This window comes from Azospirillum thiophilum, assembly GCF_001305595.1.
GTDB classification, from domain to species: Bacteria; Pseudomonadota; Alphaproteobacteria; order Azospirillales; family Azospirillaceae; genus Azospirillum; species Azospirillum thiophilum.
On sequence record NZ_CP012405.1, the window covers coordinates 333,593 to 445,000 of the forward strand.

Annotated in this window: 97 protein-coding genes and 2 pseudogenes (2 of these 99 only partly in view); 58 read left to right on the plus strand and 41 right to left on the minus strand. The window is 68.3% G+C overall.

Annotated elements, in window-relative coordinates:
* Window positions 1-43, minus strand: partial view of a glycosyltransferase family 2 protein gene (locus AL072_RS27550; RefSeq protein WP_052710432.1) — the start only. The gene continues 1,916 nt to the left of window position 1, outside the view; 43 of the gene's 1,959 nt are visible here — the first part of the coding sequence; it begins with the start codon at window positions 41-43; its stop codon lies beyond the left edge, outside the window.
* A 421-nt stretch (window positions 44-464) separates the two neighbouring features.
* Between AL072_RS27550 and AL072_RS27555 the strand changes: the two genes are divergently transcribed.
* The gene (locus AL072_RS27555) at window positions 465-1,148 is read left to right on the plus strand and encodes an IS5 family transposase (RefSeq protein ID WP_144428393.1); all 684 of its coding nucleotides are present in this window, start codon (window positions 465-467) and stop codon (window positions 1,146-1,148) included.
* Between the two features lie 23 nt (window positions 1,149-1,171).
* On the opposite strand, the gene AL072_RS27560 is transcribed toward AL072_RS27555, so the two are convergent.
* Window positions 1,172-10,822, minus strand: a complete 9,651-nt coding sequence (locus AL072_RS27560; protein WP_082109364.1) for a calcium-binding protein — start codon at window positions 10,820-10,822, stop codon at window positions 1,172-1,174.
* A 1,178-nt stretch (window positions 10,823-12,000) separates the two neighbouring features.
* Between AL072_RS27560 and AL072_RS35800 the strand changes: the two genes are divergently transcribed.
* Complete coding sequence (locus tag AL072_RS35800) at window positions 12,001-14,010, plus strand: glycosyltransferase family protein (RefSeq protein ID WP_245637019.1); 2,010 nt, start codon at window positions 12,001-12,003, stop codon at window positions 14,008-14,010.
* 34 nt (window positions 14,011-14,044) lie between these two features.
* Here AL072_RS35800 and AL072_RS35390 read toward each other — a convergent pair whose 3' ends face one another.
* Both AL072_RS35390 and AL072_RS35395 read right to left on the minus strand, forming a co-directional pair.
* Window positions 14,045-14,431 (minus strand): MFS transporter, encoded by a 387-nt coding sequence (locus tag AL072_RS35390; protein ID WP_052710433.1) that lies wholly within the window; start codon window positions 14,429-14,431, stop codon window positions 14,045-14,047.
* Window positions 14,428-14,670, minus strand: a complete 243-nt coding sequence (locus AL072_RS35395; RefSeq protein ID WP_045585608.1) for a hypothetical protein — start codon at window positions 14,668-14,670, stop codon at window positions 14,428-14,430. The genes AL072_RS35390 and AL072_RS35395 overlap by 4 nt, the downstream gene beginning before the upstream one ends.
* Before the next feature lie 489 nt (window positions 14,671-15,159).
* On the opposite strand from AL072_RS35395, the gene AL072_RS27580 reads away from it, so the two are divergent.
* A complete protein-coding gene (locus AL072_RS27580; protein ID WP_045585609.1) occupies window positions 15,160-16,011 on the plus strand; it encodes an alpha/beta fold hydrolase in 852 nt (283 codons plus the stop codon).
* Window positions 16,012-16,255: 244 nt separating this feature from the next.
* Here AL072_RS27580 and AL072_RS27585 read toward each other — a convergent pair whose 3' ends face one another.
* Both AL072_RS27585 and AL072_RS27590 read right to left on the minus strand, forming a co-directional pair.
* On the minus strand, window positions 16,256-17,014 hold the full coding sequence (locus AL072_RS27585; protein ID WP_045585610.1) for an SDR family oxidoreductase: 759 nt from the start codon (window positions 17,012-17,014) through the stop codon (window positions 16,256-16,258).
* Between the two features lie 157 nt (window positions 17,015-17,171).
* Window positions 17,172-18,140, minus strand: a complete 969-nt coding sequence (locus tag AL072_RS27590; protein WP_045585611.1) for a GlxA family transcriptional regulator — start codon at window positions 18,138-18,140, stop codon at window positions 17,172-17,174.
* A 258-nt stretch (window positions 18,141-18,398) separates the two neighbouring features.
* Here AL072_RS27590 and AL072_RS27595 point away from each other — a divergent pair, with 258 nt between their 5' ends.
* Both AL072_RS27595 and AL072_RS27600 read left to right on the plus strand, forming a co-directional pair.
* Entirely contained in the window at window positions 18,399-19,610 is a 1,212-nt protein-coding gene (locus tag AL072_RS27595; RefSeq protein WP_045585612.1) for an acetyl-CoA C-acyltransferase, read from the plus strand.
* Between the two features lie 138 nt (window positions 19,611-19,748).
* Window positions 19,749-20,087: a carboxymuconolactone decarboxylase family protein gene (locus AL072_RS27600; protein WP_425388619.1), complete on the plus strand. Its 339-nt coding sequence runs from the start codon at window positions 19,749-19,751 to the stop codon at window positions 20,085-20,087.
* 65 nt (window positions 20,088-20,152) lie between these two features.
* On the opposite strand, the gene AL072_RS27605 is transcribed toward AL072_RS27600, so the two are convergent.
* Complete coding sequence (locus tag AL072_RS27605; RefSeq protein WP_052710434.1) at window positions 20,153-20,773, minus strand: helix-turn-helix transcriptional regulator; 621 nt, start codon at window positions 20,771-20,773, stop codon at window positions 20,153-20,155.
* Between the two features lie 414 nt (window positions 20,774-21,187).
* Here AL072_RS27605 and AL072_RS27610 point away from each other — a divergent pair, with 414 nt between their 5' ends.
* Together AL072_RS27610 and AL072_RS27615 are read left to right on the plus strand one after the other, a co-directional pair.
* Window positions 21,188-22,426 (plus strand): polysaccharide pyruvyl transferase family protein, encoded by a 1,239-nt coding sequence (locus tag AL072_RS27610; protein ID WP_082109365.1) that lies wholly within the window; start codon window positions 21,188-21,190, stop codon window positions 22,424-22,426.
* Window positions 22,427-22,437: 11 nt separating this feature from the next.
* Window positions 22,438-23,601 carry a hypothetical protein gene (locus AL072_RS27615; protein ID WP_245637020.1) on the plus strand — a complete coding sequence of 388 codons (1,164 nt, stop codon included), beginning with the start codon at window positions 22,438-22,440 and terminating at the stop codon, window positions 23,599-23,601.
* Between the two features lie 11 nt (window positions 23,602-23,612).
* Here AL072_RS27615 and AL072_RS27620 read toward each other — a convergent pair whose 3' ends face one another.
* The 5 genes from AL072_RS27620 to AL072_RS27640 are packed head-to-tail and all read right to left on the minus strand — an operon-like array spanning window position 23,613 to window position 27,789.
* Window positions 23,613-24,326: a histidine phosphatase family protein gene (locus tag AL072_RS27620; RefSeq protein ID WP_045585613.1), complete on the minus strand. Its 714-nt coding sequence runs from the start codon at window positions 24,324-24,326 to the stop codon at window positions 23,613-23,615.
* Window positions 24,323-24,706 carry a DUF6285 domain-containing protein gene (locus tag AL072_RS27625; RefSeq protein WP_045585614.1) on the minus strand — a complete coding sequence of 128 codons (384 nt, stop codon included), beginning with the start codon at window positions 24,704-24,706 and terminating at the stop codon, window positions 24,323-24,325. Before AL072_RS27625 ends, AL072_RS27620 begins: the two co-directional genes overlap by 4 nt.
* A gap of 37 nt (window positions 24,707-24,743) precedes the next feature.
* Window positions 24,744-25,811 (minus strand): phosphotransferase family protein, encoded by a 1,068-nt coding sequence (locus tag AL072_RS27630; RefSeq protein WP_045585615.1) that lies wholly within the window; start codon window positions 25,809-25,811, stop codon window positions 24,744-24,746.
* Window positions 25,808-27,004, minus strand: a complete 1,197-nt coding sequence (locus AL072_RS27635; RefSeq protein WP_045585616.1) for an acyl-CoA dehydrogenase family protein — start codon at window positions 27,002-27,004, stop codon at window positions 25,808-25,810. Before AL072_RS27635 ends, AL072_RS27630 begins: the two co-directional genes overlap by 4 nt.
* Window positions 27,005-27,021: 17 nt before the next feature.
* Window positions 27,022-27,789: an SDR family NAD(P)-dependent oxidoreductase gene (locus AL072_RS27640; RefSeq protein WP_045585617.1), complete on the minus strand. Its 768-nt coding sequence runs from the start codon at window positions 27,787-27,789 to the stop codon at window positions 27,022-27,024.
* Between the two features lie 156 nt (window positions 27,790-27,945).
* Here AL072_RS27640 and AL072_RS27645 point away from each other — a divergent pair, with 156 nt between their 5' ends.
* On the plus strand, window positions 27,946-28,686 hold the full coding sequence (locus AL072_RS27645) for a TetR/AcrR family transcriptional regulator (RefSeq protein ID WP_245637021.1): 741 nt from the start codon (window positions 27,946-27,948) through the stop codon (window positions 28,684-28,686).
* On the opposite strand, the gene AL072_RS27650 is transcribed toward AL072_RS27645, so the two are convergent.
* Window positions 28,668-30,275 (minus strand): class I adenylate-forming enzyme family protein, encoded by a 1,608-nt coding sequence (locus tag AL072_RS27650; RefSeq protein ID WP_045585618.1) that lies wholly within the window; start codon window positions 30,273-30,275, stop codon window positions 28,668-28,670. The genes AL072_RS27645 and AL072_RS27650 overlap by 19 nt on opposite strands.
* Window positions 30,276-30,546: 271 nt before the next feature.
* On the opposite strand from AL072_RS27650, the gene AL072_RS27655 reads away from it, so the two are divergent.
* Window positions 30,547-32,172, plus strand: a complete 1,626-nt coding sequence (locus AL072_RS27655; protein ID WP_045585619.1) for an alpha/beta fold hydrolase — start codon at window positions 30,547-30,549, stop codon at window positions 32,170-32,172.
* A gap of 22 nt (window positions 32,173-32,194) precedes the next feature.
* Here the strand turns inward: AL072_RS27655 and AL072_RS27660 are convergent, their stop codons facing one another.
* Window positions 32,195-33,058, minus strand: a complete 864-nt coding sequence (locus AL072_RS27660) for an IclR family transcriptional regulator (RefSeq protein WP_045585620.1) — start codon at window positions 33,056-33,058, stop codon at window positions 32,195-32,197.
* Between the two features lie 380 nt (window positions 33,059-33,438).
* Here AL072_RS27660 and AL072_RS27665 point away from each other — a divergent pair, with 380 nt between their 5' ends.
* The 12 genes from AL072_RS27665 to AL072_RS27720 all read left to right on the plus strand — a co-directional run bounded on the left by AL072_RS27665 (window position 33,439) and on the right by AL072_RS27720 (window position 45,927).
* A complete protein-coding gene (locus AL072_RS27665) occupies window positions 33,439-34,332 on the plus strand; it encodes an MBL fold metallo-hydrolase (protein ID WP_045585621.1) in 894 nt (297 codons plus the stop codon).
* 48 nt (window positions 34,333-34,380) lie between these two features.
* Window positions 34,381-35,970, plus strand: a complete 1,590-nt coding sequence (locus AL072_RS27670) for an FAD-binding oxidoreductase (RefSeq protein ID WP_045585622.1) — start codon at window positions 34,381-34,383, stop codon at window positions 35,968-35,970.
* Window positions 35,971-35,996: 26 nt separating this feature from the next.
* The gene (locus AL072_RS27675) at window positions 35,997-37,253 is read left to right on the plus strand and encodes a 3-isopropylmalate dehydratase large subunit (RefSeq protein WP_045585623.1); all 1,257 of its coding nucleotides are present in this window, start codon (window positions 35,997-35,999) and stop codon (window positions 37,251-37,253) included.
* A gap of 7 nt (window positions 37,254-37,260) precedes the next feature.
* Window positions 37,261-37,824, plus strand: coding sequence for a 3-isopropylmalate dehydratase small subunit (locus AL072_RS27680; RefSeq protein WP_245637022.1), 564 nt, complete (start codon window positions 37,261-37,263; stop codon window positions 37,822-37,824).
* Window positions 37,808-38,668 (plus strand): isocitrate lyase/PEP mutase family protein, encoded by an 861-nt coding sequence (locus AL072_RS27685; protein ID WP_045585624.1) that lies wholly within the window; start codon window positions 37,808-37,810, stop codon window positions 38,666-38,668. Before AL072_RS27680 ends, AL072_RS27685 begins: the two co-directional genes overlap by 17 nt.
* A gap of 75 nt (window positions 38,669-38,743) precedes the next feature.
* Window positions 38,744-39,880 carry an ABC transporter substrate-binding protein gene (locus tag AL072_RS27690; RefSeq protein ID WP_045585625.1) on the plus strand — a complete coding sequence of 379 codons (1,137 nt, stop codon included), beginning with the start codon at window positions 38,744-38,746 and terminating at the stop codon, window positions 39,878-39,880.
* Between the two features lie 85 nt (window positions 39,881-39,965).
* On the plus strand, window positions 39,966-40,844 hold the full coding sequence (locus AL072_RS27695) for a branched-chain amino acid ABC transporter permease (protein WP_045585626.1): 879 nt from the start codon (window positions 39,966-39,968) through the stop codon (window positions 40,842-40,844).
* Window positions 40,841-41,857, plus strand: a complete 1,017-nt coding sequence (locus AL072_RS27700) for a branched-chain amino acid ABC transporter permease (RefSeq protein WP_045585627.1) — start codon at window positions 40,841-40,843, stop codon at window positions 41,855-41,857. Before AL072_RS27695 ends, AL072_RS27700 begins: the two co-directional genes overlap by 4 nt.
* Complete coding sequence (locus AL072_RS27705) at window positions 41,854-42,660, plus strand: ABC transporter ATP-binding protein (RefSeq protein ID WP_045585628.1); 807 nt, start codon at window positions 41,854-41,856, stop codon at window positions 42,658-42,660. The genes AL072_RS27700 and AL072_RS27705 overlap by 4 nt, the downstream gene beginning before the upstream one ends.
* On the plus strand, window positions 42,653-43,360 hold the full coding sequence (locus tag AL072_RS27710) for an ABC transporter ATP-binding protein (protein ID WP_045585629.1): 708 nt from the start codon (window positions 42,653-42,655) through the stop codon (window positions 43,358-43,360). Before AL072_RS27705 ends, AL072_RS27710 begins: the two co-directional genes overlap by 8 nt.
* Before the next feature lie 3 nt (window positions 43,361-43,363).
* Window positions 43,364-44,797, plus strand: a complete 1,434-nt coding sequence (locus AL072_RS27715; protein ID WP_045585630.1) for an FAD-binding oxidoreductase — start codon at window positions 43,364-43,366, stop codon at window positions 44,795-44,797.
* Between the two features lie 26 nt (window positions 44,798-44,823).
* Window positions 44,824-45,927, plus strand: coding sequence for a serine hydrolase domain-containing protein (locus AL072_RS27720; protein ID WP_245637023.1), 1,104 nt, complete (start codon window positions 44,824-44,826; stop codon window positions 45,925-45,927).
* 10 nt (window positions 45,928-45,937) lie between these two features.
* On the opposite strand, the gene AL072_RS27725 is transcribed toward AL072_RS27720, so the two are convergent.
* The 6 genes from AL072_RS27725 to AL072_RS27750 form a co-directional block, all read right to left on the minus strand.
* Entirely contained in the window at window positions 45,938-46,219 is a 282-nt protein-coding gene (locus tag AL072_RS27725; protein WP_045585632.1) for a GNAT family N-acetyltransferase, read from the minus strand.
* A 99-nt stretch (window positions 46,220-46,318) separates the two neighbouring features.
* Window positions 46,319-47,491 (minus strand): malate/lactate/ureidoglycolate dehydrogenase, encoded by a 1,173-nt coding sequence (locus AL072_RS27730; protein WP_245637024.1) that lies wholly within the window; start codon window positions 47,489-47,491, stop codon window positions 46,319-46,321.
* Window positions 47,492-47,913: 422 nt separating this feature from the next.
* Window positions 47,914-49,590, minus strand: a complete 1,677-nt coding sequence (locus tag AL072_RS36065; RefSeq protein WP_045585633.1) for a methyl-accepting chemotaxis protein — start codon at window positions 49,588-49,590, stop codon at window positions 47,914-47,916.
* Window positions 49,591-49,723: 133 nt separating this feature from the next.
* Window positions 49,724-50,332 (minus strand): histidine phosphatase family protein, encoded by a 609-nt coding sequence (locus AL072_RS27740; RefSeq protein ID WP_045585634.1) that lies wholly within the window; start codon window positions 50,330-50,332, stop codon window positions 49,724-49,726.
* A 10-nt stretch (window positions 50,333-50,342) separates the two neighbouring features.
* On the minus strand, window positions 50,343-51,500 hold the full coding sequence (locus AL072_RS27745; protein ID WP_082109366.1) for an alpha/beta fold hydrolase: 1,158 nt from the start codon (window positions 51,498-51,500) through the stop codon (window positions 50,343-50,345).
* Complete coding sequence (locus AL072_RS27750; protein ID WP_245637025.1) at window positions 51,493-53,124, minus strand: MFS transporter; 1,632 nt, start codon at window positions 53,122-53,124, stop codon at window positions 51,493-51,495. Before AL072_RS27750 ends, AL072_RS27745 begins: the two co-directional genes overlap by 8 nt.
* Before the next feature lie 689 nt (window positions 53,125-53,813).
* Here AL072_RS27750 and AL072_RS35815 point away from each other — a divergent pair.
* Genes AL072_RS35815 through AL072_RS27765 form a run of 3 tightly spaced genes read left to right on the plus strand, consistent with a single transcriptional unit; the run spans window position 53,814 to window position 56,395 of the window.
* Complete coding sequence (locus AL072_RS35815; RefSeq protein WP_082109368.1) at window positions 53,814-54,239, plus strand: FeoA family protein; 426 nt, start codon at window positions 53,814-53,816, stop codon at window positions 54,237-54,239.
* A 35-nt stretch (window positions 54,240-54,274) separates the two neighbouring features.
* Window positions 54,275-56,188 carry a ferrous iron transporter B gene (gene feoB, locus AL072_RS27760; RefSeq protein WP_045585635.1) on the plus strand — a complete coding sequence of 638 codons (1,914 nt, stop codon included), beginning with the start codon at window positions 54,275-54,277 and terminating at the stop codon, window positions 56,186-56,188.
* Between the two features lie 3 nt (window positions 56,189-56,191).
* Window positions 56,192-56,395 (plus strand): hypothetical protein, encoded by a 204-nt coding sequence (locus AL072_RS27765; RefSeq protein WP_045585636.1) that lies wholly within the window; start codon window positions 56,192-56,194, stop codon window positions 56,393-56,395.
* A gap of 28 nt (window positions 56,396-56,423) precedes the next feature.
* On the opposite strand, the gene AL072_RS27770 is transcribed toward AL072_RS27765, so the two are convergent.
* Window positions 56,424-57,077 (minus strand): pentapeptide repeat-containing protein, encoded by a 654-nt coding sequence (locus AL072_RS27770; RefSeq protein WP_045585637.1) that lies wholly within the window; start codon window positions 57,075-57,077, stop codon window positions 56,424-56,426.
* A gap of 73 nt (window positions 57,078-57,150) precedes the next feature.
* Window positions 57,151-59,064, minus strand: coding sequence for a methanol/ethanol family PQQ-dependent dehydrogenase (locus tag AL072_RS27775; protein ID WP_082109369.1), 1,914 nt, complete (start codon window positions 59,062-59,064; stop codon window positions 57,151-57,153).
* Window positions 59,065-59,570: 506 nt separating this feature from the next.
* Here AL072_RS27775 and AL072_RS27780 point away from each other — a divergent pair.
* Window positions 59,571-61,031, plus strand: coding sequence for an ATP-binding protein (locus AL072_RS27780; RefSeq protein ID WP_045585638.1), 1,461 nt, complete (start codon window positions 59,571-59,573; stop codon window positions 61,029-61,031).
* Window positions 61,028-61,660, plus strand: a complete 633-nt coding sequence (locus AL072_RS27785; RefSeq protein ID WP_045585639.1) for a response regulator — start codon at window positions 61,028-61,030, stop codon at window positions 61,658-61,660. The genes AL072_RS27780 and AL072_RS27785 overlap by 4 nt, the downstream gene beginning before the upstream one ends.
* 9 nt (window positions 61,661-61,669) lie before the next feature.
* Here the strand turns inward: AL072_RS27785 and mntR are convergent, their stop codons facing one another.
* Complete coding sequence (mntR, locus tag AL072_RS27790) at window positions 61,670-62,176, minus strand: manganese-binding transcriptional regulator MntR (RefSeq protein WP_082109402.1); 507 nt, start codon at window positions 62,174-62,176, stop codon at window positions 61,670-61,672.
* A gap of 204 nt (window positions 62,177-62,380) precedes the next feature.
* On the opposite strand from mntR, the gene AL072_RS27795 reads away from it, so the two are divergent.
* From AL072_RS27795 to AL072_RS27805, 3 genes are all read left to right on the plus strand, one after another.
* Window positions 62,381-63,739: an Nramp family divalent metal transporter gene (locus AL072_RS27795; RefSeq protein WP_045585640.1), complete on the plus strand. Its 1,359-nt coding sequence runs from the start codon at window positions 62,381-62,383 to the stop codon at window positions 63,737-63,739.
* 250 nt (window positions 63,740-63,989) lie between these two features.
* Window positions 63,990-67,010, plus strand: coding sequence for a LodA/GoxA family CTQ-dependent oxidase (locus AL072_RS27800; protein ID WP_052710468.1), 3,021 nt, complete (start codon window positions 63,990-63,992; stop codon window positions 67,008-67,010).
* A 32-nt stretch (window positions 67,011-67,042) separates the two neighbouring features.
* A complete protein-coding gene (locus tag AL072_RS27805; protein WP_045585642.1) occupies window positions 67,043-68,167 on the plus strand; it encodes an NAD(P)/FAD-dependent oxidoreductase in 1,125 nt (374 codons plus the stop codon).
* Window positions 68,168-68,183: 16 nt separating this feature from the next.
* Here the strand turns inward: AL072_RS27805 and AL072_RS27810 are convergent, their stop codons facing one another.
* From AL072_RS27810 to AL072_RS27820, 3 genes are all read right to left on the minus strand, one after another.
* The gene (locus AL072_RS27810; protein ID WP_045585643.1) at window positions 68,184-68,558 is read right to left on the minus strand and encodes a response regulator transcription factor; all 375 of its coding nucleotides are present in this window, start codon (window positions 68,556-68,558) and stop codon (window positions 68,184-68,186) included.
* 120 nt (window positions 68,559-68,678) lie between these two features.
* Window positions 68,679-69,329, minus strand: coding sequence for a response regulator transcription factor (locus tag AL072_RS27815; RefSeq protein WP_045585644.1), 651 nt, complete (start codon window positions 69,327-69,329; stop codon window positions 68,679-68,681).
* A 5-nt stretch (window positions 69,330-69,334) separates the two neighbouring features.
* Entirely contained in the window at window positions 69,335-70,981 is a 1,647-nt protein-coding gene (locus AL072_RS27820; RefSeq protein WP_052710435.1) for a sensor histidine kinase, read from the minus strand.
* A gap of 271 nt (window positions 70,982-71,252) precedes the next feature.
* Here AL072_RS27820 and AL072_RS27825 point away from each other — a divergent pair, with 271 nt between their 5' ends.
* Window positions 71,253-71,561 carry a putative quinol monooxygenase gene (locus tag AL072_RS27825; protein ID WP_045585645.1) on the plus strand — a complete coding sequence of 103 codons (309 nt, stop codon included), beginning with the start codon at window positions 71,253-71,255 and terminating at the stop codon, window positions 71,559-71,561.
* Between the two features lie 18 nt (window positions 71,562-71,579).
* On the opposite strand, the gene AL072_RS27830 is transcribed toward AL072_RS27825, so the two are convergent.
* The gene (locus AL072_RS27830; RefSeq protein ID WP_045585646.1) at window positions 71,580-72,161 is read right to left on the minus strand and encodes a TetR/AcrR family transcriptional regulator; all 582 of its coding nucleotides are present in this window, start codon (window positions 72,159-72,161) and stop codon (window positions 71,580-71,582) included.
* Window positions 72,162-72,407: 246 nt separating this feature from the next.
* Here AL072_RS27830 and AL072_RS27835 point away from each other — a divergent pair, with 246 nt between their 5' ends.
* A complete protein-coding gene (locus AL072_RS27835; RefSeq protein ID WP_045585647.1) occupies window positions 72,408-73,010 on the plus strand; it encodes a TetR/AcrR family transcriptional regulator in 603 nt (200 codons plus the stop codon).
* Between the two features lie 99 nt (window positions 73,011-73,109).
* Complete coding sequence (locus AL072_RS27840; protein WP_045585648.1) at window positions 73,110-74,357, plus strand: YbfB/YjiJ family MFS transporter; 1,248 nt, start codon at window positions 73,110-73,112, stop codon at window positions 74,355-74,357.
* 29 nt (window positions 74,358-74,386) lie between these two features.
* Here AL072_RS27840 and AL072_RS27845 read toward each other — a convergent pair whose 3' ends face one another.
* The 4 genes from AL072_RS27845 to AL072_RS27860 all read right to left on the minus strand — a co-directional run bounded on the left by AL072_RS27845 (window position 74,387) and on the right by AL072_RS27860 (window position 78,202).
* Window positions 74,387-75,253 carry a helix-turn-helix transcriptional regulator gene (locus AL072_RS27845; protein WP_245637026.1) on the minus strand — a complete coding sequence of 289 codons (867 nt, stop codon included), beginning with the start codon at window positions 75,251-75,253 and terminating at the stop codon, window positions 74,387-74,389.
* A gap of 343 nt (window positions 75,254-75,596) precedes the next feature.
* Window positions 75,597-76,403 carry an alpha/beta fold hydrolase gene (locus AL072_RS27850; protein ID WP_045585649.1) on the minus strand — a complete coding sequence of 269 codons (807 nt, stop codon included), beginning with the start codon at window positions 76,401-76,403 and terminating at the stop codon, window positions 75,597-75,599.
* Between the two features lie 98 nt (window positions 76,404-76,501).
* Window positions 76,502-77,506, minus strand: a complete 1,005-nt coding sequence (locus AL072_RS27855; protein WP_052710436.1) for an alpha/beta hydrolase — start codon at window positions 77,504-77,506, stop codon at window positions 76,502-76,504.
* A gap of 18 nt (window positions 77,507-77,524) precedes the next feature.
* A complete protein-coding gene (locus AL072_RS27860; protein ID WP_082109370.1) occupies window positions 77,525-78,202 on the minus strand; it encodes a helix-turn-helix domain-containing protein in 678 nt (225 codons plus the stop codon).
* Between the two features lie 207 nt (window positions 78,203-78,409).
* On the opposite strand from AL072_RS27860, the gene AL072_RS27865 reads away from it, so the two are divergent.
* Window positions 78,410-79,420, plus strand: coding sequence for a C-terminal binding protein (locus tag AL072_RS27865; protein ID WP_045585650.1), 1,011 nt, complete (start codon window positions 78,410-78,412; stop codon window positions 79,418-79,420).
* A 136-nt stretch (window positions 79,421-79,556) separates the two neighbouring features.
* Here the strand turns inward: AL072_RS27865 and AL072_RS35015 are convergent, their stop codons facing one another.
* From AL072_RS35015 to AL072_RS34585, 3 genes and pseudogenes are all read right to left on the minus strand, one after another.
* Entirely contained in the window at window positions 79,557-79,703 is a 147-nt protein-coding gene (locus tag AL072_RS35015; protein ID WP_158511103.1) for a hypothetical protein, read from the minus strand.
* Between the two features lie 245 nt (window positions 79,704-79,948).
* Window positions 79,949-80,434, minus strand: a pseudogene (locus AL072_RS34580) (pyridoxal-phosphate dependent enzyme); the annotation flags it as partial.
* Window positions 80,371-80,811, minus strand: coding sequence for a substrate-binding domain-containing protein (locus tag AL072_RS34585; RefSeq protein ID WP_245637027.1), 441 nt, complete (start codon window positions 80,809-80,811; stop codon window positions 80,371-80,373). The gene AL072_RS34585 and the pseudogene AL072_RS34580, both read right to left, overlap by 64 nt.
* Window positions 80,812-81,056: 245 nt before the next feature.
* On the opposite strand from AL072_RS34585, the gene AL072_RS27880 reads away from it, so the two are divergent.
* Window positions 81,057-81,479 (plus strand): hypothetical protein, encoded by a 423-nt coding sequence (locus tag AL072_RS27880; RefSeq protein WP_045585652.1) that lies wholly within the window; start codon window positions 81,057-81,059, stop codon window positions 81,477-81,479.
* Window positions 81,480-81,581: 102 nt separating this feature from the next.
* Here AL072_RS27880 and AL072_RS27885 read toward each other — a convergent pair whose 3' ends face one another.
* The 6 genes and pseudogenes from AL072_RS27885 to AL072_RS36370 all read right to left on the minus strand — a co-directional run.
* A complete protein-coding gene (locus tag AL072_RS27885) occupies window positions 81,582-81,932 on the minus strand; it encodes an HPF/RaiA family ribosome-associated protein (RefSeq protein WP_045585653.1) in 351 nt (116 codons plus the stop codon).
* 181 nt (window positions 81,933-82,113) lie between these two features.
* Window positions 82,114-83,190 (minus strand): YeiH family protein, encoded by a 1,077-nt coding sequence (locus AL072_RS27890; protein WP_245637028.1) that lies wholly within the window; start codon window positions 83,188-83,190, stop codon window positions 82,114-82,116.
* Between the two features lie 171 nt (window positions 83,191-83,361).
* On the minus strand, window positions 83,362-83,901 hold the full coding sequence (locus tag AL072_RS27895) for an RrF2 family transcriptional regulator (RefSeq protein ID WP_045585655.1): 540 nt from the start codon (window positions 83,899-83,901) through the stop codon (window positions 83,362-83,364).
* A gap of 189 nt (window positions 83,902-84,090) precedes the next feature.
* On the minus strand, window positions 84,091-84,531 hold the full coding sequence (locus tag AL072_RS27900) for a cupin domain-containing protein (protein ID WP_082109371.1): 441 nt from the start codon (window positions 84,529-84,531) through the stop codon (window positions 84,091-84,093).
* Between the two features lie 33 nt (window positions 84,532-84,564).
* Complete coding sequence (locus AL072_RS27905; RefSeq protein WP_045585656.1) at window positions 84,565-85,320, minus strand: SDR family oxidoreductase; 756 nt, start codon at window positions 85,318-85,320, stop codon at window positions 84,565-84,567.
* 376 nt (window positions 85,321-85,696) lie between these two features.
* Window positions 85,697-86,698, minus strand: a pseudogene (locus AL072_RS36370) (methyl-accepting chemotaxis protein); the annotation flags it as partial.
* Between the two features lie 1,029 nt (window positions 86,699-87,727).
* On the opposite strand from AL072_RS36370, the gene AL072_RS27915 reads away from it, so the two are divergent.
* From AL072_RS27915 to AL072_RS33855, 24 genes are all read left to right on the plus strand, one after another.
* On the plus strand, window positions 87,728-88,084 hold the full coding sequence (locus AL072_RS27915) for an ArsR/SmtB family transcription factor (RefSeq protein WP_045585657.1): 357 nt from the start codon (window positions 87,728-87,730) through the stop codon (window positions 88,082-88,084).
* Window positions 88,085-88,135: 51 nt separating this feature from the next.
* On the plus strand, window positions 88,136-88,654 hold the full coding sequence (locus AL072_RS27920) for an arsenate reductase ArsC (RefSeq protein ID WP_045585658.1): 519 nt from the start codon (window positions 88,136-88,138) through the stop codon (window positions 88,652-88,654).
* A complete protein-coding gene (gene arsC / locus AL072_RS27925) occupies window positions 88,651-89,085 on the plus strand; it encodes an arsenate reductase (glutaredoxin) (RefSeq protein WP_045585659.1) in 435 nt (144 codons plus the stop codon). Before AL072_RS27920 ends, arsC begins: the two co-directional genes overlap by 4 nt.
* Window positions 89,086-89,139: 54 nt before the next feature.
* On the plus strand, window positions 89,140-90,171 hold the full coding sequence (arsB, locus tag AL072_RS27930) for an ACR3 family arsenite efflux transporter (protein ID WP_144428401.1): 1,032 nt from the start codon (window positions 89,140-89,142) through the stop codon (window positions 90,169-90,171).
* A complete protein-coding gene (arsH, locus tag AL072_RS27935; RefSeq protein WP_045585661.1) occupies window positions 90,164-90,925 on the plus strand; it encodes an arsenical resistance protein ArsH in 762 nt (253 codons plus the stop codon). Before arsB ends, arsH begins: the two co-directional genes overlap by 8 nt.
* 111 nt (window positions 90,926-91,036) lie before the next feature.
* On the plus strand, window positions 91,037-92,998 hold the full coding sequence (locus AL072_RS27940) for a sigma-54 interaction domain-containing protein (RefSeq protein WP_052710439.1): 1,962 nt from the start codon (window positions 91,037-91,039) through the stop codon (window positions 92,996-92,998).
* 203 nt (window positions 92,999-93,201) lie between these two features.
* Window positions 93,202-93,612, plus strand: a complete 411-nt coding sequence (locus tag AL072_RS27945) for a thioesterase family protein (protein WP_200909935.1) — start codon at window positions 93,202-93,204, stop codon at window positions 93,610-93,612.
* Window positions 93,613-93,644: 32 nt separating this feature from the next.
* The gene (locus AL072_RS27950; protein WP_045585662.1) at window positions 93,645-94,967 is read left to right on the plus strand and encodes a phenylacetate--CoA ligase family protein; all 1,323 of its coding nucleotides are present in this window, start codon (window positions 93,645-93,647) and stop codon (window positions 94,965-94,967) included.
* A complete protein-coding gene (locus AL072_RS27955) occupies window positions 94,964-95,728 on the plus strand; it encodes an enoyl-CoA hydratase/isomerase family protein (protein ID WP_045585663.1) in 765 nt (254 codons plus the stop codon). The genes AL072_RS27950 and AL072_RS27955 overlap by 4 nt, the downstream gene beginning before the upstream one ends.
* A 14-nt stretch (window positions 95,729-95,742) precedes the next feature.
* The gene (locus AL072_RS27960; protein ID WP_045585664.1) at window positions 95,743-96,432 is read left to right on the plus strand and encodes an HAD family hydrolase; all 690 of its coding nucleotides are present in this window, start codon (window positions 95,743-95,745) and stop codon (window positions 96,430-96,432) included.
* A gap of 110 nt (window positions 96,433-96,542) precedes the next feature.
* The gene (locus tag AL072_RS27965) at window positions 96,543-97,673 is read left to right on the plus strand and encodes a branched-chain amino acid ABC transporter substrate-binding protein (RefSeq protein ID WP_045585665.1); all 1,131 of its coding nucleotides are present in this window, start codon (window positions 96,543-96,545) and stop codon (window positions 97,671-97,673) included.
* 144 nt (window positions 97,674-97,817) lie between these two features.
* The gene (locus AL072_RS27970) at window positions 97,818-99,590 is read left to right on the plus strand and encodes a sensor histidine kinase (RefSeq protein ID WP_245637029.1); all 1,773 of its coding nucleotides are present in this window, start codon (window positions 97,818-97,820) and stop codon (window positions 99,588-99,590) included.
* Complete coding sequence (locus tag AL072_RS27975; protein WP_045585666.1) at window positions 99,587-100,210, plus strand: response regulator transcription factor; 624 nt, start codon at window positions 99,587-99,589, stop codon at window positions 100,208-100,210. Before AL072_RS27970 ends, AL072_RS27975 begins: the two co-directional genes overlap by 4 nt.
* 162 nt (window positions 100,211-100,372) lie before the next feature.
* Window positions 100,373-101,797 (plus strand): sulfite dehydrogenase, encoded by a 1,425-nt coding sequence (gene soxC / locus AL072_RS27980; protein WP_082109372.1) that lies wholly within the window; start codon window positions 100,373-100,375, stop codon window positions 101,795-101,797.
* A complete protein-coding gene (locus AL072_RS27985) occupies window positions 101,781-102,842 on the plus strand; it encodes a c-type cytochrome (protein ID WP_045585668.1) in 1,062 nt (353 codons plus the stop codon). The genes soxC and AL072_RS27985 overlap by 17 nt, the downstream gene beginning before the upstream one ends.
* Before the next feature lie 24 nt (window positions 102,843-102,866).
* Entirely contained in the window at window positions 102,867-103,325 is a 459-nt protein-coding gene (gene soxY, locus AL072_RS27990) for a thiosulfate oxidation carrier protein SoxY (protein WP_045585669.1), read from the plus strand.
* A 23-nt stretch (window positions 103,326-103,348) separates the two neighbouring features.
* A complete protein-coding gene (soxZ, locus tag AL072_RS27995; protein ID WP_045585670.1) occupies window positions 103,349-103,660 on the plus strand; it encodes a thiosulfate oxidation carrier complex protein SoxZ in 312 nt (103 codons plus the stop codon).
* A gap of 66 nt (window positions 103,661-103,726) precedes the next feature.
* A complete protein-coding gene (gene soxA / locus AL072_RS28000; RefSeq protein WP_045585671.1) occupies window positions 103,727-104,539 on the plus strand; it encodes a sulfur oxidation c-type cytochrome SoxA in 813 nt (270 codons plus the stop codon).
* Window positions 104,540-104,550: 11 nt separating this feature from the next.
* Window positions 104,551-105,231, plus strand: a complete 681-nt coding sequence (soxX, locus tag AL072_RS28005) for a sulfur oxidation c-type cytochrome SoxX (RefSeq protein ID WP_045585672.1) — start codon at window positions 104,551-104,553, stop codon at window positions 105,229-105,231.
* The gene (soxB, locus tag AL072_RS28010; protein WP_045585673.1) at window positions 105,228-106,949 is read left to right on the plus strand and encodes a thiosulfohydrolase SoxB; all 1,722 of its coding nucleotides are present in this window, start codon (window positions 105,228-105,230) and stop codon (window positions 106,947-106,949) included. The genes soxX and soxB overlap by 4 nt, the downstream gene beginning before the upstream one ends.
* A gap of 47 nt (window positions 106,950-106,996) precedes the next feature.
* The gene (locus AL072_RS28015) at window positions 106,997-107,437 is read left to right on the plus strand and encodes a DsrE family protein (RefSeq protein WP_045585674.1); all 441 of its coding nucleotides are present in this window, start codon (window positions 106,997-106,999) and stop codon (window positions 107,435-107,437) included.
* A gap of 13 nt (window positions 107,438-107,450) precedes the next feature.
* The gene (locus AL072_RS28020) at window positions 107,451-108,569 is read left to right on the plus strand and encodes a YeeE/YedE family protein (protein ID WP_045585675.1); all 1,119 of its coding nucleotides are present in this window, start codon (window positions 107,451-107,453) and stop codon (window positions 108,567-108,569) included.
* A gap of 18 nt (window positions 108,570-108,587) precedes the next feature.
* Entirely contained in the window at window positions 108,588-109,616 is a 1,029-nt protein-coding gene (locus AL072_RS28025) for an MBL fold metallo-hydrolase (RefSeq protein ID WP_045585676.1), read from the plus strand.
* Between the two features lie 19 nt (window positions 109,617-109,635).
* The gene (locus tag AL072_RS33855; protein WP_245637030.1) at window positions 109,636-109,917 is read left to right on the plus strand and encodes a HupE/UreJ family protein; all 282 of its coding nucleotides are present in this window, start codon (window positions 109,636-109,638) and stop codon (window positions 109,915-109,917) included.
* Here the strand turns inward: AL072_RS33855 and tnpC are convergent.
* Window positions 109,835-111,408, minus strand: partial view of an IS66 family transposase gene (gene tnpC, locus AL072_RS28030; RefSeq protein WP_045580671.1) — the 3' portion only. The gene runs 70 nt beyond the window's last position; only the last 1,574 of its 1,644 coding nucleotides appear in the window; the start codon falls outside the window, past its right edge; it ends in the stop codon at window positions 109,835-109,837. The two genes, AL072_RS33855 and tnpC, sit on opposite strands and share 83 nt — an antisense overlap.

Here is a 111,408-nt window from a genome sequence, read left to right on the forward strand (position 1 = left end):
TTCGGACATGCTGTCTGAGAAAGAGAACCGCTTCGCGGATCATGGACGTATGATTGAATTGAGCTGACCACTGATAATCCAATTAAGTGGCACAAAGCCGGGCAGGCGTCCAGCCGATACCGTGGCCGGAACATCATGCGCCGGAAGTCAAAACCTGTTTGCAGCGGGCTTGTGCCAGCCGGTGCTGAGCGGGATGCTACTTTAAGCAGAAGAGAGGTGTTGCGCCGGGCGGCTGGTCTGGTAGGGCGGTGGGCATCGTCAACAGCCATTCGAGCCACATTTCATGGGCAGCGCCCTTCGTCCCGCAAGCACCACGCCGGCGTCCTGGGACGCGTTCTCCGACGTCGATGCCTTCGTCGAGGAGGTGCTGGTCGAACTGGCGGCGATGGCGGCCGACGGCACGCGTCGAGCCCGCACCGGGGCCCAAAGCGTCTCTCACCGGAGCCGGGCTGCGCAAGGCAATCATGGCCATCTGGTGCGTCGGCTTCTGCGGCATGCAATGGCGCGCCATCGGCCAGCTCACCGACATCCCGTTCGGCACGCTGTACACTCTGTTCGCCCGCTGGACACGGCTTGGGCTGTGGCGCCGCTTGCTCGATCGGCTGCGCCGCACATGGCGTCTGGCCTGCGGCGATACGGCGGAGCCGAGCGCGGTGGTGATCGACAGCCGCACCTGCCCAGCGGCTCCGAGTTGCTTTGCGCGTGGCGTGGACGGCGGCAAGAAGATCCGTGGCGTGAAGGTCCATATTGCCGTCGAGAAGTACGGCATTCCGCTGGCGATCGATGCAGCGCCGGCCAACGTGCACGACACCAGAGGCATCGTGCCGGTGCTGCGCCAGTTCGCCGGATGTGGCTTCCAAGGGCCGGCCATCGGCGATCTCGGCTATCGCGGCGAACGTCTGGCCAAAGCCGCGGAAACGTTCGGCATCACGGTCCGGCCGATCGCCCGCGGCCGCAAGGGGGTATTCATCCCGACCGAGATCGCCTGGGTGGTGGAGCGCTCCTTTAGCTGGATCAGACGCTACCGGAGATTGAACACCATCGTCGAGCGGACGAAGGAGCACCTCGTCGCTTTCGTCCAAATCGCCTTTATCTCGATCCTCGCACGGCGCCTGAAGCGGCTCGTTCCCCAGGAGGTCAGCGCATAACTGCTGCAAACAGCTTCTTAAGCTCAGCCGAGGTTGATGTCGGAGAGCGAGAGCACCGCGCCGTTATACACGCCGAACAACCGGACCTCGGTGGCGGCCACCTGACCGTCGCCGTTGGTATCGACCACCTGGTAGAGACCCGAGTTCGTGCCGTTGTTGGCCAGAACCAAGATGCTCACACCAGCCGACGAGTTCGTCAGCGTCCCCAGAGCCGAGCGGAAACTGGCGAGGTCGATGTCCGTCAGGCTGCCGCTCACCGCCGAGGTCAGGCTCACCAGCTCGTTGGTGACGCTCACCCCGTTGGTCGCCGCGGACGCCGTGGTCAGCGCCGAGTCACCATTCTTGTCCGCCGTCGTCCGGGCCGTACCGGTCAGCTGCACCTTGTCGGTGCCCGTCTGGAAGTTGCTCACCGAGATGAACCCGGTGTTGGCCCCCAGAGCGCCGATATCGGTGAAGGACGAGTACACGACCGTGTCGGTCCCGCTGCCCGACGCCAGGCTGATGCTGTCGCCCGTGCCGCCGAGGAAGCGGATCGAGCCGGCAGTCACCGTCACCGCGTCGGTGCCGGTGCCGCCGATCAACGTCTCGACGTTGCTGAGCGACATGGTCACACCGGTGTTGCCCAGGGTGATCACGTCGTTGCCGGTGCCGCCTGTCAGCGTCTCGATGGCGCGCAGGAGGATCGTCGAACCGCCGTCGCCCAGACTGACCACGTCGCTGCCCGCGCCGCCGACCAGGATCTCGATCCCGCTCTCGGCCCGCATGGTGACGCCGGTGTCGCCCAGGATCACCAGATCGCTGCCCGCACTGCCGGTCATGGTGTCGATGCCGCGGGTGATGACGGTGTTGCCCGTCGCACCCAGGGTGACGACGTCCGAACCGGTGCCGCCGACCAGATACTCGACGCCCGAAGCCAGCATCGTCACGCCGGCGGCGCCGGTGAAGACGATATCGGTGGAAGCGCCGCCGGTCAGGGTGTCGATACCGGTGACGGTGATCGTGTTCGCCGTGTCGCCGAGCATGATCACGTCGGTGTCGACGTTGCCGACCAGAGTATCGACCGCGCGGGTCAGCAGCGTGCTGCCCGTGGTGCCCAGCGTGACCACGTCGGTCGCCGCACCGCCGATCAGCAGCTCGATGCCGCTGCCCAGCGCCATGGTGATGCCGGTGTCGCCCAGGAACACCCAGTCGGTGCCCGCACCGCCCGACAGAGTGTCGATGCCGCGGGTGATGACGGTGTTGCCCGCCGAACCCAGGGTCACGACGTCCGAACCGGTACCGCCGACCAGGAACTCGACGCCCGAGACCGTCATCGTCACGCCGGCCGAACCGGTGAAGACGACGTCGGTGGAATCGCCGCCGGTCAGGGTGTCGATGCCTGTCACGGTGATCGTGTTGACCGTGTCACCCAGCGTGATGACGTCGGTGCCCACGTTGCCGATCAGGGTCTCGATCGCACGGGTCAACAGGGTGGTGCCCGAAGTGCCAAGCGACAGCACGTCGGCGGCCGAACCGCCGACCAGCGTTTCGATGTCGGTGCCCAGCGTCATCGTGTTGCCGGTGTCGCCCAGGATCACCAGGTCGGAACCCGCACCGCCGATCAGCGTCTCGATGCCGCGGATCGTGGCGGTGTTGCCGGCCGTGCCCAGGGTCAGGACATCGGTGCCGGCAGCGCCGACCACGAAATCCGCACCCGACACGGTGAGGGTCGCACCGGTGGTGCTCGTTAAGATCACCTCGACGCCCGTGCCGCCGATCAACGTCTCGATGCCGATCGCAAGGATGGTGCCGCCGACCGTGCCGATGGTCACCACATCGGTGCCCACGCCACCCGTCAGCGTCTCGATGCCAGACACCAGCAGGGTGTTGCCCGCAGTGCCCAGCGTGACGATGTCGGAAGCGATGCCGCCGGTCAGCGTCTCGATGCCGCCCATCAGGAGCGAGTTCGCCGTGTTGCCCAGCATGACGGCGTCGGTGCCGGCGCTGCCGGTCAGCGTCTCGATGCCGCGCAGCAGCACCGTGTTGCCGGCCGTGCCCAGGGTGACGAGGTCGATGCCCGTGCCACCGATCAGGATTTCGAGGCCAGACGCCAGCAGCGTCGAACCGCCCGAACCCAGGAACACCAGGTCCGAACCGGCATCGCCGGCGATCGTCTCAAGCGCGTTGACAAGCAGGGTGTTGCCCACCGTGCCCAGCGTGACGACGTCGGTGCCGACATTGCCGGTCAACGTCTCGAGCGCCGATACCAGCAGGCTGTTGCCCGCCGTGCCCAGCGTGATGGCGTCGATGCCCAAACCGCCGGAAAGCGTCTCGAGACCCGAAATCAGCATCGTGGTGCCGGTGTCGCCGATGGTGATGACGTCGGTGCCGACGGAGCCCGTCAGCGTCTCCAGGCCGCGCAGGATCAGCGTGTCGCCCGCCGTACCCAGCGTGACGGCATCGGCGGTGGTGCCGCCGACCAGGATTTCGATGCCCGAGACCAGGACGGTGGTGCCGCCCAACCCCAGGAAAATCACGTCGGTGCCCGAGCCGCCGGTGATCGTCTCCAGCAGGTTGGCGAGCAGCGTACCGCCGGCCGAGCCAAGCGTGACGGCATCGGTGCCGACGCCGCCGGTCAGCGTCTCGAAGGCTTGGACCAGCAGGGTGTTGCCGGATGTGCCCAGTGTCGCAATGTCCCTCGCGGTCCCGCCGATCAGCGTTTCCAAGGCCGAAACCAGAAGCGTGCCGCCCACCGAGCCCAGAGTGACGACGTCGGTGCCCGAACCACCGGCCAGCGTCTCAAGCGCCGAGACGAACAGGGTGCTGCCGGCGGTGCCGAGATCGATGACGTCGGCGGCGGTGCCGCCGACGATCGTCTCGAACAGTGAAACCGTCGCGGTGTTGCCGGTGTCGCCAAGCGTCAGGATGTCGGTGCCGGCATTGCCGGCCAGCGTCTCGATGCCGCGCAGCAACAGCGTGTTGCCGGCACTGCCGAAGGTGACGACGTCGGTGCCCACGCCGCCGATCAGGATGTCGATGCCCGACACCGAGACCGTCGAACCGGCCGAACCCAGGAACACCAGCTCCGAACCGGTGCCGCCCGTGATCGTCTCGTACAGGTTGGCGAGCAGCGTGCCGCCGGCCGGGCCGATGGTGACGACGTCGGTGCCGACATTGCCGGTCAACGTCTCGAGCGCCGACACCAGCAGGGTGCTTCCCACCGTGCCCAGCGTGATGGCATCGGTGCCCGAACCGCCGGACAACGTCTCCAGCGCCGAGACCATCATCGTGGTCCCGGTGTCGCCGATGGTGATGACATCGGTGCCAACGGAGCCCGTCAGCGTCTCCAGGCCGCGGACGGTGGTGGTGGTGCCGGTCGTCCCCAGTGCAACGATGTCCGGAGCGCTGTTCGCCGTCTCGACGTTGCTGCCGCCGACCAGCGTTTCGATGCCCGAGATCAGCAGCGTGCTGCCACCAAGCCCGGTAAAGACCACATCGGCACCCACGCCGCCGGTCAGGCTTTCCACTCCCCCCACCAGCAGCGTACCGCCAGCCGAGCCAAGCGTGACGGCATCGGTGCCGACGCCGCCGGTCAGCGTCTCGAAGGCTTGGACCAGCAGGGTGTTGCCGGATGTGCCCAGTGTCGCAATGTCCCTCGCGGTCCCGCCGATCAGCGTTTCCAAGGCCGAAACCAGAAGCGTGCCGCCCACCGAGCCCAGAGTGACGACGTCGGTGCCCGAACCACCGGCCAGCGTCTCAAGCGCCGAGACGAACAGGGTGCTGCCGGCGGTGCCGAGATCGATGACGTCGGCGGCGGTGCCGCCGACGATCGTCTCGAACAGTGAAACCGTCGCGGTGTTGCCGGTGTCGCCAAGCGTCAGGATGTCGGTGCCGGCATTGCCGGCCAGCGTCTCGATGCCGCGCAGCAACAGCGTGTTGCCGGCACTGCCGAAGGTGACGACGTCGGTGCCCACGCCGCCGATCAGGATGTCGATGCCCGACACCGAGACCGTCGAACCGGCCGAACCCAGGAACACCAGCTCCGAACCGGTGCCGCCCGTGATCGTCTCGTGCAGGTTGGCGAGCAGCGTGCCACCGGCCGGGCCGATGGTGACGACGTCGGTGCCGACATTGCCGGTCAACGTCTCGAGCGCCGACACCAGCAGGGTGCTTCCCACCGTGCCCAGCGTGATGGCATCGGTGCCCGAACCGCCGGACAACGTCTCCAGCGCCGAGACCATCATCGTGGTCCCGGTGTCGCCGATGGTGATGACATCGGTGCCAACGGAGCCCGTCAGCGTCTCCAGGCCGCGGACGGTGGTGGTGGTGCCGGTCGTCCCCAGTGCAACGATGTCCGGAGCGCTGTTCGCCGTCTCGACGTTGCTGCCGCCGACCAGCGTTTCGATGCCCGAGATCAGCAGCGTGCTGCCACCAAGCCCGGTAAAGACCACATCGGCACCCACGCCGCCGGTCAGGCTTTCCACTCCCCCCACCAGCAGCGTACCGCCGGCCGAGCCAAGCGTGACGGCATCGGTGCCGACGCCGCCGGTCAGCGTCTCGAAGGCTTGGACCAGCAGGGTGTTGCCGGATGTGCCCAGTGTCGCAATGTCCCTCGCGGTCCCGCCGATCAGCGTTTCCAAGGCCGAAACCAGAAGCGTGCCGCCCACCGAGCCCAGAGTGACGACGTCGGTGCCCGAACCACCGGCCAGCGTCTCAAGCGCCGAGACGAACAGGGTGCTGCCGGCGGTGCCGAGATCGATGACGTCGGCGGCGGTGCCGCCGACAATCGTCTCGAACAGTGAAACCGTCGCGGTGTTGCCGGTGTCGCCAAGCGTCAGGATGTCGGTGCCGGCATTGCCGGCCAGCGTCTCGATGCCGCGCAGCAACAGCGTGTTGCCGGCACTGCCGAAGGTGACGACGTCGGTGCCCACGCCGCCGATCAGGATGTCGATGCCCGACACCGAGACCGTCGAACCGGCCGAACCCAGGAACACCAGCTCCGAACCGGTGCCGCCCGTGATCGTCTCGTGCAGGTTGGCGAGCAGCGTGCCGCCGGCCGGGCCGATGGTGACGACGTCGGTGCCCATGCCGCCGGTCAGCGTCTCCAGCGCCGACACCAGCAGGGTGCTTCCCACCGTGCCCAGCGTGATGGCATCGGTGCCCGAACCGCCGGACAACCTCTCCAGCGCCGAGATCATCATCGTGGTCCCGGTGTCGCCGATGGTGATGACATCGGTGCCGACGGAGCCCGTCAGCGTCTCCAGGCCGCGCAACAGGACCGTGCTGCCACCGGCACCAAGGGTCACGATGTCGGTGCCGGTTCCGCCCACCAGGGTTTCCACAGCATCGATCACAAGGGTGTTGCCGGTAGCCCCCAGTTGGATGAATTCGGTACCGGCGCTGCCGATGATCGTCTCCAACAGATCGGCCGACAGGCTGGTGCCGCCTGTCCCCAACATGATGACGTCGGTTCCCGCAGAGCCCGTGATCGTTTCGAACGCCGATGCCTGGATCGTCGTGCCGGCGGTACCGATCAGCAATGTGTCGGCGGTGGACGAACCGACAACCGTCTCCAGGGCGCCGGAGAGGATCGTCGCGCCGGCCGAGCCGATGGTGACGATATCGGTGCCGGCGCCGCCCACCAGGGTTTCCAGCAGGGAAACCAGCAAGGTGCTGCCGGCCGTGCCCAGCGTGACGACGTCGGTGCCGGTGCCTCCGATCAGGGTTTCCAGCCCCAAGACCAGCATCGTGGTCCCGGTGTTGCCGATGGTCACGACGTCGGTGCCGCCCTGTCCCGCCAGGGTTTCCAGGCTGCGCAGCAGGATCGTGCTGCCACCGGCGCCGAGGGTGACGATATCGGTGCCGGCACCGCCCACCAGGGTTTCCACGGCGGTCACCAGCAGCGTGTCACCGGAGGAGCCCAGATAGAGCAGGTCCGATCCCGCACCGCCGGTGAGTGTTTCCAGCAGTTCGGCAAGGATGGTGACGCCGCCGGCGCCAAACGTGACGATGTCGACCCCCGTCGAACCCGTCAGCGTCTCGACGGCGGCGAGCAGCAGCGGAACACCCGTGGTGCCCAAAGTCACAACATCGGCACCGGCTCCGCCGATCAGGGTTTCCAGCCGGTCCGCCAGCAGGGTTCCGCCTGTGCTGCCAAGCATGATGACGTCGCTACCGATCCCACCGGCGATCGTCTCGATCATGGTCGCCAGCAGGGTGACGCCGGAGGTCCCGATGGTCACAGCGTCGCCGTCGGTCGAGCCGGTCAATGTCTCGAGAAGCTCGACGAAGACGGTGCGGCCCCCGCTGCCGAGCGTGATCACATCGGCTCCAGACGATCCGATGATGCTCCTGTATTGGGCCGAAACGGACAGGGTGCTGCCGCCATCGTCCAATATGAGGACATCGGCGCTCAGGATGCTGACCAGGGTTTCCAGCCCGCTGAGCTGAAGCGTCTGGCCGGTTGCGATGACGGTTTCGATGCCGGTGACCTTAAGCGTGGCACCTTCGGCACCGATCACGACGACATCGGTGCCGGCCCCGCCGATCAGCGTTTCGACCGCGCCCGCCAGCAACGTGTTGCCGGCCGTGCCCAACGTCACCACGTCGGTCCCGGCGCCGCCGATCAACGTCTCGATACCGATGACCGACAGGGTGTTGCCACTCGTGCCCAGCGTCACGACATCGGTCCCGGCACCGCCGATCAGCGTCTCCAGCAGCGACACCACCATCGTCGAGCCGGCCGTGCCGATGGTCACGACATCGGTGCCGACGCCGCCGATCAGCGTCTCCAGCCCATCCACCAGCAATGTGCCGCCCGCCGAACCGAGCGTCACCATGTCGGCGCCGATGCCGCCGGTCAGCGTCTCCAACAACGACACCAGCAGCGTCGAACCGGTCGTGCCGATGGTCACGACATCGGTACGGGTACCGCCAATCAGCGTCTCCAGCCCATCCACCAGCAGCGTGCTGCCAGCCGAACCCAGCGTCACCCTATCGGTGCCGGCACCACCGGTCAGCGTCTCAAGCAGCGACACCACCATCGTAGAGCCGCTGGAGCCGCTGACGATCACATCGGTGCCGGTCCCACCGATCAGAGTTTCCATCCCGGCGACCAGCATGGTGTTGCCACCGGTGCCAAGAACTACACTGTGATCGATAGAATTCGTACCGATCAGCGTCTCGATATTGGAGACGCCCAGGATATATGTCCCTGAAAGGGTGACGACATCCGTGGCCGAGGAACCGACGACATAATCAAGATTCCCGACCGATATCGTCCCGCCATTCGTTCCGATCTGGACGGTAAGCGTTCCGCTCCCTGAGCCGGTAATCGCCTCGATATCGTTTACCGTTATGGTTTCCGTGGTGCTCAGCAGGTAAGTGATAATGTCGGAGCCCAAGCCGCCGAACAGGGTCTCGACCTGCCTTACGGCCAAACTGTTGCCGGCATCGCTCAGCGTGATGACATCGGTGCCGACCCCGCCGGTCAGCGTGTCCAACAGCGATACTGTCATCGTGCTACCGCCATTGCCGACGGTGACGACATCCTTGCCGGCACCACCGGTCAGAGTCTCCAGCAACCGCACCGACAGCGTGTTGCCACCGGTGCCCAGCGTCACCACGTCGGTACCGGCACCGCCGGTGAGCGACTCCAACAACCTGACCAGCAGCGTGCTGCCACTGCTGCCGATCGTCACCATGTCGGACCCGATACCGCCGGTCAGCGTCTCCAACTGCGCCGCCGCCAGCGTCGCACCGCCCGAGGCAACTGTCACAACGTCGGTGCCGCTCCCGCCCGTCAGCGTCTCGATCCGCCAGACGGTCAACGTGTTGCCGGACGAGCCCAGCATCACCGCATCCAACCCCGCGCCGCCGGTCAGCACCTCCAGGTCACTCGCCAGCAGCGTGTTGCCACCCGTGCCCAGCGTCACCACATCGGTACCGGTACCGCCGGTCAGCGTCTCCAGAAGCCGCACCAACAGCGTCGAACCGGCCGTGCCGATCATCACCACATCGGTGCCGACGTCGCCGGTCATCGTTTCCAGCCGAGAGACCAGCATGGTCGAACCGCCGGTTCCGAGGGTCACGACATCGGTACGGGTACCGCCGGTCAGGGTCTCCAATCCCGCCACTCTGGCGGTGACGCCGGCAGATCCCAGCGTGATGACGTCGGTGCCGACGCCGCCGACGATGCTCGTTATCAATGACACCGTGGTGGTGTTGCCCTGCGCCCCCAGGTTCAATACTGTCGTGCCGCCTGCACCGCCCGCGGTGACGAATTCCACGCCCCACGCGGCGACCTGCACGCCATTGGAGCCGAACAGTACGACATCCGTTCCAGCACCACCGATGACAGTTTCAGTGGTGTAGACCGCAATCGTGTTGCCGGTGTCGCTCAGGACGACGACGTCGGTGCCGGTACTGCCCAGCATAGTTTCCATGCCGGACAACGCCACGGTGTTGCCCGACCCCAACAGTGTGATGAGGTCGGTACCAACTCCGCCGAGCAGGGTTTCCACCTCCCTCATCGTCGTGGTATTGCCCGCCGTGCCCAGCGTGATGACGTCGGTCCCGACGTTGCCGGTCAGGCTTCTCAGCCACGACACCGTCATGGTGTTACCGGCCGAACCGGCCAATGTGATCACATTGGTGCCGCCGGTGCCGGACAGCGCCTCCACTCCGCTCACCCGCATCGTCGAGCCGCTGGTGCCCAGCGTGACAACGTCGGTGCCGGCCCCGCCGGTCAGCGTCTCGACCGCGCGGACGGTGAATGTCGCCCCGATGTCGCCCAGCGTGATCACATCGGTGCCGGCGCCGCCCGTCAGGGTGTTGATCTGTGACAGCGTCAGCGTGTTTCCCGAACCGCCGAGCGTCGTGACGACCGGCGCGATATTCCTGAAATAGGAGAAATCTCCGCCGCCGGTGCCGAAGAGCGCATCGATGTCGCCATCGCCGTCGAGGTCGATGAAGGTCGGATTGGGAGAGCCGCTGATGGAGATGCCATAGACATCCGTTCCAACCGAGGAAAAGGTCGGAGATGCCGTCGTGCCGGTATTGATGTAGACGGCGTTCTTGACGACAAGATCGATGTCGCTATCGCCGTCGAGGTCGACGAAGGTCGGGGACGCGGAGCCGGCCGCTTCGTTCGTGATGCCGAAGGGGTTGCTCCCCTCCAGGCTGAAGGTCGGCGACGACGAGGTTCCGACGTTACGATACAGAAGAAGATCCCCTGCCCCATTCCCGATCAACAGATCGGCGTCGCCATCCCCATCCAGATCGGCGAAGGCCGGATCCGCATTGGTGCCTACATTGGCGATTGCGAAGGGGTTGGTGCCTTCAAGGGAAAAGGTCGGCGATGACGCCGTTCCATTGTTGCGGAAGAACTGCGTATCGCCGGCGGCGTTACCGATGAACAGATCGAGATCGCTGTCACCGTCGATATCCACCAAGCTGGGTGTCGCATTGGTGCCGACGTTGGAAATTCCGAAAAGATTGGTGCCCTGCAGGGAGAATGTCGGCGCCAGCGATGTCCCGACATTGGAGAAATAAACCAGGTCGCCGTTTTGATTTCCAACCAGCAGGTCCAGATCGCCATCTCCGTCGAAATCCTGGAATGTCGGTGATGAAGATCCGCCGACATTCGTCACGCCGGAGATGCCGCCGCTGACCAGCGTGAAGGTTGGAGTGGCCACGATCGTTCAATCCTTCCAATACAGCGGCAAATCCCGTGCCGGTTCAGCGGGTGCACCGGACCGGCCGGTCATTTCAAAAAGTCTGTCCGATTCTCTGTCGCTTCGGCCGGCACACACGGGTCGGCCGCCAGTCATCGAAAAAGAGAAAAAGAGCAGGCCGCATGTCTCATAAGTAGAAGATATGACTATGCAGCCGGCGGTCTCCAGCCAATCGGGCAGGTGCGGCACGCCATACGGCATTGGATCGACTTGTCCCCAGCCTGTCACCCGACCACTCCCAGCTTTCCCGATAACCTTTGCATGGCATCGTTGACACCAACAACATACTGAAAATAAGTGGATTCGGAATTTATGGCATCCCATAATCGTGGGATTGATCGGATAGAAAATGGCAGTAACATCCATCGGAATCCAGTTAGAGATTCACCTGATTTCTGCAAAGCGCGGATCGCATGCAGGCGTCGGATGTCTGGATGCCAGGATGTTGGCGATCACCAACCACATTCGGAGGGTGGTTTCTTGACATCCGCACCGATCTCGAGTCTTGCCCGGTAAAGATGGAAAGCCATCCGCGTCCAGCGAGTGGCCGCCAGTTCCGACATCACCCCCACATCGGGCCATCTGCCGACGATCAGGAGTGTATCGAACCTATAGCGCAACTCCAGTCTCCATGCCATCAGAACAGGAAAACTCCACCTCATCGCGAACAATGATTGGGAAAATTATTTCTGAGGCAGGAATATCAAAAATATTTTATGCTACACCCATCGATTATTGCTTAGCAATTTTTATTGCAAAAGAAATGTTATTTGATGTTTTTTTCTTGAAAAGAAAATTGAACGGACGCACCTAGAAATAAATTTTCAGCGGCAAAATTCTATATTCCCCCCACCGCCCACGATCCAGACGTCGGAAATATCCCGCTTCGCCCTACTGGTAACTTGACAATCCCTCCCACGCTCTCGCTCTTATAGGTAGAATAAACATTCGCTGGAGCCTTCCTGTTTGGGCAGGCGCCGGCCCATCGTCGTTTTCGACCGGGATCTTTTCGCGATGCAAGATGCCAGCTCCCGTACAGCCATCCTGAACGGACTCATCGCCCATCTGTAGAGGCCGGCTGGAACGGTGAGGCGCTGAAGGCGATTTCGGAATGCTGCGACGCCGCAAGGGCGGCGGGTTTGGGAAGCGACGCCGCAGCGATGGAGGTGCTGGACAGCGCAACCGCCGGTCTGGACCCCATCCTGCGGGAATCGGCACTCGCCCATGTTTCCGGCGATCTGCACCGGTACCTGCGCATTCTCGACATGCTGGACAATGTGCTGGATCTGACACCGCTGGAGGGCATTAACCAAATCTACTGGTCGATGCAGCGCCAGCTGTTCCTGATGCGCATGGACATGACATCGGTTCCTGATTTCGTGGCCGGCCGGCTGCCCCCCTTCTACGAACGCTTCCTACGGCAGATGTCCATAAGGCTGCGATTGGCTCCGGCGGCACGGCCGGCGGGGCGGCCGGACACGGGCAGAATCGTCATCGTGACCAACCAGTTCCTGTCCGACCAGCATCAACCATCGCGCGACCTGCTGCTCGCAAGCCCGCTGCAACGGGATCTTGGCCGCGAGGCTCTGGTGGGTGCTGAACACGAACATGCTGCCGGACCGCTATCACAGCCCCTTCGTCCCGCCCTTCGCAGCCGCCGTCGAGGAGAGGCTGTCAGGCGAGCAAACGATCCAATTCGAAGCCGGAACCTGTCGCCTGCTGTCCTCCACCGAAGCCGGCCTTTCCGCTTCGGCCTGTCGCTGCGCCGCACCGACGACAGCGCGACGCGCGCGGACATCTCCATTCCGGAAACGGCATTCGTCTGCATCGTGGTCGGCAACCGCCTGGATGCGGAAGTCGATGGCGGGTTCCTGGACATGCTCGAACAGATGCTGGACAGGAGTCCTCAAGCGCTGGTGCTGTTCGCCGGCGGGGTGGACTCCCTGCGCGGACGGCTGTCCGGCAACCGCCATGCCGCGAGGCTGCTCTGTCTCGGCCATGAGTCGGTGCTTGCCTTGCCCGACATCTCGCAGGATGTGATCGACCGGCGGATCGACGCCCTGTTCGTTCTGAACCTCTTCGAAATTCCTCGTCCGACGGTCGAAATTCTGTGCGCCTACATCGCCGGGTTCGGCGCAAGACCGTCAGTCATCCACATCTGTCTGAAGCATCCGCTGGAGGAGATCGGCGCCCGCACGGCGGAGGAAATCCGCGAGACCGACCGCTGGATGGTGGAGAAACGCATCTCCATGTGGTGCATGTGCCAGGGATCGGCGGAACAGTCGGCCCGGCTCGGCCTGACACGGGTGTTCCACGAACCGCTGGGACTCCATCGCTGGATTTACACGAGCCCGGCGCAAGACGGTTCGGTCGATCTGTACAAGCGCTGGATGTCGCACGACACGCCCGGCCTGCGGCGCCATCCCTATGCCGCGATGAAGGGACAGTCGGATGCCAAGGATGCCGAGGCAGCGGTGCGGAACCGCTTCCTATATCTGGGGCAAGGCTGGCCGGACCATATCGAATCCGGTCGCGAGCCGGTTGCCCCCGCTGTGCAGCGCGATGCGGATGCCGTGTCCGCCGCGATGATGGAGCAGCCGAGGCTGCACCGGCTTGAGGCGATGGACCTTTGCGGGCTGGCGGATCGGGCGGCCGGCCCGGCCTGGACACTCGACTTCAACCGTGCCTTCACCTTCGCCTTTGCGGTGGAGAACCGCCGCCGCTTCGCCGCCGCCCGTCGGAACGGCTTCGGCGAAGTCTTCGCGCTGTGGGGCAATGGCTGGGAGCGGTTCGGAATCGATGCCGGACCGATGTCGCCCCTGCCGCGGAACGCCTACCATGCCGCCAAAGCCTGCCTGGATTTCGGCAGCCTCGCCTACGACACCGCGATCTTCCCGAGGACGCTGGAGATCCTCAAACGGGACGGCTTGCTGGTCAGTTGGCAGCACACCGACACCGCCCGGCTGTTCGGCGCGCAGGAGGACGACCTGACCTTCACCGACGAGGCGGATGCGGTCCGGCTCCTTTCGGAATTGGCCGGGGATCAGGACCGCCGCGCGAGAGTGCGCTCCGCGCAACTGGATTGGGCTTTCGACAGTTTGGCCCTGACCGCCATTCCGCCGGCGGTGACCGCCACCGCACAGGCCTGACCGGATCCGCTGCCCGTCCCCTGCCGAAGCGCATTCATCCGGCGGAAAGCTCCGGTACGGACAGTGCGCCGGACTTCCGCGGCAGCGCCACCTCTCGCATCCGCAATGCAACGCAGAGCGTGGCTACCGCACCGGCGGAGACGTACCAGTCGGGGGAGATGGGGTCGCCGGTGATGCGGATCAGCCAGGTGACGATGAACTGGGCGAAGCCGCCGAACACCGACACCCCGATGCTGTAGACGATCGACAGGCAGGTCGCCCGGACGCGGGCCGGGAATTTCTCCGTCAGCAGAAGCAGGCAGGATCCCGCTCCGACCGTGTCGAAGGCGATCAGCAGCGCCGCCGCCCCCTGGCTCGCCATCTGCCAGCCGACGCGCAGGCCGCGGCCGGCAGGACGTCCCAACTCCATCAGCATGGTCATCGCCACGCCGATCTCGCCACCAGCCGAAAAGCCCTGCAGGATTCGTCCGACGAGGACGACGACCGGAGCGGCCCGAAGGCCGATTGGACCGGAAAGAACAGCTTGCCGATGGTCAGCGCGAAGAAGCTGTAGATGGTGAAGTCGTAGAGCTCCAGCGCGTTGCCGACCGACAGGGCCAGGATGGTGGCGCGAGGCCACGGTGCGCACGGCTCGCCGGCGCCGATGCTCGATGAGGTCATGGCCTGCCTCCTGCTTCCGCTGTCACGGAAGAGCGGAGCCCGGACGGACGGCGACCGGGAAAGGACAAGCCGCTCATGGGAATTCGATCAACTGCCATACACAAAAGGAGAACCATCAATTTCGGGATATCGAATGGAGAAAGAGTCGTCTCTTTTTGTAGAATTGCCACAAATCAAGACATAAAATCATCGAACCCGCCTCGCTTCCATGCCGGTTATTTCCATTTATTGATTATTGATACCTAGGGATAGCTTAAAAAAGGGTCAAATTCCGGTAGCCATTGTAGTCACCGGCGTTCCGCGGCGCCCATCCGACGACCCGTTGACACACAGACAGGGGATATTGACGATGCAATCCGAAGGCTCCACGTCGATGCCGGCGGTGGGCGCCGCACCCTGATCGTCGGCGCCGTCGGCGCCGCTGTTGCCACCGCCGAGCGTCAGCCCGCCGGCAACCACCCCACCCATAAACCGGAAGGAAAACGGACGATGACCAACGGCAAGACCGAAGACGGGTTCGTCACGGCCAAGGACGGTGCGTCGATCTATTACAAGGATTGGGGCCCGCGCGATGCCCAGACCGTCATGTTCCATCATGGCTGGCCGCTGACCGCGGACGATTGGGATGCCCAGATGCTGTTCTTTTTGAACCACGGCTACCGCGTCGTCGCTCATGACCGGCGCGGGCATGGGCGCTCGACCCAGACGGCGACCGGGAACGAGATGAACAGCTATGCCGACGACGTGCTGGCCGTCGTTGCAGGGCTGGACCTGAAAAACGTCTTCCATGTCGGCCATTCGACCGGCGGCGGTGAAGTCGCGCGCTATCTGGGCCGCCACGGCACCGCGCGGGCCGGCAAGGCGGCGCTGCTGGGCGCCGTTCCGCCGATCATGGTCAAGACCGAGGCCAGCCCCGGCGGCCTGCCGATCGAGGTGTTCGACGGCTTCCGCGCGGCGCTCGCCGCCAACCGCGCCCAGTTCTTCCGCGACATCCCCTCCGGCCCTTTCTATGGCTTCAACCGCGACGGCGCCAAGGTCTCGCAGGGGGTGATCGACAATTGGTGGCGTCAGGGCATGATGGGCGGCACCAAGGCGCATTACGACTGCATCAAGGCCTTCTCCGAGACCGACTTCACCGAGGATCTGAAGCGGATCGACATCCCGGTGCTGGTGATGCACGGCGACGACGACCAGATCGTGCCGATCGCGGATTCCGCCCTGCTGTCGTCCAAGCTGCTGCCGAAGGGCACGCTGAAGGTCTACAAGGGCTTCCCGCACGGCATGGCGACCACCCACGCGGAAACCATCAACGCCGACCTGCTGGCCTTCTTCAAGGCCTGAGCGCCCACCGGACCCCGCAGGGCCCTGAGCGTCGGCAGCGTCCTGGAACTGGGCTGGGTCGGCGGGTTCTGCGTCGCGCTGGCCTGCCTGCTGGAATTCGCCCCGTCCAGGGCACCACGGGTGGCGGACACCGCGGCGGAGTGAAATGCCGCCATTGAACAAGGCCGCCGGGCTTTCGTCCGACGGCCTTTTCGTTTTCAATCGGGTCGGTTTTCATTCCGGTCGGGGGGTCGGGAGAAGCCCGTCACACCGGGATCGGGTTCTCGGCGATGTAGCTGTTGAAGCCCATGACCAGCGCATGTTCCTTCGGGCCGGCATTATCGCGCATCGACCGGGCGCTTTCGACGATGGCCTCCTCCGCGCCCGTGCCCAGCGCCGCCATCGTCTGTTCGATGAAGGCGTCCAGCGGCATCGCGCGGGGATCGTCGCCCTTCTTGATCAGGTCGGTGTTGACCCAGGGCGGCGCGATCTCCTGGACGGTGACGCTGGTATCACGCAGCATGAAGCGCTGGGACAGCGTGTAGCTGTGCAGCGCCGCCTTGGTGGCGGAATAGACCGCGGTGGTGGCCAGCGGCGTGTAGGCGAGCACCGAGGTGTTGTTGACGATCACCGAGCGCGGCTGTGCCTTCAGATGCTCGACCAGGGCCGAGGTCATGCGGATCGGGCCGAGCAGGTTGGTGGTGATGATCGACTGGGCCTGGGCGTCGTCAATGACGCCCGACGCGTCGTCGAACGGCATGATGCCGGCATTGTTGATCAGGACGTTCAGCGTCGGGTTCCCGGCGATCAGCCGCTCGGCCGCGGCCTGGATGCTGACCGGGTCGGTGATGTCCAACTCGATCCCCTTCATGCCGGGGTTGGCGGCGGTCACCTCGTCCAGCAGGGCCTTGCGCCGGCCGGCGATGATCACCTGGTTGCCCAGCTTGTGGAACGCCTCGGCCAGCCCGCGGCCGATGCCGGAGGTCGCGCCGGTGATGAAGATAGTGTTTCCGGTGAGCTGCATGATTGGATGTCCGTTTTGAAGATGAAAGGAAGCAAGAAGAGGAATCTGGGAAACGAATTCCTTCACCTCCGGCGTCGACTTTGATGATGTGGAAGATTACCGCACCAAAGACGTCCCGGGATTCATATGTAGGTATTAATATTGACGGCATTGGACTTTACGTTGATGCCGTCGACTCCGGCATCGACATGCGGTTGCTCTCGACAGACCGGCGGATCACCTGTGGCGGCTGGCCGTAGGCGCGCAGGAAGGCACGGCGCATGCGCTCGCGGTCGGCAAAGCCGGTTTCTCGGGCGACGATGTCCATCGAATGACGGCCTTCCTCCATCATCACGCGGGCCGCCTCCAGCCGCAGATGCTCCACCGCCTTGGCCGGTGTCTGGCCGGTCTCCTGGCGGAACAGGCGGCTGAACTGGCGCGGGCTGAGATTAGCAGCCTCGGCCAGCTCCTCGACCGACAGTTCGTTCGTCAGGTTTTCCTTGGCATGGACCAGCGCCCGCCGCACGCGGTCGGAGCGCGGCTCCAGATCGAGCAGGGCGGAGAATTGCGACTGTCCGCCGGGGCGGCGCAGATAAACCACCAGCTTGCGCGCCACCGCCTTGGCGACCTCCGCGCCGAAATCATCCTCGACCAGGGCCATGGCGAGGTCGAGGCCGGCGGTCATGCCGGCCGAGGTCCAGACATTGCCGTCGACGCTGAAGATGCGGTCCTCCTCCACCCTGACCTTGGGATAAAGGCGCTGGAGGGTGCGGGCATGGCTCCAATGGGTGGTGGCGCGGCGGCCATCGAGCAGGCCGGCTTCGGCCAGCACATAGGCGCCGGTACAGATGCCGGCGACCCGGCGCGAGGTGCCGGCGGCGTCGCGCAGATAGCCCAGCAGCCCGGACGAGGATGGTTTGACCCGCAGCGAACCGATGGTGACGGTGGTGTCGAAGACGCCGTCACCGAAGGGCTGCGTCTCGATGGCGAAGCCCAGGGAGTTGCGCACCGGCCCCCCTTGTTCCGACAGGACATGGACCTGATAGGCAGGCCGGCCGAGCACGAGGTTCGCCATCTCGAAGGCCGACAAGGCGGCCATTCCCATCACCTGGAAATCCTCGAACACCACGAAACCGATGGTGAGCATGTGCCTCTCCGCCTCGCCACGCTGGCCTTGTCCCGATGCCCCACGTCCGAAGCCGTGTTGACGGGGACCAGACTATGCGGCGGCGGCCTTGGCTGGAATGTCAAATACACCATGATTCCGGACATCGTCATCGCCTGGACCGTCCGAAAAGCCACTCCGAAAGACGTTGACAGATTAAATTATGATCATAATCTAAAAAGCATGATGATCGTCATTTAATCTGCGTCCCGTCGGGCCGCCGTTCCGGAGATCTCGACCATGCCGAATTCCCCCACCCAGGACCGTATCCACGACCCCGTCGTCATCGTGTCGGCCGTCCGCTCACCGCTCGGCCGCTTCCAGGGAGAGTTGGCGGCGCTGCCGGCCCCGGTACTTGGCGCCCGCGTCATCGCCGCAGCGGTGGAACGGGCCGGACTGTCACCGGCCGGTATCGACGAGGTGCTGATGGGTTGCGTCCTGCCCGCCGGGCAGGGCCAGGCACCGGCCCGGCAGGCGGCCCGCGGCGCCGGACTGCCCGATGCGGTGGGTGCGACCACGATCAACAAGGTCTGCGGGTCGGGAATGAAGGCCACCATGCTGGCCCACGACCTGATCCGCGCCGGGTCGGCGGACATCGTGGTGGCGGGCGGCATGGAATCGATGACCAATGCTCCCTACCTGCTGGCCAGGGCGCGCGGCGGCTACCGCATCGGCCATGACCGGCTGCTCGACCACATGATGCTGGACGGGCTGGAGGACGCCTATGAGGGCGGCCGCGCCATGGGCGATTTCGGCGAGGCGACGGCGCAGGCCTATGGCGTCTCCCGCGCCGACCAGGATGCCTACGCGGTGGAGACGCTGAGCCGCGCCCGTGCGGCGGTGGAAAGCGGCGCCTTCGCGGCGGAGATCGTGCCGGTCGCCGTTCCCGTCAAGGGTGGGGAGCGGCTGGTCGAGCAGGACGAGAATCCGCTGAAGGTCTCGCCCGACAGGATTCCGACCCTGAAGCCGGCCTTCCGCCGCGACGGGACGATCACCGCCGCCAGTTCGTCCGCCAATGCCGACGGTGCCGCGGCGCTGGTGCTGACCCGGCGTTCCGTCGCCGAGGCATCCGGGTTGCCGATCCTGGCGGAGATCCGCGGCCACGCCACCCACAGCCAGGATCCGGCCTGGTTCACCACCGCGCCGATCCCGGCGATCCGCAAGCTGCTGGACAAGGTCGGCTGGTCGGTCGCCGACGTCGACCTGTTCGAGATCAACGAGGCCTTCGCTGTCGTCGCGATGGCGGCGCAACGCGACCTGGGCATCGCGCCCGATCGGCTGAACGCCAATGGCGGCGCCTGCGCGCTCGGCCATCCCATCGGTGCCACCGGGGCGAGGCTGATCGTCACGCTGCTGCATGCGCTTGCGGCACGCGGGCTGACGCGCGGCGTCGCTTCGCTGTGCATTGGCGGCGGAGAGGCGACGGCGATCGCCCTCGAACGGGTCAGCTGAACGGATGCCGCAAGGCGGCCGGAACCGCGTCCCAAAGATGGGCGCATCCTTCTAAATCGCGGCGGCACCCGGACGTAGCGTGCCGTCATCGATCCGGCGCCCGCAAGGGAGCGGCCGGAGATGAAAGGAGACAGGATCATGATGCTCAACTGGAACGAATACCGCCAACAGGTGCTCACCGGTGTCGGCGAGATGGGCAAGCTCAGCCCGGAAACGGTGAAGGGCTATGTCGGCCTCAGCGCCGCCGACCAGAAGAAGGATCTTCTCGGCGCCAAGACGCGCGAACTGATCGCACTGGCCGTCGCCGTCACCGTTCGCTGCGACGGCTGTATCGCCGTCCACACAGAGGCCGCCATAAAGAATGGCGCCACCCGGGAGGAGATCGCCGAGGCCTTGGGCGTCGCCGTCGCGCTCAACGCCGGGGCGGCGCTGGTCTACTCGACCCGGGTGATGGACGCCTACGCCGCGCATGGCTGAGCGAAAGGCGGCGGTGTACGGGTATCCGATCACCGCCGCCGCCTCTCATCCGCATTGCATCCGGGTCAGCGGTCCTCGGGGAGGGTATCGGGCGCCGGGCCGTCGAGCCGACGCTTGTGGCGCCACAGCCGGGGATTCTCACCGGCAATGCGGCGGAAAATGCGCGAGAAGTGCGACTGGTCCGAAAAGCCGCAGTCGAGCGCGATCTGCGACAAAGCCATGTCGGTCCCCTCCAGCAAGCTCTTCGCCCGCTCGACCCGCCGATGGACGATGTAGGCATGCGGCGGCGAGCCGAAGCTGTCCTTGAACGCCTGGCAGAAATAGCCGCAGTTGAGCTTCGCCGCCGCCGCCAAGTCCCGGTTCCGGATGGACCCGGCGAGATGGGCATCGATATGGGCGGTGACCCGCCGCACCTGCCACGCCGCGAGTCCGGTCTTATGGCCGGTACCTTGATCCGCCTGGTTCGACGTGCCCGGCTCACTGCTCGCGCGTTGCAACCGGGTCAGCGCCAGCGACAGGCAATCCTGCACCGACTGGCGGTCCGGCGCCAACAGGTCGCTGGCCACCCGCAACAGCCAATCGGCCGCCACTGTCAGCCTGTCGCCGTCATCCGGCGCCCGTCGGAGGGAAGCCGGTGCCGACAGCGCCGGGACAATCCGCAGCGTCTCGAAAACAGCCGGATCCATATCGATCTCCCACTCTGGCCACCGTGACGGCGACAATGCGGGAGGGATCGGCGAGCGGGAACCCATACACAGGTATCGATCGCCCGGGCTTGGCTCCGTGCAACACCGCCGATACCGATAGCTGCGCAACAATCGGCGACGGAAAGGAGGCGAGATGCCAAAGGAGGCACGGTCGTGGAACGTGCTTGCGTTCAAAGAGGAAGCGCACGGCCGGCTGCTATCCGTCAGATACGCAGCAGACGATTGAACGGATAACAGAAAAACTCAACAACTCATCCATCTTTCTTTGAATTTCTAATCATATTCGAAGAATAGAATTCTGTGTTATTTTTTGGATGACCCTTGCAGCCAGACCTCTTCCGCGCTTACCGTCGGGATTGTTTCCAGCATCCAACGTCCCGAGGCAGAGCCGACATGCTTGAAGACATCGTGATCGCTAACCCTGTCGACCGGCCGCTCTCTTCCGGACAATCCTCCGGACGGGCGGTGTCCCAGCCTCTGCGCGTCGCGGTGCTGTGGAAGACGCCCAATCTCGGGCTCTATTCGAACGCCCCCTTCGACGATCTGTACAATGGCATCGGGCACAACAACGGCAACCTCGCCTTCGTGCATTCGATCTGCAGCCACCTTGCCAACCCGGTGAAGCATTTCAGCTGGGGATCGTCGGCGGAGACGCTGCGGACCAACGCCGATATCATCGTCATTCCCTGCGCCAACCAGCTCGGTCGCCACACCGACTATGGGCAGATGGCCGAGAACCTTGAAAAATCCGGACTTCCCATCGTCGCCATCGGTCTCGGCGCCCAGGCGAACAGCTACGACCACGACATCGAACTCAGCCCCGGCACGCTGCGCTGGGCGCAGGTGATCGCGGCCTCGAACCGCTCCTCCGCCTCTTCGAACATCTATACCCGCGGTGCCTACACCAGCGCACAGCTCGACAAGCTGGGCATCACCGGCTCGCTGCCGGGCGGATGCCCGTCGCATTTCCTCAATCAGGCGCCGGGCCTGGGCAGGAAGATCCATGCGAACTGGACGGAGCACGACCTGCCGCGCTCGATCACGGTCGCCGGCGGCCATCAGGCCTGGGTGAAGACACGGGAGATCGAACATCAGCTGATCGGCCTGATGATGGATCCGCTGGCACCGGGCCAGTACATCGTCCAGTCGATGGGCGAGATGATCCGGGCGTCGCGCGGCCTGTTCGACGGCATCGATCCCAATGCGCTGAAGGAAATCCACAAGCACACGGTGCCGCACTATTCCTTCGAGGAATTCAAGGCCTGGTGCCGCAACTACATGCGCTCCTACTATGACGTGCCGGCCTGGATGGACACCCTGCGCCAGCAGGATCTGACCGTCGGCTGCCGTTACCACGGCGTGGCGCTCGCCATCCAGGCGGAACGGATGGGGCTGACGGTCACCATCGACTCCCGGACGCGCGAGTTGTGCGAGAACACCGGCGTTCCCTATGCCGATGCCGCCGACCTGACCGCGCCGCTGACCCGCAAGCGGTTGAAGTCGCTGATCGCCTTCGATCCCGACGCCTACGATCGCCATCGTGCGGACTCGGCAGGTCGCTATCTGGATTTCCTGGTCGCCAACCGGCTGCAGCCGGCGCCCTTCCTGAAATCCATCGCCGACGGCACGTGACACCCCGCGGCATGATGCCGGCCATCACGCACCGGATCATCGCGACCGCGCTGTCGCTGGGCCTGACCGTTCCGTCCGCACAGGCGCTGACGGTCAGGACGGCGGGGGAGCCGGAGACGGTGACCTCGTGGCAGCGCGACGCCTGCGCCCGGAGCGATGCCCCGGACACGCCGGCCCGCGCCTTCCGCGATGCCGGCGGCACGGTGCATCTGGTCGCCTCGCATTCCATCGCAAGGGCCCTTACCGGTCCGTCGCTCGATGCCGTCCGGCCCAACTGCGCCATCATCTTCCAGGGGCACGGGCAGGACGACCCGCGCCTCCATGACGATCGCGGCTGGATTTCGTCCTTCTACACAGCAGACGGCAAAACAGTTCATGCCCTGGTCAGCAACGAGTTCCATGCCCAGAAGCGGCCGGCCCTGTGTCCGTCGGGTGAGTACATGCGCTGCTGGCGCAACAGCATCACCGCCGCCGTATCGACCGACGGCGGGGCGAGCTTCCAACTGAGCGCGGCCCCACCGGGTCACACCGTGGCGACGCTGCCCTACCCCTACAGCGGCGACGCCGGGCAGCGGACCGGCTATTTCGCGCCGAGCAACATCATCCGCCACGGCGACCACTGGTACGCCTTCTTCTGGGCCGAACGCTTCCGCGCGCAGAAGCGCGGCGCCTGCCTGCTGCGCACCGACGATATCGCCGATCCGCAGGCGTGGCGGGGATGGGACGGCAAGTCCTTTTCCGTCCGCTTCGTCCGTGACGGCCAGGAGGGAGACGCACCGGAGACGCACACCTGCGCGCCCGTCGCGCCCGGGATGCTGCAAGGGACGGTGCGCAGCGTCGTCCGCCACCGGACCAGCGGGCTGTTCATCGCGACGCTGGCGATGAGCCGGGACGGCGTCTCCGGGATCTGGACGACGACCTCGCGCGATCTGCTGAGCTGGTCGAAGCCCGACCTGCTCTGGGCCGCGCCGCTGCTGTTCCGCTACGGCTGCGGCGATGCCGCGGCCTTCGACTATCCGGCGCTGCTAGACCCGGCCAGCCAGAGCCGGAATTTCGAGGATGCCGGCAAGACCGCCTATGTCTATATGACACGGCTGAATCTCGACAAATGCAAGATCACCTGGAACCGCGACCTCATCCGCCTGCCGGTTGAGATCATCACGGACAAGCCTTGAGGAGGCCCCGGTCAGTCCAGGTCCAACAGGGGGCCGAACGCCTCCTCCAGGCTGCTGCGGTGCAGGCCGATCTTCACCGGGTTGGCGGGCGTCACGTTCACCGCACGGATCATGCGGCGGAGAATCCTGCCTTCCTTCACGTCGATGTCGACGATGTTGATGCAGCCGTAATCCTGCTCGAAGGTCGACAGCGCCGATAGGCCGGCCCCGCAGGCCCAGGCCAGCAGCATGCGGTTCACGCCGTCATGAGCGACCAGCGCCAGATGGGTCCAGCCCGGCTGCCGCACCAAAGCCTCGATGGCGGAGACCGCCCGGTCACGCACGGCGGCGAAGCCGTCGCCACCGGCGAACAGCCCGCCCTCCGTCGCGGTTTCGAAGCCATAGACATAGGCGGCTTCGCGGCTTTCCTTCGGAATCCCGGATAGCCGGCCGGCACGGATTTCCAGGAATGCCGGATGATGCTCCACGGCCAGGCCATGCCGTTCGGCAATCGGTTCGGCCGTCTGCCGCGTGCGGGCGAGGCCGGAACACAGCACGCGGTCGAGCGGCACCCCGGCCAGCAGCGCCGCGGCTGCCTGCGCCTCCTCCCGCCCGCGCCCGGTCAGCGCGGCAAGCTTCGGGTTCAGTGGTTTGCCGTCGGCATCGTAATAGGTGACGTGACCGTGGCGCAGCAGGTAGAGGCGACGGCGCGCGACCGTGCCGGCCAGCGGCGGGAACAGGCTCATCGGCCGTGCTCCTGCCGTTCGGATGCCAGACGCTTGGGATTGCTCACCGCCAGCCTTGCCCGCGTGATGTCCGCCAGCACCGCGCGCAAGGCCGCCTGCCGGTCGGGCGCGTCGAAATGTCCGGCGTCGATGGCGGTGCAGAGCCGCGGCAACAGGGCCGGCAGATCGCCCTGCTCGCCCAACAGCGTCCCGACGGCAGCGGCGAGCGCCGGTTCGTCGGACGCACCGGCGGCCAGCTCCCGTTCGGCCATGCCAAGGGCATTGGCGATCATCAGCGCGGTGAAGCGCTGGTCGGCCGGGATCACCGGCAGGATCGCCTCGCGGAAGCTGCGCAGCGCGATGGCGACGAGGTCGCAAGCGCCGGGATCGTCGTTGATCATGCCTCACCCCCGATCATTGGCCCGATCATTGGCCCGATCATTGGAAAGTTCCGCTGGCCGCGACGGCATCGAGCTGCCGCAACAGGTCCATTTCGATTTCCGGCAGCATCCGCCCGGTCAAGGCCAGTTCCAGCGACGGTTCGGTGCCGGAGATGTGGCGTTGAGCCTGCTGGATCGCGATGACCGCCCAGCGCATGCAGGCCGCGGCTTCCCAATAGGCGACGGCATGCGGCTCGACGCGACGCCCGGCCGTCTCCTCGTAGCCGGCATAGAGATCGGCACGGTCGGCGATGCCGCCGGCCTCGCGGTCGTTGCGGCCGAAGCGCCAGCAGGCGGCGCAGAACCAGCCCAGATCCTCCATCGGGTCGGACCAGCCGGCGAACTCCCAGTCGATGATCGCGGTCAGCCGGTCGTCCTCGACCATGTAGTTGCCGGTGCGGTAGTCGCGATGACACAGCACGAGGTCGCTCGGCGGCGGCGCGTTCCGCTCCAGCCAGCGCAGGCCATAGGCCAGGACCGGATCGGTGGCGGCATAGCCGCCGGCCCAGCGGCGGCAATCCGCAACGGCCTGCAGGGCCGCCGTCGGTTCGGGCCGGGCCAGGAACCCAAGCCCGGCAGCACCCGGCCGCACCCGGTGGATCAGGCCGAGCTGCCGGCCGAGCTCGCGGGCCAGATCGCGTCGCGGCTCGTCACTCTTGACCATGCGGAAGCCGGCGGCGACGCCGCCCGCCCGCCGCATGATGTAGAAGGGCGCGCCCAGCAGGACGGGATCGGCCCCGACGAACAGCGGTTCCGGCACGGTGGCACCAGCGGCAAAGACGGCACGCAGAACCGCGGCCTCCTCCGCCTTGCCCAGACTGGCCGACACGCCGGAGGCGGAACCGGTGCGCAGCACGCAGGCATGGCGGCCCTCCTGCGGCCCGCCGTCGATCTCCAGCGTCACCGCGAGGTTCAGCGAAATGGCGCCGCCGCTGAGCCGTCCCTCGTCGATGACGGCGACCGACCGAGCCCGAGCCTGTCCGGCCAGCCAGGATTCCAGCGCCGCCTTTCGGGCGGGCTCCAGGCCGGAGCCGGAGCCGGGGCCGGGCTTTGCGGCCCCGCTCATCGCCAGCCCCAGAAATCGTCACCCTCGGCGAGATAGCTGCGGCTCAGCACCATCTTGTGAACCTCGGACGCGCCGTCGACCAGCTTGGCCTGCCGGGCGTAGCGGTAGATCCATTCCAGCACCGTGTCCTTGGAGTAGCCGCGCGCGCCGCAGAGCTGGATCGCCGTGTCGGCCGCCTTGAACAGCGTGTCGGCGACCTGAACCTTGGCCATCGAGACCTCCTTGCGGGCGAAGCTGCCGCTGTCGAGCGCATGGGCGGCCTTCATGGTCAGCAGCCGGCCGATCTCGATCTGCATCGCGGTCTCGCCCAGCATCCACTGCACGCCTTCATGCTCGGCCAGCGGGATGCCGAAGCTCTCGCGCTCCTTCACGTAGGACGCGGCGATCTCCAGGCAGCGCTTGGCGAGCCCGGTCCAGCGCATGCAATGGGTCAGCCGCGCAGGGCCAAGGCGGATCTGCGTCGCCTTCAGCCCGTCGCCGACCTTCATCAGGACATTCTCGTCCGCGATCTCCAACCCGTCGAAGATCAGCTCGCAATGGCCGCCATGCTCTTCCGGACCCATGATCGGGATGCGGCGCTCGATGCGCCAGCCCGGCTGATCCTTGTCGAACAGGAAGGCGGTCAGCTCCTTGCGCGCATCGTCCGACGTGCGCGCCATCAGGATGAAATGCTGCGCCGCATCGGCCCCGGTGATGAACCATTTGCGTCCGGTGACGACCCAGCGGTCGCCCTTGCGCTCCGCCCGCGTCTTCATCATCGACGGGTCGGAGCCGCTGCCGGGATGCGGTTCGGTCATGGCGAACGCGCTGCGCACCCGGCCCTCGACGATGGGCGCCAGCCAGCGTTCCATCTGGAACGGCGTGCCGACCATGCCGAGAAGACGCATGTTGCCATCGTCGGGAGCGGCGGCGTTGAAGCAGACCGGCCCGAAGATGGAACGGTTCATCTCCTCGTAGCAGGCGGCGACACCGACCATGGGCAGACCCTGGCCGCCAAGCTCCTTTGGCAGTTGCAGGGTCCACAGGCCGGCGGCCTTCGCCTTTTCGCGCAGCGCCGCCAGCGGGGCGTCGGCGATGTTCTCATGCTCATCCCAGTTGGCGCGGTCGGCCTCGACCGGCAGGATCTCGTCCTCGACGAAGGCGCGCACGCGGCGGCGGTAGTCGTCCAGCTCCGGGGGAAGGGTGAAGTCCATGGAACGGCTCCGTATCTTTACAGGGAAGAGACCAGATGGCCGCCGTCGACGGCAAGGACCGATCCGGTCATGTAGGCGCCGGCATCCGAGGCCAGCAGCAGCAGCGGCATATCCAGATCCTGCAGCCGGCCGAGCCGACGCTGCGGAATGCGCTTGACCAGCGCCTTGCCGGCGTCGCTGGTGAAGAAGTCGGCGTTCAGCTCGGTTTCGACATAGCCGGGGCAGAGCGCGTTGACGCGGATGTCATGGCGGGCAAGTTCCAGCGCCATCGCCTTGGTCAGATGCAGCAGCCCGGCCTTGGCGGCGATGTAGGACGAGACATGGCCGGCAACCCGCATGCCGAGGATGGAGGCGATGTTGACGATGGCCCCGCCCTGCCCGTCTTCGCGCATGCGCCGGGCCACCACGCGGGCGACGCGGGCGCAGCCGGTCAGGTTGGTGTCGATCACCCGGTCCCACTCCTCCTCGCCCATGTCGAGGAAGGGGCGCGTCGCGGTGACACCGGCATTGTTGACCAGGATGTCGATGCGGCCCAGCGCCTGCCATGCCTCTCCCACCGCTGCGGTGACGGAAGCCGGATCGGTGACGTCCATGGCGACGATTGTCGCGGAACCGCCCGCCGCCTCGATGGCAGAACGGGTTTCGGCCAGCGCATCCGTCCGCCGGGCAGCCAGCGCGACGTGGGCGCCTGCCCGCGCGAGCACACCGGCGAAATGGCGGCCAAGACCGCTCGACGCGCCGGTGACCAGAGCCGTCCTGCCCTTCAGGTCGATGGTGACGCTCATGCTTCCTCCCGGTCTGATGTGCTCTTGGAATTTTCCTTCGGGACGGGCCCCTGCCGGCCCGCCATCGGCCTTGAAAAAACGAGCGAGCGCTCGTTTTATATACTGGCAGTGCCTCGCGCACAAGAAAGATTCGTGTTACGGACGATGGGCATCGTGATGGACGATATGACGGTCGGGACGGAGCGGATGGACGGGTTGCAGGCGTTTCAGGCACGGGTTGACCTCTCGATGGAGGCTTTGTGCGCCCGTATCCTCGAACGCCATGCAGCCACCATCCGGGTGAAGAAGCCGGCGGTGGCCATTGCCAACCTCGCGCGCATCGTGGAAACGACGCTGACGCTGGCCAATCGCAAGGGCTTCCACTCCATGAGCCTGCGCGATCTGGCCGAGCAGTCGGGGCTGAGCATGGGGGCCCTCTACGCCTATTTCGACGGCAAGGAGACGCTGCTGATGATGATCCTGGGCCAGGTCGTCGGCGCCGTCGAGGAGGTGCTGGGCCGGCCGCCGGCCGAACTGGCGGAGGAGCCGGCCGGCCGGCTGCGCTGGCTGCTGGAAACCCACCTGTTCCTGACCGAGACCATGCATCCCTGGTTCGTCTTCGCCTATATGGAGGCCAAGGCCTTTCCCAAGGAGGGCCGCGACCTCGCCGTCACCAGCGAGATGATGACGGAAGGCATGATCGCCGACGCGCTGGCAGATGGTGTCGCCCGCGGCCTGTTCTCCGTGCCGGACGTCGCCATGACGGCGGCGCTGATCAAGCCGATGCTGCAGGACTGGTACGTGAAGCGCGCCAAGCACCGCCGCCGCGGCGTCACCCCGGAACTCTATGCCCGCTCGGTGATCGCCTTCGTCGAGGCGGCGGTGGGGCTGAGGGCCGCCTACCCGGCGACAACCTGATCGCGCAGTACCCGCTTGGTCACCTTGCCGTTGGCGTTGCGCGGCAGCGCGTCGCCCAACAACGTGACGTAATCGGGCACCTTGTATTCGGCGAGATTGGCACGGCAGAAATCGCGCACACCGTTTTCTGTCAGCCCTCCCGACTTGGAGATGACGAAGACATGGATCTTCTCGCCAAGCACCGGGTCAGGATGAGCGACCACCGCCGCCTCCACCACGTCGGGGTGGCGGACCAGCAGGTTCTCGACCTCGACGCTGTAGATCTTGTGGCCGCCGCGGTTGATGACGTCGTTCTTCCGGTCGAACAGCCGCAGATAGCCCGCCGCATCCAGCGAGCCGATGTCGCCGGAGCGCCAATAGCCGTCGACGAAGCCGTCCCGGGTGGCGTCCTCACGGTTCCAATAGCCGCGGATGGTCATGGGGCCGCGGATCCAGACCTCTCCGGTCGCGCCCGGCGGGCATTCGCGGCCCCGTTCGTCGACGATCCGCAGATCGCCGCAGGGCACGCACATGCCGACCGAATCCAGGCAGGCCCGGGTATGGCCGATGGGAACCACGCTGATGATGGTGGCGCATTCGGTCGAGCCATAGGCATTCAGCAGATGCAGGTCGGGCAGCCGTTCGGCCATCGCCTCCACCGTCGCTTCCGGCATCGGAGCGCCGCCGAAGCCGCCGATCCGCCAGGCCGACAGGTCGTAGCGGCTGAAATCGGCGCGCAGCAGGCAGAGATTGTACATCGCCGGCACCAGCACCGTGGTGGTCATGCGCTCCCGGCTCGCCAAGTCGAGGAAACCGGCGACGTCGAAGGCCGGCATCATCACCGTGCAGCCGGCGACGCGGATCATCGCCATGACCACGGCGACCAGTCCGGTGACGTGCGAGGCCGGGACCGCCAGCACCGCCCGCTCGCCCTCGCGATAGTCCCAGCATTCCTCGAAATGCATGGCGGAATGGATGATGTTCACATGGGCCAGCAGCGCGCCCTTCGGCTTGCCGGTGGTGCCGGAGGTGTAGAGGATGACCGCCGTGTCCTCCTCCCCCTGCGGATGGTCGAAGCGTGGGACCGGACCGTCCGTCTCCAGCAAATCCTCGAAAGGGCGGCAGCCGTCGACGGCGCCGCCGACCGACAAGCGGGTAACGATTGACGGCACCTCCGCCGCCGTCGGCATGCGCTCGGCCAGGGTCGCATCATGGACGAGGATGGATGCGCCGCAGTCGTTCAGGATGCCGGCGATGCCAGGCCGCTGTTCACGTGCACTGACCGGCACCGCGACGATGCCGGCGCGGACCGCCGCAAGCAGCGCGATCAGGAATTCCGCCCGGTTGCTCAGGACCAGCGCCATGCGGTCGCCGGCCCGCGCACCCTGCGCGACCAGGGTGGCCGCGGCGCGCGTCACCAGCCCGTCCAGCCGCGAGTAGCTGTAGCGGCGCTCCCCGTCCACCAACGCCTCACCATCCGGCCGCCGGGCGACGGCGGCGCGGAACAGGGCATCGATGGTGGCGGGACGCTCGCTGTAGCATGGTACGAGACGCGTGCCGAAAAGCAGCTCGCGCCGTTTGGGAACGCCCGTTCCTTCCGGCCAGGCCATGCCGTTTCTCCCTGACGATTTCGTTGCGTTTCCTATGCAGGGTCGGTGCAGCAACCACGGCGGACCGTGCAATCACCGGCACTGCCCTTGTCGATCCCTCGAAAACTATGTCATTCTACAAACTGAGTGTCAAACAGTGGCACTGTCAGAGATGCCAACAAAATATCCGCCGCCGTTGCCGAACCGGCCGGCAAGCGGTCCATTGCACACCCCACATTCGCCGCACGGTGAAAAGGCCGGTGCGCGTCGACGGCCAATCGGGAGGAAACCCATGTCGACACCCCACTACGTGACCATCGCAAACACCCAGATGCGCGTCTGGCGCAGTGGCTCCGGGCCGGATCTGCTGGTGCTGCCTGGCCTGATCGAGGCCGCCTCGGTATGTGCGGACAGGTTGGCCTTCGACCTGCCGGGCTGGACCGTCACCGCGGTCGATCTGCCGGGAACCGGCGGCTCGGCCGGCGCCGCCGAAACCGGGACCGAAGACATCGCAGGGCTGGCGCGCCCGATCGCCGAGGCCGCCGCTGCGCTGGGCCTGCCATCCTGCCCGCTGCTCGCCTTCGACCTTGCGGCGCCCTTGGCGCTCGCAATGCGGGATGCGGCGACCGGTTGGCGTCCCGACCGGGTGCTGCTGGTCGATGCGGCAATGGCGGAAGGCTGGATGGAGCGCGGCCTGCGCCCTACTCCGCTGGCAGCGCGCGCCGACGGCACCCATCTCGCCGTGCTCTGGGCACATCTGCGCGACGCCCATGTGCTGGAGCCGCGCGATCCCCGGCACCCGGCGTCGGCAGGCGCGCCCCTGCCCGGCCCGATGGCGCTGGACGCGATGCTGCGCATCGCCGCGGCTGCCCCGGACCGCTACGAAACTCTTTGGAACCTGTGCCTCGATGCAATGCCGCGCATCGCCGCTGCCGGCCTCCCGCGCGCCGATGGGATGGCAGCGGCAATCGAAGCTCTTTCGGCCATGACATCCGGACGACCGGATGCCAAACCCCTGCCCCCGACACGGCCCTTCGCCGATCCGGCGCGGGTCTGGCACGATTACGCCGACACGCCCCGCGGCCGCGTCCATCTGCGCCGCGCCGGGCGGGGCCGGCCGCTGCTCGCCTTCCAGTCGGCACCGGGATCGTCGGCGCCGCTGCTGCCGCTTCTGCACGGATTGTCGGCGGAATGGGAGGTCATCGCTCCCGACTATCTCGGCAACGGCGAATCCGACAAGCCGGAGCGCGCGGTCGATATCGGCGTGCTGGCGGACGACATGCTGGCGGTCGCCGACGCGCTGGGATTGGACGGCTTCGACCTGTGGGGAACCCACACCGGGGCACTGGTGGCGCTGGACCTGACGGTCCGCCATCCGGAGCGGGTCGGCCGCGCCGTCCTGGAAGCACCGGTGCTCATCCCGCCGGACTTCAGTGCCGACATCCTCGACCATTACTTCCCGCCGCTGGTCGCCGACCGTTGGGGGCTGCATCTGCTCCAGGCCTGGAACATGCGGCGCGACATGTTCCTGTTCTGGCCGTGGTACCGGCAGGAGCGTGCCGCTGCACGCGCCATCGGCGTCCCCGATGCGACGGTGCTGCATGACTGGACCATGGGCCTGCTGGCGAGCGGGGCCCATTTCGACCGCTCCTACCGCGCCGCCTTCCGCTACGACACCCGCGCGGCCTTGCCGCGCCTGACCCGGCCGGCCCTGATCTGCGCCGGTCCGGCCGACATGCTGGTCGAAGGGCTGGTGGAGGCCGAACGGCTGGCGCCGGCGGGAACCGAGGTGACGCCGACGCCAGCCACCGTCTGGTATCCCGGCCAGGGTGCGGACGCCGTGCAGGCGACGATCGACCGCTATGCCACCTTCCTGCGCGGCGGGCCGGATGGGGAAATTCCGCACCCCGTAGCATAGAGCGACACTGCCTCGCCCGCGTTCAGCCGCCGATGGCGGACTGGGCGCGGGCGGCTCGGTGCAGCGGCGGGACCGACAGCGAATAGAGGTTGGCCGAGATCTCCCGCACCGCGCCGCGGATGTCGTCCAGGAAGTTGGGCTGGCCGTTGCGAACGATGTGGGGGGTCAGGCCGGTCAGGCTGACCGCGGCGATCAACCGGCCGTCCGGGTCGAACAACGGCATGGCGATGGCCGCCAGCCCCTCGATGACGTCGTCGACCGCCATCGACCAGCCGCGCTCCCGCACCTCCTCCAACTCCGCCGCCAGTCGGCCGGGGTCGGTGGTGGTGTGGGGGGTCAGGCGGGTGGTGCCGCGGGCCAGCACCCGTTCGACCTCCGACTCCGGCAGATAGGCCAGCAGCACGCGAGGCGCAGCCCCGCAATTCATCGGCAACTGTCCGCCGACGATCCACCAGCGCACCTCCACCGACCGGTCGCTGTGGAACTGGTCGAGGCACACCGCCGACCCGTCATGGTAGACCGACAGGAACACGGTGCTGCCGGTCGATTTCGCCAGCCGCGACAGGATGGTGGACGCGATCTGGCGCAGGTCGCGCCGCTCCGGCACCGCACCGGCCAGCTTCAATACCTCCAGACCCAGGCTGTATTTCTGGCTCTGGGCGTCGAAGACGGCGAAGCCGTCCTGCACCAGGGTCAGCAGGATGCGCCGTGCCGTCCCCTTGTCGAGCTTCGCGGCGCTTGCGACCTCGGTGAGGGTCAGCGTCGGACCTTCCTGATAGAAGCTGCGCAGCACGGCCAATGCGCGCGACACGGCGCGGACGCTGAGACCGTTCTTCTCCACGCCTTGGTTGTCAGCGCCCTGGTTGTCGTCCTGTTCGATGTCCATACCTTCAAGCCCCCTGTGGCAAGCACCTTGCCGGTGTCCTGCGTCTCGTTGTCAGGCGGAAGATCTGCCGATCGGCACAGCCCCAGGACGGCGGTTCGGCCGCACTCATCCCGCCCGAGTAGCAATGAAGCCCAGGGCAGGCTTGCGCAACACCTTTCCGCCATTCCGCCATTTCCTTTGCTGCCTATCTGTGTCGAACAGCGATACCAATTTTGCCTGTTGACACCGCAGAGCGCAAATGGTTTCCTTGGCGAACAAACAGAACAAGCGTGCCGCCCCGTCCTCGCCAAAGGTCGGCAGGCCGGCACCCCATGCACCGGCCTGCCGCAGTCCACTGGTTTCCCGGACCGGCCGCCGGCACCCTGCACGAGGGGAGGACAATGCAAACCATCGCCCTGGGTGCGTTCACGGTCACGCGGATCGAGGAAATGCTGACGCCGGGCTTCGATCCCGGCTTCCTGTTTCCGAACTACGACGACGCGATCCTGGACAAGCACCCCGAACTGGCCGAACCGAATTTCCTCGACCCGGCGTCACGGCGCCTGATGTCGAGCATGCATTCCTGGCTGATCCGCACCGACCGCCATGTGATCCTGGTGGATACCGGCTGCGGCAACCACAAGGAGCGGCACACGCCAGGGTTCGAGCGGTTCCACATGCTCGAAAAGCCCTATCTCCGGCATCTCGCGGACGCAGGCGTACAGCCGGAAGACGTGACGCTGGTCATCAACACCCATCTGCACATCGACCATGTCGGCTGGAACACCCAGCTGGTCGACGGACGCTGGGTTCCGACCTTCCCCAACGCCCGCTACATCTATGGCGCGCAGGAGTTCGCGCACTGGCGCAGCCCCGAAGGCGGACTGGTGGGCATGCCGGGCAATGGCCCGGTGATGGAGGACAGCGTCCTGCCGGTGTGGGAGGCCGGACAGGTCGAGCTGATCGGCGACGGCGACAGCATCCTGGAGGGGCTGTCGGTCGAGCTCGCCCCCGGCCACACCGCCGGGCAGATGTTCGTCCGGCTGGAGTCCGGCCACCATGCGGCCTACTTCACCGGCGATTGCCTGCACCAGCCGATGCAGGTGTGCCGTCCCGACTGGAACAGCCGCTTCTGCGAGGACCAGGCCCAGGCGGTGGCGACGCGCCGCCGGCTGCTGAGCCACGCCGCCGACCGCAACGCCCTGGTGTTCCCCGCCCATTTCGGCGCTCCGCATACCGGCTACGTCCGCCGTTCCGGCGAGGATTTCCGGTTCGTGCCGCTCGACCAAGCTTGATCGCCGAACCTCATCGGCATCACCCGACCTTACCCAGAGGGATCCTCCATGAGCATCGCCGCCCTCGAAGGCACGGCCACCCTGCTCGACGCGCTGCGCGCCGCACTCGGCGCCGACGGCCTGCTTGATGACGAAAAGAGCCGCAGCTTCTACGCCAACGACGTGTTCTGGCAGCCGGGCATCCCGCCGCTGGCCATTGCCCTGCCCCGCGACCGCGAGGAGGTCGCCGCCGCCGTGCGTGCCGCCCATGCGGCCGGCGTCGCCGTGGTGCCGCGCGGCGGCGGCATGTCCTACACCAAGGGCTATCTGCCCGAACGCCCGGATTCGGTCGTCATCGACGGCCGCCGGCTGAACCGCATCGTCGAGCTGAACGCCGACAGCCTCTATGTGACGGTCGAGACCGGCTGCACCTGGGCAGCGCTGAACGAGGCGCTGGAAGGCACCGGCCTGCGCACCGGCTATTGGGGGCCGTTGTCGGGCATCAACGCCACCATCGGCGGCGCCCTGTCGCAGAACAGCGCCTTCTTCGGCTCCGCCCTGCATGGGACGGTGGCGGAAAGCGTGCTGGGCATCACCGTGGTGCTGGCAGACGGGCGAATCGTCACCACCGGGTCGGGCGGGCGGGTCGGAACCAGGCCCTTCACCCGCTCCGGCGGTCCCGACCTGACGGGGCTGTTCCTGGGCGACAACGGCGCCATGGGTTTCAAGGTGGCGGCGACGCTGCGCCTCCACCGCCGGCCGGAGCATGCCGACTTCCTGTCCTTCGGCTTCGCCACCATGCAGGCGATGGCCGCGGCCCAGGTGGAGATGGCGCGGGCGCGCTGCGTGTCGGAAGGCTTCGGCATCGACCGGACCAAGGTCGAGCATTCAGCCAGCGTCAACAAGTTGTCGGACGGGCTGAAGACGCTGGGCAACGTGGCGAAGGCCGGCAAGTCGCTGTTCCAGGGCGCCAGGGAGGCGCTGAGCGTCGCCACCGCCGGCACCGCCTTCCTCAAGGAGCACAACTTCACCCTCCATCTGGTGGTGGAGGGGCGCAGCGAGACGCAGCTGCGCGAGGCGATGCAGACGGTGCGCGCCATCGGTGCGCGCCACGGCAAGGAGATCGAGAACAGCGTGCCGAAGGTCATGCGCTCCAAGCCCTTCGGGCCGGTGCGCGGCATGCTGGGGCGCGAGGGCCAGCGCTGGGTTCCCATCCACGCCATCTTCCCGCTGGGCGACGCCGACCGGGTTGTTGCCGCCAACGATGCCTTCTTCGCGGAGAAGCGCGGCTTCATGGAGCAGCACGGCATCATCTATTCGGTGATGACCATGACGGTCGGCAACGACTTCTTCCTGGAGCCGGCCTTCTACTGGACCGACGAGATCACGCCGCTGCATGCCGCCAGCCTGGGCGACGAGGTGGTGAAGCCGTGGCGCGACCGCCCGGCCAACCCAACCGCCCGCAATGCGGTGGCCGAACTGCGCCGCGCCACGCAGGAACTGTATTGCAGCCTGGGCGGCGTCAGCTGGCAGGTCGCCCGCGACTATCCGTTCCGCGAAATCCTCACCCCTGAAACCTGGTCGCTGCTGGAGGGCGTCAAGCGCGCCGTCGATCCGCAGGGGCTGATGAATCCCGGTTCCCTCGGCCTCGGCCGCTGACGCACCGGAGCGGAGACATCGACGCCATGGGCTACACCATCACCGAGAAGATCCTGGCGCGCGCCGCGGGGCTGCCCGCGGTCCGCGCCGGGCAGGACATCAAGGCGAAGCCGGATTTCGTGCTGGCCTACGACTTCCCCGGCTACACCGACGTCTATTTCAAGACGATGAAGGAGGATTTCGGCATCGCCCGCGTGGCCGAGCCGGAGCGCTTCGGCATCTTCATCGACCACATGGTGCCGACCGCCACCGCCAAGGAGGAAGAGCTTCACATCAACACCCGCAACTGGTGCGCGGAGAACGATGTGCCGCTGTTCGAGCGGCACGGCATCGGCCATCAGGTGGCGGCGGAGGTGGGCTACGCGACGCCGGGCGCCTTCGTCGTCCATTTCGACGGCCATGTCAGCCAGCTCGGCACCTTCGGCACGCTCGCCATCGGGCTGCGCCGCAACGTGATGGAAGCCTTCGTCAGCGACACCGTGTCGATCCGCGTGCCCGATACGGTGCGGGTGAATCTGCACGGCAGTCTGCGGCCCGGCGTGATGGCGCGCGACGTCTTCCATCATCTGGTCCGCCGGCTGGGGCCGAGTTCCTGCCGCTTCCAGGTGCTGGAGCTGGGCGGGCCTTCGGTGGCGGCGATGTCGACGGAGGGCCTGCAGACCATCACCGGGCTGGCCATGTTCACCGGCGCGCTGACCGCCATCGTCAACCCCGATCCGGTACGGCTGGACTATGCGCTGCCGCGCGCACGCAAGACGCTGGAGCCGGTGTCGAGCGACCCGGACGCCCGCTACTCCGCGGTGCATGACATCGACCTGTCCGAACTGGAACCGATCGTCGTCGTGCCGCCGACCCCGGCGGACACCCGCGACCTGACCGAGTTCCTGGGGCTGGAGATCAATGCCGGCTATCTTGGATCCTGCGCGTCGGGCCGGCTGGAGGATCTGCGGGCGGCGGCCAAGGTACTGGAGGGCCGGCGGGTCAAGACCGGCGTGTCTCTGCACATCGTGCCGACCAGCCAGGAGCTGATGGCGGCGGCGGCACGCGAAGGGCTGGTGTCGACGCTGGTGGAGGCCGGCGCCTTCGTCTCCTCCCCCAGCTGCGACTACTGCTTCGGCCGCATCGCGACGATGACCGCGGGGCAACGGGCGGTTTCGACCGGCACCCTGAACGTCCGCGGCCGCATGGGCAGCCCGGATTCCGAAATCTACCTGTGCAACGCCGCGGTCGTCGCCGCGTCCGCCATCGAAGGCCGGATCGCCGATCCGCGCCCCTATCTGTGAGGCCGCGATGATCGGAACCCAGCTGCAGATGCCGGCGCTGAAGGGCCGCGTCGCCTTCATCTTCGACGAGGTCAATTTCGACGTCGACCAGATCGTCGGCGTCAAGAACATCAAGATCACCGACGTGGCCGAACTGGCCCAGGTCGCCATGCAGAGCTACGATCCGGATTTCGCCACGACGGTCCGGCCGGGCGACCTGCTGGTCGGGGCGGACAATTTCGGCTACGGCCACCCGCACTATCCGCCGATGAAGGCGATGCGGCATCTCGGCATCACCGGGGTGATCGCGGAATCCTTCTCCCCAGGCTATTGGCGCGGCGAGGTCAGCATGGGCTTCCCGCAGGTCGGCTGCCCCGGAATCCTCGGCTTCGTCGAACGCTGGGACGAGATCGAGGTGGATTGGGCGGCGGGCGTGGTCCGCAACCACACCAAGGGCACCGAACTTCCCTTCGAGCCGCTGCCGCTGGCGGATGCAGAGATGATCGAGGCCGGCGGCCTCGTCCCCTTCCTGAAGCGGCAGGCGGCCCAACAACGCGAGCAAAAGGAACACAGCCATGTCTCGGGGACCTGATTTCCGCAACCGCGTGCTGGCGCAGAAGACCGTCTGGTCGGCCGGCGCCTATGACGCCCTCTCCGCCCGCTTCATCGAGGCGGCCGGCTTCGACGCGCTGATGACCTCGGGCTTCGGCGTCTCCGCCTCCTTCCTGGGCCAGCCGGACGCCGAGCTCTACACCATGTCGGAGAACCTGACGGTGGTGCGCAACGTGGTGTCGGCGGTCAACGTCCCGGTCATCGCCGACATCGATACCGGATACGGCAACGCCATCAACGTGATGCGCACGATCCGCGAGTTCGAGGCGTCGGGCGTCTCGGCCGTCATCATGGAGGATCAGGTCGCCCCCAAGCGTTGCCCGATCTGCGTCGGCGGGGTCGAGGTGATCCCGATGGACGAGGGCGTCGCCAAGATCGAGGCGGCGGTGGCCGCCCGGCGCGATCCCAACATGCTGATCATCGCCCGGACCGACGTCGTCGATCCGGCCGCCGCGATGGAACGCGGGCGTGCCTATGTCGCGGCCGGTGCCGACATGATCCAGCCGATCAGCAAATGCTTCAAGGACATCGACGGGTTGCGCGCGATGCGCGAGGCCGTCGGCGTGCCGCTGTCGCTGCAGTTGCTCGGCTGGCTGGAACAACTTTCGGCGGACGAGGTGGAGGAGGTTGCCGGCATGGCGACCTACGCGCTGGTGCCGCTGATGACCGTCGCCTCGGCGCTGAAGGAAAATCTGGCGGCCCTGGCGGAGCGCCGGTCCACCCGCGACCTGCCTCGGCCCGTGACCGACCACAACAGCTTCATCGACTTCATCGGCTTCCCGCAGATCGAGGAGCTGCAGAAGCGCTACCTGAAGAGCGCGTGACGATCCTTTGCCACCGGCCACCGCGCGCCGGGACCAAGGGCCAATCAAAAGACGACCAATCCACGGAGGAACCCCATGTTCGGTAGGCGCACTCTCCTTGCCGCGGCGGCGGCCCTGGCCCTGGCCATTCCCGTCGCCGGCACATCCGCCCAAGCCCAGCAACCCCCGGTCCGCATCGCCCTCATCGGCCCGATGAGCGGCACCGGCGCCTTCGAAGGCCAGCTTGGCCTGGAAGGCGCGCAGGCGATGGTCTCGGTGATCAACGCCAAGGGCGGCGTGGCCGGCGGCCGCAAGCTGGAACTGCTGACCTACGACGACAAGGGGTCTCCGGAGGACGGGGTCAGCGCCGCCAAGCGCGCGATGGAACAGGACAACGTCGACCTGATCGTCGGCGGCTGGTTCAGCGCCGTCGCCCTGTCGATGAAGGAAGCGACGCGCGACAAGATCGTCACCGTGATGACCAGTTCGCAGCATCCCAAGGTGACGGAGGAGGGGCACAAGTACCTGTTCCGGCTGAACGCCACCTCCGCGATGATGTCCGAGTTCTACTCCAAGGCGATCTGCGACCGCATCAAGCCCAAATCCATCGCCTTCATGAACGTCAACGACGACTGGGGCCGGCTGGAGCTGGACAACTACACCAAGCTGCTGACCGCCTGCGGGATCGAGGTGAAGGGGCACGAATTCTACAACCGCACCGACACCGATTTCACCACCGCACTGACCAAGCTGAAGTCGCTGAACGCCGATGCGATCTATGTCGCGGCGATCAACACCTCGCAGGGCGCCACCATCTACCGGCAGATCAAGCAGACCGGCTACCGCGGCAAGGTCATCGCGTCGGCCGGCAACATGAACCCCAAGCTGGTCGAGCTGTCGGGCAATTCGCTGGAGCAGGTCTATTCCGCTTCGCCCTTCACCGAGGACGCCACAGCCCCGTCGCTGAAGCCGTGGCTTGAGGAATACCGCAAGTCCTACAAGAACGAACCGTCCTTCATCGCCGCGCTCGGCGCCCAGGCGGTACAGGTGCTGGCCTTCGGCATCGACGCCGCCGGCGATCCGCGCGCTTATGACAAGATCGCCTCGACCCTGAAGTCGCAGGAAGTCCCGACCGTGATGGGGAACCTGCGCTTCTCCGACAAGGGACAGGCCAGCCAGGCGATCCATCTGGTGCAGGTGCAGAAGAAGCAGATCGTCAGCGTCCGGGACTGAGCGGCCGCGACCGGAGCCCCTCTCCCCGGCCGGGAGAGGGGCTTTCCGTCCCCGGCAGGCTCCCCGACAGGAAGGGTCGACCTCCATGGATTTCACCGTCTTCGCCCAGCAGATCGCGAACGGCCTGGTCAACGGGATGGCCTATGTGCTCATCGCCACCGGGCTGACGCTGGTCTTCGGGGTGCTGCGCATCGTGAATTTCGCCCATGGCGAGTTCTACATGCTCGGCGCCTACATCACCTATTTCATCGGCACCCTGTTCGGGCTCGACTATCTTGCGGCGGCAGCCATCTCGGCCGTGGTGGTGGCGGGGCTGGGCATCGCCGCCAACAAGCTGATCTTCTGGCCGCTGCGCCGCGACCATGAATTCACCATCCTGCTGTCCAGCCTGGGCCTCGCCCTGCTGATCGCCAACGGTGGCGAACTGCTGTTCGGTGCCGACCCGAAATATGTCGAGAGCCCCTTCGCCGACGAGGTGCTGGAGATCGGCACGGTGACGCTGACCCAGCAGCGCGTGCTGGTGTTCGCCGCCGCGGTGGTGGCGCTGGTGGCGGTCTACCTGTTCATCCGCTATTCGCGCTTCGGCAAGATGATGCGGGCGACGGCGCAGAATCCGGACGGCGCGGCGCTGACCGGCATCAACATCGGGCTGGTCCACACCTACACCTTCGCGCTGGCCTGCGGACTGGCGGCGCTGTCGGGTGCGCTGGTCGGACCCACCGTGATGATCTTCCCGACCATCGGCAACTGGGCGGTGCTGAAGGGCTTCATCGTCGTCATCATGGGCGGTCTGGGCAGCGTCACCGGCGCCCTGTTCGCCGGCCTTCTGCTCGGCGTCATCGAATCGCTGGGCGGCGGTTACATCTCCCTCGGCTTCATGGAGGCGATCGGCTACGCGATGATCATCGCGGTCCTGCTGTGGCGCCCCAACGGCCTGTTCAGCACGGCAAGGGGTCTGCGATGAGCACTCATTCCCACGGCCGCCCCCTGGCCCAACCTTTCGCCATCGGGGGCGGCGTCGCGGCGCTGGCCGTCCTGCCCTTCCTGGCCGGCAACGCCTATCTGGAGCATCTGCTGGTCCTGTGGATGCTGTATGCGCTGCTGGCGCTCAGCCTCAACATCGTGATCGGCTATCTGGGCGAGCTCACCTTCGGCCATGCCGCCTTCGTCGGTGTCGGCGCCTACACCTCGGCCATCCTCAGCACCCAGCTCGGCCTGCCGCCGCTGCTGGGCCTGCCGATGGCCGGACTGGTGGCGGCGATGTTCGGGCTGGTCATCGGCTATGCGGCGCTGCGGGTGGTCGGGCCGCAATTCGCCATCCTGACGCTGGGCTTCGGCGCCATCCTGTTCACCATCACCAACCATTGGGTCGACCTGACGCGCGGGCCGATGGGCATCTCCGACATCCCGCCGATGGCGGTCGGGCCTCTGACCTTCACCGCCGCGCGCGAGACCTACTATCTGGTGCTGGTGCTGGTGCTGGCGACGGCCTATCTCTGCCACGCGCTGGTGAGCAGCCGCACCGGCCGCGCCTTCCTGGCGGTGCGGGAGAATGCGCCGCTCGCCGCCTCGCTCGGCATCAACGTCTTCCACACCAAGCTGCTGGGCTTCGTCGCCGCCACCGCCATCGCCGGCATCGGCGGTGCCATCTACGCCCACTATATCCGGGTCATCACCCCCGACATCATGGGCGTCCACAATGTGGCGGCGCTGATCATCGTCGTCATCATCGGCGGGCGGGGCACCATCCTGGGGCCGATCCTGGGGGCGCTGGTCTATATCGGCCTGCTGGAATCGCTGCGCGTCGCCGGTCCGCTGCGCATGGTCATCTTCGCGGCCCTGCTGACCGGAACCGTGGTGTTCCTGCCAGGCGGGCTGGTCAGCCTGTGGCAGCGCTGGCGCAACAGCCACAAGGCTGAGAACAACCTGCCGGCCGCCGCCAACGGCCTGCCCAGCACCGAGGGGGGTGCGAAATGAACGCCGCCGTTCAATCGAGCACGGGCAACGCGGGCGAAATCCTGGCGGTCAGCAACCTGACCCGCATCTTCGGCGGCCTGACCGCGGTGCGCGACGTCACCATGACGGTGCGGACCGGAGAGGTGGTCGGGCTGATCGGGCCGAACGGCGCCGGCAAGACGACGCTGTTCAACATGCTGGGCGGCTCGCTGCCGCCGTCGTCGGGCAGCATCCGCTTCGACGGCAGCGACTGCACCGGTGCGCCGTCGCACGTCATGGGGCAGCGCGGCGTCTCGCGCACCTTCCAGATCACCAGCCTGTTTCCCAGCCTGACCGCGCTCGACAATGTGCGCAGCGCCGCCTACCGCACCACGCGGGCCGGCTGGGGCGCTGCCATCCTCCGCAACGCCGCCTACCGGCGGGAAGAGGAGGAACTGCGGCGCAAGGCGCTGGAGATCCTGGCCTTCTGCGACCTCGACCACCGCGCCGACACGCTTGCCGACGCCATGTCCTATGGCGAGCAGCGCCGGCTGGAGATCGCCATCGCGCTGGCCGCCGAGCCGCGCCTGCTGCTGCTGGACGAGCCGGCCGCCGGCATGAATCCGGAGGAGGGCCAGCGGCTGGTCGAGATGATCCGCCGCATCCGCGCCCGCGGCGTCACCGTCCTGCTGGTGGAGCACCACATGCGGGTGGTCGCCAGCGTCTGCGACCGGCTGGTCGTGCTCGACCATGGGGTCAAGATCGCCGAAGGGCCGCCGGCCCAGGTGCTGAACGACGCGGAAGTGATCCGCGTGTATCTGGGACGGGAGCCGGTCGATGCTTAAGGTCGAAGGTCTGAAGGTCCGCTACGGCCACCGCGAGGCGGTCCACAACGTCTCGCTGACCGTCGAGGACGGCGAGCTGGTGACGCTGGTCGGCTCCAACGGCGCCGGCAAGACGACGACGCTGAAGGCGATCTCCGCCCTGCTGCGGCCGAGCGGCGGGACGATCACCTTCGACGGCGAGCGCATCGACCGGCTGGCGCCGCATCAGGTCATCGAACGCGGGCTGGTCCATGTGCCGGAAGGCCGCCAGCTCTTCCCCGACATGACGGTGCTGGAGCATCTGGAGCTGGGGGCCCTGCGCGGCCGGCCGGGCAGCATGGGCTTCGCCGAGCGGCTGCGCTGGGTCTATGAGCTGTTCCCCATCCTGGCCGAGCGCCGCACCCAGAAGGCCGGCACGATGAGCGGCGGGCAGCAGCAGCTGGTGGCCTTCGGCCGCGGGCTGATGGCCAACCCGAAATGCCTGATGCTGGACGAACCGACGCTGGGACTGGCGCCGATCATCGTCGACACGCTGGCCGACACGATCCGGAGCCTGCACGGCACGGGCATCACCATCCTGCTGGTCGAACAGCGGGTGGATCTGGCGCTGCGGCTGGCCGACCGCGCCTATGTGCTGGAGACCGGACGGGTGGTGATGGAGGATTCGGCCCAGACGCTGCTGGCCGACCCGCGCATCAAGACCGCCTATCTCGGGCTGTAGGCAATGGCCGGCGGAGATGTCATCGGGCGGGCGCGGGCCATCGTCGGGCCGGCGCAGGTGCTGTGCGAACCGGCCGACACCGCGCCCTTCCTGGCGGATTGGCGCGGCCGCTACCGCGGGACGGCGCTGGGCGTCGTCCACCCGGCCGATGCGGCGCAGGTGGCGGCCGTCGTCCGGCTCTGTGCGGAGACCGGCACCCCGCTGGTGCCGCAGGGCGGCAACACCGGGGTCGTCGGCGGCGCCATTCCCGACGCGTCCGGCCGCAGCCTGGTGCTGTGCCTGTCGCGGCTGAACCGCGTCCGTGAGGTCGATCCGGTCGGCGACAGCCTGACGGTGGAGGCCGGCTGCACCCTGGCCGCGGTCCAGGCCGCCGCGGAGGCCGCCGGCCGGCTGTTCCCGATGAGCCTCGGCAGCGAGGGAAGCTGTCAGATCGGCGGCACCATCGCCACCAATGCCGGCGGCACCGCCGTCCTGCGCTATGGCCCGATGCGCGACCTCGTGCTTGGGCTGGAGGTGGTGCTGCCCGACGGCACGCTGTGGGATGGCCTGCGGGCACTTCGCAAGGACAACACCGGCTATGCGCTGAAGCATCTGTTCATCGGGGCCGAGGGCACGCTGGGCATCGTCACCGCGGCGACGCTGAAGCTGTTCCCGCGTCCGCGCAGCAGCGCAACCGCCTTTCTCGCCCTGGCCTCGCTGGAGGCGGCGCTGGAGGTGTTCTCCCGGCTGCGCGGCACGCTGGGCGACCGGGTGACCACGGCGGAAATCCTGTCGGAGGCGCAGCTGGCGGCGGTGCTGGCCCATGTGCCGGGAACGGTCCGGCCGCTCGCCACTCCGGCTCCCTGGTGTCTGCTGGCCGAGGTCACCGACCCGATGGCCGGGCTCGACCTTGCCGGGGCGCTGGAGGCGGTGCTGGCCGAGGGGTTGGAGGATGGCAGCATCGCCGATGCGCTGGTCGCCCGCAGCGAGGCCCAGGCCGCGGCCTTGTGGAAACTGCGCCACAGCGTGTCGGAGGCCAACCGCAAGAGCGGCATCGTCATCGGCCACGACACCGCGGTGCCGACCGCCCGCATCCCCGATTTCGTCGTCCGCGCTACCGCGGCAATCGCAGCGGTGCGGGCGGATGCCCGCGTCATGGCGGTCGGGCACATCGGCGACGGCAACATCCATCTGGTCGCCATCCTGCCGGAAAGCGCCCGAACGACGGGCAAGCCGCTGGAACCGGCGGCCCAGGCGATCAGCGCCGCGGTCCACCGGGTGGCGGTCGAGCTGGGTGGCACCATCAGCGCCGAGCACGGCATCGGCCAGAGCGGGCGCGACGCGCTGGCCGTCTTCAAGGGGCCGGCGGAAATGGCGTTGATGGACGGCATCAAGCGGCTGTTCGACCCGCGGGGGATCATGAATCCCGGCAAGGTCGTCGGACCCGCCACGCCTTGATTCCAAGGGTTGGATCGCGGCGGGGCTTGACCATATGGCAGGGGATGGAGCCGAAACCCCGATCCCAGCCCGACCGCCGATCCGTGCTCGCCGCCGCTGCTGCCGCCGTCGGCTCGCTGCTGCCGGGCAGCCTTCCGGCCGCGGCGGCCGGGCGGCCCGCCAGCCCCGCCGATGCCGTCGGCCGGGCACTGCTGGACCGGACCCTGCTGGACCGGGCGCTCGACCGGGCGGCGGGCCTCGACCAGCTCCATGCCCTGGTGATCGGCCGGCACGGCACGGTGGTATCCGCCGAAGCATTCCGGGGACCGCCGGTCGGCCGCAAGGTGAATGTCAAGTCGGTGTCCAAGACGATCGTCGCCTCGCTGGCCGGCGTGGCGCTCGACCGCGGCCTGCTGCGCGGCGTCGACGCGACGCTCGGCGTGACGGCGCCGGACCTCGTGCCGGCGGGCGCCGATCCGCGGGTGCGCGGCATCACGATGGCGCAGCTCCTCACCATGCAGGCGGGCCTGGAGCCGACTTCGGGGCCGGGGTACGGCCGCTGGATCGGCAGCCGGAACTGGGTCGCGGATGCGCTCGGCCGCCCCTTCGTCGCCGAACCGGGCGAGCGGATGATCTATTCCACCGGCAGCTATCACGTGCTGGGCGCGGTGCTGGCCCGCGTCTCCGGGCGCAGCCTGCTGTCGCTGGCGCGCGACTGGCTCGGCCGGCCGCTCGGCATCGACCTGCCGGGATGGACCCGCGATCCGCAGGGCTATTATCTCGGCGGCAACAACATGGCGCTGTCGCCACTCGACCTGTTCCGCTTCGGCGAGATGTGGAGCCGCGGCGGGGTCTGGGACGGACGTCCGGTGGTGAGCGCGGCCTGGGCCCAGGCAAGCTGGATACCGCGGACGCGCTCCCCCTACTCCGGCGACGCCTATGGATATGGCTGGTTCCTGGCGGAGTCGAACGGGCACCGGATCGCCTATGCGCGCGGCTATGGCGGTCAGATGCTGTATCTCGTCCCGTCGCTGGGGCTGACCGTCGTCGTCACCTCCGACCCGACCCGGCCGGCCCGGTCGGACGGGTATGTCGGCGAATTGGGCGCGCTGCTGACCGGCCACATCATGCCGGCGGCGGAGATGGCGTGAGCGCCACCCGCTACCGGACGAGGTCGTGGAACTCCGGGTTGCGCTCGATATAGCCGGCGAAGAAGCTGCAAAGCGGGACGGCCTTCAGACCGCGGGCGCGGACATCCTCGAGGGCGCCCTTGGCCAAGGCCGAGGCGATACCCTGCCCGGACAGGCTCTTCGGCACCTCCGTATGGGTGAAGGCGATCTCCCCGTCCCGCAACTCGTAGACGGCGACGGCGGTGGCGCCGTCGACGGTCAATTCGTAACGGCTGTCCGCCGCGTTGTCTCGCACGTCCGCGTGCAGGGTCATGTCTTGCGCCTCCAGTCGAACCGGGTATCCGGAGCCCCACTATCTGGGCGTCGGACAGGCCCGGTCCAACCCCCCTCCCGCGACGCAACCACGGATCGGTCAGGCCAGCAGGCCGGCGACCTCCACGCCGCGCTCCCGGCCCAGGCTCTCCAGCATCGCCAGCGTCGCGCCGTCCAGCGGAATGCCGTCGGCCAGCCGCTGGGCGCGGGTCCGCCGTTCCGGCTCGCCCGGCAACTGGACGGCCTCGGCACCGGGGGCGGCCGGGGTGTCGCGGACATAGGCGAGCAGGTCGTCGAGGTCGGCGGCCCAATGGGCGTTGCCGCCGCGCGCGGGGTCGAAGACGATGGCGAACAGGTTGTTCATCACCCGCCCGGAATCCTGGTGCGACGGCGTGCCGGGCATGGCCGACGCCAGCGCCCCGGCGAGAACGTCGCACATCAGCGCCAGACCGAACCCCTTGTGCCCGCCCGCGGTCCCGCCCAGCGGCAGCAGGGCGCCCGACGGCTCCCGGAACATCACGCCCGGATCCAGCGTCGCCTCGCCATCGGCGTCGAGCAGCAGGCCGGACGCCATCTCCCGCCCCTTGTTCATGGCGACGCGGCATTTGCCGACCGCGACGGCGCTGGTGGCGAAATCGAGGACGAGGGCCGGGTTGGCCGGCGTGGCCGGAACCGCGATGCAGATCGGGTTGGTGCCCAACCGCGGCCGGGTGCCGTCATGCGGCGCCACCGCCGGGCGGGTGACGACGTTGACGAAGGCAAGGGCGACCAGACCGGCGTCGCTGCACTGCTCGCCATAGGATCCCACGCGGCCGATATGGTGGGTGTCGCGCAGGGACAGCGCAACCAGACCCTCCTGCCGGGCCTGGGCAATGGCGAGATCCATCGCCTCGCGCGCGATCGCCTGTCCATAGCCGCTCCCGCCGCCGACCGACAGGAAGGGGCCGGAGCGGCCGAGCACGGTCGCGTGCTGGTTGGGCCGCAGCAGCCCGGCGGCGATGGCCGGCATGTACATCGCCAGCATGCCGACGCCGTGGCTGTCATGGCCGCGCAGGTTGGCCTCGACCAGATGGTCGGCGACGACCCCGGCCTCCGCCGCGTCGCTGCCCGCCGCCCGCAGCAGCAGGCGGACCGCCTCGGCCAGCCGCTCCGCCGTCACCGGGCGGACGCCGGTCCCATAGACCCCGGCGTTGAAGGACGCCGCAGCGGCGAAGGGATCCTTGGGTGTTTCGTTCATGTCGAGCGTTTCGTTCATGTCGGGGTGTTCGCCCATGTCCTGGTTTCCCGGCCCGCCGGCATCGCCGCCGTCACCGGTCCTTGAGACCCGGCCTGTATCTGGTCGTTGGGACGCGACCGGAACAAGGGCCGAATTGACGCGGAGGGCGGCGGAGGAGCGCGGCGATGGAACGTTTGAAACAGTATGGAACAGGAATCCGGGCCTGTTCCATCCGCGGCGGCGGCGGCCGGCGGACATCCCGAAGGCCCCCCCGCGGAGACAGCGCGGCGGGGCCAGGGGTTCGGCAAGGTGGCTCGATCCGGACAAGCGGGATGCTCCATGGCCGGGGACAGGACATCCATTCCTATCACGGGCCGTGGAAGCCGATAAGTGGCGGCTGAAAATACCCGAAGGACAGGGCAGGCTCCCGGCGGATCGTATCGCCGGGAACCTGCCTGTTATCCGCTGTCCGTGCCCGGTCAGGCGGCGTTGACCTCGGCCACGAAGCGCCGCACCTCGTCCTTCAGGCGATCCGACTGCTCGGACACGTTCTCCACGCTGGAGGACACCAGACGCATGCGGTCGCTGGTGGTGGTCATGGTCGCCGACAGCGAGCCGACGCTGCTGGTGACGCGGCGGGAGTTGTCGGCGGCGGTGCGGGCGTTGGCGAAGATCTGGTGGGTCGCCGCCTCCTGCTGCTGCACGGCCGACGCGACCTCGCCGTTCAGCGCGCTGAGGTTGGTGATCAGGCTGGCGATGCCCTCGATCGCGGCGATGGCGTTGGCCGTCGCCGCCCGGATTGCGCCGACCTGCGACTGGATGTCCTCGGTCGCCTTCGCGGTCTGGGTGGCGAGGCTCTTCACCTCGCTCGCCACGACGGCGAAGCCCTTGCCGGCCTCTCCCGCCCGCGCCGCCTCGATGGTGGCGTTCAGCGCCAGCAGGTTGGTCTGTCCGGCGATGGAGTTGATCAGCTCGACCACCGCGCCGATCTGCTCGGCGGCCGACGCGAGGCCGGTGACGATGCCGGTGGTGTTCGACGTCTCGGTCACCGCGCGGGACGCGGTCTGGGCCGCGCTTTCGACCTGGCGGCTGATCGCGGAGATCGACCCGCGCAGCTCCTCGCTGGCCAGGGCGGCGGATTCGACGCTGTCGGAGGCCCCCTGCGCGGCACCGGCGGCGGCATGGGCCGCGTCGGTGGTGCTGGCGGCGTCGCTGGTCAGCGCCGCGGTGCGCTCGTGCAGGGCAACGGTGGTGGTGCTGAGCGTCGCGACGACCTCGTCCATCGCACGGGCGAACTCGGTGGCGCGGGCGGACAGGCGCTCGCGCTGGAGGTCGCGGGCGGCGCGGTCCAGATCGGCGCGCTGGCTCTCGTCACGGGCGGCCTGGAGGGTGGTGGCAAGGCCGGCGACGGCGCGGGCCATGTCGCCGATCTCGTCCGGCCGGTTGGCATGGGGGACGGCGGTGGAGAGGTCGCCGCCGCCGATGCGGCCCAGCACGTCGCGGATCGCCAGCAGCGGACGCGACATCCCGCGCGACACCCAGATGCCGATGCCGACGCTGATCGCCAGCAGCAGCAGGGTGACCAGAAGCTCGCGGACGGCGCGGGCGCGGAACTCGGCGTCGACGTCGTCGGTGTAGACGCCGGTGCCGACCATCCACTGCCAGGGCTGGTAGCCGGTGGCATAGGCGATCTTCGGCGTCGGTTCGGCATCGTCGGTGCGCTTGTGGCGGAAGGCGACGAAGCCGCCGCCGGCCTTGGCCGCCTCGGTCATCTGCACGTTGAAGGGAACGCCGTCGGGATCCTTCAGGTTCAGCAGGTTCTTGCCCTCGACCTGCGGCCGCAGCCCGTGCACCAGGCTGACGCCGGCATAATCGTAGACGAAGAAATACTCGCCTTTGCCATAGCGCATCGCGCGCACGGCGTTGCGCGCGAGTTCCTGCGCCTCGGCCCGCGGCAGCTTGCCCGACTTCTCCTGTTCGCCGTACAGCGCGATCACGGAGGAAGCCGCATCGACCATCTCCTTGACCTTGGCCTTGCGCTGTTCGACCAGATTCGTGCGCATGCCCGTCAGATGGACGGTCGCACCGGCCAGCGTGCTGAGCAGCGCCACGCCGAACACCAGCAGCATCAGCCGCGTACCAATCTTGAGCTTCATCGCCCCTTCTCCTCGACTTTTTATACGCGGCACCGCGCGGTATCCACGCATCGTTCAATGGTTATCTTCAGGCGGTCATCGCCAGGCGGTCATGATTCGGGCCGGCAGCCGTCGGCGGACGGCGACCGTCCCGTCAGGCCGTGAAACCGGCGGGGCCGGCCTCCTGGGCCGATGTCTCCGGATGGTCGCAGCGCCACCCCGCCGTCATCCCGGCTGGGCCGGGCTGGCGGGCGAAGGCCACGACCTCGCAATTCTCGAGCTCGACGCCCGGCCGTCCGGCCAGCCGGTGCAGCAGGATGCGGCCGACCCCCTTGCTGCCGACCAGCAGCGGCCGGTCGGCCAGCCGGTCCCGCAGCGCCGCCACCCCGTCCAGGACGCGGGCGGCGAATTCCTCCTCGCTTTCGCCGCCGGGCGGCGTCTCGCCGGCCGCGAACCAGGGCCGGGTCAGCGCGACGGGCAGCCCGTTCCACTCACCCAGCGCCCGCTCGCGCAGCCAGTCGCAGCCGACCAGCGGAACGCCGAGCGTCTCGGCGAACAGGGCGCCGGTGACGGCTGTGCGTTGCAGCGGCCCGGCGATCACCAGACCGCAGCCGCAGCCGGCCTCGCGGAACCGCTCCGCCGCCCGGCGGGCCTGCTCGACGCCCAGCCCGGTCAGCGGCACGTCGCGGTCGCCGCCGCAGCGCACGCCGAGGCGGTTGTCCTCGGTCTGGCCGTGGCGCACGAAGTGGAAGAGGTCCGTCATCGCCGGCCCCTCAGCGGAACAGGAGGCGGTCGGCGCCCGCGCTCCAGCCGATGACGCTGTCCGCCGCCAGGGCGCCGGGCACAGCGATCCAGCGGCGCAGGGCGTCGATGTGCAGCGGGTCGCTCAGCGTCGGGGTATGGCCGACATCCGGCACATGGAGGACGGTGACCCGCGGCTTGTCCATCATCCGCGCGATGGTCGCGTCCTGCAGCGCGTCGCTCATCATGCCGTGCACCAGCAGCACCGGGCAGTCGATGCGCTGCCAGTCGTCCCACTGGTCGTGGTCCTGGGCGGCGCCGTCGCGGTAGCATTGCAACGCGCGGATGTCGTGGCGGTAGACCCGCCCGCCATTCTCCTCCGACCAGCGGGTCTGGTGGAAGCTGTTGTGCAGCAGCACGGTGTCGTCGACCGGCCCGTCGTTCTTCTGGGCGGCGCCCGTGCGGTGGAACAGCTGGGCCGGGTGGCGGAAGACATAGTGGCGGGCCACCGATTCGGCGCGGCGGCGGCGGCGCTCGGTCGGGATGAAGGGGCCGATGTCGTTGAGGATCAGGCGGTCGACCAGATCCGGCGCCTCGGCCGCCACCCGCATCGCCACGCTGCCGCCGAGCGAGGAGCCCAGCAGCGTGACCGGCCCCAGCCGCTTGTGCCGGATCAGCGCCAGCACCTGGGCGACATTGCCCTCGAAGCTGTAGTCGGACTGCTCCGCCAGCCAGCCGCTGCGGCCGCGGCCGGCCCAGTCCAGGCACAGGACATGGTGATGGCGCGACAGCGTCCGGGCGAGATAGTCGAACCGCCGGGCGGAATTGGCGATGCCGCCCAGGCACAAAAGCGGCGGCAGCGACGGGCTGCCCCATTCCGTGTAGGCGAGGCGGACGCTGTAGTCGTTGCGCAGCCGCTCCACCGTACCGGGCTGGAGCGCCGCGGAATGGGTGTAGTCGAAATGGCGCAGGCTGTGGCCGGCGCCGATCAGCGGCTCGATCACCCGCATGATCGTCTCGTAGTTCTTCCAGGTCATCTCCCCGGCATCGGCGATGCCGAGCGCGTCCAGCGTGGCGCGCAGCGCACCCATCGCATGGCCGTGACGGGGAACCGCCAGGGTGTCGCCGCCGGGCGGAAACGGGAGGCCCGGCATGGCCGGAAGGGGCTCCACGAGCATCTGGTCAGGCATGGGCGTCGTCGCCTCCATGATCGATGGGTGGGGTGAGGGGCGGGGTGGCAAGGCGGGGTTGGGCGGCCTCGCGGGGAGGCGCCAGCAGGAAGACCGCACAGAAGGCGGCGCCGCACAGCATGCCGAGCGCGCCGAACGCCACCAGGGCGGCCTGAAGGCCGAACCGGTCGGCGATGACCGCGGCCAGAAGCGGGCCGATGACGGATCCGCCGCGCTCCAGCAGGCGGTAGACGGCGAAGACGCCGGTTTCGCCCATGCGGGCGCATTCGGTGCGGCAGACCTCCGGCACCAGGGCCAGCTGGGTCGCGTTGTTGAAGGCGTGGGCGATCCCGAGCGCGGCGATGCCGGCCAGGATCCCCGGCACCCCGGGCGCCTGGAGGATCGCCAGCGTGCCTGCCCCGCCGATCAGCCCGCCCAGCCCGGCGAACAGCGAATGACGGCCGCCGCGGTCGGCCATCCGCGATACCCAGGGACCGAGGACCACGATGATCAGGCCATAGGTCATCATCATCCGGCCGATCCCGGCCGGCGTCTCGCCCGCCGCATGCAGGGAGACCGGAACCAGATAGAACAGGTAGCCGGTCAGCATCAGCTTGGTCGGGACCGACGAGAACAGCAGCAGCGCCAGGAAGCGCCGGTTGGCGAGCAGCCCGGCGGCGTCGCGCAGGCGGAACCGGCCGCCGTCCCGCGCGCCCCCCGCCCGGTCGGCGGGCAGCAGGAGCGCGGCGGCCAGGGCGGCGGCAAGAGCCAGCAGCGCCGACGCCGCGAAGGCGGCGCGGTAGCCGAGATGGTCGGCCAGGATGCCGCCGATCGGCGCGCCGCACAGGCCGGCGACGATCACCGCGGCGACGAACTGCGCCATGCCGCGCGCCCGCTGGTCCGGCGGGGTGTGGCGGGCGATGAAGCCCTGCGCGCCGATGAACATCACCGCATAGCCGAGCGCGCAGGCACTGCGCCACATCAGCAGCTCGGGCAGCGACTGGGCCAGCGCCGTCCCGGCGAAGCCGGCCACCGCCGGCAGCGTGCCGACCAGCAGGGTGCGGCGGCTGCCGAACCGCTCGGCCCAGGCGCCGGCGAAGGGGGTGAAGACGGCCACCAGCAGCATGAACAGCCCGATCGGCAGCCCCATCATCAGGGTTTCCGACAGGCCGGGAACAGGCGTGTACAGCTCGCGCGCATAGAGCGGCAGGAAGGAGCGCGACAGCTCCTCCGCCAGCATGAACAGGAACAGGGCGGCGCGCATGCCGGCCACCGCGGCCCGCGGTTCGGCGGTCGTCGCATCCGGCGACCTCATTCGGGCCGATCCGGCACCGAGCAGCAGCAGCGCCTCGAACACCACGAGACTCGACACGACCAGCAGGGCGGCCCCGTCCTGGAGGATGCCGTACAGGGCTTCCGGGGTCAGCACGGCCGCCAGCTGCGGCATCAGCCCGGCGCCGAACGCCAGCATCGCCCCCGCCGGCAGCAGCAGGGAGCGCAGGGGCGTGGCAGCGGCGGCCCGCATGGCCGAGGGCAGCAGCAGGGACACCAGCAGGACGCCCAGGAACACCGCGGCGGCCACCATCCACACGCGGTCGCGCACCGCGTGCAGCACGATCAGTGCGGCATCTTGGCCGATTGACAAGCCAAAGCTTACATAAAATTTAGCAAAAATAAGATAAGACAGGAGAGACAGACCGAACGCCGTGAGTAGGGGCAGAGTCACACGCGGACATGCGACTGAATCAAGTTGCATAAACAGCTCCGGACACAAAACGGCTTTCGGAAAGTGTGTCAGAAGCTAAGACATAACTCCAAAGAATTGGTAAACCGAATTTGCATTTAAAAATGAAAGTTATTCATTGAATGTTACACATACATGCACGCTGATCGCTTGAAGCGCTGACGATTCATATCTTTTATAAAATACTATACACCACTTGGAGTGACCGTAATTCATCATTGAATCGAGGCATCGGCAACTTTCATATGGCTCTCGGCATGCGCAGAGGTGCAAAAAATGCGACTGCTTTCACTCGATGACAAACCTTGGTTGCGGTGCAGCAAGTGATATATAACACTATTCCAGATTGGATATGATATTCAATTTTCTCACTACGCGAAAAGTTTTCCCGAGAGGCCGGCTCCCGAGGGCGACGAGGGACGCGCGGTGACGGTCATCCTCGATTGCAGAAACGGCGGCCGGACGATGTCGCTTTGCGACGCTTCGCCACATCGCAAGTGCGAGTGATTCGCACGACAATCGGTCCCACGGCCCCGATGCCGTCGAATTGCACGCCTGTCTGCCGCGTGCAGCCGAAAAGGTGACCCCAAATGACTCCCCCAGTGTCCGGCGCTTTGTCCGGCGCCATGTCGGGTGCCGCATCCGGCCCCGTTCCCGCCACCGGTTCCCCCAGCGCAGCCCCTGCCGCAGCACCAGTTGCCCCCCACGCCGGTCCCGGCACCGTTCCGGCCACCACCTCCGACCCGCCCGACGGACGGCACAGCCCCAGCCTCGGCAGCCTGCGCAAGGGCCAGCGCGCGGTGGTGACCGGTCTCGACGAGACCGCGGTCGCCACCCCGCTGCCGGCCGGCGAACTGGAACGCCGCATGATCGAGATGGGCCTGATCGAAGGCGCCCGCGTGGAAGTCCTGCATGAAGGCTTCCCCGGCGCCGATCCGCTTGCCGTGCGCATCAACGACCACACGCTGGCCCTGCGCCGCGCGGAGGCGCACGCCGTCCTGGTGACGCTCGGCTGAGCGTCGCCCCCCTTCCTGCGGACAGGAGTTCCGCGATGTCCAATACTGCCGTTTTCGCCGCACCGCCGCGCATCGCGCTGGTCGGCAACCCCAACTGCGGCAAGACCGCATTGTTCAACGCCCTGACCGGCGCCCGCCAGAAGGTCGCCAACTATCCGGGCGTGACGGTCGAACGCAAGGTCGGCGAGTTCCTCAGCCCAGCCGGGTCGCGCGTCCAGATCATCGACCTGCCCGGCACCTACAGCCTGCGCGCCCGCTCCCCCGACGAGGAGGTGACGCGCGACGTCGTGCTCGGCCGCTTCGAGCACGAGGCGCCGCCGGACGTCATGGTCTGCGTCGCCGACGCCACCAACCTGCGCCTGCACCTGCGCCTGGTGCTGGAGTTGAAGAAGCTCGGCCGCCCCATCATCCTGGCGCTCAACATGATGGATGTCGCCGAGGCGCGCGGCTGCAGCGTCGACGCCGCCGCGCTGTCCGCCGCGCTGGGCGTGCCGGTGGTGCCCACCGTGGCGATCCGCCGCCACGGCGTGCGCGGGCTGCTCGACCAGATCGACCGCAGCATGGCGGTCATGACCGGTGCGGACGGGGCAGCAGCCGCCCCGTCCATCGCCCCCTGCGGCTGGAGCGAGCCGTCGGCGCATGAGCTGCGCGCCTACCATCAGGAGGTCGAGGCGATCCTGGCCGCGGCCCTGCGCAGCGCCGGACGTCCGTCGCTGGCGACCCGGCGGATCGACGCCGCGCTGCTGCACCCGGCCATCGGCCTGCCCTTCCTGTTCCTCGTCCTGTTCCTGATGTTCCAGGCGGTGTTCGCCTGGGCGGCCCTGCCGATGGACATGATCGACACCGCGCTCGGCTGGGTCCAGGCGGCTGCCGGCGCCGCGCTGCCCGACGGGATGCTGAAGAGCCTGATCACCGACGGCATCATCGCCGGTGTCGGCAGCGTGGTGATCTTCCTGCCGCAGATCCTGGTGCTGTTCTTCTTCATCCTGATCCTGGAATCCACCGGCTACATGGCGCGGGCCGCCTTCCTGCTCGACCGGCTGATGGGCGGGGTCGGGCTGCACGGACGGGCCTTCATCCCGCTGCTGTCCAGCTTCGCCTGCGCGGTTCCCGGCATCATGGCGGCGCGCACCATCGAGAACCGCGCCGACCGGCTGGCAACCATCATGATCGCGCCGCTGATGACCTGCTCGGCCCGGCTGCCGGTCTATACGCTGCTCATCGCCGCCTTCGTCCCGGAACGGACGGTGGCGGGCGGCATGATCGGGCTGCAGGGGCTGGTGATGTTCGCGCTCTACGCCGCCGGCATCCTGTCGGCGCTGGCGGTCGCCTTCGTGCTGAAGCGCACGGTCTTCAAGGGCGCACGCGAGCCGCTGCTGATGGAGCTGCCCTCATACCGCCTGCCCGGCCTGCGCGACCTCTCCCTCGGCCTGCTGGAGCGGACGCGCATCTTCCTGGCCCGCGCCGGAACGATCATCTTCGCGATCATGATCCTGCTGTGGTTCCTCGGCAGCTTCCCCGGTGCGCCGGACGGCGCCACCGGCCCTGCGATCGACTACAGCTTCGCCGGGATGCTGGGGCATGCGCTGGCTCCGCTGCTCGCCCCTATCGGCTTCACCTGGCAGATCGCCATCGCGCTGGTGCCGGGCATGGCCGCCCGCGAGGTGGCGGTGGCGGCGCTCGGCACCGTCTATGCGCTGAGCGAAACCGGGGACGCGCTGTCGGGATCGCTGGCGGGCGTGCTCGCCGCCGACTGGAGCCTGCCGACGGCGCTCGCCCTGCTCGCCTGGTTCGTCTTCGCCCCGCAATGCGTCTCCACCCTGTCGGTGGTGAAGCGCGAGACGAACTCCTGGTTCTGGATGATCGTGATGCTCGTCTACATGACGCTGCTCGCCTACGGTGCCGCCTTCGTCACCTTCCAGCTCTCCAGCGCCCTGCTGGGAGGCTGAGCCATGATGGAGTCCATCATCGTCGGTCTGGCCGTCGCCGCGGCCTTCGCCTGGGTCGTCTGGACCATCCTGCTGCCGGCGGCGGCGCGCGACCGGCTGCGCCGCCTCGCCGGGAGGCCCGCGCCTCCCGCCAAAAGCTGCGGCGGCTGCTGCGGCTGCGATCGCGCGGGACCGGGCAAGCCGGGGCACCGCATCCGGCACGGCTGAGCCGCCCCCGCCGCACGGACTGCCCGGCTCACCAGCCGGTCGGGCAGGCCGTGCAGCCGGTCATCAGCGCGTCCTGGAAGATGGCGAAGCGGATTTTGGCCCCCTCCATGTTGACGCCCGACAGGTTGGACAGCGACATCTTCGCCTCCTGGAGGTTGGCGCCCTCCAGGTTGGCGCCGGACAGGTCGATCTTGTCGGCGCGGATCGCCTCCAGGTTCGCGGCGGTCAGGTCGGTGCCGGTGAAGTCGGCGCCGGTTGCCCGGGCGAATTCCAGGTTGGCGCCGCGCATCCGGGCGCCGGACAGCTTGGCCCCCTGGAGGAAGGCGGTGCGCAGGTCGGCGCCGTCGAGGATGGCGCCCCGCAGATCGGCCCCGCGCAGGTCGGCGTTGCGCAGGTCGGCCCGCATCAGGTTCGCCCCATGCAGGTCGGCACCCGCCAGCCCCAGCCCGCGCAGGTTGCGGTGGCGCAGGTCGAGGTTGGGGCAGACGGACTTCGGGGCCAGCGTGCAGCCGGCGACCGCGGTGGTCCGTTCCTCCTCGCCGCCACCGACCAGCGGTCCCGCCGCATCGTCGAGGGCGGCGTTCTCCACCTCCGCGGCGCCGGCGGAGAAAAGGGGGGCGAAGGGAACGGGCGCCAGCCCCCACAGGGACAGCGCGAGCAGCGCGGCAGTGATGCGCGACATAATGATGGTGCCTCCGTTGGGGAAGGGACCGGAACGGACGGCCGCCGCCGCCCGCCCCGGTCCCGGTTGCCGCTTACTTGGCGCTGGACAGCTTCACGTCGGCGAGCTTGAACACCCAGAAGGATCCGCCCTGGGTCACGCGGGTCGTCAGGTCGGCCAGATCGCCGCCCCACAGCGGCACCGCGCCGCCATAGCCGGTGGTGATGCCGACATACTGCACCCCGTCCTGCTCCCAGGTGACGGGAGACGAGATGATGCCGGAGCCGGTCTGGAACCGCCACAGCTCGGCACCCGTCTTGGCGTTGAACGCCTTGACGAAGCCGTCGCCGGTGCCGGTGAAGACCAGGTTGCCGGCGGTCGCCAGCGTGCCGGACCACAGCGGCAGCTCCTCCTTGTGCTCCCACACGATCTTGCCGGTCTTCGGATCGAGCGCCCGCAGCACGCCGACATGGTCGTCGAACAGCTTGTGGATGCGGAACCCCATGCCGAGATAGGCCGAGCCGGGGTTGTAGCCGACATGCTCGGTCCAGTAATCCTCCTTCCAATGGTTGGCGGCGATGTAGAACAGCTTGGTGTCCTCGCTGTAGGACATCGGGTTCCAGTTCTTGCCGCCCAGGAAGGGCGGCGACACCTCGACCGCCTTGCCGCGCTTCTCGCCTTCCGCCGGCAGCGGCGGACGCTGGCCCTCGTTCTCGATCGGACGGCCGCTCTTCAGGTCGATGCCCTTGGCCCAGGTGATGCCGTCGACGAAGGGATAGGCCGCCAGCACGCTGTTCGGCTTGTTGGCCTCGCCGCCCGCCATCGCCAGCTTGACCCGGTCGGTGACATAGAAGAAGCCGTTGCGGTCGGCATGCGCCGTCGCCTTGACCGTCTTGCCGGCGGCGTCGGTGTAGTCGAACAGCACCAGCTCGTTGTTGCCGGAGAAGTCCCAGGTGTCGTTCGGCGTGTGCTGGTAGAAGCCCTTCAGTTCGCCGGTGCCCGGATCGACATAGGCCTGGCCCGAGGTGTAGAGGCTGTCGCCCGGCCAGCGCGCCCAGCCGTTCCAGGGCGCCGGGTTGCCGGTGCCGATGACGATGGTGTTGGTCTCCACGTCGAAGGTGGCGCTCTGCCACGGCGCGCCGCCGCCATGGTTCCACGCCTCCACCAGATTGCCGTCCTTGTCGCGCGGCCAGGAGGGGGCCTTGTCGCTGCCGGTCGGGGTGCTGTCCTTGCCGTTCAGCCGGCCCATGTGCCCTTCGACAAGCGGACGCATCCACACCTCGTCGCCGCTGTCGGGATCGCGGGCGAACAGCCGGCCGACCACACCGAACTCGTCGCCGGACGAGCCGTGGATCAGCAGGACCTTGCCGCTCTTCTGGTCCTTCACGATGGTGGGGGCGCCGGTCATGGTGTAGCCGACCTTGTGGTCGGCGAACTTCTTCTTCCAGACGACCTTGCCGGTGTCCTTGTTCAGCGCGACGATGGAGGCGTCGAGCGTGCCGAAGAACACCTTGTCGCCATAGATCGCCGCACCGCGGTTGACCACGTCGCAGCAGGGCCGGATGTCGTCGGGCAGCCGGTGGGAATAGGACCACAACCGCTTGCCTGTCCTGGCATCCAGCGCGAACATGCGCGAATAGGAGCCGGTGACGTAGATCACCCCGTCATGCACCAGCGCCTGGGTCTCCTGCCCGCGCTGCTTCTCGTCGCCGAAGGAGAAGGACCAGGCCGGAACCAGCCGCGACACGCTGTCGGTGTCGATCTGCTTCAGCGGGCTGAAACGCTTGCCCTCGACCCCCATGCCGTACATCAGCACGTCGCTGTTGTTCCGCGCGTCGTTGGCGATGGCGTCCCAGGTGACGTCGGCGGCCAGCGCCGGCACGGCCGGCGAGGCGAGCGCGAGCAGCCCGGCCATCGCCGCCGCGAGGCGGAGACGGTGCCGCAGACCGGGCCGGAGAGCCGGGCCGGCGGCAGCGGAAGCGGTGGTGGTGTTGGACGAAAGTGTCATGCGTTTCCCCCGTTGATTGGCCGCGTGGCGATTGGCCGCGCGGTGGCAGCGTCGTGGCAGCGTCGCAAGTGATCGAGTGGCGGCGATGGGCGGCAGGGGTCACGCCGGCCCACCCCCGCGGCACGGACGGCGGGAGGCTTGTGCCGTCCGGGTCCGGGAGGGGGCCGTGCGTGGCCATGCGACGCCCTGAGGCGGTGCTTGATCGGCAAGACCCTTTTTCGCGAAGGCTCTGCGCGGTGCATCCCGCATGATGCTCCGTGCTATCGTCCTGCCGGTCCCCATGTTCTCCCCGGCGGCCTGCCGGTTCCATTCGACAATCCGGGGAAGATTTTTCCGACACGGCGACAGGATTTCATCCTGTATCAGCCAGGATTTTTTCCTGCCCTCCGGGACCGGCCGCCGGAAAACCCGGCGCGGCGGCGGGACATTGCCCGAAGGGCGGATGGCGGCCGATCGGGTGGGTGGGCTAACATTCCGTCTATGGTCTTATAATGGAGCGGGCGGCGATGTCGCTGAAGACGCGCATCCTGGCCCTGATCGGGCTGTTCCTGCTGCTGATGGCCGCCGCCGGCGGCGCGGTGCTGGTCGCCAACGCCCGCGACGCCGTGCGGGCGGAGATGGCGTCGGCGCTGGAGCTCGGCAGCGCGATCGGCCGCAGGATGGCGGGTCGGGACGCGGCGGCGGCGGATCTGGAAATGCTGAACGGCCTCGGGCTGCGCCACCTGCGCTTCATCCCGGACGATGCAGCGCCGGAACCGGCGGCGGAGCTACAGCACGCTCCGGACTGGTTCGCGGCACTGATCGCCGTCGAACCGCAGGAGTTGCGGCTGGCGGATGGCGGCGGCCTGCGCATCGTCGCCGAGCCCTGGGACGAGATCGCCGAGGTGTGGGAGGATATGAGCGACCTCGCCGCCGCCATGCTGGCCGTCGGCCTGCTGCTGCTCGCTGCTGCATATCTGGCGGTCGGCCGGGCGCTGGCGCCGCTGGCGCGCTTCGAAGCCGGGCTGAAGCGGCTGCGCGCCGGCCGCTACGATCTTTCGTTGGACGCCGGGGGCGTTCCCGAACTCGACCGGCTGGGCAGCGGCATCGCCGCGCTGGCCGAGGGGCTGGCCGCCGCCGAACGGGAGAACCGGCGGGTCGGCCAGCGGATCGTCGCGGCGCAGGACGCCGAACGGCGGGAAATCGCCCGCGACGTCCACGACGAACTCGGCGCCGCCCTGTTCGCGATCAAGGTCGATGCCGGACGCATCCTGCGCCTGACCGGGCGAGCCCCGGACGCCGCAAGCCGGGAGGGGGCAAGCCCGGACATGGCGGAGACCGCGGGGGAAGTTGCCGAGCGCGCCCGGACGATCCTGGACACCGCGGCCGAGGTCCATCGCCTGAGCCGGCGCATCCTGGCCCGGCTGCGCCCAGCCCTGCCCGACCAGTTGCCGCTGAGCGAGGCGCTGACCGAACTGGTCGGCGACTGGGCACGGCGCAAGCCGGAGGTCGAGTGGACGCTCAGCATGGAACCTCAGGACCCAGCACAGGGCACATCACCGGATGCCGGCGCCGATCTCGACGGCTGCGATCTAGGCAGCTGCGATCTAGACGGCTGTGACGAGGTGCTGCGCCTGACGGTCTACCGGCTGGTGCAGGAATCGCTGGTCAACGCCCTGCGCCATGCTACGCCGACGGCGGTCGTGGTGCGGGTGGTGGCGCTCGGGGACCGGGTCGAGATCGCCGTCACCGACGACGGTCCCGGCCTTCCCGATGGTCACGATCCGGCGCGGAGCGGCTTCGGCATCTCCGGCATGATGGAACGGGTACAGGCGCTGGGCGGCTGCCTGACCATCGGGGATGCCGGCGGACGCTCCAGCAACGGCGGCGGCACCAGGGTTTCGGCCCGGCTGCCGCGGCATGCGCCCTCCCCAGCACCCTCCTCCGCTACGGCCCCCTTTGCAGAGACACTGGAGCGTACGGCATGAGCCTCACCATCCTGCTGGTCGACGACCATCCCATCGTCAGGGCGGGCTGCCAGCGCCTGCTGGCCGAAGCGGCGCTGGGCCGCGTGGTGGAGGCCGAGGATGTCGACAGCGCGCTGGCCCTGTGGCGGGGGGAGCGGCCGGACGTCGTCGTCCTCGACCTCAACCTGCCGGGCGAAGGCGGCGGCATGGCGGTGCTGCGCACCATGCGGGCGGAGGATCCGGCGATCCCGGTGCTGATCTTCAGCATGCACGAGGATCCTGCCGTCGCCGCCCGCGCGCTGAAGGCCGGCGCGCGCGGCTATGTCACCAAGAACGACGCGCCGGACAGCCTGGCGACCGCCATCGGCAACGTGCTGGCCGGCCGTGTCCATCTCGACCACGCGCTTGCCCGCGAGTTGGCGCTGATGTCGCTGGCGCCGACGGACGATCCGCTGGCGGCGCTGACCCAGCGCGAGCGCGAGATCCTGGCGCTGGTCGGGCGCGGACTGACGACGACGGCCATCGGCGACCGGCTGGGCATCAGCCAGAAGACGGTGGCGAACGCCTGCACCCAGATCAAGGACAAGCTGGGCGCCGACAGCGCCCGCGCCCTGATCCGCATCGCCATCGAGCATGGGCTGGCCGATTGAGCAGGCCGATCAGCGCGGCCGGGCCAGCGCCCGGCGGAAGGCGTCCAGCGTCTCGGCGCTGACATGGTGCTCGATGCCTTCGGCGTCGATCCGCGCGGTGTCGGGACTGACGCCGAGCGAGCGCAGGAAGGCCTCCACCGTCTGGTGGCGCACCCGACTTTCCTCGGCGATCCGGCGGCCGGCGTCGGTCAGGAAGACCGAGCGGTAGGGCTTGCGGTAGACCAGCCCGTCGGCCGCCAGCCGGTCGAGCATGCGGGCGACGGTCGGCTGCGCGACACCCAGCCGTGCGGCGATGTCGACCTGACGCGCCTCCTGCCCGCTTTCGATCAGGTCGGCGATCAGCTCGACATAATCCTCGGCCAGGGCGCCGCGCTGCGCCTCCCGCGTCTTGCGGAAGCCCTCGGCATGGAGTTCGGCGTCGGGAAGGGCCGTTTCGGCCGGCACGGCGCCGCCCCCGATGTCGCCGCAATGGTCGCAGCGGTCTTCCCAGCCCGTTGATTTCCGGGGATCGGCCATCGCGCGCATCGGCTCCTTTCCATCTTCCGTTCCACCCTCCGACGCCCGGTATCGGCGGTCAAGCCCTTCGGCGCGGCGTCCTTCGGGGGACATGGCGATTCCGGCGAAAAATTTCCGGTCCGGAAAGTATAGCATCTTGCATACTCGATGCGGCGATACATACTTGATTGATACCAATTCGCAGTTCGGCCGGGAGTTTCGTCGATGTCGGAAGCCGAAGCCGTCGTTCCGCCGCCCGCCGCCTGGAAATATTCCAGCCCGGACGGACAGGGCCGGCCAAGCCTGCCGGAGGTCCATGCCTCGGTCGCGGTGCCGCAGGGCGGCCTGTGGCTGCGGCGGATGCTGGCCTTCGCCGGCCCCGGCTACATGGTGTCGGTCGGCTACATGGACCCCGGCAACTGGGCGACCGATCTGGCGGGCGGATCGCAGTTCGGCTACACGCTGCTCGCCGTCATCATGCTGTCGAACCTGATGGCGATCCTGCTGCAGTCGCTGGCGGCGCGGCTCGGCATCGTCACCGGCCGCGATCTGGCCCAGGCCTGCCGCGACCATTACCCGCGCCCGGTCAATCTGGTGCTGTGGGTGGCCTGCGAGGCGGCGATCATCGCCTGCGACCTGGCGGAGGTCATCGGCACCGCCATCGCGCTGAACCTGCTGTTCGGCATCCCGCTGATCGGCGGCGCCCTGATCACCGCGCTCGACGCCTTCCTGGTGCTTTTGCTGATGCAGCGCGGATTCCGCTATCTGGAAGCCTTCGTGGTGGCGCTGCTGGTCGTCATCGCCGGCTGCTTCCTGGTCCAGATCATCGCCGCCGCCCCGCCGGTCGCGGCGGTGCTGCACGGATTCGTGCCGTCGACTCAGATCGTCACCAACCCGGCGATGCTCTATATCGCCATCGGCATCCTGGGCGCGACGGTGATGCCGCACAACCTGTACCTCCATTCCTCCATCGTGCAGACCCGGGCCTATCCGCGGACGGAGGAGGGGCGGCGCGACGCCATCGTCTGGGCGACCGCCGACAGCACCATCGCCCTGATGCTGGCGCTGTTCGTCAACGCCGCCATCCTGATCGTCGCCGCCAGCGTCTTCCACGGCAGCGGCCATACCGAGGTGGCGGAGATCGGCCAGGCGTTCGAACTGCTGTCGCCGCTGCTGGGATTGGGCATCGCTTCGACCCTGTTCGCGATCGCCCTGCTGGCGTCCGGCCTGAACTCGACGGTGACGGCGACGCTGGCCGGACAGATCGTGATGGAGGGCTTCCTGCGGCTGCGCCTGCCCCATTGGGCCCGCCGCCTGCTGACCCGCGGCCTCGCCATCATCCCGGTGGTGGTGGTGACGGCGCTCTACGGCGAGAGCGGCACCGCGCAGTTGCTGGTGTTCAGCCAGGTGGTGCTGTCGATGCAGTTGCCCTTCGCCGTCATCCCCCTGGTCCGCTTCGTCACCGACCGCGGCAAGATGGGCAGCTTCGTCGTCCCGCGCTGGGTCGCGACGTTGTCCTGGACGGTGGCCGGCATCATCGTCGTGCTGAACCTGAAGCTGCTGTACGACACGCTGGCCGGCTGACGACCGATGGATTGCTGAATTCCGGCTGCGGCGGCAGCCGGAAAGTCCCGCTTCATGGCGTGACCGGCGGGCACCCTCTCCAGACGACAGAAAAAGTACGCTCTACCAATTATTTTTGGTGGAAACCACTGGAGTGCTCGCGTAAGCACGATGCATCCGGTGCAGGAATTTCTTTCGACATAAACAATTTTATACCGGCACCCCCACCCTCCCCGGCGCCGCCGCCGGACGATTTCTGGAGATGGAGCGCATGACGGCCGATACCCCCGACCATGGGTCCGACAAACCCCCGCCCTGCTTCGATTGCGCCACCGACGCCACCCGGCGGCTGGACGAGATGTTCATCGGCATGGTGCAGATGAAGCGGCTGGCCCTGGGCCAGAAGCCGGCGGAGCGCGCGGTGTTCCGCAAGCTGCACGGCACCGTCGGCGGCCGGCTGGTGATGAATCCGGACCGGCCCGAAGCCCTGCGCGTCGGCGTCTTCGCCAAGGACGAGCTGCCGGCCTGGGTGCGCTTCTCCAGCGACACCGGCCCGACCTCGCCGGATCTGAACTCGACGCTCGGCATCGGCTTGAAGGTCTGGGGCGTGGACGGCGTGAATGCGCTGGGTGAGGCGGGCGACGTCGCCGACTTCATCATGCAGAATTTCCCGGTCTTCTTCGTCGACGACGCACAGGCGATGTGCGAGTTCACCTATGCCGGCGTGGTGCTGAACGATTATCCCGGCTATCTCGCCAAGCATCCCAAGACCAACGCCATCCTGAACCGGATGTCGGCCCAGGTCGACGGCAGCGTGCTGACCACGCAATATTGGGCGATCCTGCCCTTCGCCTTCGGCCCCGACCGCTACGCCAAATATTCCCTCGTCCCGGAAGCGCCGCCGCCCGGCCATCCGGCGGTCAACGTGCCGACCGACGACAAGAACTACCTCGCCACCGACCTGACCGATCGGCTGTCGGAGAACGAATACCGCTTCACCTTCATGCTGCAGGTGGTGCCGAAGAGCGCCGGCTATCCGCTCGACAAGGCGACGGAGGAATGGCCGACCGACCAGTATCCCTACCAGCCGGTCGCGACCCTGATCCTGCCGAAACAGGACGTCTGCGCCCGCGGGCAGGCGGATTACGGGCAGGAGCTGGCCTTCAACATCTGGCGCACCCCGGTCGAGCAGACCCCGCAGGGCAGCATCGCCGCGGTGCGCAAGCTGGTCTACGACCATGGGGCGGCCGTCCGCCACCAGGCCAACGGCCAGCCGCTGGAGCAGCCGACCCGGCCGCGCGGCGAGGCCCCGCCGCCGCCGGTGGACGACTGCATCGTCAAGGCGGTGATCCATCCCGCCATCGGCGTCGCCCGCATCGGCAACGCGCCGGACGGCTATTTCGTCGGTCCCGAGGTGTCGAACCCGAAGCCGGAGATCGTCGACGGCACGCGGACCGACAATCCCTATCGCGATGCCGAAGGCCGGCTGCTGCCGCAGGCGGCGCGCTTCCGCATCTATGGCGTCAACGCCATGGGCCGGATCGTCCGCGAACTGACCGGAGAGGACGGCAAGGCCGACATCACCTGGAAGGTCCATCTCGCCAACAAGAAATCGGCCTGGTACGCCTTCCAGCTCGCCCTCGACATTCCGGAGGCCTCCGCCGTCGACCCGAGCACGCTGCGCAACCCGACGGTGACCAACAAGGACCGCGAGGCGCTGGTGCTCGACGCCGGGGAGCATGAGATCCGGGTCGGCCACGGCAAGCAGAGCCGGAAGATGGTCGCCGGCAAGTTCATGCACCAGGGCGAGCCGGTCCGTCTCGGCCGCATGTGGTGCGAGACGGACGGGCGCCTGCTGGTCACCGGCGGCCGGGGCCGGTCGGCCTCCTACAACGGCACCAAGGCGATCACCTTCGGCAACAACGAGGGCTGGCACGACGACGTGTCGGACGGGCCGGTCGATGCCACCGTCACGCTGAACGGCGTCGAGCTGCCGGTCACCCCCGCCTGGATCGTGGTGGCGCCGCCCAACTACGGGCCGCAGCAGAAGTCGGTCCGCACCATGTGGGACCTGATGCGCGACGTCGCCATCCAGGCCGGCACGCTGCCCAAGCCCACGCGCCCCTCCTTCACTTATGACATCTACCCGGTGTTCGAGCGGATGACCGGGCTGCAATGGGTGAATGCAGGCTTCGCCGCCGGGTTCGGCTGGAGGTCCGCCAACGACTTCACCAGCCCGGACTGGATCGCCCGGCTGAACGACCGCAGCCTCGCCAACCAGGAAACCCGGCGGGTACTGAAGAACGCCTTCCGGCACGATGCCGTCGATTCCTGGTCGCCGACGCCCTGGCCCTGGGTCTATGGCGACGCGATGAACATCCCGCCGGCCGAAACGCCGCGCCAATACACCTCGCTGACCCAGACCCAGCTGGCGATGCTGGACCAGTGGGTGGCCGGCGACTTCGACGACGATTGGGGCAAGGTCCCGGTCTACACCGAGTTCGATCAGGTCCCGCTGGAGCGGCAGGGCGAGGTGCTGACCAAGGCCGCGCTCGACTTCTGCCTGGCCGACGCCTTCCATCCCGGCTGCGAGATGACCTGGCCGGTGCGCGCCGCCACCATGTACATGGAACCCTTCCGCTTCGCCCATGCGCCGAAGGGCTGGGTCGAGCCGGGCATGGGGGCGATCCTGTCCAGCGACACGGTGACGATCCCCAACGGCCCGCTCTACGGCCAGCTGCCCGGCGGCATCACCCGCTGGATGGCGGTGCCGTGGCAGACCGACACGGCAAGCTGCCGCTCCGGCTACAGCGCCGACTACGACCCCTATGTCCCGACCTTCTGGCCGGCCCGCGTGCCGAACGAGGTGCTGACCCGGGAGAATTACGAGATCGTGATCGATGCGGCGCAGCCGGCGCAGGTGCGGCTGGCGGCCTTCGCCAACCGCGCCGCCTGGGTCGCGCCGCTGGGCACCACCAGCTACACCGACCAGATCAACAACATGATCCATCACTTCGACCATCTCGGCGTGGTCGAGGTCAATCCCGGCCCGACCGACGAGGAGGGCGCCCGGCTGTTCCCGCCGCTGATCGGGGTGGAGGACCAGCACACACCCATCCCCGATGCCGGCGACACGGTCGACGCCAAGGCGGTGCGCGCCCGGCACCACACGATGAAGAGCGACGCTCCGTCCGCCACCGGCGGCGGAGGAGGACGCCTGGCGGAGCGGACCCCGGTCGACCTGTCCCGGATCGACAAGGTGCGCCGCTTCCCCCGCGGCCTGCGGCGCTGACCGCAGGGGCGCAGGTGGCCGGAGCGGGTGCGATGGAGGCGGGGGCCATAGAGGCGGATGCGGTCGTAATCGGCGCCGGGCCGGCCGGCGCCGCCTTCGCCCTCAATCTGGCGCCGCTGCGCCGGGTCCTGGTGCTGGACCGGCAGGACGCCCCCGCAGTCCGCATCGGCGAATCCCTCGCCCCGGCCGCCCGCCGGCTGCTGGCCGACATGGGGCTGTGGGACACCTTCCTGGCGGAAGGGCACGCCCCCTGCCACGGCGGCCGATCGGTCTGGGGCGGTCCGGATCCGGTCCTGTCCGACAGCCTGCGCGACCTCGACGGGCCGGGCTGGCACCTCGACCGCGGGCGCTTCGACGGCTGGCTGCGCCGGGTCGCGGTTTCGCGCGGGGCGGCACTGCTGGTGCCGGCCCGGCTGAAGGCAGTCTCCCCCGCCGATCCCGGCGAATCCGCCGGCAGGCGGGACGGCTGGCTACTGGAGGTGGAGGCGGCAGGCCGCCGCATTCCGGTGCGCACCCGCCTGCTGGTCGATGCCGGCGGGCGCGGCTCGCCGCTCGCCAGGCGGCTGGGCGCGCGGCGGACGGTGTCCGACCGGCTGGTCTGCGGCTGGCTGCATGGGCGGGACGCCCCCGGTCCCCGCCCCGGCCTGACCCGGATCGAGGCGGAACCGGACGGCTGGTGGTACAGCGCGCCGCTACCGGAGGGCCGCCGGGTGGTCGCCTTCCACACCGACGCCGACCTGCCGGCCGCAGCCGACGCCCGCGACGCCGACGCCCTGATGCGGCGCCTGGCCAGCCGTCCCTTCCTGTCGGAGGCGATGCGTGCCGACGGCTTCGAACCTGCAGGGGCGGCCGGATTCTGCGCCGCCCACAGCACCACGCTGTCACCCGGATCGGGGGACGGCTGGCTGGCGGTCGGCGATGCCGCCCTGGGCTTCGATCCGCTGTCGTCGCAGGGGATCCTCAATGCGCTCTACACCGGGCTGGCGGCGGCGGAGGCGGCGGACCGCCACCTGTCGGGCGATGCCGGCGCCCTGCCCGGCTACGGCGCCGGGCTGCTGCCGGTCCGCGACGCCTACCGCAGCCATCTGCGGGCATGGTACGGGCTGGAACGGCGCTGGGCCGACCGGCCGTTCTGGAGCCGCCGGCTGGCGGCGTGAGGAGGCGCGGCGCGCATCAGCGCCCGGCGATCGCGGCGTTCAGGGAATCGATCAGGATATGGTCGTCGACCGGCTTGCCCAGCAGGTCGCGGGCGCCGCCGCCCAGCGCCCGCGACCGCGTCGCGGCGTCGGCATAGGAGGTCATGAACAGGATCGGCGGCCGGACGCCGCCGGCGGCGTTCAGCCGCTCCTGCAACTCCAGGCCGGACAGGCCTGGCATCCGCACGTCGAGGATGATGCAGGCGATGTCAGCACGGTCGGCACGGGCGAGGAAATCCTCGGCCGATCCGAAGGGCTGGCAGCGGAAACCGGCCGATTTCAGCAGATCGTCGAGCGCCTCGCGGATCGCCTCGTCGTCGTCGACCACCGCTATCAGGGGTTCATGGGACAATTTCTCGATGCCTCGACCGAATGGCGGCGCCGGTCCTCGGCGTCACATGCATCCTATCCGGACGGGGCAGGCGGGAGATAGCCACACCTAGGTCTAGCGAAAACCGGGGCGCCCGTGCCGTCAGCCGCCCGCCTCCAGCATCTCGACCTTACGGACGAGATCGGCGACGGAGCGCACCTGCATCTTCCGCATCACCTTGCCGCGGTGCAGCTTCACCGTGACCTCGCTGATGCCGAGATCGCCGGCGATCTGCTTGTTCAGCCGGCCCTTGACCACGGCCGCCATCACCTCGCGCTCACGCGGGGTCAGGGAGGCGGCGAGCGATGCCACGCCGTCGGTGACGGCCCGGTCGCGCCGGCGGGCGCGGTCCTTGGCGATGGCGGCCTCCACCGCGTCGAGCATGTCCTGGTCGCGGAAGGGCTTGATCAGGAAATCCTCCGCCCCGGCCTTCATGGCGCGGACCGACATCGGCACGTCGGCGAAACCGGTCATGAAGACGATGGGAAGCGCGATGCCCAGGCTTTCCAGCCGGGCCTGGAACTCCAGCCCGCCCAGGCCGGGAAGCCGGACGTCGAGAACAAGGCAGCCGGGCCGGTCGGGCACCGCCGCGTCCAGCAGTTCGGCCGTCGTGCCGAAGCTCAGGCCTTCGATGCCGACGGACCGCAGCAGATCGACCAGCGCCTCGCGCATGCCCTCGTCGTCGTCGACGACGAGAACGAGCGGAACGTCGTCAGCCGGGAACGGAGCCGGCAACGGGGCGGGGGTCGGCATGGCGGTCAATCCTCCTGTGCTGCGGGCAGTGTGGCGGCGGCGGTTGGGGACGGAACAGGGGACGGTGGCAGCGCGGCGGCGGGAATCGTGAATTCGAACACCGCCCCGCCATCCTCATGGTTGCGTGCGGTCAGCGTACCGCCGCAGGATTCGACGGTCGAGCGGCAGATGGCCAGCCCCATGCCCATGCCGTCCGGCCGGGTGGTGAAGAACGGGTCGAACAGCCGGGCGCGATGCTCCTCGGCAATGCCGGTACCGCGGTCGCGCACCGATACCCGCACCTGCGCGGGATCGGGGCTGTCCACGGAGACCGTCAATTCCCGCTGGGCGGTCCCCGCCCCCATCTCGGCCCCCGTCTCGGCCATGGCGTGCAGGCCGTTGGCGATCAGATTGATCAGCACCTGCTGCAAGCCGACCCGGCTGGCCCGTACCGGCGGGACGCCGTCGGCGAAATCGGTCGTCAGGGTGGCGCCGCCCGCCGACAGCTCGCGCTCCAGCAGCTGCGCCGCCTCCTCCACCAGTTGGCGCAGGTCGATGATCTCGTCGCGATCGGCGTCCTTGACCAGCATGCCGCGCGTCCGTTGCACGATCTCGCCGGCCCGCTTGCTGTCGCGAACCATGCGCTCCACCGCCTTGGACGCGGTGTCGATGTCGGGAGGATCGCGGCGCAGCCAGCGCAGGCAGGCCTGCGCGTTCAGGACGATGGCGCCCAGCGGCTGGTTCAGCTCGTGCGCGATGGAGGCGGACAGGGCGCCCAGGGTGGCGGCCCGCGCGGCGCGGGCAAGCTCGGCCTGGGCCGCCAGCAGCGCCTCCTGCGTCCGTTCGCGCTGGGTGATATCGACCACGCCGACCACCACCTGATCGAAGCCGATCCCGTCATCGGGCAGCCTGATGCCGAGCAGCACCGTCAGGACACGGCCATCGGCGGCGATCAGGCGGGCCCGCCCCTCGAACCGGTCCTTCCCCTCATGGATGGCCAGCAGGGCGTCCAGTATCGCCGGATCCTCCGCCGGCAGGAAGCGTTCGAGCGGACCCAGAACCTCCGCCCGGTCGGCGGCGCCCAGCAGTTCCAGCGTCGCGTCGTTGACGTTGGTGGTGACGACCAGCGACGCCATCCCGCGCGCCCAGCCGGGATTGGCCTGGGCATGGGCGGCGAGATCCGTCACGCCCACGGCCCGCAAGGCGTCCAGCGCGTCCTTGACCCCGGTGAAATCCTGCTCCCACAGCGAAAAGCGCGCCTGTTCGAACATGCTGCGGTAGCGCTTCTCGCTGCGCGCCAACGCCCCGTTGGCCCGGACCAGCAGCGCACGGGACAGATGGTCGCGCACCAGAAGGGCGGTGGTGATCAGGATCGCCGCCAGCGACACGCCGCAGCGCAATGCCGACTGCACGTCCATGTCGTGCCAATGGGACAGGAGAAAGGACAGCACCGCCAGCACCGCGCAGCCGGCGCCGACCCGGACGATGCCCGCACGCGGCAGCGCGTTGGCGGCCAGCATCAGGACCAGGACATAGAGCACGGCGATCGCGCTCTCGATGTCGGTGAAGGTGTCGACGGCGAAGACCGTCAGGCCGAGCAGGAACGCCAGGGCGCCGAACCGCAACTCGTTCCGCCGCCGGGACTCCGGCGACGCGCCATAGCCTGCAACCATGTGCCCGCCCCCACACCCTTGCGGCTTGCCGCCCTGCTTCGGACAGCCTAGAGGACGGCCGCCCGCGCTTCTTGAAGGATCTGTCGCTGTTTTGGACGATCTGGACCGGCTTCCGCCAGTCATACCTTGGTTTAGCTGTCCACGGCCGACACCGGGCCTTTACTTCGCCGCCGGCCGGCTTCATCGTCGGACCGGGTTCCAGGGCAGCGGCGATCCACGGAAACGCCCCCGGGACACGAACAGCCCGAGCCCGAACAGCAGGAGAAGCGGAATGAGCCTTCCACCGAACGACCAGGTCCAGCTCGTCGCCTACCTCGTCGCCACGGAGGGCGAGGGACAGGCACTGGCCAACGCCATCGCCGACATAGTCCCGGCGGTGCTGGAAGAGCCGGGCTGCCTGGGCTATGCCGCACATGTCGCCCGCGACGTCCCCGATACCGTCGTGATGTACGAGGTGTGGGAGAGTCGCGCCGCGTTCGATGCCCATTTGGCCGGGGCCAATTTCGCCAGCCTTTCCGTTCTGTTCAAGACGCTGTTGAGCGAGCCGCCGCGGATCGACCTGCTGCGCCGGATCGCCTGAAACCACGTCCGGCCCCGCTCAGGCGCGGTCCGCGTCCGGCGCCGCGAAGGCCGTGCGCGCCGCGTCCAGGATTTCTTCCGACAGCGCGGGATCGTCGACGGCGCGGGCCAGGATCAGGGCGCCGACCATGCCCGACAGGGTCGCCAGCGCCGCCTTGCGACGCGCCGCGGCGGACCGGCCGGGCACCAGCCGGTCCAGCAGCTCGATGAAGGGACGCAGCCCGGCGGTGAAGGCCCGGCGCGCCGTACCGCCTTGCCGCGCCGCATCGACGCCCAGCGCCGCGATCGGACAGCCGCCGGCCGGATTGTCGCGATGGGCCGGCGTCAGATAGGCGGTGACGAGCGCCGACAGCCCATCGTCGCCGGCCACAACCCTGCCCTCCCAGCGTTGCGCCGATGCGGCCATCGCCCCGGCGCAGGCTTCGGCCGCCAGATCGTCCTTGGAGGCGAAATGGCCGTAGAAGCCGCCATGGGTCAGGCCGGCCTCCTTCATCAGGTCGGCGACGCCGATGCCGTTGAACCCGCGTTCGCGGAACAGCGCCCCGGCGACCTCGACGATCCGGCGCCGGTTCTCCGCCGCCTGTTCCTTGCTCACCCGCATGGCTCACCCCCGCTGGACGGACGCGCACCGGAGCCGCCCCCGTCGGGATTTCATCGGCCGATTATATGATGATCGTCATTATTTTTTCAATTGGGACTGCCGGCCCCGGCCCCACCGCATGCGGCATTGGCCGGGCAGGCAGGCTCCTGCGGCATGTGTGCATCGCAGCGAAATCCCTTGACCGCGATCATGGCCGGGTTATGTTTTAGATCATTCGATACAAAACGGCGGGGCGGAGGGGCGACGATGGCGCGACCGCGGAAATTCGACGAGACGGCGGTGCTGGACGCGGCGGTCGACCGCTTCTGGACGCAGGGCTACGAGGCGACCTCGACCCGCGAGCTGGCCGAGAGCATGCGGATGACGCTTGCCAGCATCCACAACGCCTTCGGCGACAAGCGGGCGCTGTTCCGCCGCGCGCTGGAGCATTACCTGGACGGCTCGCTGCGCGCGCGCATCCTGCGGCACGAGGCCCTGGCCTCTCCCGGCCTCGCCATCGCCGGCTTCCTGCGGGAGAGCATCGAACGGTCGCTGGGCGACGGTTGCCGGCGCGGCTGCCTGCTGGTCAACTCGGCGCTGGAGGTCACGCCGGCCGACCCGGACATGCGAGCCTTCCTCGACGCCGAGCTGTCGACCATCGAAGGCTTCTTCCGCCGCTGCATCGTCAAGGGGCAGCAGAGCGGCGACATCCCCGGCCGGATCGATCCCGACGACGGCGCCCGCCTGCTGTTCTCCAGCCTGCTCGGTATCCGCGTCCTCGCCCGCATCCGCCCCGAACGCGACCTGCTGGAGGGGGCGGCCCGCGCCGCCCTGGCCAGCCTCGGGCTGCCGGCGATGCCGGATCCGTGAGTCCCGGATCCCTGATCCGCCGCCGACACCCTTCCTTCCCAAATCCCCATCCCCGAAGGCGGGCCGCGAGCGCGGCTCCGTCAACAGCAAGGCACGACCATGGGCAGAGCAACAGCAGCTGCGGCGCCGGATCGCCGCCCCGATCCCCGCGACGACCGCCTGGACGGGGCCGCCTGGATGGCGACGCTCGCCGGCATGGCGGGAAGCCTCGTCGCCATCGGGCTGGCGCGCTTCGCCTATACCCCGCTGGTCCCGTCGCTGATCCAGGCGCACTGGTTCTCCGCCGGCGACGCGGTGACGCTGGGGGCGGCGAATTTCGCCGGCTATCTGGCGGGCGCCCTGCTCGGCCGGCCGATGGCGGGGCTGCTGCCCAGCCGGACGCTGCTGCGCCTGCTGATGCTGGCGGCCTCCGTCGCCTTCATCGCCTGCGCCTACCCGATCTCGACCGGCTGGTTCTTCGCCTGGCGCTTCCTGTCGGGTCTTGCCGGCGGCGCCATCATGGTGCTGGTCGCGACCTCGATCCTGCCCCACATCCCGGCATCCCGCCGCGGCTTCGCCAGCGGCATGATCTTCCTCGGCATCGGCCTGGGCATCGCCGCCTCGGGCACCGCGGTGCCGGCGCTGATGCGGCTGGGGCTGCACGAGACGTGGCTCGGGCTGGGCGGGCTGTCGCTGCTGCTGACCGCCCTATCCTGGTTCGGCTGGCCGCCGTCGGCACCGCCGCAGGGCATCGCCGCCCCGCCGGTGGAGCACGCCCCGCGGCATGAGGGCGGCGTGCTGCGCGTCCTCTATGCCGAATATGCGCTGAACGCGCTGGGGCTTGTACCGGTCATGCTGCTGCTGGTCGATTATGTCGCCCGCGGCCTGCATCACGGCGCCGACGTCGGCGCCCTGTACTGGGTGCTGTACGGCGTGGCGTCGGTGGCCGGGCCGGTCGCCGCGGGAACGCTGGCCGACCGGATCGGCTACGCCACCGCCTACCGCATCGCCCTGCTGCTCCAGGCGGTGGCGGTGGTCACGCTGGCGACCAGCGGCCATCCGCTGGCGGTCGGCGCCGCGACGGTGGTCATCGGCGCCCTCACGCCGGGCGTGGTTCCCCTGGTGCTCGGCCGCATCCACGAGCTGCTGCCGCATACCCATACCGAGCAGCGCGCGGCCTGGAGCCGGGCGACCACGGCCTTCGCCCTGTTCCAGGCGCTGGGCGGCTACGGCTATTCCTACCTCTTCGCCCATAGCGGCGAGAGCTACTCGACCGTCTTCCTGTGCGGCGCCGCCGCCCTGGCCGTGGCGCTGGGCATCGACAGCCTCGCCAACAGCCGCCACCGCCGCCGCGCGGGCGCCGGCTGATCCCTCCCGGCCCCCTGATCCGGCCCCCCTCAGGCCAGCGGGAGTCCTGCCGGCGCGCGGAGCCTCGCGCCGGCCGGCATCGCATCGGCGGACGCGTTGCTGTGCCGCCAGTTGCGCGGCGAGATGCCGACGAGACGGCTGAAGGTGCGGGTGAAATGGCTCTGGTCGGCGAAGCCGCAGGCGAGCGCCACATCGGCCAGAGTCTGCGACCGGTCGCGCATCAGCGCCTTGGCATGCTCGATCCGCTGGTTCAGCAGCCATTGGTAGGGCGTGGTATTGGCGGTGCGCCGGAAGGAGCGGACGAAGTGCCCGACCGACAGCCGGCATTCGGCGGCGAGGTCCGCCAGCCGGATCTCGCCGTCGAGATTGGCGGCGATCATCTCCTTCACCCGCCTTTCCTGCCAGGGGGCCAGCGTGCCGCCGCCCTTGGCCTCGCTCAGCCGGCCATAGGCGGTGACGATGTGCAGCGCCAGCGCAGAGCAGATATGGTCGAGGAACAGCAGGCTGATCCGCTCCGGCAGCGCCAGTGCCGGCAACAGGGCCGACGCCAGGGCCGCGATGGTCGGATCCTCGACCGGACGGCTCGGCCGGATCGCCAGATCCTCCAGCCGGCCGGCCCGCGCGTCGGGACACAGGCCCTCCAGCACCGGCCGCGGCAGATGGAAGGTCAGCGTGTCGAAGGCGGAATGCATGTGACAGGCGATGTCGCGGCGGTAGTCGTGGATGGAGGTCAGCCCGGCGATGTTCCGCGGCTTTTCCACCAGCTCGCCATCGACCCATACGTCGGAGCGGAAATTCGACAGATGGTGGCTGACCAGGAACGCATCCTCGGTGTCCGGGGTGTGGAACCGGCCGACATCGTCGGTGGCGCAGCGAACCCGCGCGATCCCCATCATTCCGCATCCGGACCGGATAACAGTCACATTCGGCTTTTCCGGAATCGTAACGAAACGCAGCTGGAGATTGCTTTGAGCGGCCGAGGCCATGGGTGTCTCCGTGGTCTTGCGTGCGGACATCCGGCCCGATCATCCGGCTGATCCCCGGATCGATGGTCCGTCCTTGGAGGCGGGACGGGACCGCGCGATGCGCGACGGCGGCCGGCTGCCTTCCCACGGAGGGTAAGCGCGGCGACAGGTCGCAGGCCACTAGACACAGATTGACTTCGGCAGTGTTTAGGTAGGGCGACCCTAGACCTTGGTCTAGGATCCGGCCCGCTCGTCGACGGTCGGTCTGCCGGTTTCAGGACAGATGGCAGCGCAGCGCGTCGATCACCACCGCCGGCGCGGACAGGTGCGGCAGATGGCCGGACGCGTCGAGCACCTCCATGACGCTTCCCTGCAGATGGTGGTGCAGATAATCCGCCGCCTCCCGGCTCACCGCGGGGTCGTGACTGGTCTGGAGAACGACCGCCGGCACCCGGATCTCGGCCAGCCGGTGGCGGACGTCGCTTTGCAGGATGGTGATCAGCAGCGACAGCGCCCTATCCGGCCGCATCGCCCGCAGGGTCGCCACGAATTCCCGCACCGCCGGGGCGTCCGCCGGGCCGGAGACGACCATCTCCCCGAAGCTCGCGGTCCATTGCAGATAGTCCCGGGTCGCGCTTTCAATCAGGCCGTCGATGTCGGCACCGTCGAAGCCGCCGCGATAGTCGCCCCGGTTGCGATAGCAGGCGGAGGCCCCCAGCAGCACCAGCTTCCTGAAGGCATAGGGCGCCCTGATCGAGGCGAGCGCCGCGATGGTGCCGGCCACCGAATGGCCGACACAGATGCAATCGACGATCCGCAGGGCGTCGAGGACCGCGGTCAGGTCGCGGACATAGGCATCCAGCGTGCCGTAGCGGACATGGTCGTAGTGGGTCTGGCTGCCCGGTCCGACTCCCGTCAGATCGAACAGGACGATGCGGTAACGGTCCTTGAACGCCTCCACGACATGGCGCCACGCCGACTGGCCGGTGCCGAACCCCGGAACGAGGACCAGGGTCTCCGCCGCCGACCCGATGACGGTGACGTTGTGACGTTCCAGAACCGAGCCACCGCTTTCGATCATCGTGCCGCCCCGCCCACAGGAGTTCCTAATGCAACCATCCTGTGCAGGCACAACGCAAGAGACATCGGCGCAAGAGGCATCCGCGCATGTCCGCCGGCTCAGCGCCGCAGGTGCAGGCGGACGGCGTCGGCAGCCTGGATCACCGCGTCTTCGGCCGCCCGGACATGGCGGGTCATTCCGGCGAAGGAATGAGGCAGCGCGTCATGCAGCACCAGCCGGTGCGGAACATTCGCCTCCTCCAGCCGCCGGGCGAGGCGCAGGCTGTCGTCGCGCAGGCAGTCCAGCCCGGCCGCCGCCACATGCAGCGGCGGCAGCCCGCGCAGGTCGGCGAGCAACGGGGCGGCGCCGGGGTCGCGGGTCATGGCATCCCGGCCGAGATACTGCCGCCAGTACCAGCGCATCCGCCCGGTGGTCAGGCCATAGTCGCCACCGCCGAACAGCCGGTGCGACTCCGTATCGAAATCATGGGCGAACATGCCGTAGAGCAGCATGCCGAAGGACAGCGGCGGTCCCGCCTCGCTCCGGGCGTCGAGCGCCAGTCCGAGCGCCAGGTTGGCCCCGGCCGAATCGCCGCCGACGGCGATCCGCTCCGGGTCCAGCCCGTGATCCGCGCCATGGCGCACCACCCAGCGCAAGGCGGCCAAGGCCTCTCCCCGCTGGTGGGGATAGCGCCTCTCCGGGGCGAGGCTGTAGCCGACGGCACAGACCGCCACGCCGCCATGCCGGGCCAGCAGGCGCAGCAGCCGGTCGTGGGTGTCGATGGAGTTGACCGCGAACCCACCGCCATGGAAGTAGATCAGCACCGGCAGGGGGGCGTCTCCGCCGCCTGCCCCACCATCCACCGGGCGGATCAGGCGCAGGCGCAGCGATCCCGCCGGACCGACGGCCTCGACCTCCCGCACTTCCGCCGGCAGGGCGGGGCCGTTGAGGAAGGCGTGGTAGCGCTCCGCCGCGTCCCGCGCCTCGGCCAGCGGCTGGCGGAGCGGATCGGCCGGCGCCAGCCCGGCGCGGGCGGCCAGGGCGCCCAGTTCGGCAACGCCGGGATCGAGCAGACCGCGGCGAAGGGGCAGGCCATGGCAAAAGGGCAGGATCGTGTCAGGCATCACGGGCGCTCCCGGCGGTCACAGGATGTAGGACATCACCAGATACAGCACCGCCTCGCCGTCGCCGGGATTGCGGTAGCCGTGCGGGACGTCGGCCTCGAACAGGATGGAGTCGCCCTCCTCCAGCCGGTGTTCGCCATCGGCAGTGACGATCTCGACCGGGCCGCGCCCGACCAGGATGTTTTCCACCGTGCCGGGGGAGTGGCCGTCGGACGCCTCGTCGGCACCCGGGGACAGGCGAAGCTCGTAGAACTCGACCTGACGCTCCCCTTTCAGCGGGAACAGCGCGCGGGAGGTGAAACGACCGTCGCGTGAGGTGAGGCTGCGCGATTCCGCCCGCCGGATCACCGTGGTGCCGGCATCGCCGCCGCTGCTGAGCAGGCTGGAGAAGGACAGGTCCAGCGCCTTGGCCACCGTCCACAGCGTGGCGATGTCGGGGCGGTGGCGCCCCTCCTCGATCGCCGCGAGAAGGGAGGGATCGATGCCGGACAGCTGCGCCAGCCCATCGACCGACAGGCCCTGGCGGCGGCGGAAGGCGCGCAGATTGTCGCCGATCACGCCAACGAGCTGGTCGACCGATGCAGGGGGCGATGCAGGGGGCGATGCAGGGGGCGAGGCCGGATCGGAGCCGTCGCCGGGCGTTGCCGCCAGGGCGCGGGGCAGGCGGTCGAATGCGGGGGCTGTGCCGATCGTCATGGATCCCTGCTCCTGCAACGGTGATGATCGGGACGAGGCGAGCTGACAAGACTGGCCGGGCCCGATGGAGGTCGGGAGGATTGAACACCAAATATACCTATCTATCAAGTAGGCAATCTCGTCATTTTGGTGTTATTTACCGGTCATAAATGTTGGCTTTTAACGTTTTTTAATTGTTTAATTTGACCGAAGAGAGGGTGTCAGAGCATGTCGCATGGAAAGCCGGGGGCGTTCACCGTCGGGATCACCGACCACATGATCCCGCCGCCGGATCTGGAAGCCGCGGTGCTGGACGGGGTCGCCGAAATCGACTTCCTCGATACGCGGCGGGAAGAGGATCTTGACCCGGAACGGCTGGCCCGGCTGGACGCGCTGCTGGTGTGGAGCACCAGGATCGGCCCGGCCACGGTGGACAAGCTGAAACGCTGCCGTGTCGTCGTGCGGTTCGGGGTCGGCTACGACCGGGTTGACGTCGCGGCGCTGGAGGCGGCCGGCATCCCCTTCGCCAACAATCCCGATTACGGAACGGAGGAGGTGGCCGACCATGCGGTCGCCATGATCCTGTCGCTGCAACGCCGGCTGTGGGAGCATGACGGGCGTGCCCGCGGCTATGGCACGACGTGGCAGGCCAACACGCTGACGCCGCTGCATCGTTCCAGTGCCGCAACGGTCGGCGTCGTCGGGGTCGGGCGGATCGGTACCGCGGTGGTGAACCGGTTGAAGGGCTTCGGCTACCGCATCCTGGGCTACGACCCGCTCCAGCCGGCCGGACACGAGAAGGCGGTGGGCTACCGCCGCGTCCGCCGGCTGGAGGATCTCCTGGCCGAATCGGACATCGTCACCTTCCACTGCCCGCTGACGGGCGAGACGCGCGGCCTGCTGGACGAGGCGACGCTGGCGGCGATGAAGCCGGGCGCCATCCTGGTCAACACCGCCCGCGGCGAGCTGTTCGCCGGGCTGGACCCGGTGGAGGCGGCGCTGCGCAGCGGCCGGCTGGCGGCATTGGGCACCGACGTGCTGCCGGTCGAGCCGCCGGCCCCGCACCCGCTGCTCGACGCTTGGCGGGCGCGGGAGGACTGGCTGGCCGGCCGGCTGGTGGTAACGCCGCACAACGCCTTCCACTCCGATCAGGCGGCGGTGGAGATGCGTCGGAACGCTGCCGAAACGGTGCGGATCTTCCTGGAGGACGGCGTGCTGCGGAACAGGATCCGGGGGTAGAGGGCCGGGAGGAGGTCTGGCAGCGGTTGCCCCCTCCCCGACCCTCCCCCTCTTCGAGGGAGAGGGTGCATTCTGGGAAGCAGTCGAGGGGTGGAGAGGGCAAGTGCCGTCGAAGCTCCTTCCGCTACCCACTCCTCTACCCGGCCAGCAGCCCGGCCACGTCCAGCCCCAGCCTACCGCCGATGCGGTAAAGCGCCGCCTCCGGCTCGCCGGGGATGCTGACGCCGCTGTTGGCGGGGGCCGGCGGCGTGTCGGCGACATGGTCGAGCATGGCCGCGGGCATCGGCCTCCATCAGATTGGCGGCGACGATGGCCGCCTCCTCCCCCGAGCTGCCGCTGCGGCGGAGGATGGCGTCGAGCGTGGCGACCAGCCGCACCGGACGATGGAGGGTGCCGCTCATGCCAAGGTCGCATAGTCGATGGGCGTCGTCCGGTCCAGCATACGATGGACCCGCGGCAGCGGGTATTCGAGATGGCGAAGCCGCCGTTCTCGCGCACCGCGCGCAGGATCAGGAAGTCGCCCACCGCCTGCGGCACGCGGATGCCGGACGCGATGGTGTGCGCATCCTCCCAGCGTGGGGCATGCTCCTCCCCCTGTTCCCAGGCGCGGACCATCGACGCGCAGCCGGCGGCCTGCACCGCCACCATGCACGTGCGCCTGGAGCCGATGAAGCCGATGGCCTCCAGCTCGGCGAAGGCCTTCCACATGCCGATCAGGCCGGTGCCGCCGCCGGTGGGATAGAAGATGACGTCCGGCACCTCCCACCCCAGCTGTTCGGCCAGTTCCAGCCCCATGGTCTTCTTGCCCTCGATCCGGTAGGGCTCCTTGAGGGTCGAGACGTCGAACCAGCCGGCCTTGGCCTTGCCCTCGCCGACGATCTTGCCGCAATCATCGATCAGGCCGTCGACGCGGTAGACGGTGGCGCCCTGCAGCTCGATCTCCGAGACGTTCACCTCGGGCGTGTCGGCCGGGCAGAAGATGGTGGTGCGATGCCGGCGCGGGTGCCGTCCCACAGCGCCGCCACGGTGTCGGTGAAGGTCGGGAACATCAGCGACTTGACCTTGGGGTTGCTGGTGGTGAGGAAAAGCGGCATGTCGTTCAGCGAGGCGATCGCCTTGACCTTGGCGTTGCCCTTGGTGCGATCCCAGATGGTCCGCAGCGGCCCGACGCCGGCGGAGCCGAGGTCGAGGCTGCCGGACAGCAGCGCGTCGTTCATCGCCGCCCCGCCGGACAGTTGGACCCACTCGACGGCGATGTCGAGGCCCAGCGCCTTGCCATGCTTTTCGATCAGCTGGTTCTGGCGCAGCACATGCAAGGGCAGATAGCCCAGACCATATTGCTCGGCGATGCGGATTCGCTCTTCCGCCGCCGCCGGACCGGCCATCGCCATGATGCCGGCTACGGAAACGGCAAGGGTGGCGAGCGGGTGACGAACCGGACGTGCTGGCTGTTAATACTGTTCTTTTATCGGTTCCGAGAAGGGGGTGCAGACGCCTCGAAAGAGTCGGAAGAAGGTTAACCTGGGTTAAGGGACCGCCGCCGCGATGCCGCCTACATCGACGGGACGGGCACCACCCTTTCACTGAAGGGGAACGGTCCGTCCCTTGGAAATGGAACACCAGGAAGGGCCAGGCGATGAATACACCCCAGATGCAGTCCCCGGCGGACGCGATCGGCGCATGGACGGCCGGCACGATGCTGCAGACCACGCTCCTCCAGCGGACCGAGGCGATGCTGCGGATGCAGTCGGGCCTGTTCGAGACTGTCGAAACCATCAGTCAGATGTGGCTGGAGCATCGGCAGGACGACATCCGTTCGGCTCTTGCCACCGTGGAGCGGATGGAAACGGCGGAGAATACGGCGGAGCGCTCCACCCTGTGGAGCGACTGGATGAACGAGCGCTTGAAACGCTGGTCGGGCGAGGCATCGGAAATGGCGGAGCGGGTGCAGACGATGACGCACGTCCTGGCCGACGCGGTTCCGGCCGCGGACAAGCCTGCCACCCAACTGCGGGAAGCGGTGCAGCGGCGCGACCGCAGGAGCGAGGGGACGGCCTGAAAACATCGTCGCCGCGTCCGCCGGGGCTGTGCCGGGCGGACGCGGCGATGGCCGGAACGCCTTGCCACAAGGTTTAAGGTGAACCGGTGACGAAGGACAAGGTTACGCCCGGACGTGGGCCTTCACCTCATGGCGCTGACGCTCCGCATAGCTCTCCAGCGCATGGCGGGCTGCATCGAAGGCGTCGCGGATGGCGGCATCGGCCGTCTCATGACCATGGCCGCCCGGCTTGTCGCTGTGCACGACCAACTCCCCTCCCGGGAGCGTCAGGGCGATCTGGACGGTGTAGTGCTTGCCCTGATGCCGATGGCGATGCGGCACCTCGAAGACCACGCGCGTGGCCAGGATGCGCGTGAAGAAGCGGTCGAGCTTGTCGGCATGCTCACCGATCAGATGCTCCAGCGCGGGAGAGGGGTCGATGTTGCGGAAGGCGATCTGCAACTCTTGACGCATGTCCGTTCTCCTTTTCGGAAGGCGCCCCATCCGCCGGCCAGTAGGAAAAGGGGCCGATGCGGGGCCTGGACGAACCCAGGATCGCACATTGGCGGAATCCTGCCTTAATCTGCGTCAATGCGCTGCCCGCCCGCCGGCTGTAGACTCCGCCGCGTTCAAAATGGCGGCTCAGGACAGCCCCTCAGGACAGCCCGATGGCATGGATGAGCGCGAGGCTGAGCGCGCCCAGCGTGAGCAGGCAGAGAACCACCGCCGCCGTCACCCGCCCGCCCGCCCGCGCCACCGTCCGGACATCGACGCCCAGCCCGAGCGCCGCCATCGACACCACGGTCAGCAGGGTCGCCGCATGCTCCATCGGCACCAGCGCCGCCTGCGGAACGAGGCCGAAGGAGCGCAGCGCGACCATCGCCAGGAAGCCCAGGATGAACCACGGCACCAGATGGTGGACCGGCGGGTATCCCGGATGGGCGCGCTCGTCACTGTCCTCACGCAGGCAGGGCGCCAGGACCGACAGCAGCAGGCAGACCGGCCCCAGCATCAGCACGCGCACCAGCTTCACCAGTGTCCCGACCTGCACGGCGGCGGCCCCCAGCGGCGCGGCGGCGGCGATCACCTGCGGCACCGCATAGACCGTCAGCCCCGCCAGCGCGCCATACTGCACGCCGCTCAACCGGAGCCCCATCCCGACCAGCGGCAGGCCGAGCACGACGACGACGCCCAGCACGGCGGTGAAGGCGATGGAGGCGGCGACGTCGTCGCCGTCTGCCCCGATCACCGGCGCCACCGCGGCGATGGCCGAGTTGCCGCAGATCGCGTTGCCGCAGGCCACCAGCAGCGCCATGCGCACCGGCAGGCCGAGCAGCCGGCCGATGCCGTATCCCGCCGCCAGCGCCAGCGCCACCACCCCGGCGATGCCGAGCAGGAGCACCGGCCCGGCCGACAGGATGGTGGCGGCGCTGACCGACGCGCCGAGCAGCACGACGGCGATCTCCAGCAGGAACTTCGCCGAGAAGCCGATGCCCGGAACCCAGCGGGCCGACGGCGTCCAGGCCGTGCGGATGGCGGTGCCGGCCAGGATCGCCAGCACCAGCGCCTCGATCCAGCTGTCGCCGAACAGCCTGCGCTCGCCCCAGGCGGCGGCGAAGGCAAGCGCGGTGACCGCGATGCACAGAGCCAGGCCGGGCAGGACGGCGCGAAAACGGGCAAGGACGTACCGTCCCGGCGCCGCGATTGCAGCGGCCATGGTGTCGGGAGGCAAGGGGCGGATCTCCACTGGCGATCGGACGGGCGGACTGCCGTCGACGCGATCCGGGACCGGAGCACCGGCCATGCCGGGCACCGGCGGTCGCATCCGTTCCGATGCAGGAACTATGGAGACCGATATCGATCACATCCAACACAAAGAAATGATACGTTCGATAAACTGGCTTTATGGAACAGGACGGGTGCGCGGGGTGCGTGACGAGCCCCGTGCCTCGATGCGTTCCCGGATCCAGCGCTCCACATCGTCGCCGAACTCCGGGGGGGCCTTGCGCCCGAAGCCGGCGGCGACGCTCGCCAGCGTTTCCTGGGCCAGCGTGGCGCGCATCGCCTTTTCCGCCCGCAGCATCACCGCATGCACCGCGCAGACGCCGGCCGTCGACCATGCCGGCGGACTGCCGTCGAACACCGCGCAGCGCCCGCGGATCTCCTGGCAGTCGAACAGCGGCTTGTCTCCTTCGATGGCGTCGACGATGTCGAGGAAGCTGATCTGCTCCGGCGGCCGGGCCAGCCGGTAGCCGCCGCGCACCCCTTCGCTCGCCGCCACGATCCCCGCCTTCTCCAGCTTGGGAAAGATCTTGGCGAGGAAGGAGGGCGAGATGCCCTGCAATTCGGCAAGGTCACGGCTGCTCAGCGGCGTATCCCCGGACGACACCAGCCAGAGCAGGCAGTGGATGCCGTATTCGACGCTGACGGTGAGATGTGCCATGACAGGTCTGGACCGCTTTCCGGTGAGAGGCGTGATCGCGGCGACAATAGATCGGATCGCGTAAGATCGGCATCGATTTGGAGCGTGAATCCGATCGCCAAATATAAGGCTGGAGTTTCGTGCGTTTCATATTGAACGCACGAAACTCCAGCCATCCGCGTTCCGCCCCCCGCAAGCGCCCGCCCCGGATCAGCGCCGGTCCGGGATGGTGAGCTCGGTTTCGGCGGTATCCACCACGAAGACCGCCAGCAGCTTCGACGGCTCGGTGTCGCTGGCGTTGGCGCTGACGCCATGGTGGTCGCCCGGCAGTTCGGTGAAGCTCTCGCCCACCCGATAGGTTCTGACCGGCCCGTCATTGGCCTTGCTGCGCACCGCCCCTTCCAGGACGGTGGCATAGATCAGCGCCGATTTCGCATGGGTGTGGGCGGGCGAATAACCGCCCGGCCCATATTCGACCAGCACCCCCTTCAGGCTCTTGCCGGGAACGTCCGGCAAGGCGTGCTCATAGACCAGCGTCACCTTGGCGTTCCTGGCCGCCGGCGCATCGGCCAGCGCGGAGGCCGGAGCCATGGCAAGCGTGCCGGCGACGGACAGGACGGCAAGCGTCGCCATGGGGAGAAAGCGCGTCATCGGTCTGCTCCTTATCATTTGGAGGGAATAGGGTCAGGCGGCCGCCTGCGAGCGGTGCAGCCAGTCGTCGAGGCCGATGCGGCCAAGCCGCGCGTCACCGGTGGGGACCAGCGAGAGACCCTCCACCCGGCCGCCGAAGTAGCGGGCCTCCGGATCGGCCACGACCGCACGCGGATCGCCCACCGCCTTCAGGTAACGGCCGATCATCAGGTCGAACCGGGCGCGCTCGGGTCCGGCGATGTCGACGATGCCGTTCAGCGGCGGCGCCACCGCCACGTCGGCGACGAGGGCCGCCACATCCTCGGCGGCGATCGGCTGGAACAGCCCGGGCGCCAGCCGCACCGTGCCGCCCTCCGTGCCGGACGCGGCGATGCCGCCGAGGAATTCGAGGAACTGGGTCGAGCGGACGATGCTGTAGGGAATGCCGGACTCCACGATCAGCGCCTCCTGCGCCACCTTGGCGCGGAAATAGCCGTTGTCCGGCATCCGGTCGGTGCCGACGATGGACAGGGCGACATGGTGCCGGACGCCCGCATCGGCTTCGGCGGCGAGCAGGTTGCGCCCGGCGGTCTGGAAGAACTCCATCACCGCCCGTTCCTCGAAGGACGGGGAATTGGCGACGTCGACGACGACATCCGTGCCGGCCAGCGCCTCCGCGAGTCCCTTGCCGGTGAGCGCGTCGATGCCCGTGCTGGGAGCCGCGGCGACGGCGTCATGGCCGCCGGCACGCAGAAGCGCGACGAGCTTCGATCCGATCAGTCCCGTGCCGCCGATAACGACGATTTTCATGATGCGATCTCCCATCCGGCAGGTCGTGCCGGTTCGATGAAGGGGAATGAGAAGCGGTTCGGAGGGCCGCATTCCGGTGCGCCCGCCCTATAACAAGGACAATATCAGTCCGTGTTTTGAGGCGCAAGCATAAACTCAGACCGATTAAGTCTGCGTTATCTGGACGGAACGGCCGGCGGATCCCCCCTCACCGGGAAATGGGCCGATCGGATCGCCGGTTCCGGAGATGTCGAAGCAACTGGCGTCTTGTCGCATCGCCAGGTAGCGGAAGCCACGCCCGTCCCGCCGCCCAGCCATGGCGAAGGCCGCGATGGTGTTCGGGAATGAGGGAGACGGGCATTCCCTTGTGCCTTCGGTTGGAAGATGTCGGGCAGCCTCAGCCGGTGCGGACATGGGCGAGGAATTCGCTCACGGCGTCCTGCAACTGCGCCGCTTGGTAGGAGAGCCCTTCCGAGGCCGAAAGCACCTGACTGGTGGCGGCGCCCGTCTGCGTGGCCGCCCGCGCCACGGTGCCGATGCTGCGCCCGACCGCCGTGACCCGGGTCGCGGCACCGGCCATGTGCCGTGCGATCTCCGCCATGGTCGCCGTCTGATCCTGGATGGTTGTGGAGATGGTGATGTTGACCTCGTCGATGGTCCGCACCGAGGTGGCGATGCTGCGCATGGCCGAGACCGACCGGCCGATCACCGCCTGCATCTCACCGATTTCGATCTGGATGTTCTGCGTTGCCCGGGCCGTCTGGCCGGCCAACCCCTTGACCTCCGACGCGACCACGGCGAAGCCCTTGCCGGCCTCGCCGGCACGGGCCGCTTCGATGGTGGCGTTCAGCGCCAGCAGGTTGGTCTGTTCCGCGATCTGGTTGATCAGGCCGATCACCTGGTTGATGCGGTCGGAAGTTTCCATCAGGCGGTCGACCAGCTCCGTCGTGCCGGCGGCCTCGGCTGCCGCCCGCCGCGCGACGCCGGCAGCCTCCTCCACCCGTGACAGCACCGCTGCCGACAGGCCGTTCAGGTCTTCGGCCGCCATGGCGACCCGGCGGATTTCCTCCGTGGCCGTGCCGGCGTCGGTCTCCGCGGTCGAAGCCTCGTGCGAGGAGGCCTCCGCGGTTCGGGACACCGCGCTCGCCGTCTCGACCAGTCCGTTCGCGGCGCTGCTGACGGACTGAACGATGCTGCCGGCCACCTCCTCGAAGCGTTGTGCCATCTCCTGCACCGCGCGCTTGCGGCCCTCCTCGGCCAGGAGCTTCTCATGCTCATGCTCCCCGGCCAGTCGTTTGGCCTCCAGCGCATTGCTGCGGAACACCTGCAACCCTTCGATCATCTCACCGATCTCGTCGCGACGCCGCGCCGGAAGAACGATGGCGAGATTGCCGGCCGCCAACTCATGGGTGGCCCGGGCAACCCCGATCAGCGGACGCAGTACGCCGCGCACGAGGAAGACGGAGGCGATGGCGCAGACGATCAGCCCCACCAGGGTGGTGCCGCCGATCGTGCGCAGGAGAAATCCCGTGGTTTCCCGGGCTGCCGCATTGGCCTGGGTCACCATCTCCTGATCCTCGGTGGCGATCAGCTTCGTCGCTTCGGCCATACGGTCGAGATGCTCGAATTGCCCCTCCACCTGGGCGCTGAGCCGCAGCATGAGGTCGGGCGGCGCCGCGCCGCCGGAGGCCTGGGCCTGACGGAGAATGGCGTTTGCCGTCTCCTCGATCGCCACGAAGGTGGTCTTGGCGACCTGGATGCGTCCTTCGATGTCGGTCAACGTCCCCTTCTGACCCAGATCATGCTCCCTGGAGATGTCCTCCACGGACTTGGCGGAGGCTGCGAAATTCCGGGCGATGGAGCGGAACTCATTGGCCAGTCCTGCCGGTTCCTGGACGGACAGGCTGCCGATCAGGCTCGGAATCAGCAGCGTCTGGACCTGCAGGTTCTTGATGTGGCCGGACAGGTCGAAATCCAGCATCGCATTGTCCATCTGCAGGGCACTGGTTTCCGCCAAATCCTTGTTGCGCGTGGCGATGAGGACACCCACGGCGCTTTGCGCCAGGAACAGCCCCAGCATGACGACGATGAAAATGGCGAACCTGGTGCGCAGGCTGGTCGGCCGCACCATCGACAGTGCGAATGCAGGGAAGCGGGCAAGCATGGGGATCCTCGTGTGGACGCGGGGATGCTCGGCGGACAGCCGTGACCAGGGCGGATAACCGACCGCCTTCCTTCGATAATCTCACGATCATCGAAATAACTCCGGCGCGTGACACGCGATTGACGGCTTGATGACATTCGTTCGTTCACCGGTCATGTCCCCGGCGACCGGCGATGAACCGGCTTCACCTCGGCCTTCGGCCGACAGCCACGACGCCGATGACAGCCGCTTGCCACGGCTCTATATTTCGATTATGGTCGAAACATGGAAAATAAGATTGCCATCGACGCCTTTGCCGCCCTTGCCCAGGAAACCCGTCTGGCCGTGTTCCGCCTGCTGATCACGGTGGGGCCGAACGGACTGACGGCCGGCGAGGTTGCCCAGCAGGTGGGGGTTCCGGCCTCCACCCTGTCCCATCATCTGGCGACGCTGGAGCGCGCCGGACTGCTCCGCTCCTGGCGGGTGCAGCGGCAGATCTTCTACGCGTCCGACTATGAGGGCACCCGCCGGCTGATCGCCTACCTGATGGAGGACTGCTGCCAGGGGCGCCCCGAACTCTGCTCCACCGACCTGACCCAGGCCGTCCTGTGTGGTCCCGACGGATGCGACCACGACGCCTGAGACCCGACACCAACCGCCGCGCCCCCTGCGGCCTGGAAAGGCAATCCAGCGATGACCGACCGCGTCTACAATGTCCTGTTCCTGTGCACCCACAACAGCGCCCGCAGCGTCATGGCGGAGTGCCTGCTGAACCGGGAGGGCAAGGGCCGCTTCCGCGGCTTCAGCGCCGGCAGCCAGCCGTCCGGCCGGATCAACCCCCATGTCCATGGCCTGCTGGAGCGGCTTGGCTTCCCGACCGCGGAACTGCGCTCCAAGACCTGGGACGAGTTCGCGGCACCGGGCGCCCCGCACATGGATTTCGTCTTCACCGTCTGCGACAACGCCGCCGGCGAGGTCTGCCCCATCTGGCCCGGCCAGCCGATGACCGCGCATTGGGGCTTCCCCGACCCGTCGAGCGCCCAGGGCACCGATGCGGAAAAGGCCGCCTTCACCGCCACGGTGTTCGGGCAGATCCAGCGCCGCATCCAGGCCTTCGTCAGCCTGCCCATCGCCTCGCTCGACCGTCTGGCGCTGAAGCGCAGGCTGGACGACATGGGCCGGGTGTCCACCGCCGAAGAGGCGGCGCGATGACACCGGTCACCATCTATCACAACCCGGCTTGCGGCACCTCGCGCAACACGCTGGCGCTGATCCGCAACAGCGGCGTCGAGCCGACGGTGATCGAATATCTGAAGACGCCGCCGACGCGCGACGAGCTGGCCGGCCTGATCCGCCGGATGGGCGTGCCGGTGCGCACCCTGCTGCGCGAGAAGGGCACGCCCTATGCCGAGCTCGGGCTCGGCGACCCGGGCTTGAGCGACGACCGGTTGCTCGACGCCATGATGGCCCATCCGATCCTGATCAACCGGCCGATCGTGGTGACGCCGCTCGGCGTGCGGCTGTGCCGCCCGTCCGAGGCGGTGCTCGACATCCTTCCCGATGCCCAGCGCGGCGCCTTCGCCAAGGAAGACGGCGAGGCCGTCATCGACGCCGCCGGACACCGCATCGACAAAGCCTCCTGACGGACACCGATCATGACCACCGACATCCACGCCGCTCCGGCGGCCCGCCCCGCCATGGGGCTTTTCGAGCGCTATCTCAGCGTCTGGGTCGCGCTGTGCATCGTCGCCGGGATCGCGCTGGGCCATCTGGTTCCGGGGGTCTTCCACGCCATCGCCGCGGCGGAGGTGGCAAAGGTCAACCTGCCGGTGGCGGTGCTGATCTGGCTGATGATCGTGCCGATGCTGCTGAAGATCGACCTCGGCGCGCTTTCGCGGGTCGGGGAGCATTGGCGCGGCGTGGGGGTGACGCTGTTCATCAACTGGGCGGTCAAGCCCTTCTCGATGGCGCTGCTGGGCACGCTGTTCATCGGAAACCTGTTCGTCCCGCTGCTGCCGCAGGACCAGATTTCCTCCTACATCGCCGGCCTGATCCTGCTGGCGGCCGCCCCCTGCACCGCCATGGTGTTCGTCTGGTCGAACCTGTGCGAGGGCGAGCCGCACTACACGCTGAGCCAGGTGGCGCTGAACGACATCATCATGGTCTTCGCCTTCGCGCCGCTGGTCGGGCTGCTGCTCGGCGTCGCGTCGATCACCGTGCCCTGGGAGACGCTGCTGCTGTCCGTCCTGCTCTACATCGTCATCCCGGTGGCCGGCGCCCAGTTGTGGCGCCGCGGCCTGCTGGCCACCGGCGGCGAACCGGCGCTGAAGCGCACCCTGGACCTCATCCAGCCGGTCTCGCTGGTGGCGCTGCTGACCACGCTGGTGCTGCTGTTCGGCTTCCAGGGCGAGCAGATCCTGGCACAGCCGCTGGTCATCCTGCTGCTGGCGGTGCCGATCCTGATCCAGGTCTATTTCAACGCCGGCCTTGCCTATTGGCTGTCGCGGCGCTTCGGGGTGGCGTGGTGCGTGGCGGCGCCGGCGGCGCTGATCGGTGCCTCCAACTTCTTCGAACTGGCCGTGGCCGCCGCCATCAGCCTGTTCGGCCTCGGCTCCGGCGCGGCGCTCGCCACCGTGGTGGGCGTGCTGGTCGAGGTGCCGGTGATGCTGTCGGTGGTGAAGATCGTCAAGGCGACCAAGCCCTGGTACGAGGGACGCACCCATGCATGATATCGAGACGATCGGACCCGACACCTTGCCGAGCCTGGACGAGCCCTATTTCGAGGTGCCCGACCTCGACGCGCTGACGCCGGACCATCCGTCGACCCACCCGCCGCGCATTCTGCTGCTCTACGGTTCGCTGCGGGAGCGGTCCTACAGCCGCTTCCTGGCCGAGGAAGCCGCCCGTCTGCTTCAGCGCATGGGTGCCGAGACGAGGATCTTCGACCCGCGTGACCTGCCGCTGCCGGACAGCGTGCCGGCCGACCACCCCAAGGTGGCGGAGCTGCGCACCCTGTCGCAATGGTCCGAAGGCCAGGTCTGGGTCAGCCCGGAGCGCCACGGCACCATCACCGGCATCCTGAAGTGCCAGATCGACTGGCTGCCGCTGGAAAGCGCCGGCATCCGGCCGACGCAGGGGCGGACGCTGGCGGTGATGCAGGTCTCCGGCGGCTCGCAGTCCTTCAACGCGGTCAACGCGATGCGGGTGCTGGGGCGCTGGATGCGGATGGTGACCATCCCCAACCAATCCTCCGTCGCCAAGGCCTACCAGGAGTTCGACGAGGCCGGACGGATGAAGCCGTCGCCCTATTACGACCGCGTGGTGGACGTGATGGAGGAGCTGGTCAAATTCACCCTGCTGGTGCGCGACCGCAGCGACTATCTCACCAGCCGCTACAGCGAGCGCCGCGAGGCCGGACTGAAGGCCGAAACCGAGGCGCAGGCCCTGGCCGCTGCGGCGATGAGCGGTGAAAGGACAGCGTAACGGCGGCCCGGCAGCGGGCTCGCCACATGACCCTGGAAACCATCGCTCCCCTCGGCGATGATGCCGCGTCGGCTTGCCCGCGCTGGCCGCCTGACGGCAGGAGACGCCTTTTTGGACACGCCACGCGACCGCTTCCTGAACGGCGAGGAACCGCCGCCTGGGTGTCTGGACGAGGCGGTGCTGTCTTCCTGGCGGCGTCTGCGCGACCGGGCGACGGAAAACGCCGCCCCTGCGGTTCGGACGGAGCGGCTTTCGGCGGACCCGCGGGCGAACCGGCTGCTTGGCAGCATAGCCGCCACCGGTGCCCTGATCCTCGGCTCGATCCGCCTGATCCTGGGCCGCGATCATCCGGTCGCCATCGTCTTGGCCGATGCCGGCCTGATCATCCACAGCGTGGCCGGAGACCGCCCATTCGTCGGGCAACTGGACGCGGCCGGTATGGGCGAAGGACGGTCGGCGGCGGAGGATGCCATAGGCACCAATGCCATCGACCTGTGCCTGCGGGAACGGCGGCCCATGGTCACGTCCGGCTGGCAGCATGTCCGCCCCGGCTTGACGAACTCCGCGATCGCCGCCGCGCCCCTGTTCGGCTTGAACAGCGCCTTGCACGGCGCCATCGCGCTGGTGTCGGACGCCTCGGTCGGCACGGACACGCTGAGCGGCCTTGCCCTGCTGTGCGCGGAGAGCACCAGCGCCCAGATGGGGGCATTGGAGACCAGCGGCAACCTCGACCGCATGCTGGGCGAGCAGCGTGCCATCGTCGACAGCATTTCCGACGGGCTGCTGGTGGTGGACGAGGATGGCCGGGTCCGCCACATGAATGCGCCGGCCGGGCACATCCTGACCCTGAACCCGGAGCAGAGCGTCGGCCGCCGCTTCGCCGAACTTCTCGATTTCGAGCCGATCATCGCGCCGATCTTCCGGAGCGGAATCGGCTATTACGACCGTGAACTCATCATCGATTCCGGCCGTCGCCACCTGCACCTGATCGATACCGCCATTCCCATCAAGGATGCCCAAGGCAAGGTCCAGTCGGTCGTCAACACCTTCCGCGAGTTCAACCGGGCCAAGCGGATCGCCCAGCAGATCGCCGGCAGTCCGGCACGCTACACCTTCGACGATATCATCGGCACATCGGATTGCCTGCGGCAGGCCGTCGGCGACGCCCGCAAGGCGGCACTCGGCACCGCGAACATCCTGCTGAACGGACCGAGCGGCACCGGCAAGGAAGTCTTTGCCCAAGCGATCCACGCCTATGGCGACCGCCGCGACGCCCCCTTCATCGCCGTCAATTGCGCCGCCTTGCCGCGCGAACTGATCGAGAGCGAGCTGTTCGGCTACGTCGCCGGCAGCTTCACCGGAGCGCAGAAGGGCGGGCGGCCGGGCAAGTTCGAAATGGCGTCCGGCGGGACGATCTTCCTCGACGAGATCACCGAGATGCCGCTCGACCTCCAGGCGAAACTGCTGCGCGTTCTCCAGGAGCGCGAGGTCACCCGCATCGGCGCCACCCGGCCCATTCCGGTCGACGTCCGGGTCATCGCCGCGTCCAATCGCAACCTGAAGGACGCCATCGCCCGGCGGGAGTTCCGCGACGACCTCTATTATCGTCTGCATGTCGTCTCGATCGCCATTCCGGCTCTGAAGGAGCGCAGAAGCGACATCCCGATGCTGGCGACCCACTTCCTGCGCAAATACGCCGCCGCCGCGGGCAAGCCGGTCTTCACCATTTCCGACGCGGCCCTGCGGGCAATGACCGGGTACGATTGGCCGGGCAACGTGCGTGAACTGGAAAACACCCTGGAACGCCTCGTCGTGCTGTCCGACGGAACGGAGATCCAACGTTTCGACCCGCCCGGCGACGCACGGGTACCGCCCCCGGCTCCGACCGTGGCTCCTGCCCTGAAGTCGCTGCGCGAGCACGAACGCGACGTCATCGCCGCGACGCTGATCCATGTCGATCACAACGTGACGAAGGCGGCGGAGATCCTCGGCATCGCCCGGCCGACGCTCTACAGCAAGATCCGCGATTACGGCATCGCCCTGCAACGCGCCGGAGCGGGCAAGCCGTCTTGATTCCGAACGATCGTAAAATTTCATAACGTTCTATTTTCTTACGCTTCCTGCTCGATGCGATGACCCTCGAGGTTCGCGCCCCTCCCCTGTTCCAGGCAAGTAGCTCATTTCATTTGATTTTGTCCCTGCTTCTCCGGTTCGGAGAAGCTTGGCACGGGCGTTGCGATGTGACGGGCGAGCCCCCTGAACAGGAGACAGCCCGCATGACAAGCCCTTTGGATCCGGAGCGTGTCGAGACGGTGCACCTCGTCGTCGATCCGTCGATGACGGCCGACGCCTTCGCCCGCGACCCGGACGAACACTATCCGCAGGTCCTCGCCACGCCGGTGATGATCGCCGAGATGGAGCGCGCCTGTGCCGCCCTGCTGCGCCCCTTGCTCCAGTCCGGAGACCTGTCGGTCGGGGCCAGGCTCGAGGTGTCGCATGTCGCGCCGACGCCGGTCGGCGGCCAGGTGAGGACCAGTGCCCGCTTCACCGGCCGCGAGGGCGCCCTCTACTGGTTCGACGTCTGGTCCGAGGATGACGGCGGCAAGATCGGCCAGGGCCGGCACGCCCGCGCCATCCTGCCGCAATCCGCCATCGAATCCCGTGCCGCCGCACGCCCCGGTTCCTGACCGGTGCTTCCACCATCCAGCCCGAGGCACTGATGCCGACCTCCGATCTTCTCCATCCCGATTTCGAAAGTCTGGGCGACGGCGAGGTCCGCGCCCTCCAGGACCGCCTTTGGGCCGGGCAATGGGCCTATGTGTCCGGCCGGTCGGCGATGTACCGGCGCATGCTGCCCGCCGGCATCGGACGGCCGGTGACGCTCGACGACCTCCAGGATCTGCCGCTGACCGACAAGGAGGATCTGCGCACCGGCCAGGAAGCCGCCTATCCCTTCGGCGACTACGTGGCCTGCCCGGAGGAAAGCATCGTCCGCCTGCACCGAACCTCCGGCACCACCGGCCGTGCGCTCAACCTCGCAAACAGCCGGCAGGATTGCGATCGCATCGCCACCATCGGCGGCCGGGCGATGCATGCCTCCGGACTGCGGTCGACCGACCGCGTGGTGCATTGCCTGAACTATTGCATGTGGACCGGCGGCGTGACCGACCACATGACGCTGGAGGCGGCCGGCGCGACGGTGGTGCCGTTCGGCGTCGGCAACACCAGGCAGCTTCTCCAGACCATCGTCGACCTGAAGATCACCGCCATCTCCTGCACGCCGTCCTATCCGGCCCTGCTGGAGAAGCTTCTGCGTGACGAGGGCGGGCCGGCACCGCGCGACCTCGGGCTTCGGCTCGGCCTGTTCGGCGGCGAGGCCGGACTGGACAATGCGGCCTTCCGCGCGACGATGGAGGAAAGCTGGGGCTTCGGCGTGCGCAACGCCAATTACGGCCTCAGCGAGGTGCTGAGCACGCTGGGCAGCCAGTGCGAGGCGACCACCGACCTGCATTTCCACGGCAGCGATTACCTGTTCGCCGAGATCCTCGACGCGGAGGGCAACCGCCTGCCGATCCGCGAGGGCACGATGGGCGAGCTGGTCTGCACCCACATCGAAAAGGAATGCCAGCCGCTGATCCGCTACCGCACCCGCGACGTCATCACCGTGACCGGCACCGGGCGTTGCGACTGCGGCCGCACGTCCTGGCGGTTCCGCGTCAGCGGTCGCACCGACGACATGTTCAATGTCCGCGGAATCAACGTCTTCCCCAGCGCGGTCCGCAAGGCGGTCAGCAGCCTGCCGGCCCTGTCGTCCGGGCATTTCCGCATCCGGCTGGTCGGGCCGGGACCGTACGACCGCATCCAGCTGCGCGTGGAGGCCGCCGAGGGGCTGCCCGAGACGGCATGGCCCGCGGCTGCGGCGGACCTGGAAAAGGCGGTGCGTGAGCAGGCCGGGGCGACCGCCATGGTCACCATGATTTCGCATGACTCGCTGCCGCGCACCGCCGGCAAGACCGACTGGATCGAAAGGGTTGGGTCATGAGCACGGTCGATCTCGATGTGACGGCCGGCATCGGCCGCGTGACGCTGAACCGGCCGGAGCGGATGAACGCCATCGGCACCGTCCTGCTGCATGACCTTCACGCCGCGCTGACCGAAGCGGCGGAGCGCCCGGACGTGGCGGTGATCCTGCTGTGCGGCGCCGGGCGGGCCTTCTGCGCGGGCGACGACCTGAAGGAGTTCGACCAGCAGACCCGCGACGATGCCGCGATCCGCGCCCATATCGCCGGCATCCAGCAGATCACCCACGACCTGATGTTCGGGTCGAAGATCGTCGTGGGGGCGGTGCACGGCTTCGCCGTGGGCGGCGGGTTCGAGTGGTTGCTGAACTGCGATCTCGTGGTCGCCTCCGACGACCTTCAGGCCTTCTTTCCCGAAATGGACTGGGCCCAGTTCGTGACCGGCGGGGTGACGCATCTGCTTCCGCTGGCGGTCGGCTATCAGCGGGCCATGGAGCTGATGCTGCTGGGCGAACGGCAATCGGCGGCGCGGCTGGCCGAACTCGGGCTGGTCAACCGGGTGGTCCCGCGCGAGGCGCTGCTCGACACCGCCCTCACGCTGGCGACGACGGTCGCCGGCAAGTCGCACTTTTCCACCGGCCGGCTGAAGCGCCTGATGACCGTCGACCTCTCCGACACGCTGCGCCGCGCGCTGGACCTGGAGGCTGCGGCGGCTGTCGAGGCGTTCGGCAATCCCGAAGCCGCCGAACGCGTCGCCCGCTTCGCGACGCGCAAGTCGTCCTGAGAGAGGGAATGGGAATGGACGCGATCAAGGCCGTCACCTTCGATTATTTCGGCACGCTGGTGGACGTCGATGCCGGCGGCACCGCCGGCATGGCGGAGCTGCTGTCCAGGCTGGGACGCGGCGACCTGGACGCCGCCGCGCTCTATCTCGACTGGGACATGCGCAACGTCCAGCTCTACCGGTCGTCCGCCTATCGCCGCTACCGCGAGGTCGCCGCCGAAGCGCTCGCCGCCACGCTGGCCGGAGCCGGAATCGCCGGGCTGGATGCTGACCGGCTTCCGCCCCTGACCGACACGCTGCTGACCGGCCTGGTCGAGCAGGCGCCTCCGCACCCCGAGGTGCCGGAGATCCTCGCCCTTCTGGCGGCCAAGTACCCGCTGATGCCGATCACCAACATGGACAGCGACCTGTTCGCGCGCAGCCGGCTGGCCTCCTTCTTCCCGAGCGTCACCACCGCCGAGATGGCCGGGGCCTACAAGCCGTCGGAGCGCATCTTCCGTCTCGCTCTCGACCGGCTGGCGCTGGCTCCCGGCGAGGTTCTGCACGCGTCGCTGGCCTCCTGGGCGGACATCGACGGAGCCAAGCCGCTGGGGATGCGGGTGGCCTGGATCAACCGCACGCAGGACAGGCTGGGGCCATGGCAGCCCCGGCCGGACCACGAGTTCGCCGATCTCACTGGATTGCGCAAGGTGCTGGCCTTCTGACACCGGGGGCGCCGCAAGGCAGCTCCTGCCAAGACACGTCCGCCGCATGCGGTTCGGCGGACGGATGCAGCGACACGACAACATGCCGCTTCAACGAATGGGGAAGTTCCATGTCTCGATCCGACACGTTCATCCAAAAGTTGTTTCGCAGCAACCTTCTTCGTTTCGGCATCTCCCTTGCGGCGCTGGTGCCGACGGCAGCGGCGGCCGACGTCAAACTGGGCCTTGCCGGGCCAGTCACCGGGCAATACGCCTCCTTCATGGAACAGATGCGGCGTGGCGCCGATCTCGCCGTCGCCGATCTCAACGCCGCCGGCGGCATCAATGGGGAGAAGGTCGTCCTGCAGGTGGCCGACGATGCCTGCGATCCCAAGCAGGCGGTGGCCGTCGCCAACCGCTTCGTCGCCGACGGCGTGCAGGCGGTGGTCGGGCACTTCTGTTCCAGCTCCACCATTCCGGCGTCGAGCGTCTATGCGGAATCCGGGCTGGTGATCGTAACGCCGGCCTCGACCAACCCGACCATCACCGAGCGTGGTTTGACCAACATGTTCCGTGTCTGCGGACGCGACGATCAGGCCGCCGGAGTCGCAGCGAAACAGATCGTCGGCCGCAACCTCGGCCGGACCATCGCCATCGTCCACGACAAATCCACCTATGGCCAGGGCATCGCCGAGGGGGTGCGGACGGAGCTGGCGCAGCAGGGCCGCAACGTCGTTCTGTTCGAAGGCATCACCCAGGGAGAGCGCGATTTCTCGTCGCTGGTCGCCCGGATGAAGGCCTTGAACGTCGATGTCGTCTTCTTCGGCGGCTATCATACCGAGGCCGGGCTGCTGGTGCGGCAGGCGTCCGAACAGGGGCTCAAGACCCGGTTCGTTGCCGGCGACGGTTTGGCAACCACCGAATTCGCCTCCATCGCCGGGCCGGCCAGCGATGGGGTGATGTTCACCTTCTACCCGGATCCGCGCGCCAATGCCGGCACCGCCGATCTGGTCCGGCGCTTCCGCACCGCCGGTTTCGAGCCGGAAGGCTTCACCCTCTACACCTATGCAGCCGTCAGGGTGCTGGCCGACGCAGCCAAAGCGGCGAAGACGATGAAGGGCGACAGGCTGGCCGACGCGCTGCGTGCGGGCACCTATCACACCGTGCTGGGCGATATCCGGTTCGACCGGAAGGGCGATCCCAACTCCGAGCCCTTCGTGCTCTATGCCTGGAACAACGGCACCTACGCTCCCCTGAAGTGATCCCGGCAGTACGCCTGCCCTGACGAAGGTCCCCGTTACCCGGACCGATTTGCGGCTGGTGCCAGCAATGACCCTGTTGGCAATGCGGTCACCGCATGGGCTATGCTGGCGGTTATGTTCAAACGCCTGATTGTTTCATGTGCGATGATGGTGTGGACGGCGGCCGCGCGGGCGGAGCCGGAAACCGTGCGCATCGGCGTGCTCGCCTATCTGGGCTCGGAGCGGGCGGCGCGCGACTGGGAACCGACGCTTGCCCATCTTGAGCACGCGATCCCGGATCGCCGCTTCTTTGCGCTGCCGCTCGACCTCCCGGGCATGGTGCTGGCGGTCGCCGACCGGCGGGTCGATTTCGTCATCACCAACCCCGGCAACTACGTCACGCTGGAGGCCCGGTTCGCGGTGACGCGGATCGCCACGCTGGAATCCGGCCTGCCGGCCTTCCCCATCGCGGCGGTCGGCTCCACCATCATCCGCCGGGCCGACCGCCAGGGGATCCACACGCTCGCCGACCTCAAGGGCAAGCGGCTGGCGGTGGTGTCGACCGATGCCTTCGGCGGCTTCCAGATCGCATGGCGCGAGATGGAGGATGCCGGCGTCCACCCCTTCACGGATCTGGCCGCGCTGATCCCGGTCGGCTTTCCGATGGAGGGCGTGGCGGATGCGGTGCGCGACGGCACGGCCGACGCCGGCGTGTTGCGTGCCTGCCTGCTGGAGGAGCTGGAAGCGCAGGGCCGGGTCGCGCCCGGCACCTTCGCGGTGGTCGGAGAGCGGCAGACCGACGCGCTGCAACCCGACACGCCGCCTTGCCGGGTGTCGTCGCGGCTCTATCCCGACTGGCCGTTCGCCCGGCTGGCGCACACCCCGCGCGACCTTGCCCGGCAGGTCGCCGCCGCGCTGCTGACCATGCCGGCAACCGACGGGCGGGCCTGGACCGCCTCGCTCGACTACACGACGGTGCACGAGCTGTTCCGCACGCTGCACATCGGCCCCTATCCGAAAACCCCGCCGACGCTGGAGGATCTCCTGCGCCGGAACTGGCACTGGCTGGCGGTCGCCGGCGCGGCGGTGCTGTGGTGGGTGATCCACGCGGCGCGGGTCGAGGTGCTGGTCCGCCGCCGCACCGCCGAGTTGGTCCACGAGATCGCCGAGCGCGAGCGCGCCGAAGCCGCGGCGCTCCGCCTGCGCGAGGAGCGTGATCAGCTCTCGCGGCTCGGCATCGTCGGCGAGATGGCAAGCACCATCGCCCATGAACTGAACCAGCCGCTGGCGGCGATCGGCAATTTCGCCGGGGGCATGACCCGGCTGCTCGACGCGCCTGTTCCCGACCTCGACCGGCTGCGCGCCGGGGCGCGGTCGGTGGCCGAACAGGCCGAACGCGCCGCCGCGATCATCCAGCGCACCCGTGGCTTCGTCAGCCGTCGCGGCGCCCAGCGCTCCACCCTGGCGGTCGGTGCCGTGGTGGAGGAGACGCTGTCGCTGTTCGGCACGCCGTCCGACCTGCAGCTGTCCATCGTCGCCGAAGCGGCGTCGGACCTGCCGCCGGTGCAGGCCGACAAGGTGGAATTGCAGCAGGTGGTGTTGAACCTGTTGCAGAACGCCGTCGACGCGATGCGGCCGGCCGACGGCGGCACCATCGCCGTGCGCGCCGCCCTGTCCGACGGCATGGTGATGATCGAGGTCCGCGATTCCGGGTCGGGTGTGTCCGACGATGCCAGGATGCGGATGTTCGAACCCTTCTTCACCACCAAGCCCGACGGGCTGGGGCTGGGGCTGTCGATCTGCCGGACCATCGTCGAGCGGCATGGCGGGCGCATCTGGGCCGAGCCCTCGCTGCCCCACGGCCTGGCCGTCCGCTTCACGTTGCCACCCTCTTGCGACCCGTCCATCATCCCATCCATCGAGGATCCCATTCCATGACCGACACGCCCCTGGTTCTGATGGTGGACGATGACGAGGCGATGCGCGGTTCGGTCGGCTATCTGCTGGCGTCCGTCGGAATCGCCTGCGAAACCTTCGCGTCGGCCGAGGCCTTCCTGCGCTCGCCCCATCTGCGTCCGCCGCTGCGCCCGGGCTGCGTCCTGCTGGATGTCCGCATGCCCGGCATGAGCGGGATCGAGTTGCTGCGCCATCTGAGGGAGCAGGGCTGCAAACGGCCCGTCATCATGATCACCGGCCACGGCGACGTGCCGCTTGCCGTCGCCGCGCTGAAGGGCGGGGCCGAAGACTTCATCGAGAAGCCCTGGAAGGATCAGACGCTGCTCGACGCGGTCAACGCCGCGATCCGGAAATGCCGTGACGTGCTGACGCGCAGCGCAGGGCGCGAGGCGGTGGAGGCACGCCTGGCCCAGCTCAGCCGGCGCGAGCGCGAGGTGCTGACCCTCGTCCTCGACGGACGGCAGAACAAGGAGATCGCGGCGGCGATGTCCATCTCCGTCAAGACCGTCGAAGGCCATCGCCAGATGGTGATGGAAAAGATGGGCGCCCGCTCCGTCGCGGAACTGGCGCGGCTGATGCTGGCGCCCGGCGAGCGGATCTGAGGCCGGCGATCCGGTCGCATCCACGGTTCGACCCGGCAGGGGAGGCAAGGGTTTACCCTTGGTCGGCACCGGAATCCACCCGGTGGCGCCAATTGTTCGTCAAGCGTACTGTTTGTGGCGGACAAGAAACCGGCGGCGCGCCGGACTGACATCGGGACAGACATGACCAAGTTGCGGCCAAACGGAGAGGCGACTCTCCGAACCGATCCGCTTGCCCCCGGCAAGGATGTTTCGTCCGGCCGGTTGCGGCAGGCGCCCGAGAATTTCCTGACCCCGGAAGACATCCGGCAGGTCGGCCAGGGCCGGCGCGATTTCCTGCGCGCAAGCTTCCTGACCGCCACCGCAGCGACCGTCGCGGCGACGGCAGGCGGCCGCGCCGCCGCCGCGCCGGCTGCGACCACCGGCATCGGCGATCCCGACATCCTGAACCCGACCCCCTGGGGCAGCAGCCTGGGCCAGCCGGTGGCCGCCACCCCCTACGGCCTGCCGTCCAGGCACGAGCGCGGGCTGGTGCGCCGGCAAAGCCCGGGACTGACCCAGGTGGCCGCCGCCAGCGTGTCCTTCGCGCCCCTGCAGGGGCTGTTCGGCATCATCACCCCGTCCGGCCTGCATTTCGAGCGGCATCATCAGGGCTGGCAGGACATCGACCCGACCCGGCACCGCTTCATGATCGACGGCGCCCGGCCGGAGTTCGTGAAGACGCCCAAGGTCTACACGATGGACGACATCCTGCGCCTGCCCCCGGTGTCGCGCATGCACTTCATCGAGTGCGGCGCCAACACCGGCATGGAATGGGGCAACGTCGCGGTGCCCACGGTGCAGTACACCCACGGCATGCTCTCGTGCAGCGAGTTCACCGGCGTGCCGCTGCGCACGCTGCTGGAGGATTGCGGCGCCGACCTGAAGGCCGCGAAATACGTGCTGGCCGAGGGCGGCGACGGATCGTCGATGACCCGCAGCATCCCGATCGAACCGGTGCTGTCCGGCGAGGTGCTGGTCGCCTACGGCCAGAACGGCGAGATGCTGCGGCCGGAGAACGGCTACCCGCTGCGCCTCGTGGTGCCGGGGGTCCAGGGGGTGTCGTGGGTGAAATGGCTGCGCCGGGTCGAGGTCGGCGACCGTCCCTACGCGACCAAGGACGAGGCGGTGCATTACATCGACCTGATGCCCGACGGCCAGCACCGGCAATACAGCTCGATCCAGGAATGCAAGTCGGTCATCACCACCCCGTCGGGCGGCCAGACCCTGATGGCCAAGGGCTATTTCACCATCAGCGGGTTGGCGTGGTCGGGGCGCGGCAAGATCAAGCGGGTCGACGTCTCCGTCGACGGCGGCGTCACCTGGGTCGAGGCGACCCTGCAGACCCCGATCCTCTCCAAATGCCTGACCCGCTTCTCCCTGCCCTGGAGCTGGGACGGGCAGCCGGCCCTGCTGCAATCGCGCGCCATCGACGAGACCGGCTTCGTCCAGCCCGGTTACGGCCAACTGCGCGCGGCGCGCGGGTCGCGGTCGATCTACCACAACAACGCGATCCAGACCTGGCAGGTCGCCGAAAACGGGGACGTGAACAATGTCCAGATTCTGTAAGGCGGCGCTCGCCGGCCCCGCCCTCGCCGTCCTGCTCGGCCTCACAGCGGGCCTTTTGCCGGGCGGGACCGCCCTGGCGGACGGCTTTCCCGGCGTCGGGCGTCCGGCCACCCCGGCGGAGGTGAAGGCCTGGGACATCGACGTCGGCCCCGACTTCGCCGGCCTGCCGCCCGGCTCCGGCACCGTGTCGCGCGGCATGGACATCTGGGAGGCCAAATGCAGCAGCTGCCACGGCACCTTCGGTGAAAGCAACAGCGTCTTCAACCCGCTGATCGGCGGCACCACCGCCGAGGACATCAAGTCCGGCCATGTCGCCACCCTGAAGCGGACCGACTTCCCGGCGCGGACGACCGTCATGAAGGTCGCCACCGTGTCCACCCTCTACGACTACATCCGCCGGGCCATGCCGTGGAACGCGCCGAAGTCGCTGAGCGACGACGACGTCTATGCCGTGCTCGCCTACATGCTGAACCTCGCGGAGATCGTGCCCGACGATTTCGTCCTGACCGACAGGACGATCCGCGAGGTCCAGGCGCGGATGCCGAACCGCAACGGCATGACCACCGCGCACGCCCTGTGGCCCGGCCCCGGCCTGCCCGATGCGGCGGCCAAGCCGGACACCGCCAACACCGCCTGCATGACCAAGTGCAAGCCGTCGGTCCAGCTGGCCTCCCATCTACCCGACCATGCCCTTGGCGCGCACGGCAACCTCGCCGCGCAGAACCGGATCTTCGGCCCGGTCCGCGGCCAGCGCACCGGCCCGGACGAGGCGGCGGCCGACAAGCCGCCCCCCGCCCTGACGCTGGCGGAGGAGTCCGGGTGCCTGTCCTGCCACGCGGTGGACACGCGGATCGTCGGGCCGAGCTACAGCGAGATCGCCGCCCGCTATCGCGGGAGCGACAGCACCGACGCGCTGGTGTCCAAGGTCAAGGCCGGCGGCGAAGGCGTCTGGGGCGCGGTGCCGATGCCGCCGCAACCGGACCTGAACGACGACCAGGTGAAGACCCTGGTCGCCTGGATCCTGGCCGGCGCGCCGGCGAAATGACGTGATCGAGAAGGAACCCCAGTCATGACACCGAGACTATTGGAACGACGCCAGGTCCTGACCTTCCTGGGAACATTGGCGGCGGCCGGGTTCGTCCTGCCGCGGATGGCCTTCGCCAACTGGGACAAGGCGGCCTTCGACGCCAGGACGATGGACGAGGCGCTGAAGGCGCTGGGCGCCGGCACGCCGGGACAGAGCGGCGACGTCCAGATCGTCGCCTCCGACATCGCGGAGAACGGGGCGGTGGTGCCGGTCCAGGCGATCAGCAAGCTGCCCAACACCGAACGCATCGCCATCCTGGTCGACAAGAACCCCAGCATGCTGGCGGCCTCCTTCGACCTGATGCCCGACACGATCCCCGAGGTCACCGCGCGCATCAAGATGGGCCAGACCTCGAACGTCGTCGTCCTGGTCAAGGCGGACGGCAAGTTCTACGCCGCATCCAAGGAAATCAAGGTGACGCTCGGCGGCTGCGGCGGCTGAGCGGACAGGAAGGGAGCACGAGCATGGGCAGTCCGATGAAGATCCGCGCCTCCGTCAAGGAGGGCGTCACCGAGATCAAGGTCCTGATGGGCCACGAGATGGAAACCGGCCAACGCAAGGACGCCAACGGCGCGGTCATTCCCGCCTGGTTCATCAACGAGGTCACCGCCAAGCTCGACGGCAAGACGGTGATGCAGGCGCAATGGGGGCCGTCGATCTCCAAGAATCCCTACCTCGCCTTCAAGGTGAAGGGCGGCAAGGCCGGCGACAAGGTGTCCGTTACCTGGGTCGACAACAAGGGCGACACCCGCACCGACGAAGCCACCGTGACGTAACCGGGCTCTCGAACCGGAAGCGGGGGCGCGTCCGGCACACAAGAACAAGGACGGGAGGGGACAGGGATGGACCGGGCAAGCGTTGGGATCATGGCGTTCCTCGCGGTGTCGGCGGCCGCCGCGACGGCGGCCTACGCCCAGAAGGATGCGGCGCAGGAAGGCATCGAGGCCTACCGCGAGGCCTTGCAGGATGGCAACCCCGCCGAACTGTACGAGGCCAGTGGGGAGGAGCTGTGGAAGACACCCGGCGGACCGAAGGCGGCGTCGCTGGAACGCTGCGACCTCGGCCTCGGCCCCGGTGTGGTCCGGGGCGCCTACGCCCTGCTTCCGCGCTATTTCGCGGACACCGACCGGGTCCAGGACCTGGAATCGCGCCTGCTGACCTGCATGCAGACCCTCCAGGGCAAGGATCCCAAACCCTATGTCGAAGCGTCCTTCACCGCTCCGCCCAAGGAGGAGATGAACGCCCTGGCCGCCTACATCTCCGGCCAGTCCAGGGATGCGCCCATCGCGGCGACGCCCAGGCATCCCAAGGAACAGGCGATGTACGAGCTGGGCAAGCGGATGTTCAATTACCAGGGCGGCCCGTACGACTTCTCCTGCGCCACCTGCCACGGCCAGGAGGGCACGCGGATCCGTCTCCAGGATCTGCCCTACATCCCGGGAGCCAAAGGGGCGGCGGCGGGCTGGGGCAGCTGGCCGGCCTACCGGGTCAGCTCCGGCCAGATGTGGTCGATGCAGTGGCGCCTCAACGACTGCTTCCGCCAGCAGCGTTTCCCCGAACCCGTCTACACCTCCGACGCGACCATCGCGCTGTCGATGTACATGGCGGTCAACGCCAGCGGGGCAACGATGAAGACACCCGGAATCAAGCGCTGACGGAGGCCGCCATGAAACATATCGCTCTGCTCGCCGCCGCCCTGCTGCCGCTGGCCGGCCCGGCCCTCTCCCAGACGGCTCCGGTACAGACGGCGAGCTGGGGGCCGGGGGCCGACGACGCCGCCTTCTCCCGCATGCTGGCCGCCAGCTTCAAGGACAAGGGCATCGCCAGGATCGACCGCCTGACCCAGGACGAGACGCAGGCCTTCTGCTCCGATCCGGAGGCCGCCGCCAGCCCGGCCGCCGCCGCAAGGCGCGAGCGGATCGAGGCCGCCAACATGGCGACGGTCAAATGGCCGTCCGACGGCCAATGGCTGGGCGACTGGAAACAGGGCGAGGCGATCGCCCAGAGCGGGCGCGGCAACACCTGGACGGACAAGCCGGACGGGGCCAACGGCGGCAACTGCTACAACTGCCACCAGATCAGCCCGGCCGAGATCTCCTACGGCACCATCGGCCCCAGCCTGAGCCAGTACGGCACGCTGCGCGGGCGGGACGAGGAGACGCTGAAGGCCGCCTGGGCCAAGATCTATAACGCCAAGGCCAGCAACGCCTGCTCCAACATGCCGCGCGCCGGTCACATGGGCATCCTGGGCGAGACGCAGATCAAGCATCTGATGGCCTTGCTGTTCGATCCCAAATCGCCCGTCAACGCATCGCCCGCCAATACCCAGCCGGGGCCGGCCAAATGAACCGCCGCGAGTTCCTCAACGTCCTGGCCGCCGCGAACGCCGCCGGACTGCTGCTGCCCGCCGGTTTCGCCCGCGCCCAAACGGCGGCCGATACCATCTACGACGCGCCGGCCTTCGGCACGGTGTCGCTGCTGCACATCACCGATTGCCACGCCCAGCTCAAGCCGATCCATTTCCGCGAGCCGAGCGTCAATCTCGGCATCGGCGGCATGGCCGGGCGGGCGCCGCATCTGGTGGGAAGCCGGCTGCTGGAGCATTTCCGCATCCCTCCCGGCAGCCGGGAGGCGCATGCCTTCTCCTGCCTCGATTTCGAGCGGATGGCCGGACTCTACGGCAAGGTCGGCGGCTTCGCCCATCTGGCGACGCTGGTCAAGCGGGTGCGGGCGAACCGTCCGGGCGCCCTGCTGCTCGACGGCGGCGACACCTGGCAGGGCTCGGGCACCGCGCTGTGGACCAAGGGGCAGGACATGGTGGAGGCGGCCAAGCTGCTGGGCGTCGACGTCATGACCCTGCATTGGGAATGCACCTACGGCCAGGACCGGGTGCGCGAGGTCGCGGAAAAGGACTTCGCCGGGCACATCGAGATCGTCGCCCAGAACATCAAGAGCGCCGATTTCGGCGACGACGTGTTCAAGCCCTACACCATGCGCGCGGTGAACGGCGTCAAGGTGGCGGTGATCGGCCAGGCCTTCCCCTACACGCCGATCGCCAACCCGCGCTACATGGTCGCCGACTGGACCTTCGGCATCCGCGAGGAGGACATGCAGAAGACGGTCGACGACGCCCGTGCCGCCGGGGCGGCGGTGGTGGTCGTGCTGTCGCACAACGGCATGGACGTCGACCTGAAGATGGCCTCGCGGGTCGCCGGCATCGACGCCATCCTCGGTGGCCACACCCATGACGGCATGCCGGCCCCCAGCATCGTCGCCAACCCCGGCGGCAGGACGCTGGTCACCAACGCCGGCTCCAACGGCAAGTTCCTCGGCGTGCTCGACCTCGAGGTGACCGGCGGCCGGGTCGCCGACTTCCGCTACCGGCTGCTGCCGGTCTTCGCCGACCTGCTGCCCGCCGACCCGGAGATGGACGCGCTGATCACCCGCGTGCGCGCACCCTACGAGGCGGCGCTGGGCGAGACGCTGGCGGTGACGGACGGCACGCTGTACCGGCGCGGCAACTTCAACGGCAGCTTCGACCAGCTGATCCTCGACGCGCTGATGGCGGAGAAGGATGCCGAGATCGCTTTCTCGCCCGGCTTCCGCTGGGGAACCAGCCTGCTGCCCGGCCAGCCCATCACCATGGAGAACCTGCTGGACCAGACCGCCATCACCTACCCCTACGTGACGCTCAGCAGCCTGTCGGGCGCACAGATCAAGACGGTGCTGGAGGATGTCTGCGACAACCTGTTCAACCCCGATCCCTATTACCAGCAGGGCGGCGACATGGTGCGCGTCGGCGGCCTGTCCTACGCCTGCGATCCCATGGCGCCGGCCGGGCAGCGCATCCAGGACATGACGCTGAACGGCAAGCCGCTGGAGGCGTCGAAGACCTACAAGGTCGCCGGCTGGGCCCCCGTCGCGGAGGAGGCCAGGACCGCGGGCGGCGAGGCGATCTGGGATCTGGTCGCCCGCAACCTGCGCGCCCGCAAGACCGTGGCGCCGCCCCGCCTCAACCTGCCGGTCCTGAAGGGCATGGACGGCAACCCCGGCCTCGCCGCCTGACGGCGATCCTTTCCCGACGCCGCCCCCCGAACCGAAAGACCGCCGCCATGAGCCTCCGCCGCCTCCTCGCCCCTCTGCTCCTTCCCGTGCTCCTGCTGTTCGGCGCGGCGGCATCCATGCCGGCGCTGGCCCAGGACAAGGTGGTCTATCACATCGACAACGCCGCCGAGCAGGGCACCAAAGCCCTGCGCAACATCCGCAACCATCTGGACGTCGCGCCGAAGACCGAGATCCGTGTCGTCACCCACGCCGAGGGGGTGGATCTGTTGCTGGAAGGCGCCCAGGACAAGAAGAACAACATCGACTACGGCCCGCTTATCTCCGACCTCAAGGGGCGCGGCGTCCGCTTCGAGGTGTGCGAGATCACCATGAAGCGGCGCAACCTGACCAAGGACCAGTTCGTGATGGAGGCGGAATTCACCCAATCCGGCGTCGTGCGCATCACCGAATTGCAGGCCCGCGACCATTACGCCTACATCAAGCCCTGAGGACGCCGCCGCCATGGGTGTCGCCATCACCATCGACGGCCTGATGGAAACGCTGGGCGAGGACCGCTTCCTGGCGCTGGGCGGGCTGCTGATCGGCACGCTGTTCGGGATTCTCGCCCAGCGCTCCCGTTTCTGCCTGCGCGCCTCGACGCTGGAGGTGGCGCACGGACGGTTGGGCGAACGGCTGGCCGTGTGGCTGCTCGCCTTCTCCACCGCGCTGATCGCGACGCAGGGCTTGATCCTGCTCGGCCTGTTCGACACCGGCAGCGTCCGCCAACTCAACAACCCTGGCAGCCTGTCGGGTGCGGTGATCGGCGGGCTGATGTTCGGCTGCGGCATGACACTGACCCGCGCCTGCGCCAGCCGCATGCTGGTGCTGGCGGCCACCGGCAACCTGCGGGCGCTGTTGTCGGGGCTGGTGTTCGCGGTGGTGGCCCAGGCGGCGTTGCGCGGCGTGCTGTCGCCGGCGCGCGAGGCGATCAACGGATGGTGGACGGTCGGCAGTGCGCAGCGCGACCTGCTGGCGCTGGCCGGCGTCGGGCATGACGGGGCGTTGCTGTTCGCGCTGGGCTGGTTGGCCGCCGGTGCAATGATCGCCCGGCGCAACCGCCTGTCGGGCTGGTCCTGGCTGGGGGCGGCGGGCGTCGGCCTGACCGTCGCTGCCGCCTGGTGGTTCACATGGCGCAGCGCCGCCGCCGCCTTCGAGCCGGTGGCGATCCATTCCCTGAGCTTCACCGCGCCGTCCGCCGATTTCCTGATGCTGGTGCTGTCGCCGCCGGGCGCGACCTGGGGATTCGATACCGGGCTGATCCCCGGCGTGGCGCTGGGCGCCTTCCTGGCCGGGCTGGCCGGGCGCGACCTGAAGCTGGAGGGCTTCAGCGACGGCTCCACCATGCGGCGCTACATCGTCGGCGGCTGCCTGATGGGGTTCGGCAGCGTCCTTGCCGGCGGCTGCGCCATCGGTGCCGGCGTATCCGGCGCCTCGATCTTCGTGCTGACCGCCTGGCTCGTGCTGTGGTCGATGTGGATCGGCGCCGTGCTGACCGACCGGGCGATCGACCGGAAGACCGGCCGGCCGGCGCGCGCGCGCTCGGCCGACGCCCCCGCCATCCCGCCGGTCGCGGCGCAATGACCGTCCAGGAGGTCCCGAATGTTTCGCCTGCCACGCCGCCGCCTGCTCGCCGGTGGAACCACCGCCTTCACCGCCCTGGCAGCCCTGGCAGCCCTGCCGGGACTCGCGGCTGTCCGCGCCTTCGCCGCCGGGGTCGAGGCCTTCGTCAAGGGGCCCCCGGTGCCCGACCGGCCCCTGGTCCAGGTCAGCCCGCATGTCTGGATCATCCAGGCCCCGGACGGCTTCCCGACGCCGCAGAACCAGGGGATGATGGCGAACATCACCTTCGTCGTCGGGCACGAGGGCGTGATCGTCGTCGATTCCGGGGCCTCGCTCCAGATCGGCGAGATGGCGATCCGCATGCTGCGCACGGTCACGAACAGGCCGGTGGTCGGCATCGTCAACACGCACTACCACGGCGACCATTGGCTTGGTAACCACGCCTTCGCCGAAGCATTCGGCGAGGATCTGCCACGCTACGCCCTGCCGGAGACACGCACGGCGATCCTCGGGCTGGAAGGCAGCGCCTGGCAGAGCGCGATGGTAAAATGGACGGCCCAGGCCTCCGCCGGCACCCGGATCGTCGCTCCCAACCGCGACGCGGCCCATGGGGACGAGTTGTCGCTCGGCGACGTCCGGTTGCGCCTGCACCATTACGGGCGCGCCCACACGCCGTCGGATCTGTCGGTGGCGGTGGTCGAGGACGGGGTGATGTGCGTCGGCGACGTGATGATGGACCGGCGGATCGCCAACATGGACGACGGCTCCTACCTCGGGACGTTCGAGACCATGGACCGGCTGCGGACCGACAGCGACACCCGCATCTGGCTGCCGGCCCATGGCGAGCCCGGTCCCGGCGTGCCGGTCTGGCAGCGTACCCTGTTCGAAGGCATCTATGAACCCTGCGCCGCCGCCGTAAAGGCCGGCCGTTCCATCGAGGAGGCGAAGGTGATGGTGCTCGCCGACCCGCGCGTCGCCTCCCGCGCCGCCGAGACCAAGGGGTGGGACAGCAACATCGGCAAATACATCAGCCTCGCCTATCTGGAGGCCGAACAGGCCGATTTCTGAACAAGCCCCTCTGGTCGGAGTGTTCGCCATCCTGCACGGCCATTCCCATGGCACCGAAATGCCGCAGGCCGCGGCCCCGCTCCTCTACAGCCTGGGCTTCATCCTCTCGACTGCGACGCTGCATGCCGCCGGCATCGCCATCGGGCTGGCCCGCCACATCCCGCGCCTGCTGTTCGCCTCGCGTGCGATCCGGTGTAAGCATCCGCTGAGTGCCGCGGTTAGGCAGCTTTCGTCTGCTCGCGGATTGCCTTCCACTCCCAGGGCAGGAGTTCGCGCAAGCGGGTTTGGGGCATGTCGTTGATGCGGGCCAGCACGTCGGCGAGCCACGCCTGGGGATCGACGTCGTTGAGCTTCGCCGTGTTGATCAGGCCGTACATGATCGCTGCCCGCTGCCCGCCGCGATCGGAGCCGCAAAACAGCCATGCTTTCCTCCCGAGTGCAATCCCGCGCAGGCTGCGTTCGGCGGCGTTGTTTGTGAGACACAGCCGGCCATCGGCGAGGAAACGGGTGAAGCCGTCCCAACGGGTCAGCATGTAGTCCATCGCCTTGGCCACTGGGGCATGGCGGGAGAGCCGGGCGCGCTCTGTCCGCAACCAGTTCTCCAGCGCGGCTACGAGGGCGACGCCGTGCTCCTGGCGGGCCGCCAGCCGCTCGGCCGCCGGCTTGCCGTTCAAGGCGCGCTCGAGTTCGAAGAGGGCGTCGATGCGCTTCACGGCCTCCAGCGCCAGCGGTGAGATCGGCGGGGCGTCCTTGCCGCGCCTGATGTTCGCGGCAATGTCGGCCAGCTTGAAGAAGCCCCGCCGGGCATGCGCCCAGCACAGCGCGGCATGGATCGGTCCCGGCTGGCGGTCGGGTTCGTACAACCGGTTATAGCCGGCGAACGCATCGGCCTGCAGCCAGCCCGTGAAGCCGGCCAGGTGCCGTTCGGGATGCTCGCCCTTGCGGTCGCGCGAATAGTGGAACAGCGCTGCCGGTGGGGCTTGGCCGGCGAACGGCCGGTCATCACGCACATACACCCACAGCCGCCCGGTGTCGGTCTTGCTCTTGGCCAGCACGGGCACTGGTGTATCGTCTCCATGCAGCCGCTCGGCCGCCAGCACATGCACGGCGATCAGGTCGTGCAGCGGCTTCAGCACCGCGGCGGCGGTGCCCACTTGATCGGCCAGAGTGGACAGGCTGAGCGGCACGCCCTCGCGCGCGAAGCGTTCGGCCTGCCGGTTCAGCGGCTGATGCTGGCCGAACTTCTCGAACAGCAGGGTGGCCAGCAGGTTGGGGCCGGCCCAGCCCCGCGGGGTGGTGTGGAACGGCGCCGGCGGCTGGCTGATCGTCTCGCAGGCCCGGCAGGAGAATCGCTCGCGCACCGTCTGGATCACCTTCCACTGGCGCGGGATTACCTCCAGCGTCTCGGTGATCGTCTCGCCCAGCTTGCACAGCTTGTCCGAGCCGCAGCACGGGCAGCTCGCCGGGGCCGCCACAACGACGCGCTCGCGCGGCAGGTGGTCGGGAAAGGGTTGGCGCGATGGCCGCTTGCGGGTGAAGGCCGCCACCGCGGTGGTTTTGGCAGCGGCCTGCTCGGCCGCCAGCTCGTCCTCGCTGGCTGTCGCTTCCAGCTCTTCGAGCTGGAACTCCAACTGGTCCAGCAGGCGCGCCTTGCGTTCGGAACGCGTGCCGTAGAGTTCGCGCCGGAGCTTCTCGATTTCCAGCTTCAGGCTGGCGATCAGCGCCTCGGTATTCGACGCCATCGCCTTGGCCCGCGCCGCTTCGGCTTCGGCCGCGTCCGCCCGCGCCTCGG

Coding starts and splice junctions, on each gene's coding strand:
- AL072_RS27655 (WP_045585619.1), top strand. CDS start 30,547: ATGTCGACACCCCACTACGTGACCATCGCAAACACCCAGATGCGCGTC.
- AL072_RS27965 (WP_045585665.1), top strand. CDS start 96,543: ATGTCTCGATCCGACACGTTCATCCAAAAGTTGTTTCGCAGCAACCTT.
- AL072_RS27850 (WP_045585649.1), bottom strand. CDS start 76,403: ATGATCGAAAGCGGTGGCTCGGTTCTGGAACGTCACAACGTCACCGTC.
- AL072_RS27695 (WP_045585626.1), top strand. CDS start 39,966: ATGGATTTCACCGTCTTCGCCCAGCAGATCGCGAACGGCCTGGTCAAC.
- AL072_RS34585 (WP_245637027.1), bottom strand. CDS start 80,811: ATGGCGATGGCCGGTCCGGCGGCGGCGGAAGAGCGAATCCGCATCGCC.
- AL072_RS27705 (WP_045585628.1), top strand. CDS start 41,854: ATGAACGCCGCCGTTCAATCGAGCACGGGCAACGCGGGCGAAATCCTG.
- AL072_RS35395 (WP_045585608.1), bottom strand. CDS start 14,670: ATGACCTCATCGAGCATCGGCGCCGGCGAGCCGTGCGCACCGTGGCCT.
- arsB (WP_144428401.1), top strand. CDS start 89,140: ATGGGGCTTTTCGAGCGCTATCTCAGCGTCTGGGTCGCGCTGTGCATC.
- AL072_RS27795 (WP_045585640.1), top strand. CDS start 62,381: ATGTCGGAAGCCGAAGCCGTCGTTCCGCCGCCCGCCGCCTGGAAATAT.
- AL072_RS27745 (WP_082109366.1), bottom strand. CDS start 51,500: ATGCCTGACCAGATGCTCGTGGAGCCCCTTCCGGCCATGCCGGGCCTC.
- AL072_RS27770 (WP_045585637.1), bottom strand. CDS start 57,077: ATGTCGCGCATCACTGCCGCGCTGCTCGCGCTGTCCCTGTGGGGGCTG.
- AL072_RS27715 (WP_045585630.1), top strand. CDS start 43,364: ATGGCCGGCGGAGATGTCATCGGGCGGGCGCGGGCCATCGTCGGGCCG.
- AL072_RS27730 (WP_245637024.1), bottom strand. CDS start 47,491: ATGGGCGAACACCCCGACATGAACGAAACGCTCGACATGAACGAAACA.
- AL072_RS27555 (WP_144428393.1), top strand. CDS start 465: ATGGCCATCTGGTGCGTCGGCTTCTGCGGCATGCAATGGCGCGCCATC.
- AL072_RS27915 (WP_045585657.1), top strand. CDS start 87,728: ATGGAAAATAAGATTGCCATCGACGCCTTTGCCGCCCTTGCCCAGGAA.
- AL072_RS27800 (WP_052710468.1), top strand. CDS start 63,990: ATGACGGCCGATACCCCCGACCATGGGTCCGACAAACCCCCGCCCTGC.
- AL072_RS27615 (WP_245637020.1), top strand. CDS start 22,438: ATGATGCCGGCCATCACGCACCGGATCATCGCGACCGCGCTGTCGCTG.
- AL072_RS27620 (WP_045585613.1), bottom strand. CDS start 24,326: ATGAGCCTGTTCCCGCCGCTGGCCGGCACGGTCGCGCGCCGTCGCCTC.
- AL072_RS27900 (WP_082109371.1), bottom strand. CDS start 84,531: ATGACGCGCTTTCTCCCCATGGCGACGCTTGCCGTCCTGTCCGTCGCC.
- AL072_RS35015 (WP_158511103.1), bottom strand. CDS start 79,703: ATGCCCGCGGCCATGCTCGACCATGTCGCCGACACGCCGCCGGCCCCC.
- soxZ (WP_045585670.1), top strand. CDS start 103,349: ATGGGCAGTCCGATGAAGATCCGCGCCTCCGTCAAGGAGGGCGTCACC.
- AL072_RS27975 (WP_045585666.1), top strand. CDS start 99,587: ATGACCGACACGCCCCTGGTTCTGATGGTGGACGATGACGAGGCGATG.
- AL072_RS27820 (WP_052710435.1), bottom strand. CDS start 70,981: ATGGTTGCAGGCTATGGCGCGTCGCCGGAGTCCCGGCGGCGGAACGAG.
- AL072_RS27590 (WP_045585611.1), bottom strand. CDS start 18,140: ATGCTCACCATCGGTTTCGTGGTGTTCGAGGATTTCCAGGTGATGGGA.
- AL072_RS27585 (WP_045585610.1), bottom strand. CDS start 17,014: ATGCAGCTCACCGGAAACACTATCTTCATCACCGGCGCGACCTCCGGC.
- AL072_RS27645 (WP_245637021.1), top strand. CDS start 27,946: ATGGACGATATGACGGTCGGGACGGAGCGGATGGACGGGTTGCAGGCG.
- AL072_RS27885 (WP_045585653.1), bottom strand. CDS start 81,932: ATGCGTCAAGAGTTGCAGATCGCCTTCCGCAACATCGACCCCTCTCCC.
- AL072_RS27955 (WP_045585663.1), top strand. CDS start 94,964: ATGAGCACGGTCGATCTCGATGTGACGGCCGGCATCGGCCGCGTGACG.
- AL072_RS27665 (WP_045585621.1), top strand. CDS start 33,439: ATGCAAACCATCGCCCTGGGTGCGTTCACGGTCACGCGGATCGAGGAA.
- AL072_RS27635 (WP_045585616.1), bottom strand. CDS start 27,004: ATGGACTTCACCCTTCCCCCGGAGCTGGACGACTACCGCCGCCGCGTG.
- AL072_RS35815 (WP_082109368.1), top strand. CDS start 53,814: ATGACTCCCCCAGTGTCCGGCGCTTTGTCCGGCGCCATGTCGGGTGCC.
- AL072_RS27600 (WP_425388619.1), top strand. CDS start 19,749: ATGATGCTCAACTGGAACGAATACCGCCAACAGGTGCTCACCGGTGTC.
- AL072_RS27580 (WP_045585609.1), top strand. CDS start 15,160: ATGACCAACGGCAAGACCGAAGACGGGTTCGTCACGGCCAAGGACGGT.
- AL072_RS27680 (WP_245637022.1), top strand. CDS start 37,261: ATGATCGGAACCCAGCTGCAGATGCCGGCGCTGAAGGGCCGCGTCGCC.
- AL072_RS27675 (WP_045585623.1), top strand. CDS start 35,997: ATGGGCTACACCATCACCGAGAAGATCCTGGCGCGCGCCGCGGGGCTG.
- AL072_RS27725 (WP_045585632.1), bottom strand. CDS start 46,219: ATGACCCTGCACGCGGACGTGCGAGACAACGCGGCGGACAGCCGTTAC.
- AL072_RS27855 (WP_052710436.1), bottom strand. CDS start 77,506: ATGCCTGACACGATCCTGCCCTTTTGCCATGGCCTGCCCCTTCGCCGC.
- AL072_RS27780 (WP_045585638.1), top strand. CDS start 59,571: ATGTCGCTGAAGACGCGCATCCTGGCCCTGATCGGGCTGTTCCTGCTG.
- AL072_RS27775 (WP_082109369.1), bottom strand. CDS start 59,064: ATGACACTTTCGTCCAACACCACCACCGCTTCCGCTGCCGCCGGCCCG.
- AL072_RS27880 (WP_045585652.1), top strand. CDS start 81,057: ATGAATACACCCCAGATGCAGTCCCCGGCGGACGCGATCGGCGCATGG.
- AL072_RS27985 (WP_045585668.1), top strand. CDS start 101,781: ATGTCCAGATTCTGTAAGGCGGCGCTCGCCGGCCCCGCCCTCGCCGTC.
- arsH (WP_045585661.1), top strand. CDS start 90,164: ATGCATGATATCGAGACGATCGGACCCGACACCTTGCCGAGCCTGGAC.
- AL072_RS27865 (WP_045585650.1), top strand. CDS start 78,410: ATGTCGCATGGAAAGCCGGGGGCGTTCACCGTCGGGATCACCGACCAC.
- AL072_RS27960 (WP_045585664.1), top strand. CDS start 95,743: ATGGACGCGATCAAGGCCGTCACCTTCGATTATTTCGGCACGCTGGTG.
- AL072_RS27650 (WP_045585618.1), bottom strand. CDS start 30,275: ATGGCCTGGCCGGAAGGAACGGGCGTTCCCAAACGGCGCGAGCTGCTT.
- AL072_RS27845 (WP_245637026.1), bottom strand. CDS start 75,253: ATGATGGGGATCGCGCGGGTTCGCTGCGCCACCGACGATGTCGGCCGG.
- soxA (WP_045585671.1), top strand. CDS start 103,727: ATGGACCGGGCAAGCGTTGGGATCATGGCGTTCCTCGCGGTGTCGGCG.
- AL072_RS28025 (WP_045585676.1), top strand. CDS start 108,588: ATGTTTCGCCTGCCACGCCGCCGCCTGCTCGCCGGTGGAACCACCGCC.
- AL072_RS27860 (WP_082109370.1), bottom strand. CDS start 78,202: ATGACGATCGGCACAGCCCCCGCATTCGACCGCCTGCCCCGCGCCCTG.
- AL072_RS27765 (WP_045585636.1), top strand. CDS start 56,192: ATGATGGAGTCCATCATCGTCGGTCTGGCCGTCGCCGCGGCCTTCGCC.
- AL072_RS27920 (WP_045585658.1), top strand. CDS start 88,136: ATGACCGACCGCGTCTACAATGTCCTGTTCCTGTGCACCCACAACAGC.
- AL072_RS36065 (WP_045585633.1), bottom strand. CDS start 49,590: ATGAAGCTCAAGATTGGTACGCGGCTGATGCTGCTGGTGTTCGGCGTG.
- AL072_RS27710 (WP_045585629.1), top strand. CDS start 42,653: ATGCTTAAGGTCGAAGGTCTGAAGGTCCGCTACGGCCACCGCGAGGCG.
- AL072_RS28020 (WP_045585675.1), top strand. CDS start 107,451: ATGGGTGTCGCCATCACCATCGACGGCCTGATGGAAACGCTGGGCGAG.
- AL072_RS28015 (WP_045585674.1), top strand. CDS start 106,997: ATGAGCCTCCGCCGCCTCCTCGCCCCTCTGCTCCTTCCCGTGCTCCTG.
- AL072_RS35390 (WP_052710433.1), bottom strand. CDS start 14,431: ATGACCATGCTGATGGAGTTGGGACGTCCTGCCGGCCGCGGCCTGCGC.
- AL072_RS27630 (WP_045585615.1), bottom strand. CDS start 25,811: ATGAGCGGGGCCGCAAAGCCCGGCCCCGGCTCCGGCTCCGGCCTGGAG.
- AL072_RS27970 (WP_245637029.1), top strand. CDS start 97,818: ATGATGGTGTGGACGGCGGCCGCGCGGGCGGAGCCGGAAACCGTGCGC.
- AL072_RS27740 (WP_045585634.1), bottom strand. CDS start 50,332: ATGACGGACCTCTTCCACTTCGTGCGCCACGGCCAGACCGAGGACAAC.
- AL072_RS27625 (WP_045585614.1), bottom strand. CDS start 24,706: ATGATCAACGACGATCCCGGCGCTTGCGACCTCGTCGCCATCGCGCTG.
- AL072_RS27825 (WP_045585645.1), top strand. CDS start 71,253: ATGAGCCTTCCACCGAACGACCAGGTCCAGCTCGTCGCCTACCTCGTC.
- AL072_RS27950 (WP_045585662.1), top strand. CDS start 93,645: ATGCCGACCTCCGATCTTCTCCATCCCGATTTCGAAAGTCTGGGCGAC.
- AL072_RS27660 (WP_045585620.1), bottom strand. CDS start 33,058: ATGGACATCGAACAGGACGACAACCAGGGCGCTGACAACCAAGGCGTG.
- feoB (WP_045585635.1), top strand. CDS start 54,275: ATGTCCAATACTGCCGTTTTCGCCGCACCGCCGCGCATCGCGCTGGTC.
- soxY (WP_045585669.1), top strand. CDS start 102,867: ATGACACCGAGACTATTGGAACGACGCCAGGTCCTGACCTTCCTGGGA.
- AL072_RS27905 (WP_045585656.1), bottom strand. CDS start 85,320: ATGAAAATCGTCGTTATCGGCGGCACGGGACTGATCGGATCGAAGCTC.
- AL072_RS27605 (WP_052710434.1), bottom strand. CDS start 20,773: ATGGATCCGGCTGTTTTCGAGACGCTGCGGATTGTCCCGGCGCTGTCG.
- soxC (WP_082109372.1), top strand. CDS start 100,373: ATGACCAAGTTGCGGCCAAACGGAGAGGCGACTCTCCGAACCGATCCG.
- mntR (WP_082109402.1), bottom strand. CDS start 62,176: ATGGCCGATCCCCGGAAATCAACGGGCTGGGAAGACCGCTGCGACCAT.
- AL072_RS27595 (WP_045585612.1), top strand. CDS start 18,399: ATGCCGAATTCCCCCACCCAGGACCGTATCCACGACCCCGTCGTCATC.
- AL072_RS27785 (WP_045585639.1), top strand. CDS start 61,028: ATGAGCCTCACCATCCTGCTGGTCGACGACCATCCCATCGTCAGGGCG.
- arsC (WP_045585659.1), top strand. CDS start 88,651: ATGACACCGGTCACCATCTATCACAACCCGGCTTGCGGCACCTCGCGC.
- AL072_RS27895 (WP_045585655.1), bottom strand. CDS start 83,901: ATGGCACATCTCACCGTCAGCGTCGAATACGGCATCCACTGCCTGCTC.
- AL072_RS27670 (WP_045585622.1), top strand. CDS start 34,381: ATGAGCATCGCCGCCCTCGAAGGCACGGCCACCCTGCTCGACGCGCTG.
- AL072_RS27830 (WP_045585646.1), bottom strand. CDS start 72,161: ATGCGGGTGAGCAAGGAACAGGCGGCGGAGAACCGGCGCCGGATCGTC.
- AL072_RS27690 (WP_045585625.1), top strand. CDS start 38,744: ATGTTCGGTAGGCGCACTCTCCTTGCCGCGGCGGCGGCCCTGGCCCTG.
- AL072_RS27640 (WP_045585617.1), bottom strand. CDS start 27,789: ATGAGCGTCACCATCGACCTGAAGGGCAGGACGGCTCTGGTCACCGGC.
- soxB (WP_045585673.1), top strand. CDS start 105,228: ATGAACCGCCGCGAGTTCCTCAACGTCCTGGCCGCCGCGAACGCCGCC.
- AL072_RS27610 (WP_082109365.1), top strand. CDS start 21,188: ATGCTTGAAGACATCGTGATCGCTAACCCTGTCGACCGGCCGCTCTCT.
- AL072_RS27840 (WP_045585648.1), top strand. CDS start 73,110: ATGGGCAGAGCAACAGCAGCTGCGGCGCCGGATCGCCGCCCCGATCCC.
- AL072_RS27835 (WP_045585647.1), top strand. CDS start 72,408: ATGGCGCGACCGCGGAAATTCGACGAGACGGCGGTGCTGGACGCGGCG.
- AL072_RS27700 (WP_045585627.1), top strand. CDS start 40,841: ATGAGCACTCATTCCCACGGCCGCCCCCTGGCCCAACCTTTCGCCATC.
- AL072_RS27945 (WP_200909935.1), top strand. CDS start 93,202: ATGACAAGCCCTTTGGATCCGGAGCGTGTCGAGACGGTGCACCTCGTC.
- AL072_RS27815 (WP_045585644.1), bottom strand. CDS start 69,329: ATGCCGACCCCCGCCCCGTTGCCGGCTCCGTTCCCGGCTGACGACGTT.
- soxX (WP_045585672.1), top strand. CDS start 104,551: ATGAAACATATCGCTCTGCTCGCCGCCGCCCTGCTGCCGCTGGCCGGC.
- AL072_RS27805 (WP_045585642.1), top strand. CDS start 67,043: ATGGAGGCGGGGGCCATAGAGGCGGATGCGGTCGTAATCGGCGCCGGG.
- AL072_RS27685 (WP_045585624.1), top strand. CDS start 37,808: ATGTCTCGGGGACCTGATTTCCGCAACCGCGTGCTGGCGCAGAAGACC.